General features: G+C 66.0%; 100 protein-coding genes, 2 tRNA genes and 1 pseudogene (1 of these 103 cut by a window edge). 48 read left to right on the top strand and 55 right to left on the bottom strand.

The features are described from left to right. The 3 genes and pseudogenes from VNQ78_RS16140 to VNQ78_RS16130 form a co-directional block, all read left to right on the top strand. Positions 1 to 254, top strand: a pseudogene (locus VNQ78_RS16140) (hypothetical protein); the annotation flags it as partial. A gap of 66 nt (positions 255 to 320) precedes the next feature. Beyond that, entirely contained in the window at positions 321 to 1,469 is a 1,149-nt protein-coding gene (locus VNQ78_RS16135) for an RsmB/NOP family class I SAM-dependent RNA methyltransferase (protein WP_325691620.1), read from the top strand. A 50-nt stretch (positions 1,470 to 1,519) separates the two neighbouring features. Next, on the top strand, positions 1,520 to 3,568 hold the full coding sequence (locus VNQ78_RS16130) for an ATP-binding protein (RefSeq protein ID WP_325691604.1): 2,049 nt from the start codon (positions 1,520 to 1,522) through the stop codon (positions 3,566 to 3,568). Here VNQ78_RS16130 and VNQ78_RS16125 read toward each other — a convergent pair. Further along, positions 3,553 to 4,134 (bottom strand): hypothetical protein, encoded by a 582-nt coding sequence (locus VNQ78_RS16125; protein WP_325691602.1) that lies wholly within the window; start codon positions 4,132 to 4,134, stop codon positions 3,553 to 3,555. The two genes, VNQ78_RS16130 and VNQ78_RS16125, sit on opposite strands and share 16 nt — an antisense overlap. Positions 4,135 to 4,377: 243 nt before the next feature. On the opposite strand from VNQ78_RS16125, the gene recA reads away from it, so the two are divergent. The 4 genes from recA to VNQ78_RS16105 all read left to right on the top strand — a co-directional run bounded on the left by recA (position 4,378) and on the right by VNQ78_RS16105 (position 9,388). After that, the gene (gene recA, locus VNQ78_RS16120) at positions 4,378 to 5,448 is read left to right on the top strand and encodes a recombinase RecA (RefSeq protein WP_325691600.1); all 1,071 of its coding nucleotides are present in this window, start codon (positions 4,378 to 4,380) and stop codon (positions 5,446 to 5,448) included. A 135-nt stretch (positions 5,449 to 5,583) separates the two neighbouring features. After that, positions 5,584 to 8,241 carry an alanine--tRNA ligase gene (alaS, locus tag VNQ78_RS16115; RefSeq protein WP_325691598.1) on the top strand — a complete coding sequence of 886 codons (2,658 nt, stop codon included), beginning with the start codon at positions 5,584 to 5,586 and terminating at the stop codon, positions 8,239 to 8,241. Continuing rightward, positions 8,238 to 8,528 carry a DUF1330 domain-containing protein gene (locus VNQ78_RS16110; protein WP_325691596.1) on the top strand — a complete coding sequence of 97 codons (291 nt, stop codon included), beginning with the start codon at positions 8,238 to 8,240 and terminating at the stop codon, positions 8,526 to 8,528. Before alaS ends, VNQ78_RS16110 begins: the two co-directional genes overlap by 4 nt. 65 nt (positions 8,529 to 8,593) lie before the next feature. Next, positions 8,594 to 9,388, top strand: coding sequence for a class II glutamine amidotransferase (locus VNQ78_RS16105; RefSeq protein ID WP_325691594.1), 795 nt, complete (start codon positions 8,594 to 8,596; stop codon positions 9,386 to 9,388). Positions 9,389 to 9,451: 63 nt separating this feature from the next. Here the strand turns inward: VNQ78_RS16105 and ureG are convergent, their stop codons facing one another. The 11 genes from ureG to VNQ78_RS16050 form a co-directional block, all read right to left on the bottom strand. After that, the gene (gene ureG / locus VNQ78_RS16100; protein WP_325691592.1) at positions 9,452 to 10,078 is read right to left on the bottom strand and encodes an urease accessory protein UreG; all 627 of its coding nucleotides are present in this window, start codon (positions 10,076 to 10,078) and stop codon (positions 9,452 to 9,454) included. Further along, entirely contained in the window at positions 10,075 to 10,707 is a 633-nt protein-coding gene (locus VNQ78_RS16095; protein ID WP_325691590.1) for an urease accessory protein UreF, read from the bottom strand. Before VNQ78_RS16095 ends, ureG begins: the two co-directional genes overlap by 4 nt. A 1-nt stretch (position 10,708) precedes the next feature. After that, positions 10,709 to 11,179, bottom strand: coding sequence for an urease accessory protein UreE (locus VNQ78_RS16090; protein ID WP_325691588.1), 471 nt, complete (start codon positions 11,177 to 11,179; stop codon positions 10,709 to 10,711). 25 nt (positions 11,180 to 11,204) lie between these two features. Continuing rightward, entirely contained in the window at positions 11,205 to 11,423 is a 219-nt protein-coding gene (locus VNQ78_RS16085) for a hypothetical protein (protein WP_325691586.1), read from the bottom strand. Positions 11,424 to 11,532: 109 nt separating this feature from the next. Then, positions 11,533 to 13,233 carry an urease subunit alpha gene (gene ureC / locus VNQ78_RS16080; protein ID WP_325691584.1) on the bottom strand — a complete coding sequence of 567 codons (1,701 nt, stop codon included), beginning with the start codon at positions 13,231 to 13,233 and terminating at the stop codon, positions 11,533 to 11,535. Next, positions 13,234 to 13,632 carry a carboxymuconolactone decarboxylase family protein gene (locus VNQ78_RS16075; protein WP_325691582.1) on the bottom strand — a complete coding sequence of 133 codons (399 nt, stop codon included), beginning with the start codon at positions 13,630 to 13,632 and terminating at the stop codon, positions 13,234 to 13,236. After that, positions 13,632 to 14,447, bottom strand: a complete 816-nt coding sequence (locus VNQ78_RS16070; protein WP_325691580.1) for a cyclase family protein — start codon at positions 14,445 to 14,447, stop codon at positions 13,632 to 13,634. Before VNQ78_RS16070 ends, VNQ78_RS16075 begins: the two co-directional genes overlap by 1 nt. Positions 14,448 to 14,469: 22 nt before the next feature. Further along, a complete protein-coding gene (locus tag VNQ78_RS16065; protein WP_325691578.1) occupies positions 14,470 to 14,778 on the bottom strand; it encodes an urease subunit beta in 309 nt (102 codons plus the stop codon). Continuing rightward, positions 14,775 to 15,323, bottom strand: a complete 549-nt coding sequence (locus VNQ78_RS16060; RefSeq protein WP_325691576.1) for a HupE/UreJ family protein — start codon at positions 15,321 to 15,323, stop codon at positions 14,775 to 14,777. Before VNQ78_RS16060 ends, VNQ78_RS16065 begins: the two co-directional genes overlap by 4 nt. A 9-nt stretch (positions 15,324 to 15,332) precedes the next feature. After that, a complete protein-coding gene (locus tag VNQ78_RS16055) occupies positions 15,333 to 15,635 on the bottom strand; it encodes an urease subunit gamma (protein WP_325691574.1) in 303 nt (100 codons plus the stop codon). Between the two features lie 27 nt (positions 15,636 to 15,662). Continuing rightward, complete coding sequence (locus tag VNQ78_RS16050) at positions 15,663 to 16,472, bottom strand: urease accessory protein UreD (RefSeq protein WP_325691572.1); 810 nt, start codon at positions 16,470 to 16,472, stop codon at positions 15,663 to 15,665. A 199-nt stretch (positions 16,473 to 16,671) separates the two neighbouring features. Between VNQ78_RS16050 and VNQ78_RS16045 the strand changes: the two genes are divergently transcribed. The 3 genes from VNQ78_RS16045 to VNQ78_RS16035 are packed head-to-tail and all read left to right on the top strand — an operon-like array spanning position 16,672 to position 18,822. After that, complete coding sequence (locus tag VNQ78_RS16045) at positions 16,672 to 17,964, top strand: adenylosuccinate synthase (protein WP_325691570.1); 1,293 nt, start codon at positions 16,672 to 16,674, stop codon at positions 17,962 to 17,964. A 1-nt stretch (position 17,965) separates the two neighbouring features. Continuing rightward, positions 17,966 to 18,178 (top strand): DUF2842 domain-containing protein, encoded by a 213-nt coding sequence (locus tag VNQ78_RS16040; protein ID WP_325691568.1) that lies wholly within the window; start codon positions 17,966 to 17,968, stop codon positions 18,176 to 18,178. After that, entirely contained in the window at positions 18,175 to 18,822 is a 648-nt protein-coding gene (locus tag VNQ78_RS16035) for a thiamine diphosphokinase (protein ID WP_325691566.1), read from the top strand. The genes VNQ78_RS16040 and VNQ78_RS16035 overlap by 4 nt, the downstream gene beginning before the upstream one ends. 48 nt (positions 18,823 to 18,870) lie before the next feature. Here VNQ78_RS16035 and VNQ78_RS16030 read toward each other — a convergent pair whose 3' ends face one another. From VNQ78_RS16030 to VNQ78_RS16020, 3 genes are all read right to left on the bottom strand, one after another. Further along, positions 18,871 to 19,815, bottom strand: a complete 945-nt coding sequence (locus tag VNQ78_RS16030; protein WP_325691564.1) for an ABC transporter permease — start codon at positions 19,813 to 19,815, stop codon at positions 18,871 to 18,873. After that, positions 19,808 to 20,815, bottom strand: a complete 1,008-nt coding sequence (locus VNQ78_RS16025) for an ABC transporter permease (protein ID WP_325691562.1) — start codon at positions 20,813 to 20,815, stop codon at positions 19,808 to 19,810. The genes VNQ78_RS16030 and VNQ78_RS16025 overlap by 8 nt, the downstream gene beginning before the upstream one ends. 63 nt (positions 20,816 to 20,878) lie before the next feature. Further along, positions 20,879 to 22,579, bottom strand: coding sequence for a peptide ABC transporter substrate-binding protein (locus VNQ78_RS16020; protein WP_325691560.1), 1,701 nt, complete (start codon positions 22,577 to 22,579; stop codon positions 20,879 to 20,881). Positions 22,580 to 22,814: 235 nt separating this feature from the next. Between VNQ78_RS16020 and VNQ78_RS16015 the strand changes: the two genes are divergently transcribed. The 3 genes from VNQ78_RS16015 to VNQ78_RS16005 all read left to right on the top strand — a co-directional run bounded on the left by VNQ78_RS16015 (position 22,815) and on the right by VNQ78_RS16005 (position 27,239). Next, entirely contained in the window at positions 22,815 to 24,653 is a 1,839-nt protein-coding gene (locus tag VNQ78_RS16015; protein ID WP_325691558.1) for an ABC transporter ATP-binding protein, read from the top strand. Positions 24,654 to 24,662: 9 nt separating this feature from the next. Next, entirely contained in the window at positions 24,663 to 26,006 is a 1,344-nt protein-coding gene (locus tag VNQ78_RS16010; RefSeq protein WP_325691556.1) for an FAD-binding oxidoreductase, read from the top strand. A gap of 63 nt (positions 26,007 to 26,069) precedes the next feature. Then, a complete protein-coding gene (locus tag VNQ78_RS16005; RefSeq protein WP_325691554.1) occupies positions 26,070 to 27,239 on the top strand; it encodes a M20 aminoacylase family protein in 1,170 nt (389 codons plus the stop codon). Between the two features lie 88 nt (positions 27,240 to 27,327). Here VNQ78_RS16005 and lpdA read toward each other — a convergent pair whose 3' ends face one another. The 4 genes from lpdA to queA all read right to left on the bottom strand — a co-directional run bounded on the left by lpdA (position 27,328) and on the right by queA (position 31,724). Beyond that, complete coding sequence (lpdA, locus tag VNQ78_RS16000; RefSeq protein ID WP_325691552.1) at positions 27,328 to 28,719, bottom strand: dihydrolipoyl dehydrogenase; 1,392 nt, start codon at positions 28,717 to 28,719, stop codon at positions 27,328 to 27,330. 41 nt (positions 28,720 to 28,760) lie between these two features. Further along, on the bottom strand, positions 28,761 to 29,348 hold the full coding sequence (locus VNQ78_RS15995; protein ID WP_325691550.1) for a DUF924 family protein: 588 nt from the start codon (positions 29,346 to 29,348) through the stop codon (positions 28,761 to 28,763). Positions 29,349 to 29,414: 66 nt separating this feature from the next. After that, positions 29,415 to 30,662: an MFS transporter gene (locus VNQ78_RS15990; RefSeq protein WP_325691548.1), complete on the bottom strand. Its 1,248-nt coding sequence runs from the start codon at positions 30,660 to 30,662 to the stop codon at positions 29,415 to 29,417. Between the two features lie 12 nt (positions 30,663 to 30,674). Then, positions 30,675 to 31,724, bottom strand: a complete 1,050-nt coding sequence (gene queA / locus VNQ78_RS15985) for a tRNA preQ1(34) S-adenosylmethionine ribosyltransferase-isomerase QueA (RefSeq protein ID WP_325691545.1) — start codon at positions 31,722 to 31,724, stop codon at positions 30,675 to 30,677. Between the two features lie 124 nt (positions 31,725 to 31,848). Between queA and VNQ78_RS15980 the strand changes: the two genes are divergently transcribed. Together VNQ78_RS15980 and bfr are read left to right on the top strand one after the other, a co-directional pair. Next, the gene (locus VNQ78_RS15980) at positions 31,849 to 32,139 is read left to right on the top strand and encodes a (2Fe-2S)-binding protein (protein WP_325691542.1); all 291 of its coding nucleotides are present in this window, start codon (positions 31,849 to 31,851) and stop codon (positions 32,137 to 32,139) included. Continuing rightward, the gene (bfr, locus tag VNQ78_RS15975) at positions 32,087 to 32,572 is read left to right on the top strand and encodes a bacterioferritin (protein WP_325691540.1); all 486 of its coding nucleotides are present in this window, start codon (positions 32,087 to 32,089) and stop codon (positions 32,570 to 32,572) included. The genes VNQ78_RS15980 and bfr overlap by 53 nt, the downstream gene beginning before the upstream one ends. A 39-nt stretch (positions 32,573 to 32,611) precedes the next feature. Here bfr and VNQ78_RS15970 read toward each other — a convergent pair whose 3' ends face one another. Then, positions 32,612 to 33,289, bottom strand: coding sequence for an HAD-IA family hydrolase (locus tag VNQ78_RS15970; RefSeq protein ID WP_325691538.1), 678 nt, complete (start codon positions 33,287 to 33,289; stop codon positions 32,612 to 32,614). A gap of 103 nt (positions 33,290 to 33,392) precedes the next feature. Here VNQ78_RS15970 and glmU point away from each other — a divergent pair, with 103 nt between their 5' ends. Together glmU and glmS are read left to right on the top strand one after the other, a co-directional pair. Continuing rightward, positions 33,393 to 34,733, top strand: a complete 1,341-nt coding sequence (gene glmU, locus VNQ78_RS15965; protein ID WP_325691536.1) for a bifunctional UDP-N-acetylglucosamine diphosphorylase/glucosamine-1-phosphate N-acetyltransferase GlmU — start codon at positions 33,393 to 33,395, stop codon at positions 34,731 to 34,733. A gap of 2 nt (positions 34,734 to 34,735) precedes the next feature. Then, positions 34,736 to 36,553 carry a glutamine--fructose-6-phosphate transaminase (isomerizing) gene (gene glmS / locus VNQ78_RS15960; protein ID WP_325691534.1) on the top strand — a complete coding sequence of 606 codons (1,818 nt, stop codon included), beginning with the start codon at positions 34,736 to 34,738 and terminating at the stop codon, positions 36,551 to 36,553. Between the two features lie 24 nt (positions 36,554 to 36,577). On the opposite strand, the gene aqpZ is transcribed toward glmS, so the two are convergent. The 6 genes from aqpZ to VNQ78_RS15930 all read right to left on the bottom strand — a co-directional run bounded on the left by aqpZ (position 36,578) and on the right by VNQ78_RS15930 (position 42,009). Further along, positions 36,578 to 37,264, bottom strand: a complete 687-nt coding sequence (gene aqpZ, locus VNQ78_RS15955; protein WP_325691531.1) for an aquaporin Z — start codon at positions 37,262 to 37,264, stop codon at positions 36,578 to 36,580. Between the two features lie 240 nt (positions 37,265 to 37,504). After that, the gene (locus tag VNQ78_RS15950; protein ID WP_325691529.1) at positions 37,505 to 37,657 is read right to left on the bottom strand and encodes a hypothetical protein; all 153 of its coding nucleotides are present in this window, start codon (positions 37,655 to 37,657) and stop codon (positions 37,505 to 37,507) included. Positions 37,658 to 37,805: 148 nt separating this feature from the next. Next, on the bottom strand, positions 37,806 to 39,323 hold the full coding sequence (locus tag VNQ78_RS15945) for a tripartite tricarboxylate transporter permease (RefSeq protein WP_325691527.1): 1,518 nt from the start codon (positions 39,321 to 39,323) through the stop codon (positions 37,806 to 37,808). 3 nt (positions 39,324 to 39,326) lie between these two features. Beyond that, a complete protein-coding gene (locus VNQ78_RS15940) occupies positions 39,327 to 39,821 on the bottom strand; it encodes a tripartite tricarboxylate transporter TctB family protein (RefSeq protein ID WP_325691525.1) in 495 nt (164 codons plus the stop codon). After that, a complete protein-coding gene (locus tag VNQ78_RS15935) occupies positions 39,818 to 40,759 on the bottom strand; it encodes a tripartite tricarboxylate transporter substrate binding protein (RefSeq protein ID WP_325691522.1) in 942 nt (313 codons plus the stop codon). The genes VNQ78_RS15940 and VNQ78_RS15935 overlap by 4 nt, the downstream gene beginning before the upstream one ends. Before the next feature lie 188 nt (positions 40,760 to 40,947). Next, the gene (locus VNQ78_RS15930; protein WP_325691520.1) at positions 40,948 to 42,009 is read right to left on the bottom strand and encodes an ABC transporter substrate-binding protein; all 1,062 of its coding nucleotides are present in this window, start codon (positions 42,007 to 42,009) and stop codon (positions 40,948 to 40,950) included. Between VNQ78_RS15930 and VNQ78_RS15925 the strand changes: the two genes are divergently transcribed. The 5 genes from VNQ78_RS15925 to VNQ78_RS15905 all read left to right on the top strand — a co-directional run bounded on the left by VNQ78_RS15925 (position 42,008) and on the right by VNQ78_RS15905 (position 46,870). Continuing rightward, positions 42,008 to 42,832 (top strand): response regulator transcription factor, encoded by an 825-nt coding sequence (locus VNQ78_RS15925; RefSeq protein WP_325691518.1) that lies wholly within the window; start codon positions 42,008 to 42,010, stop codon positions 42,830 to 42,832. The genes VNQ78_RS15930 and VNQ78_RS15925 overlap by 2 nt on opposite strands. After that, positions 42,829 to 44,211, top strand: coding sequence for a sensor histidine kinase (locus tag VNQ78_RS15920; protein WP_325691516.1), 1,383 nt, complete (start codon positions 42,829 to 42,831; stop codon positions 44,209 to 44,211). Before VNQ78_RS15925 ends, VNQ78_RS15920 begins: the two co-directional genes overlap by 4 nt. A gap of 184 nt (positions 44,212 to 44,395) precedes the next feature. After that, the gene (locus VNQ78_RS15915; protein ID WP_325691514.1) at positions 44,396 to 45,484 is read left to right on the top strand and encodes a DUF475 domain-containing protein; all 1,089 of its coding nucleotides are present in this window, start codon (positions 44,396 to 44,398) and stop codon (positions 45,482 to 45,484) included. A gap of 118 nt (positions 45,485 to 45,602) precedes the next feature. Beyond that, on the top strand, positions 45,603 to 46,619 hold the full coding sequence (locus VNQ78_RS15910; protein WP_325691512.1) for a hypothetical protein: 1,017 nt from the start codon (positions 45,603 to 45,605) through the stop codon (positions 46,617 to 46,619). An 83-nt stretch (positions 46,620 to 46,702) separates the two neighbouring features. Further along, positions 46,703 to 46,870, top strand: a complete 168-nt coding sequence (locus VNQ78_RS15905) for a hypothetical protein (RefSeq protein ID WP_325691510.1) — start codon at positions 46,703 to 46,705, stop codon at positions 46,868 to 46,870. Here VNQ78_RS15905 and VNQ78_RS15900 read toward each other — a convergent pair. The 5 genes from VNQ78_RS15900 to VNQ78_RS15880 form a co-directional block, all read right to left on the bottom strand. Continuing rightward, positions 46,867 to 47,694 carry an alpha/beta hydrolase gene (locus VNQ78_RS15900; RefSeq protein ID WP_325691508.1) on the bottom strand — a complete coding sequence of 276 codons (828 nt, stop codon included), beginning with the start codon at positions 47,692 to 47,694 and terminating at the stop codon, positions 46,867 to 46,869. The two genes, VNQ78_RS15905 and VNQ78_RS15900, sit on opposite strands and share 4 nt — an antisense overlap. Continuing rightward, complete coding sequence (locus tag VNQ78_RS15895; RefSeq protein ID WP_325691505.1) at positions 47,694 to 48,482, bottom strand: enoyl-ACP reductase; 789 nt, start codon at positions 48,480 to 48,482, stop codon at positions 47,694 to 47,696. Before VNQ78_RS15895 ends, VNQ78_RS15900 begins: the two co-directional genes overlap by 1 nt. A 6-nt stretch (positions 48,483 to 48,488) precedes the next feature. Continuing rightward, entirely contained in the window at positions 48,489 to 49,718 is a 1,230-nt protein-coding gene (gene fabB, locus VNQ78_RS15890) for a beta-ketoacyl-ACP synthase I (protein WP_325691503.1), read from the bottom strand. Between the two features lie 22 nt (positions 49,719 to 49,740). After that, on the bottom strand, positions 49,741 to 50,250 hold the full coding sequence (gene fabA / locus VNQ78_RS15885; RefSeq protein WP_325691501.1) for a bifunctional 3-hydroxydecanoyl-ACP dehydratase/trans-2-decenoyl-ACP isomerase: 510 nt from the start codon (positions 50,248 to 50,250) through the stop codon (positions 49,741 to 49,743). A gap of 157 nt (positions 50,251 to 50,407) precedes the next feature. Next, on the bottom strand, positions 50,408 to 51,283 hold the full coding sequence (locus tag VNQ78_RS15880) for a glycosyltransferase family 2 protein (protein ID WP_325691499.1): 876 nt from the start codon (positions 51,281 to 51,283) through the stop codon (positions 50,408 to 50,410). 295 nt (positions 51,284 to 51,578) lie between these two features. Between VNQ78_RS15880 and infC the strand changes: the two genes are divergently transcribed. From infC to VNQ78_RS15855, 5 genes are read left to right on the top strand one after another with little or no spacing between them, the layout of a single operon-like run. Continuing rightward, a complete protein-coding gene (infC, locus tag VNQ78_RS15875) occupies positions 51,579 to 52,118 on the top strand; it encodes a translation initiation factor IF-3 (protein ID WP_349255697.1) in 540 nt (179 codons plus the stop codon). A 9-nt stretch (positions 52,119 to 52,127) separates the two neighbouring features. Next, a complete protein-coding gene (gene dut, locus VNQ78_RS15870; protein WP_325691497.1) occupies positions 52,128 to 52,589 on the top strand; it encodes a dUTP diphosphatase in 462 nt (153 codons plus the stop codon). A gap of 3 nt (positions 52,590 to 52,592) precedes the next feature. Next, a complete protein-coding gene (locus VNQ78_RS15865) occupies positions 52,593 to 53,648 on the top strand; it encodes a molybdopterin-synthase adenylyltransferase MoeB (protein WP_325691495.1) in 1,056 nt (351 codons plus the stop codon). A gap of 31 nt (positions 53,649 to 53,679) precedes the next feature. Continuing rightward, the gene (locus VNQ78_RS15860; protein ID WP_325691493.1) at positions 53,680 to 55,716 is read left to right on the top strand and encodes a M3 family metallopeptidase; all 2,037 of its coding nucleotides are present in this window, start codon (positions 53,680 to 53,682) and stop codon (positions 55,714 to 55,716) included. Positions 55,717 to 55,735: 19 nt separating this feature from the next. After that, the gene (locus VNQ78_RS15855) at positions 55,736 to 56,173 is read left to right on the top strand and encodes a hypothetical protein (protein ID WP_325691491.1); all 438 of its coding nucleotides are present in this window, start codon (positions 55,736 to 55,738) and stop codon (positions 56,171 to 56,173) included. Between the two features lie 61 nt (positions 56,174 to 56,234). Here the strand turns inward: VNQ78_RS15855 and VNQ78_RS15850 are convergent, their stop codons facing one another. Next, positions 56,235 to 56,837 carry an SH3 domain-containing protein gene (locus tag VNQ78_RS15850; protein ID WP_325691489.1) on the bottom strand — a complete coding sequence of 201 codons (603 nt, stop codon included), beginning with the start codon at positions 56,835 to 56,837 and terminating at the stop codon, positions 56,235 to 56,237. Positions 56,838 to 56,947: 110 nt separating this feature from the next. Between VNQ78_RS15850 and VNQ78_RS15845 the strand changes: the two genes are divergently transcribed. Further along, positions 56,948 to 57,949 (top strand): D-glycerate dehydrogenase, encoded by a 1,002-nt coding sequence (locus VNQ78_RS15845; RefSeq protein WP_325691487.1) that lies wholly within the window; start codon positions 56,948 to 56,950, stop codon positions 57,947 to 57,949. A 136-nt stretch (positions 57,950 to 58,085) separates the two neighbouring features. Continuing rightward, a complete protein-coding gene (locus VNQ78_RS15840; protein ID WP_325691485.1) occupies positions 58,086 to 60,578 on the top strand; it encodes an FAD-dependent oxidoreductase in 2,493 nt (830 codons plus the stop codon). A 184-nt stretch (positions 60,579 to 60,762) separates the two neighbouring features. On the opposite strand, the gene VNQ78_RS15835 is transcribed toward VNQ78_RS15840, so the two are convergent. The 6 genes from VNQ78_RS15835 to lipB all read right to left on the bottom strand — a co-directional run bounded on the left by VNQ78_RS15835 (position 60,763) and on the right by lipB (position 65,410). Continuing rightward, positions 60,763 to 61,209 carry a GNAT family N-acetyltransferase gene (locus VNQ78_RS15835; RefSeq protein WP_325691483.1) on the bottom strand — a complete coding sequence of 149 codons (447 nt, stop codon included), beginning with the start codon at positions 61,207 to 61,209 and terminating at the stop codon, positions 60,763 to 60,765. Between the two features lie 157 nt (positions 61,210 to 61,366). After that, a complete protein-coding gene (locus VNQ78_RS15830) occupies positions 61,367 to 61,645 on the bottom strand; it encodes an SH3 domain-containing protein (protein ID WP_325691481.1) in 279 nt (92 codons plus the stop codon). A gap of 120 nt (positions 61,646 to 61,765) precedes the next feature. Next, positions 61,766 to 62,266, bottom strand: coding sequence for a DUF2244 domain-containing protein (locus VNQ78_RS15825; protein WP_325691479.1), 501 nt, complete (start codon positions 62,264 to 62,266; stop codon positions 61,766 to 61,768). A 10-nt stretch (positions 62,267 to 62,276) separates the two neighbouring features. After that, complete coding sequence (locus tag VNQ78_RS15820) at positions 62,277 to 63,953, bottom strand: cytochrome c oxidase subunit 1 (RefSeq protein WP_325691477.1); 1,677 nt, start codon at positions 63,951 to 63,953, stop codon at positions 62,277 to 62,279. A gap of 173 nt (positions 63,954 to 64,126) precedes the next feature. Continuing rightward, on the bottom strand, positions 64,127 to 64,600 hold the full coding sequence (locus VNQ78_RS15815; RefSeq protein WP_325691475.1) for a cytochrome C: 474 nt from the start codon (positions 64,598 to 64,600) through the stop codon (positions 64,127 to 64,129). 141 nt (positions 64,601 to 64,741) lie between these two features. Further along, positions 64,742 to 65,410, bottom strand: coding sequence for a lipoyl(octanoyl) transferase LipB (gene lipB, locus VNQ78_RS15810; RefSeq protein ID WP_325691616.1), 669 nt, complete (start codon positions 65,408 to 65,410; stop codon positions 64,742 to 64,744). 185 nt (positions 65,411 to 65,595) lie between these two features. Between lipB and metH the strand changes: the two genes are divergently transcribed. The 7 genes from metH (at position 65,596) to VNQ78_RS15775 (ending at position 75,697) form a co-directional block, all read left to right on the top strand. Then, positions 65,596 to 69,348, top strand: coding sequence for a methionine synthase (metH, locus tag VNQ78_RS15805; RefSeq protein WP_325691473.1), 3,753 nt, complete (start codon positions 65,596 to 65,598; stop codon positions 69,346 to 69,348). 75 nt (positions 69,349 to 69,423) lie between these two features. Further along, a tRNA-Leu gene (locus VNQ78_RS15800) sits at positions 69,424 to 69,510 on the top strand. A 409-nt stretch (positions 69,511 to 69,919) separates the two neighbouring features. Then, complete coding sequence (locus VNQ78_RS15795) at positions 69,920 to 71,065, top strand: ABC transporter ATP-binding protein (protein ID WP_414694093.1); 1,146 nt, start codon at positions 69,920 to 69,922, stop codon at positions 71,063 to 71,065. A 33-nt stretch (positions 71,066 to 71,098) separates the two neighbouring features. Continuing rightward, a complete protein-coding gene (locus tag VNQ78_RS15790; protein WP_325691469.1) occupies positions 71,099 to 72,178 on the top strand; it encodes an ABC transporter substrate-binding protein in 1,080 nt (359 codons plus the stop codon). Between the two features lie 105 nt (positions 72,179 to 72,283). Beyond that, the gene (locus VNQ78_RS15785; RefSeq protein ID WP_325691467.1) at positions 72,284 to 73,360 is read left to right on the top strand and encodes an ABC transporter substrate-binding protein; all 1,077 of its coding nucleotides are present in this window, start codon (positions 72,284 to 72,286) and stop codon (positions 73,358 to 73,360) included. 76 nt (positions 73,361 to 73,436) lie between these two features. Then, positions 73,437 to 74,738: an ABC transporter permease gene (locus tag VNQ78_RS15780; RefSeq protein WP_325691465.1), complete on the top strand. Its 1,302-nt coding sequence runs from the start codon at positions 73,437 to 73,439 to the stop codon at positions 74,736 to 74,738. Between the two features lie 5 nt (positions 74,739 to 74,743). Then, positions 74,744 to 75,697, top strand: a complete 954-nt coding sequence (locus VNQ78_RS15775; protein WP_325691463.1) for an ABC transporter permease — start codon at positions 74,744 to 74,746, stop codon at positions 75,695 to 75,697. A gap of 68 nt (positions 75,698 to 75,765) precedes the next feature. Here VNQ78_RS15775 and VNQ78_RS15770 read toward each other — a convergent pair whose 3' ends face one another. The 13 genes from VNQ78_RS15770 to VNQ78_RS15710 all read right to left on the bottom strand — a co-directional run bounded on the left by VNQ78_RS15770 (position 75,766) and on the right by VNQ78_RS15710 (position 86,824). Further along, positions 75,766 to 76,710 (bottom strand): AEC family transporter, encoded by a 945-nt coding sequence (locus VNQ78_RS15770; RefSeq protein WP_325691462.1) that lies wholly within the window; start codon positions 76,708 to 76,710, stop codon positions 75,766 to 75,768. After that, positions 76,707 to 77,507: an MBL fold metallo-hydrolase gene (locus VNQ78_RS15765; RefSeq protein WP_325691461.1), complete on the bottom strand. Its 801-nt coding sequence runs from the start codon at positions 77,505 to 77,507 to the stop codon at positions 76,707 to 76,709. The genes VNQ78_RS15770 and VNQ78_RS15765 overlap by 4 nt, the downstream gene beginning before the upstream one ends. Further along, positions 77,504 to 78,304: a TatD family hydrolase gene (locus VNQ78_RS15760; protein ID WP_325691459.1), complete on the bottom strand. Its 801-nt coding sequence runs from the start codon at positions 78,302 to 78,304 to the stop codon at positions 77,504 to 77,506. The genes VNQ78_RS15765 and VNQ78_RS15760 overlap by 4 nt, the downstream gene beginning before the upstream one ends. Before the next feature lie 28 nt (positions 78,305 to 78,332). Continuing rightward, positions 78,333 to 79,415 carry a DNA polymerase III subunit delta' gene (locus VNQ78_RS15755; protein WP_325691457.1) on the bottom strand — a complete coding sequence of 361 codons (1,083 nt, stop codon included), beginning with the start codon at positions 79,413 to 79,415 and terminating at the stop codon, positions 78,333 to 78,335. Continuing rightward, complete coding sequence (gene tmk / locus VNQ78_RS15750; protein WP_325691455.1) at positions 79,412 to 80,011, bottom strand: dTMP kinase; 600 nt, start codon at positions 80,009 to 80,011, stop codon at positions 79,412 to 79,414. The genes VNQ78_RS15755 and tmk overlap by 4 nt, the downstream gene beginning before the upstream one ends. An 8-nt stretch (positions 80,012 to 80,019) precedes the next feature. After that, positions 80,020 to 81,177 carry a D-alanyl-D-alanine carboxypeptidase family protein gene (locus VNQ78_RS15745; protein WP_325691453.1) on the bottom strand — a complete coding sequence of 386 codons (1,158 nt, stop codon included), beginning with the start codon at positions 81,175 to 81,177 and terminating at the stop codon, positions 80,020 to 80,022. Positions 81,178 to 81,294: 117 nt separating this feature from the next. Then, on the bottom strand, positions 81,295 to 81,993 hold the full coding sequence (lexA, locus tag VNQ78_RS15740; protein ID WP_325691614.1) for a transcriptional repressor LexA: 699 nt from the start codon (positions 81,991 to 81,993) through the stop codon (positions 81,295 to 81,297). A gap of 111 nt (positions 81,994 to 82,104) precedes the next feature. Beyond that, positions 82,105 to 83,277, bottom strand: a complete 1,173-nt coding sequence (glp, locus tag VNQ78_RS15735; protein ID WP_325691451.1) for a gephyrin-like molybdotransferase Glp — start codon at positions 83,275 to 83,277, stop codon at positions 82,105 to 82,107. An 8-nt stretch (positions 83,278 to 83,285) separates the two neighbouring features. After that, a complete protein-coding gene (gene moaC / locus VNQ78_RS15730) occupies positions 83,286 to 83,759 on the bottom strand; it encodes a cyclic pyranopterin monophosphate synthase MoaC (protein WP_325691449.1) in 474 nt (157 codons plus the stop codon). Beyond that, entirely contained in the window at positions 83,756 to 84,547 is a 792-nt protein-coding gene (gene trpC / locus VNQ78_RS15725; RefSeq protein ID WP_325691447.1) for an indole-3-glycerol phosphate synthase TrpC, read from the bottom strand. The genes moaC and trpC overlap by 4 nt, the downstream gene beginning before the upstream one ends. 8 nt (positions 84,548 to 84,555) lie before the next feature. Further along, complete coding sequence (locus VNQ78_RS15720) at positions 84,556 to 85,212, bottom strand: uracil-DNA glycosylase (RefSeq protein ID WP_325691445.1); 657 nt, start codon at positions 85,210 to 85,212, stop codon at positions 84,556 to 84,558. Beyond that, complete coding sequence (trpD, locus tag VNQ78_RS15715) at positions 85,209 to 86,237, bottom strand: anthranilate phosphoribosyltransferase (RefSeq protein ID WP_325691443.1); 1,029 nt, start codon at positions 86,235 to 86,237, stop codon at positions 85,209 to 85,211. The genes VNQ78_RS15720 and trpD overlap by 4 nt, the downstream gene beginning before the upstream one ends. Further along, on the bottom strand, positions 86,234 to 86,824 hold the full coding sequence (locus tag VNQ78_RS15710) for an aminodeoxychorismate/anthranilate synthase component II (RefSeq protein ID WP_325691441.1): 591 nt from the start codon (positions 86,822 to 86,824) through the stop codon (positions 86,234 to 86,236). The genes trpD and VNQ78_RS15710 overlap by 4 nt, the downstream gene beginning before the upstream one ends. 120 nt (positions 86,825 to 86,944) lie before the next feature. Between VNQ78_RS15710 and VNQ78_RS15705 the strand changes: the two genes are divergently transcribed. The 5 genes from VNQ78_RS15705 (at position 86,945) to VNQ78_RS15685 (ending at position 93,580) form a co-directional block, all read left to right on the top strand. After that, positions 86,945 to 87,697, top strand: a complete 753-nt coding sequence (locus tag VNQ78_RS15705; RefSeq protein WP_325691439.1) for a hypothetical protein — start codon at positions 86,945 to 86,947, stop codon at positions 87,695 to 87,697. 5 nt (positions 87,698 to 87,702) lie between these two features. Continuing rightward, a complete protein-coding gene (locus VNQ78_RS15700; RefSeq protein WP_325691612.1) occupies positions 87,703 to 88,881 on the top strand; it encodes an aminotransferase in 1,179 nt (392 codons plus the stop codon). Positions 88,882 to 88,997: 116 nt separating this feature from the next. Further along, positions 88,998 to 90,932, top strand: a complete 1,935-nt coding sequence (locus VNQ78_RS15695) for a peptidylprolyl isomerase (RefSeq protein ID WP_325691437.1) — start codon at positions 88,998 to 89,000, stop codon at positions 90,930 to 90,932. Then, complete coding sequence (gene trpE / locus VNQ78_RS15690; RefSeq protein WP_325691435.1) at positions 90,932 to 92,434, top strand: anthranilate synthase component I; 1,503 nt, start codon at positions 90,932 to 90,934, stop codon at positions 92,432 to 92,434. The genes VNQ78_RS15695 and trpE overlap by 1 nt, the downstream gene beginning before the upstream one ends. An 84-nt stretch (positions 92,435 to 92,518) precedes the next feature. After that, positions 92,519 to 93,580 (top strand): trifunctional transcriptional activator/DNA repair protein Ada/methylated-DNA--[protein]-cysteine S-methyltransferase, encoded by a 1,062-nt coding sequence (locus VNQ78_RS15685; protein WP_325691433.1) that lies wholly within the window; start codon positions 92,519 to 92,521, stop codon positions 93,578 to 93,580. Positions 93,581 to 93,643: 63 nt separating this feature from the next. On the opposite strand, the gene gpt is transcribed toward VNQ78_RS15685, so the two are convergent. From gpt to fabI, 3 genes are read right to left on the bottom strand one after another with little or no spacing between them, the layout of a single operon-like run. Next, positions 93,644 to 94,144 carry a xanthine phosphoribosyltransferase gene (gpt, locus tag VNQ78_RS15680; RefSeq protein ID WP_325691431.1) on the bottom strand — a complete coding sequence of 167 codons (501 nt, stop codon included), beginning with the start codon at positions 94,142 to 94,144 and terminating at the stop codon, positions 93,644 to 93,646. A gap of 13 nt (positions 94,145 to 94,157) precedes the next feature. Continuing rightward, positions 94,158 to 94,760, bottom strand: coding sequence for a LysE family translocator (locus tag VNQ78_RS15675; protein WP_325691430.1), 603 nt, complete (start codon positions 94,758 to 94,760; stop codon positions 94,158 to 94,160). 9 nt (positions 94,761 to 94,769) lie between these two features. Further along, positions 94,770 to 95,597, bottom strand: a complete 828-nt coding sequence (gene fabI / locus VNQ78_RS15670) for an enoyl-ACP reductase FabI (RefSeq protein ID WP_325691429.1) — start codon at positions 95,595 to 95,597, stop codon at positions 94,770 to 94,772. A gap of 82 nt (positions 95,598 to 95,679) precedes the next feature. Here fabI and pdxH point away from each other — a divergent pair, with 82 nt between their 5' ends. From pdxH to VNQ78_RS15650, 4 genes are all read left to right on the top strand, one after another. Then, positions 95,680 to 96,342, top strand: coding sequence for a pyridoxamine 5'-phosphate oxidase (pdxH, locus tag VNQ78_RS15665; RefSeq protein ID WP_325691428.1), 663 nt, complete (start codon positions 95,680 to 95,682; stop codon positions 96,340 to 96,342). Positions 96,343 to 96,484: 142 nt separating this feature from the next. Further along, entirely contained in the window at positions 96,485 to 97,078 is a 594-nt protein-coding gene (locus VNQ78_RS15660) for a cold shock domain-containing protein (RefSeq protein WP_325691426.1), read from the top strand. Continuing rightward, positions 97,075 to 97,581 (top strand): DUF192 domain-containing protein, encoded by a 507-nt coding sequence (locus VNQ78_RS15655; RefSeq protein WP_325691424.1) that lies wholly within the window; start codon positions 97,075 to 97,077, stop codon positions 97,579 to 97,581. Before VNQ78_RS15660 ends, VNQ78_RS15655 begins: the two co-directional genes overlap by 4 nt. Positions 97,582 to 97,640: 59 nt before the next feature. After that, positions 97,641 to 97,717 (top strand) — tRNA-Pro (locus tag VNQ78_RS15650). A 39-nt stretch (positions 97,718 to 97,756) separates the two neighbouring features. On the opposite strand, the gene VNQ78_RS15645 is transcribed toward VNQ78_RS15650, so the two are convergent. Next, the gene (locus VNQ78_RS15645; RefSeq protein WP_325691422.1) at positions 97,757 to 98,539 is read right to left on the bottom strand and encodes a Stf0 family sulfotransferase; all 783 of its coding nucleotides are present in this window, start codon (positions 98,537 to 98,539) and stop codon (positions 97,757 to 97,759) included. Between the two features lie 267 nt (positions 98,540 to 98,806). Here VNQ78_RS15645 and VNQ78_RS15640 point away from each other — a divergent pair, with 267 nt between their 5' ends. The 3 genes from VNQ78_RS15640 to VNQ78_RS15630 form a co-directional block, all read left to right on the top strand. Next, positions 98,807 to 100,063 (top strand): aspartate kinase, encoded by a 1,257-nt coding sequence (locus VNQ78_RS15640; protein WP_325691420.1) that lies wholly within the window; start codon positions 98,807 to 98,809, stop codon positions 100,061 to 100,063. 30 nt (positions 100,064 to 100,093) lie between these two features. Continuing rightward, positions 100,094 to 102,337 carry a phosphoenolpyruvate--protein phosphotransferase gene (ptsP, locus tag VNQ78_RS15635; RefSeq protein ID WP_325691418.1) on the top strand — a complete coding sequence of 748 codons (2,244 nt, stop codon included), beginning with the start codon at positions 100,094 to 100,096 and terminating at the stop codon, positions 102,335 to 102,337. 229 nt (positions 102,338 to 102,566) lie between these two features. Next, a protein-coding gene (locus tag VNQ78_RS15630; RefSeq protein WP_325691416.1) for an alkaline phosphatase D family protein crosses the window boundary here: on the top strand, positions 102,567 to 102,876 show its 5' end (the start). Its footprint extends 1,109 nt past the window's final position; 310 of the gene's 1,419 nt are visible here — the first part of the coding sequence; it begins with the start codon at positions 102,567 to 102,569; its stop codon lies off the right edge, out of view.

Below are 102,876 nucleotides of genomic sequence, written 5' to 3'. Positions count from 1 at the left end.
ACCGTGGCTTTCAGGGGATGACCGGCTCCCCCGAGAGCTATAACAGCTTCGCCTCGATCGGCGCGGAAAGCCGGGTGCGGGTGCGGCAGCGGCTCATGCTGCTTGGCGCGCCGCCGGGGACCAGGGTGACGGGCACCCCCGGTTCTCTTGCCGCGATCGGCGCGGGGCGGGGCAGCGCGCTTCGGGCGGCGCGGGGGCCGCTGATCGCGCTCAGCGAACCGGGTGCGACCCTGCCCGAGGATGCGGGGCTGTGAGCGCGGCTTGACATCGCGGGTCGCAGCGACTTTCTGGGGCGGACATATCCGAAAGCCGTGACCACCATGACTCCCGCCGCCCGCGCCGAGGCCGCCATCATCGTTCTTGACCAGATCCTTGCCGGCCAGCCGGCCGAGGCGGCACTGATCCGCTGGGCGCGCGGCAGCCGCTTCGCGGGCTCGGGCGACCGTGCCGCGGTGCGTGATCTGGTCTATGACAGCCTGCGCCGCCTGCGCTCGCGCGCGGCGCTTGGCGGGGCGCTCTCCGGTCGCGGGCTTCTCCTCGGCATGTGCCGCGAGGAGGGGACGGATCCCGCGACGATCTTCACCGGCGACCGCCATGCCCCCGCCCCCCTGACCGGGGCCGAGCTTGGCGAGGGTTGCGCGCCCTCCGGCCCGGAGGCGATGGATCTGCCGGACTGGATCCTGCCCTTGTGGTCGGCGGCGCTGGGGGAAGAGGCCGCGCCGGTCGCCGCTGCGATGCGCGACCGCGCGCCCCTCTGGCTCCGTGCCAATACGCTGCGCGCCACGTCGGAAAAGGCGCTGGAGGCCCTGCGCGAGGACGGGATCGAGGCCGAACCGGCCCGCGACCTCGCCAGCGCGCTGCGGGTGACGGAGGGTGGGCGCAAGGTCGCGGGCTCACGCGCCTATCGCGACGGGCTGGTCGAGCTTCAGGATCTTTCGCCGCAACTCGCCTGTGCGGCCCTGCCACGCGCGGCTGCGGTGCTTGACTATTGCGCGGGGGGCGGTGGCAAGGCGCTTGCCCTTGCTGCTGCCGGCGCGCGCCGGGTGGTTGCGCATGATGCCGATGCCGATCGCATGGCCGACCTTCCCGCCCGCGCCAGGCGAGCGGGCGCGCGGATCGAGGTCGCCGCCCCCGGCAAGGTCCGGGGCCAGTTCGATCTGGTCCTGACCGACGTTCCCTGTTCGGGCAGCGGCACCTGGCGGCGCACGCCTGACGCGAAATGGCGGCTGGACCCGGTGGGTCTGGACCGGCTGACCGGGCTTCAGGCCCGTATCCTCGACGAGGCGGCGGGGTTTGTCGCGCCGGGCGGGCATCTGGCCTATATGACCTGCTCGCTTTTCGACGAGGAAAACGCCGCCCAGATCGCCGCCTTCGGCGAGCGGAGCGACTTCGGGGTCGTGGAGGAGCGCCGGTTCACGCCGCTCGACGCCTCGGACGGCTTCTATCTCGCCCTGATGCGCCGCCGTTAACCTCCGGTTAATCCGCAGCGGATAGTCCGACTCTGGAGACAGGGGGATGGATGGCTCGGGCAATGCGGTCGCGTTTCTGGACGGCGGGAATATTGGCGGTTTTCCTTGCCGGCATGGCCCTGCTTGCCGGTTATTACGGCGGGTTCTCCGCGCCTGCGCCAGCGCAGATGGCCGCGATCCTCGGCGGGGGGCTTGCGCTTTGCCTGTGGGGCTGTGCCGTCCCGACGACACGGCTCGGCTCGCTCTGGCACCGCCGCCGCGCCTGGGCGAAGCTGCAGGACGGGCTGCAGCGGCAAGAGGGGGCGGCGCTTGCAATCGGACCGAGCGGGCGGATCGTCGCGCAGACGCCGGGCTCGGTGGCGCGAATGGGCCCGATGGTCGGCCGGCGGGCGACGGACATGCTTGCGCTGCGCCATGCCGACCCGGCCGCCGCCTGGCGCGAGTTGGACCGCCAGCTTGCCCGCAGCCGCGAATACCGCGCCGATCTGGGCCCGCTCGGGGCGTTCCTCATCCGTCGCGAGCTGCCTTCGCCCTGGCAGATCTGGACCGCCGATGAATTGCCGGCCGCCCCGCCCCCCGAAACCCCGCGCGCCGGGGGAGAGGAGTTTGACCGGCTGCCCGTGCCGCTGCTGATCCTCGACCCCTCGGCCCGCATCCTGCGGATCAACGAGGCGGCCCGGCAACTTCTGGGCGATGCCCAGCCCGGCGCGCATCTGTGCAGCTTCCTCGACGGGGCCGGGCGCGAGATCGGGGACTGGGTCTCCGACGTCTGTGTCGGCCGGACCGCAGGCGGCGCCGAGGTGCTGCATGTCAAGGGAGAGGGCAGCGACCGCTTCCTTCAGGTCAGCCTGACGCCGAGCGAGGGGGATTGCGCCACGGTGGTCCTCTCGGATGCGAGCGCCCTGAAGACGCTGGAGGCGCAGTTCGTCCAGAGCCAGAAGATGCAGGCGATCGGTCAGCTTGCCGGTGGAATCGCCCATGATTTCAACAATTTGTTGACCGCGATCACCGGCCATTGCGACCTGCTGATGCTGCGCCATGACAAGGCCGACCCGGATTTTGCCGATCTCGACCAGATCAGCCAGAACGCCAACCGCGCCGCGGCGCTGGTGCGGCAATTGCTGGCATTCTCGCGCAAGCAGGTGCTGAAGCCCCAGATCCTCGACCTGCGCGACGCCCTCTCGGACCTGACCCATCTGCTGAACCGGCTGGTGGGAGAGCGGGTCGTGCTGACATTCGACCATGATCCAGCATTGCAGATGATCCGGGCCGATCGCCGCCAGCTTGAGCAGGTGATCATGAATCTGGTTGTCAATGCTCGCGACGCCATGCCTGACGGTGGCGATATTTCGATCCGAACCGACAATCTGGAGTTGAAGCAACCGATCGAGGTCGGGCGCGCCCGCCTTCCAGCTGGGGATTATGTCCGGGTCGAGGTCTGCGACCAGGGCTGCGGCATGGAGGAGGAGGAGCTGAGCAAGATCTTTGAACCCTTCTACACCACGAAACGGACGGGGGAGGGGACCGGGCTCGGCCTCTCGACCGCCTATGGCATCGTGAAGCAGACGGGCGGCTACATCTTTTGCGACAGCACGCCGGGGGTGGGCAGCGTCTTCTCGTTGTTCTTTCCCGCGCATGATCCTCTTCGCCCCGACCCGGCCGAGGAAGCCGCGCCTGCGCCCGCTCCCATGCCCGCGCGGGCCGAGACGGATGCGACGATCCTTCTGGTCGAGGACGAGGCACCGGTGCGGGCCTTCGCCAGCCGCGCCTTGAAATTGCAGGGTTATTCCGTGCTTGAGGCGGCCAGTGCCGAGGATGCTCTTGCCCTGCTGGCCGATCAGCGTCTGAAGGTCGATGTCTTCGTCACCGATGTGGTGATGCCGGGCATGGACGGCCCAGCCTGGGTCAGGACCGCGCTGCGCGACCGCCCCCGAACCCGCGTGATCTTCATCTCGGGCTATGCTGAGGATGTCTTTGCCGAGGGGCATTCTCCGGTGCCGAACTCGGCCTTCCTCGCCAAGCCTTTCTCGCTCTCGGATCTGACCGCGATGGTGGGGCGCCAGCTTGCGCTGGAGTCCACGGATCAGAGCGTTTCGTAAAGCGCGACGTCGCGCTGCAGAAAGCGGCGCAGTTCGGCCTCCTGCTCGTCGCGCAGCGACACGTCGACGGCCGGCGGCACGTTCACCCGGGGCAGGCTGATCGCGCAATCCAGCCGGTCCTCGAGGAAATGGGTGAAGCCCTCGATCTCCTCATAACGGAAAATCCGGTCGACGCGGTCCTCGCCCTCGGTCAGGAAATCGCATTGCATGCCGATGCCGCGACCCGCCTCGTCCGAGGCGGCATAGGCCCGGGCGAAATCGGCGAAGCTGACGCCGACCATGGCATGATCGGGGTCGTCGATATCGTCCCGCTGCCGGAACCGATACCAGCTGCGCAGCCAGCCGATCGGCTCGCGCATCAGCGCGACCGTGGTGAAGGTGTCTCCGGTCGCGTGATGCAGCCAGGGTTCGATATGGCGCCGATAGCTGCCCAGATCGGTATGCTTCAACTCGGCCGGGCGCTGGACGGCAATATTCGAAAGGGCTTCCAACGCGGATTCCACCGCCGTCGATCCGGCCTTTGGCGTGGCCAGGAAGACAAGGCGTTTTTCCCAGAAAATCAGCATCCTGAACGGTTCCGCGCGGTTGATGGGCGGGTGAGGGAATATCGCCGGACCCCGCGGCTGTAAACGGATTCTTAATCTCCTGTTGCAAGGATCGCACCCAAGGAACCGGAAGGAAGGCGGTGAAACGATGAGAGTTCTTGCTTTCTGCACGAGATTGGATCAAATAAGAACAACCCGTGAACATGTGACGGGCGGGCACTGATTGCCCCGACGGGCGGGGTGTGAAATAAGCATGAGGACCGCATGGCAGGGGCAACACTTTTCGACATGAACGACAAGCGATCGGCAGACAAGCAGAAGGCTCTGGACAGCGCGCTGGCCCAGATCGAACGGCAGTTCGGCAAGGGCTCGATCATGAAGCTGGGCGCCGACAGCCCGGTGGCCGAGATCGAGGCGACCTCGACCGGCTCGCTGGGCCTCGACATCGCGCTGGGCATCGGGGGCCTGCCCAAGGGGCGCATCATCGAGATTTTTGGCCCGGAAAGCTCGGGCAAGACCACGCTGACGCTGCATGTCGTCGCCGAAGAACAGAAAAAGGGCGGTGTCTGCGCCTTTGTCGACGCCGAACATGCCCTTGATCCGCAATATGCCAAGAAGCTTGGCGTCAATCTGGACGAGCTGCTGATCAGCCAGCCCGATACGGGTGAGCAGGCGCTGGAGATCGTCGATACGCTGGTGCGCTCGGGGGCGGTCAACCTGGTCGTGGTCGATTCCGTTGCCGCCCTGACCCCGAAATCCGAGATCGAGGGCGACATGGGCGACATGCAGATGGGCAGCCAGGCCCGTCTGATGAGCCAGGCCATGCGCAAACTGACCGCCAGCATCGGCCGGTCGAACTGCATGGTGATCTTCATCAACCAGATCCGCATGAAGATCGGCGTCATGTTCGGCAATCCCGAGACGACGACCGGCGGCAATGCGCTGAAATTCTATGCCTCGGTGCGCCTCGACATCCGCCGCACCGGCTCGATCAAGGACCGCGACGAGGTCGTGGGCAACTCGACCAAGGTGAAGGTCGTCAAGAACAAGGTCGCGCCGCCCTTCCGCCAGGTTGAGTTCGACATCATGTATGGCGAGGGCATCTCGAAGGTCGGCGAGTTGATCGACCTCGGGATCAAGGCCGGCGTGGTCGAGAAATCCGGCTCGTGGTATTCCTACGGGGATGAGCGCATCGGCCAGGGACGCGAGAATGCCAAGCAGTTCCTGCGCGACAATCCCGAGATCTCCTATGCGATCGAGGACAAGATCCGCGCCAGCCACGGCCTCGACTTCGGTGCCAGCGATGATGGCGACGACGCTTTGACCGAGGACTGATCCCCGCCTCGCTTCGACGCGCCCCTCATCCGGGGCGCGTTTCTGTTTCCAACCCCGGCTGGCCGAGCGATCCGGCTTTACGCCCGCCCGCCCCTCGGTTATTTGCGGGTTCTGCCCATCCGGAAAGATTGTGCCATGCCAAGCCTGAACGACATCCGCTCGACGTTTCTGAACTTCTTCGAACGCAACGGTCACCGCATCGTCGATTCCAGCCCGCTGGTTCCGCGCAACGACCCGACGCTGATGTTCACCAATTCCGGCATGGTCCAGTTCAAGAACCTGTTCACTGGGGTCGAGACGCGGGATTACAAGCGCGCGACCACCGCGCAGAAATGCGTGCGCGCCGGGGGCAAGCACAACGACCTCGACAATGTGGGCTATACCGCGCGCCACCACACGTTTTTCGAGATGCTGGGGAATTTCAGCTTCGGCGACTATTTCAAGACCCAGGCGATCCCCTATGCCTGGGAGTTGCTGACCAAGGATTTCGGCATCCCCAAGGACAAGCTGCTGGTCACGGTCTATCACACCGATGACGAGGCGGCGGAGATCTGGAAGAAGGTCGCGGGCCTGTCCGATGACCGCATCATCCGCATCCCGACCAGCGACAATTTCTGGCAGATGGGTCCGACCGGCCCCTGCGGCCCCTGCACCGAGATCTTCTATGACCACGGCGACAAGATCTGGGGTGGCCCGCCCGGCTCGCCCGAAGAGGATGGCGACCGCTTCATCGAGATCTGGAACCTCGTCTTCATGCAGAACGAGCAGTTCGAGGACGGCTCGATGCGCGCGCTCGACATGCAGTCGATCGACACTGGCATGGGGCTGGAGCGGATCGGCGCGCTCTTGCAAGGCAAGCACGACAATTACGACACCGACCTGATGCGCAGCCTGATCGAGGCTTCGGCGCACGCGACCTCGAACGATCCCGACGGGCCGGGCAAGGTGCATCACCGCGTCATCGCCGACCACCTGCGCTCGACCAGCTTCCTGATCGCGGATGGCGTCATGCCTTCGAACGAGGGGCGCGGCTACGTCCTGCGCAGGATCATGCGCCGCGCCATGCGCCATGCGCATATTTTGGGCGCCAAGGATCCGGTCATGTTCAAGCTGGTGCCGGCGCTGGTGCGCGAGATGGGCGCCGCCTATCCCGAGCTTGGCCGCGCGCAGGCCCTGATCGAGGAGACGCTGAAGCTCGAGGAAACCCGCTTCAAGCAGACGCTCGACCGTGGGTTGCGTCTGCTCGATGACGAGCTTTCGCGCCTGCCCGAAGGGGCGGAACTGCCGGGCGAATCGGCCTTCAAGCTTTACGACACCTACGGCTTCCCGCTCGACCTCACGCAGGACGCCCTGCGCGAAAAGGGCCGCAGCGTCGACACCGCCGGTTTCGACGCCGCCATGGCCGAGCAGAAGGCCAAGGCGCGCGCCGCCTGGGCCGGTTCGGGCGAGACCAAGGATGCCGCGATCTGGTTCGACCTCGCCGAAGAGCATGGCGCGACCGAATTCCTCGGCTATGACACCGAAGAGAGCGAGGGTCAGGTTCTGGCGCTGGTTCAGGACGGTGCGGCGGTCGAGCAGGCGGGTGAGGGCCAGCAGGTCCAGATCGTCGTGAACCAGTCGCCGTTCTACGCCGAATCCGGCGGCCAGGTCGGCGATACCGGCCTGATCAAGACCGAGACCGGCGCGGCGCGCGTCACCGATACCCGCAAGTCCGGCGGCGTCTTCATCCATGTGGCCGAGGTCACGCTGGGCACGATCAGCCGCGGCCAAGGTGCGCAGCTCTCCGTCGACCATGACCGCCGCGGCGCGATCCGCGCCAACCACTCGGCCACCCACCTGCTGCATGAGGCGCTGCGCCGTGCCTTGGGCGAGCATGTCGCGCAGCGCGGCAGCCTCAACGCGCCCGACCGGCTGCGCTTCGATTTCAGCCATACCAAGGCGATGACCCCCGAGGAAATCGCCCAGGTCGAGCGCGAGGTGAACGAGTTCATCCGCCAGAACAGCCCGGTTGAGACGCGCATCATGACCCCCGATGATGCCCGCGGTCTTGGGGCGCAGGCGCTTTTCGGCGAGAAATATGGCGATGAGGTTCGCGTGGTCTCGATGGGCGAGCTGGACGGCTCGGGCAAGGGCACGAACGGCCGAACCTATTCGCTGGAGCTTTGCGGTGGCACCCATGTCGGGCGCACCGGCGATATCGGCATGTTCGCCCTGACCGCGGAGACCGCGTCGGCTGCCGGCATCCGCCGGATCGAGGCGCTGACCGGTCAGGCCGCGATGGACGCGCTGCGCCGCGTCGACGGCGAGCTGTCCGAAATCGCTGGCATCCTCAAGGCGCAGGCTGGCGACGTGGTTGGCAAGGTCCGCGCCATGGCAGATGAGCGCAAGTCGCTCGCGAACGAGGTTGCCCAGCTCAAGCGTCAGCTTGCAATGGGTGGCGGTTCGGAGGAGGCCGCGAAAGAAATCAACGGTATCAAGCTGATCGCCCGCCGTGTAGACGGCGTCAGTGGCAAGGAACTCGGCCCGCTGGTGGACGAGATGAAGGCGCGGCTCGGTTCGGGCGCCGTGGTCGTTCTGGCCGAGGCGGATGGCAAGGCCACCGTCGCCGCGGGCGTGACGCCCGACCTCACCGCCCGGATCAGCGCAGTTGAACTGGTTCAGGCGGCGACGGCAGCGCTTGGCGGCAAGGGCGGCGGTGGCCGTCCCGACCGCGCGCAGGGCGGGGCCCCCAGCCTCGCATCGGCCGACAGCGCCATTGCAGCCGTCGAAGCCCTGATCGGAGAGAAAGCATGACCGCCCTCTGGATTGCCCATGTGAACGTCACCAACCCGGACTCCTACGGCGAATATGCCAGGCTTGCCGGTCCGGCGATCGCGGCGCATGGCGGCGTGTTCCTCGCTCGCGGCACGCGCTACGTCCAGCTTGAGGGGAATGACCGCGCGCGCAATGTCGTCGCGCGCTTCCCCAGCGTCGAGGATGCGGTGAACTGCTACCACTCGGCGGAATATCAGGCGGCGCTGGAACATGCCAAAAATGCCGCAGAGCGCGATCTTGTGATCGTTGAGGAAAACCCGGCCTGAGACTTTCGGATGATTCCCCTTAGCTTTCGTGCAAAGCTCGGGGAAAAGCACGAAGGGGGACAGGCATGTGTCGCTGGGCAGCCTATATCGGCAGTCCGATTTTCCTTGAGGACGTGATCTGCCGGCCCGGTCATTCACTGGTCCGGCAAAGCCATGGCGCGACGCGCTGCCACACGCCGGTCAATGCCGACGGCTTCGGCATGGCCTGGTATGGCGAGCGCGAGGAGCCGGGGCTCTATCGCGACGTCATGCCCGCCTGGTCGGACAGCAACCTGAAAAGCCTGACCGCCACCCTGAAATCGCATCTTTTCCTCGCGCATGTGCGAGCCTCGACCGGCACCGCGACCAGCCGGAACAACTGCCACCCCTTCGTGGTCGGCCGGTGGAGCTTCATGCATAACGGCCAGTTCGGCGGCTATGAAAGCTATCGCCGCCATGCCGAGGTGCTGATCCCCGACGAATACTACCCGCATCGCAAGGGCGCGACCGACAGCGAGGCCCTGTTCCTCACCGCGCTCGGCGAGGGGCTGGAGGCGGACCCCGCAAGCGCCATGGCCCGCGCCACCGCACGTTTCGAGGCGCTGGCGCGACAGCGGGGCGAAGCGCCGCATGTCCGCCTGACAGCGGCTTTCTCGGATGGAAAACGGCTCTACGCGCTGCGCTATGCCAGCGACGAACAAGCCCCCACGCTCTATCATCGCTGGTCCGATAATCGGAGCGGGCGCGCCGTGGTGTCCGAACCTCTGGAAGGCGACGAAGATGACTGGCTCGAAGTCCCGGCTCAAAGCTTCTGCATCTTCGAAGGCGCGGACGTCGTCGTCACGCCCTTCCTGCCGCGCCCGCTGACCGCAGCGGCCTGATCTTTCACCGTTTTCCAAATACCCAAGCCCTGAGACAGGCAAGCCGCGAAAGGCAGGGGCAGGTCACTCCGCCGCCGCCAGCGCCAATCCGCCCTCGCGGACGAGAAATCCGACGATCTCCTCCACGCCCGCGCCATGACGCAGCCGGGCCATGACAAAGGGCCGCCCGTCCCGTGCCGCCCGCGCATCGCGCTCCAGCAGGTCGAGATCGACGCCCACATGTGGGGCAAGATCGGTCTTGTTCACCACCAGCAGATCGGATCGCGCGAGGCCCGGCCCGCGCTTGCGCGGAATGTCCTGCCCGGCGGCGGTGTCGATGACATAGATGGTCAGATCGGCCAGTTCCGGGCTGAAGGTCGCGGCCAGATTGTCGCCTCCCGATTCGATCAGGATCAGCTCCAGATCGGGGAAGGCTGCGCGCAATTCCACCACGGCGGCCAGGTTGATGCTCGCATCCTCGCGGATCGCGGTATGGGGGCAGCCGCCGGTCTCGACGCCGCGGATGCGCTCGGCGGGGAGGACCTGCGCGCGCATCAAGGCCTCGGCATCCTCGCGCGTGTAGATGTCATTGGTGATCACCGCCATGGACAGGCGCGGCGCGAGGGCGCGGGCAAGCTGCTCGGTCAGGGTGGTCTTGCCGGCGCCGACGGGGCCGCCGATGCCGACGCGCAGGGGGCCGTTATGGCTCATGTGCGGAAGATCCTCACGTTCAGGGTTTCATGCCGCATGGCCGCAAGTTCGGCCCCGAAGCAGCAGGTTTCAAGCGCCTCTGGTCCGGCTGAGGCGGCACGCCCGGCGACATCGGCGATGACGGGATGGAGGCCCGCCAGCACCCTTTGCCCTTGCACCTGACCCAGCGGCAGGAACCGCGTCGCGGCCGAGACGAGGTTGCCGGCAAAGGCGTGGAGGTAATGCGCGATCACCTCGGTCGGGGGCAGGCCAAGCCCGCGCGCCGCCATCCCTACGGCCACCGGCAGGGGATGGGGCGGAATCGCCGCGCCGGTCAGCGCCGCGACCGTAGCGGCGAAGGCGCGGCCCTGTTCCATAGTCTCGCGCAGCCGCTCGGCCGATCCGGCCTGCGCTTGGGTAAGGGCGGACAGGTCTTCGGGATCGCTGCCGCGCAGGACCAGCCCCAGCACCACCGCATCGGTCCAGCCCGCACCATGGCGCAGCACATCCGCGACCCAGATTCCGACTCCATCGGCATCGCGCAATCCGTCGGCCATGGCCTGTTCAAGCCCGTGCGAATAGGCAAAACCCCCGGTCGGGAAGGCCGGGGACAGCCATTGGATCAGCGAAAGGCGCGCGAGTGGGGACATTTCAATGCGAATGGAGGCCGGGGCCATGGTCATGGCCCAGCGTGCGGCCATGCCCATAAGCGCCACCCTCGGGGGCAAATGCCGACATGGTGGGGGTCACCGCTGCGCCAAGGCCACGCAGCATGGCGTCGAGCACATGATCGGCGCGGATCAGCAGATGATCGTCAAGGATCTGGCAGGGGGTATGGCGATTGCCGATATGCCAGGCGAGGCGAGGCAGCGGCCCCTCGACCCGCAGGCAGGGCTCCATCGCGGCAATGACGCCGACCAGCGTGCCATCGTCGAGGCAAAAGGCGTCGCCGGGATCGAGGCTGACGGTCTCGGCCAGATCGACAAGGAATGAGGTTCCGGCGCGTGAGATCAGCCGCTTGCGGCGCAAAAAGCGCCCCTCGTAGTCAAGGGTGACGCTGTCTTCGGCAGGTGTCGCGCGCAGGATGCCGGTCGCGCGGAACTGAAGCAGGGGCGCGCTCATCGACGCGCCCCCCGATTGCCCAGGCTCAGATCCAGGTCAGGTCCCGGAACACATGATAGGCGATGCCCTCGCGCTTGATGCCCAGTTTGGCAAGCTCGGCGTCCGACTTGGCCTCGAGGGCCTCGATTTGCGACCGGCGCGAGCGATGCTCGACATAGCTGGTCATGAACCGGCCGATGCGGGCCAGGATTGCATCCACGCGGCCGCGAAGGGTCGGAGCGAATTCGGTCGATTGAATAGCCATTGGAAACCCTTTCGGTATTGGCGAACGGTTTCCTCCCATGCCCTTGAATATAGGTAATCATTCTTGCCTCATCCATGGCGTTTTTTGCAATGCTGCCTTGCGGGGCGCATCAGAACAGGAAGTAACGCTGCGCCAGCGGCAATTCGGTCGCTGGCTGGCAGGTCAGCAGCTCGCCATCGGCGCGAACCTCATAGGTCTCGGGATCGACCTCGATCTGCGGGGTCGCGGCATTGAGCTTCATGTCCGCCTTGCCGATGCCGCGCGTGCCACGGATGGCGATGGCGGATTTCAGCATCTCCGCACCGACCCCGGCATCGAGGCCGGCCTGCGATACGAACGTGACGCTCGACGCCTGCATGGCCCGGCCCATTGCGCCCCACATCGGGCGCATATACATCGGCTGCACCGGGATCGACCCGTTCGGGTCGCCCATCTGCGCCCATGAGATCATGCCGCCGACCAGCACCATCTCGGGCTTTGCGCCGAACATGGCCGGGTCCCAGATCACCAGATCGGCGCGCTTGCCGGGCTCGATCGAGCCGATCTCATGCGCGATGCCATGCGCGATGGCGGGGTTGATCGTGTATTTCGCGACATAGCGGCGGGCGCGGATATTGTCGTTCTGGCCGGTCTCGTCCCCCAGCCGACCGCGCTGGACCTTCATCTTGTGGGCGGTCTGCCATGTCCGAGTGATGACCTCGCCCACGCGGCCCATCGCCTGACTGTCCGACGAGATGACCGAGAACGCGCCCATGTCATGCAGGATGTCCTCGGCCGCGATGGTCTCGCGCCGGATGCGGGATTCGGCGAAGGCCACGTCCTCGGGCACGCGCTTGTCGAGGTGGTGGCAGACCATCAGCATGTCGAGATGCTCTTCCAGCGTGTTCGCGGTGAAGGGCCGGGTCGGGTTGGTGGAACTGGGGATGACGTTCGCCGCGCCGACCAGCCGGATGATGTCCGGGGCATGGCCGCCACCCGCGCCCTCGGTATGGAAGGCGTGGATGGTGCGGCCCTTGATCGCGGCCAAAGTGTTCTCGACAAAGCCCGACTCGTTCAGCGTGTCGGTATGGATCGTGACCTGCACGTCCATCCGATCGGCCACCGTCAGGCAGCAGTCGATCGCGGCGGGGGTGGTGCCCCAGTCCTCGTGCAGCTTCAGGGTCGAGGCCCCGGCGCGCACCATCTCCTCCAGCGCCTCGGGGCGGGAGGCGTTGCCCTTGGCCGAGATCAGCATGTTCACCGGCACCGAATCCATCGCCATCAGCATCCGGCCGATATGCCACGGCCCCGGCGTGCAGGTGGTGGCGAGCGTGCCATGCGCCGGGCCGGTGCCGCCGCCCAGCATCGTGGTGATGCCGGAGGAAATCGCGTCCTCAATCTGCTGGGGGCAGATGAAATGGATATGCGCATCCATGCCGCCTGCGGTGACGATCCGGCCCTCGCCCGCGATGATCTCGGTCCCCGGCCCGATGACCAGCGTGACGCCGGGCTGGGTGTCGGGGTTGCCGGCCTTGCCGATCCCGGCGATGCGGCCATCCCTCAGCCCGATATCGGCCTTGTAGATGCCGGAATGGTCGAGGATCAGGGCATTGGTGATGACCGTGTCCATCGACCCGCCCGCGCGGCTGACCTGTGACTGGCCCATGCCGTCGCGGATGACCTTTCCCCCGCCGAACTTCACCTCCTCGCCATAGGTGGTCAGGTCGCGCTCGACCTCGATGATGATCTCGGTATCGCCCAGACGGATACGGTCTCCGGTGGTCGGGCCATACATCTGGGCATATTCGGCGCGGGAAATGGTCAGGGCCATTCAGTCCTCCTTGAAACGCTCGTCCACCGGCACGGCGAGGGCGGTGGCAAGGGCATTGGTCTGGCTGGCCATGGCGATCACGGCCAGCAATTCGGCATGCTGTTCGGGCGTCATCCCCTTGGCCTTCGCGGCGGCGGTATGGGAATGGACGCAATAGGTGCAGCCATTGGCGGTCGAGACCGCGATATAGATCAGCTCCTTGATCAGCGGATGCAGCGCGCCGGGGGCCATGACATGGGCCGCGCGTTCCCATGTGGCGCGCAAAAGCTCGGGGTCATGGGCCAATGCGCGCCAGAAGTTGTTGACGTAATCGGTGCCGCGCGCCTCGCGGATCTCGTCAAAGACCGCGAGGCTGGCGGCGGGCGCTTCGCCATCGGACAAAAGGGGAAGCGTCGCCATCAGATCATCGCCAGAATGCGGGCCGGACCGCCGGTGCCCCGAGCATGTTTCGGCGCGCCGACAAAGATCGTGGCGCCCGTCGCGGGAAGCTGGTCGACATTGGCGAGGTTCTCGATCCCGTAGCGCCCGCCCGGCAGCCATGAGTTATGGACCGCGAAATCCGCCGAATTACCGGGATCGAGCGAAAGGCTGTCGCTGGCAATCGCCGCCGCCCCCATTTCGGCCAGAAGGTCGGTCGCGGATTTCCCGAAACCGGGGAAGGCGAATTTGCCATCGGGCGTATTGCGAAACTCCGGCGTCGCGACCTTGGCCCCCCAGCCGGAATTCATCGCCACGCAAGCGCCCGCAGGGATCTCGCCATTGGCGGAAACCCATGCTTCGACATCCTCCGCCTCAAGCGCGGCATTCGCGTCGTCACGCGCCTTGGAGGTAATGTCGATGACGCAAAGCGGGCAGATCAGCGATTCAGCCGGAAGCTGGTCGACCGAGGCGCCGTCCTTCGAGAAATGCAGCGGCGCGTCGATATGCGTGCCGGAATGTTCGAAGATGGTCAGCTTCCAGAGCTGGTAGCCCGACTTGTCGAAATTCACCGCCTCCTCATAGGCGATGCCGGGCACGCCGTCGAAGGTCGGGAATTTCTCGTCGAAAACATAGGTCAGATCGACGACCTTGCCGGTCGATTGCGCCAGCGCCGGGCGGGCGCTGATCGCGCTGGCGGCAATGGCGGCCACGCCGCTGGCCGCCGCGCTCATGAACAGGTTGCGGCGGCTCAGCATTGACGCCTTGACGCCTTCGATCACGCAGGCATTGCACATTCCCAGTCCTCCCCAAAAAAGGTCAGTCCAGCGGACCCATGACCTTGCCGTTGAAACCCCAGATTTCGCGTCCCCCAAGATAGGGGATCAGCCGCACCTCGCGCATCTGGCCGGGTTCGAAGCGGACGGCGGTTCCCGCCGCGATGTCGAGCCGCATCCCCCGTGCCGCCGCGCGATCGAAGTCGAGACCGGGATTGGTCTCGGCGAAATGGTAATGGCTTCCGACCTGAACCGGACGGTCGCCGGTATTGGCGACCATCAGGGTGATCGCATCGGACCCGGCATTGAGGGTCAGCTCGCCCTCGGCCGGAAAGATCTGCCCCGGGATCATGGCATCACCGCCAGCGCCAGACCAGCCGCAGCGGTCACGGCACCAAGGATGCGGCTTGCCCCGAGCTTGCCAAGGCCGATGCCTGCAAGATGCAGCGCCGCCGTCGCGAGGACGAAGCCCGCGGCATAGGCGGCAAGACCGGCTGCCGGTCCCTCGGCCCCATGCGCATGGCCGTGGAACAGGCCGAACAGCGCGACGACCGGCAGGGCAAAACCCAGCGAGGGGCGCAGCGCCAGCGCCACCGCCAACCCGAGGATGACCGAGGAGGCGAGGATCATCGGCTCCACCGCCGGCAGATGAACCCCCGCCGCGCCCAGCACACCGCCCAGGATCATCGTCGCCACGAAGCCCAGCGGCAGCGCCCAGAGCCCGCGCCGGTCGGTCGAGGTAGCGGCCCAGAGCCCCACCGCCACCATGGCAAGGATATGATCCACGCCGCCCAGCGGGTGCATCCAGCCTTCGGTGAAGGGGGCCGCGTGGCCCGGATGGCCGGGATGCGCAAAAGCCATTGTCGGCATCAGCAGAAAGGGAAGAAGTTTTTTCATCTCAGCCTCTTACCGGATGGGATCATGGACGGTAACCAGCTTGGTGCCGTCGGGAAAGGTGGCCTCGACCTGGACCGAATGGATCATCTCGGGGATGCCGTCCATGCATTGCCCGCGCGTGATCACATGGGCGCCCGCCTCCATCAGGTCGGCGACGGAGCGCCCGTCGCGCGCGCCCTCGACCACGAAATCGGTGATCAGGGCGATGGATTCGGGATGGTTCAGCTTGACGCCGCGCGCCAGCCGGTTGCGCGCCACCATCGCGGCGACCGAAACCAGCAGCTTTTCCTTTTCGCGGGGAGAGAGGTTCATGGACGGATCGGGCTCCTCAGGTCGAATTCAGATCTGCCAGACGCGGGGCAGGGGGCCGGGGCGGATGGCGTGAAGAAGGCGGATAAGGGTCCGGCGCAGCGGCCAGCCATCCCCGGCCATCAGCCGCGCGATCAGCTTGCCGTCGAAGGCGCTGGCCGCGCCGTCCGGTCCCAGAGCCACGCGCGTGCGCTCCAGCCGATCGGCGGCGTCGGGCGCGACCAGAATTAGCGTCGCAAAGGCGCGGCAGCCCGCCAGCATCGCGGGGCCGGCGCCACCTGCCAGTGCGGCATCGTCCAGCCGCAGGTTCTCGATAAAGACGGGCCTACCCCCGCGCGTGATCCGGCGGCGATCGGTCAGGTCAAGCTGGCGCACCGTCTCGCCCATGGCGGCGCGGCCCAGCACCAGCGTCTCGACCCAGAGGCAGGTCGCGTCGGGGGCCAGCGCGACCTCCTGCTCGCGGTGAAGGGCCGAGCGGTCGAAAAGGATGGTCTCCTGCGGCAGCAGATCCAGATGCGCCCCCGGTCCGACGCCGAACCGCGCCAGGACGCGCGCCCGCCCGGTCGTGCTGCGATAGGCGCGCTCGGCCGTCTGGGTGGTCGCGATCAGGCGCGTGCCCGCCTCCTGCTCGACCGAAATCTCCATCCGGTCGCCTCCGGTCAGCCCGCCCGAGGTGTTCAGCATCACCATTTCGCATCCCGGCGCGGGGGGCAGCATCGCCTTGGCGCTGCCGGCCTGATAAAGCCGGGCAAGCCGCGTGGCGCCCCGCGAAAAGGCGAATCCGGCACGAAGCGTGCCATGCGCGCGGGGCAATTCGGGTGTCAGGTTCTGGTGCAGCATCACGCCCTCTTGCCCAACCCATGCGCAAAATCAGGTCGATTTCGCAATGGCGCGGCGTAGCTGTCCATCGATTCTAAACGCGCAGATCAAATTTTCAGCGGAACGCCCAAAAATTAGCCAATGGGGATTCAGCTTTCACCCTGCGGCCTCAATGATTATACCCGTTCCCGGCATTCATGACCTTCAGAAGGAAACCAACATGGCCAATGTGGTGGTCGTCGGCGCGCAATGGGGCGACGAGGGCAAGGGCAAGATCGTCGACTGGCTCTCCGAACGTGCGGATGTGATCGCGCGGTTTCAGGGCGGCCATAACGCCGGCCACACGCTGGTCATCGGGAACGAGGTGTTCAAGCTGTCGCTGCTGCCCTCGGGCATCGTGCGCAAGGGCAAGATGGCCGTGATCGGCAATGGCGTCGTCCTAGACCCCTGGGCGCTGTTCAGCGAGATCGCCAAGCTCGAGGCGCAGGGGGTCGAGATCAGCCCCGAAAACCTGATGATCGCGGAAAACACGCCGCTGATCCTGCCGCTGCATCAGGATCTCGACAAGCTGCGCGAGGAAGCCGCCGGCGCCTCCAAGATCGGCACCACCGGGCGCGGCATCGGTCCCGCCTATGAGGACAAGGTCGGCCGCCGCACCATCCGCGTCGCCGATCTGGGGGATGAGGAAACGCTGGATTCGCGCCTCGACCGGCTGCTTGCCCATCACGACGCGCTGCGCGAGGGTCTTGGCGCGACGCCGATCGACCGGGCCGAGCTGCGCGCAAAGCTGCTGGAAATCGCGCCGAAGCTGCTGCAATACGCCCAGCCGGTGTGGAAGGTGATGAACGACTACCGCAAGGCGGGCAAGCGCATCCTGTTCGAGGGCGCGCAGGGCTCGCTTCTCGACATCGACTTCGGCACCTATCCCTATGTCACCTCCTCGACCACCATGTCGGGCATGGCGGCCAGCGGCACCGGCATGGGCCCCAGCGCCATCGGCTTCGTCCTGGGCATCGTCAAGGCCTATACCACCCGCGTCGGGTCCGGTCCCTTCCCGACCGAGCTTGACGATGCAGACGGCCAGCGCCTGGGCGAGCGTGGCCATGAATTCGGCACCGTCACCGGCCGCAAGCGCCGCTGCGGCTGGTTCGATGCGGTGCTGGTGCGCCAGACCTGCGCGATCTCGGGCGTGAACGGCATCGCGCTGACCAAGCTCGACGTGATGGACGGGTTCGAGACCATCAAGATCTGCACCGGATACGAGATCGACGGCACCCATTACGACCACCTGCCGACCGCTGCGGCGCTGCAGGCGAAGGTCACCCCGGTCTATGAGGAAATGGAAGGTTGGACGGAATCGACGCAAGGCGCGCGGAGCTGGGCCGACCTGCCGGCGAATGCGATCAAATATGTCCGCCGGATCGAGGAGCTGATCCAATGCCCGGTGGCGCTGCTCTCGACCTCGCCCGAGCGTGACGACACGATCCTCGTCACCGATCCCTTCGCGGACTGAGATGGACCTCAAGGCGCGCAAACGCTGGTCGCTGGTCATCCTGCTGGTCGGGCTGCCGGTCTATATCGTGGTGGCGGTCACGCTGGTCAACCTGATGGACAGCCTGCTGGGCCGCCAGCCGATCCTGCTTGAGCTTGCCGTCTATGTCGCGCTCGGGATCCTCTGGATCCTGCCCTTCCGCCGGGTCTTCTCCGGCATTGGCAAGGGCGAATGAGCGTCCTTGCCAGCCTCCGGCCGGTCACGCTGGTCGGGGGCGCGCCCTTTCCCCGCGCGGATCTGGATGCGGCGCTGGCCCTGGCGCCGGTGGTCGCGGCGGCGGATGGCGGGGCCGATGCGGCGCTGGCCCATGGCCTGATGCCCGAGGCGGTCTTCGGCGATCTGGATTCCCTCTCGGATGCCGGCCGCGCTGCAATCCCGGCGGATCGCCTGCACCGGATCACCGAACAGGAACATACCGATTTCGAAAAATGCCTGTCGCGGATCGACGCGCCGCTGGTCCTTGCCGTCGGTTTCGCGGGCGCCCGGCAGGACCACTTCCTCGCCGCTCTGAACACGCTGGCCCGGCGCGTCGGGCCGCCCTGCATCCTGATCGCAGGCGATGACGTCATCGCCCTCGCCCCCCGGCGGATCACCCTCGATCTCGCGGCAGGGACGCGGGTTTCGCTTGTGCCGATGGGCCGCGCCTCGGGCCGCTCCACCGGCCTCAAATGGCCGATCGACGGCCTCGACTTCGCGCCCGATGGCCGCGTCGGCACCTCGAACGAGGCGAGGGGGCCAGTCATGCTCAGCGACATCCACGGCCCCATGCTCCTGATCCTGCCGCGCGCCACCCTCTCGACGCTCGCCGCCGCCCTCTGAGGCAGTCGTTTCACCGTTTCTTAAATACCCGACCGCGACCCTGCCGCTCTAGCGGCGCCGGGTGCGGGGATCCATCGCGTCCCTTAGCCCGTCGCCGATATAATTGACCGACAGCACCGTCAGCGAGATGAACAGCCCCGGCAGGATCACCCGCCACGGATATTGCTGCATCTGATCCACCGCGTCGTAAAGCAGCCGCCCCCAGGTCGGGAAATCCGGCGGAAAGCCGAGCCCGAGGAAGGAAAGCGCGCTTTCCGTGATGATCGCGGTCGCGATCCCCAGCGTTGCCGCGACCATGATCGGCGACAGCACATTCGGCAGCACATGGCGCAGGATCATCCGCAAGGGCGGCGTCCCGATCGACCGCGCGGCAAGGATGAACTCGCGCTCCTTCAGGCCCAGCACTTCGCCTCGGACGATGCGGGCGGTCTGCATCCATGAGGTGACGCCGATGGCCGAGACGATCAGCAGGAAAGTTCCGCCCGCCGGTCCCATCGCCTTTCCCAGCGGCTCGCGGAACAGCGTCACCATCAGCAAAAGCAGCGGCAGCAGCGGCAGGGCCAGAAACAGCTCGGTCACGCGCATCAGGGGCGCATCCAGCGCCCGGAAAAAGCCCGAGAGGATGCCGATCAGGCTGCCCAACGTCAGTGCGATCGACATTGCGGTCAGCCCGACGGCGAGCGAGATCCGCCCGCCCGCCATCAGCCGCGCCAGCATGTCGCGGCCAAGCTGGTCGGTGCCCAGAGGGTGCAGCCACGAAAACCCCTGATTGCGGGCGCGGATGTCGACGAATGTCGGCTCGACCCGCCAGACCAGCGGTCCCAGCAGCGCAAAGATCAGGATCGCCGCGAAAAGCGCCAGCGCGACCATCGCGCCGCGATGGCGGCGGAACTGCCGCCAGACATCCTGCCACTGGCTACGGGCGGGGCTTGCGGGGGCGGCGGCATTGGCCGCGCCTTCCTCGACCAGCAGGGGCAGTTGCGGGTCACTCATAGCGGATCCTCGGGTCGAGGACGCCATAGAGTAGATCGGCGACCAGCGTGAAGGCGACGATCAGGATCGCAAAGATGAAGGTCAGGGTCATCACCATGGGTATGTCATTGGAGTTGATCGCGAGGATCAGCAATTGCCCCAGCCCGTTCACCTTGAAGACCTGCTCGGTGATGATCGCGCCGCCGAAGACCGCGGGCAGACCCAGCGCGATGACGGTGACGACCGGGATCAGCGAATTGCGCAGGACATGCTTCAGCACCACGACGCGCTCGCCCAACCCCTTGGCGCGGGCGGTGCGGACATAGTCCTGACGCAGGTTGTCCAGCATCGAGGCGCGCATGAACCGGCTGATCTGGGCAGCGTTGAAGAGCGACAGCACCGTGACCGGCATCGCCATCTGCCGGACCTGCACGACGAAGCTGCCCCAGTCGGTGACGCGATGCGTGGTGTCATAGATCGACGGGAACCATTGCAGCTTGATCCCGAAGACGATGATCAGCACGACCCCGGTGAAGAAGGTCGGCAGCGAGAACCCCACCATCGAGACGAAGGTGCCGATCTGGTCGAACCAGCTATATTGCCGATAGGCCGAGATGATCCCGATCGGCAAGGCGATCAGCAGGCCGATCAGATAGGACAGCCCCACCACCGTCAGGGTTTGCGGCAGGCGCTGGGCGATCACGTCAAAGGCCGGGCTGCGGGTCTGGAAGCTGATGATGCGCTGCATCCCCTCGCTGAAGCCGGTGCCGAAGACATGGTCGACCCAATGCAGCGGCTCGACCCAGAAGAACTGCTTCAGCCATAGCAGATAGCGGATATACCAAGCCTGCCCGAGGCCAAGCGCCTCGCGCATCTTCTCCTTGACCTCGGCCGGGATGGTCAGGGGAATGTCGCCCAAGGGATCGCCGGGCGATGCCTCGAGCAGCAGGAAGATCACCAGCGAGATGAACAGCAATGTCGGGACTGCCAGCAGCAGTCGACGCAAGGCATAGACCAGCATGACACCCTCTCATGCGCAGGAATGCGGATGGATGCGCCCCGGATTGCCGGGGCGCGTCGGGCGTCACTTCACGCGGTACCAGTCCGCGACGTTCCAAAGCTCGCTGTCCCAGGTGTTCAGCACCACCCCGCCCAGACTGTTCGCATGGGCCGAGACACGGCCGCGATCGACCAGCGGAACGATGGTCATGCTGTCCTTGGTGATCATGTCGTTGAGCTTCCTTGCAATTGTCGCGCGCTCCTCGATCTTCGCGGTCTTGCCAAGCTCGACGATCAGCTTGTCATATTCCGGGTCGCAATAGCGGTTCACGTTCTCGCCCTGCCATTGCGATTCGGGGCTGGGCACCTTCTCGCAGGTGTAATGGGCAAGATAGGGCTCAGGATCGGTGCCGTCGAAGTTGTTGGCATACATCTCGACATCGGCATAGAAGCGCTGGAACGTGTCGGGCGAGCCCGCGTCGCCGCCGAAGAAGACCGAGGCATCGACGGTCTTCAACTCGGTCGAGACGCCGATATCCTGCCACCATTGCTTGATCAGGGCCTGGAAATCCTGCCGGATCGGGTTCACCGAGGTCTGGTAGAGCAGGTGCAGCTTCTTGCCGTCCTTCTCGCGGATGCCGTCGCCGCCGACCGTCCATCCCGCCTCGTCCAGCAGCGCCTTGGCGCCGTCCACGTCCTGCGTCAGGCAGCCGGTATTGTCCGAGGCGAAGATCTCGGGCGCGGGGACGAGGTTGCAGGTCGGCCGCCCCGCCTCGCCGAACCCGATCTCGGTCAGCAGGGTGCGGTCGATCGCCATGCTGAGCGCGCGCCGCACGCGCTCGTCCGACAGGATGGGGTGGGGGTGCTTGGTGGTCGCGCGCTCGCCCTCGGGCAGGTCGGGCGAGGGGTCGGTCATGTTCATCTCCATCCGCTCGACCAGCGTGCCGAAGCCGGTGACGATCTTGCCCTTGCCGGCGGCCGCCATGCCCTTCAGCGTGTCCGGCGGAACCAGCGTGTTCCAGGCATAGTCGAACTCTCCGGTCTCGAGGACCGAGCGCGCCGCCGCCGCCGCATCGCCCCCGCCCTTGATCACCGCCTTGGCAAAGGCGGGTTTCGCAGGGTCGCGATAGTTCGGATTGGCCTCGAGCGTCACGGCGTCGTTCGTGCGGAATTCGACCACGCGGAACGGGCCGGTGCCGATCGGGCCGAAATTCTCGGCCGTGCAGGCCGAGGCGCCGGTGCCCGCGCATTTCTCGAACTGCGCCTTTTGCAGGATCGGCGATTGCGAGCCGGAGAAGGCGGTGAAGGGGTTCGGGCGCGGCTCATCGAAATGGATAACGACGGTCAGGTCGTCCGGCGTTTCGATGCTTTCGATGCCCTCGTAACGGGCAAGCTGCGCGCAGCCGCCTTCGGGATGCATGCAGTAATCGGCGGTGAACTTCACGTCCGCCGAGGTGACGGGCGAGCCGTCCGACCATTTCAGGTCCGGCTTCAGCTTCCAGGTGACGGTCTTCAGATCCTCCGAGATGCCGCCATTCGCGGTGCTGGGGATTTCGGCGGCGAGTCTGGGGTAGACCACGCCCTTTTCGTCGAACCCGGCCAGCGGTTCGATCACCAGTGACGAAGCCTCGAGATCCTTGGTGCCCGAGGAGAGGTAGGGGTTCAGGGTCGAGGGCGCCTGCCAGTAGATGATATTGACTTGTCCGTCCGTGCCACGCTCTGCGAAGGCAGCGGGGGCCATGGCGGCGGTCGCCACTGCGCCCAGCATCAGGGTCTTCAATCTCATTGCTAACTCCTGTTGGACTGTTGGTTGTCCGCCGGGCTTCCGGGCTGTCTTTTCTTGTTCTTTCCGTGCCTTCCCATGCCTGCCGTGCTGAAGGCATCATTGCCTGCGGAACAGGGCCCGAGTTTCGGACAGGTGCCGCGAAAAAAGCAAGAATCAAGTTCGCTCCCGAAAGATGTTGCAATATGGCCGTCCGGTTTTAGCCTTCGGATTGATCAACAGGCATAAGGGCCGCCCGATGCTTGACGCCGATGAGAGCCTGCCGCTCGTCTCGATCCGCGGGCTGCGCGTGACGTTCCAGACCAATGACGGCCCCGTCACCGGCGTCGAGGAGCTGAGCTTCGACATCGCCGCCGGGGAATGCGTCTGCGTGGTCGGCGAGTCGGGTTCGGGCAAGTCGGTCAGCTCGCTCTCGCTGATGCGGCTGGTCGAGTTCGGCGGAGGAGAGATCGCGCAGGGTCGACTGCTCTTCCAGCGGGACACCGGCGTCGTCGATCTGGCCAAGGCCCGGCAAGGGATCATGCGCGACATTCGCGGCAACGAGATCGCGATGATCTTTCAGGAGCCGATGACGGCGTTGAACCCGGTCTTTACCGTGGGCAACCAGCTTTCAGAGGGGCTGATCACCCATCGCGGCCTGACCCGCAAGCAGGCGCGGGTGCGGGCGCTGGAGCTTTTGCGCGAGGTCCGCATCCCTGAACCCGAGCGGCGGCTGGGGCAATATCCGCATGAGCTTTCGGGCGGGATGCGCCAGCGCGTCGTCATCGCCATGGCCATGGCCTGCCGCCCGCGGCTGCTGATCTGCGACGAGCCGACGACCGCGCTCGACGTCACCATTCAGGCCGAGATCCTTGCCCTGATCGACCGGCTGAAGCGCGAAACCGGGATGGCGGTCCTCTTCATCACCCATGACATGGCCGTGGTGGCGCAGATGGCCGACCGCGTCGTGGTGATGCTGCGCGGCAGGAAGGTTGAGGAGGGGTCGGTCGCCGAGATCTTCGATGCCCCGCGCGAGGCCTATACCCGCGCGCTTCTGGCCGCGGTGCCGCGTCTGGGCGAGATGACCGGCCGCGACGCGCCCGAGCCGATGCGCCTGATGCACAGCAAAGGGGCAGGCGAGGCTGCGCCGGTCCGTCCGCGCGATCCCGAGCCTTTGCTGGTGGTCCAGAACCTCTGCACCCGTTTCGCGGTCCGGGGCGGGCTGCTGCGCCGCACCGTGGCCGAGGTTCATGCGGTCGAGGACGTCTCCTTCACCCTCAACCGGGGCGAGACGCTGTCGCTGGTCGGCGAATCGGGCTGCGGCAAGTCGACCACTGGTCGCTCGATCCTGCGACTGGTCCAACCGCATTCCGGCTCGGTCCATCTGGACGGGCGCGACGTTTTGGGCATGACCGCCTCCGGCTTGCGGCGCGCGCGGCGGGACATGCAGATGATCTTTCAGGATCCCTTCGCCAGCCTCGACCCGCAGATGAAGCTGCTGGATCAGGTCGAGGAGCCGATGCTGAACTATGGCATCGGCAACCGGGGCGAGCGACGCGACCGGATCGCGCAATTGTTTGACCGGGTCGAACTGCCGCGCAGTTTCATGAACCGCTATCCGCACGAGATGTCGGGCGGGCAGCGCCAGCGCATCGCCATCGCCCGCGCGCTTGCGCTGAACCCGCGACTGCTGGTCGCAGACGAGGCGGTCTCGGCCCTCGATGTGTCGGTGCAGGCGCAGGTGCTGAACCTGCTGATGGAGTTGCAGCGCGATCTGGATATCTCGATGGTGTTCATCAGCCATGACATGGCCGTGGTCGAGCGCGTCAGCCACCATGTCGCCGTCATGTATCTGGGCCGGATCGTCGAGATGGGCAGCCGCAGGCAGGTCTTTGAAGATCCCCGGCACAGCTATACCCGCCAGTTGATGTCCGCCGTTCCGGTCGCCGATCCCCGCCAGCGGAGGATGAGCGAGGAGCTGCGCTTTCGCCCCATCGCCTCGCCGATCCATCCCGTCAGGCATGTGCCACCCCCCTCCACCTATCGCGAGGTCGCGCCGGGCCATCTGGTCCTTGTCGACCCGTCGACGCATCAGTAAGCGGGCATCATGCAGACTGGTGGCCCGATCTCGATCTCCGATCCCGCGCGTTTCCCCTCGACCCCGCCGGCTCAGGCGGATGTGGTCGTCATTGGTGGGGGCATCGCCGGGGTGATGACGGCGCTTTACCTCGCCGAAGCTGGCCAGCGCGTTACCCTGTGCGAAAAGGGGCGGATCGCGGGCGAGCAAAGCTCGCGCAACTGGGGTTGGGTGCGCCAGCAGGGCCGCGACCCCGACGAATTGCCGATCATGGTCGAGGCGCTGCGGCTTTGGCAGGGGTTGCATCAACGGCTGGGCGATCGGGTGGGCCTGCGCCAGACCGGCACGACCTACCTTGCCCGGACCGAGGCGGATCTGCGGAATTTCACCTCATGGCAGCCGCATGGGGCGGCGCATGGGCTCGACACGCATCTGATGAGCCGGGCCGAGCTGGATGCGATGCTGCCCAGTTCGGCGGGCTGGATCGGGGCGCTGCGGACCTCGAACGACGCGCGGGCCGAGCCGTGGACGGCCGTTCCCGCCATCGCCGAACTCGCGGTCGAGGCGGGCGTTACCATCTGCGAGGATTGCGCCGTGCGCGGGGTCGAGGTGACGGGCGGGCGTGTTTCGGGCGTGGTCACCGAGAAGGGCAGGGTTTCGGCGCCGCTGGTCCTGCTGGCGGGCGGGGCATGGTCCACGCTTTTCGCCGGGAATGCCGGGATCGGTTTCCCGCAGCTTTCGGTTCGCGCGACGGTGGTGGCGACCGAGGCGATGCCCAATTTCCACGCAGGCAACGCGGCGGATTCCGGTTTTGCGCTGCGCCGCCGTCTGGACGGCGGCTATACGTTGGCGCCGGGGATCGGGCATGATTTCTGGATCGGGCAGGCCGCGTTTCGATATCTGAAGGATTTCCTGCCGCAGGTCCGGCGCGACCTGCGCCATACCCGGCTGAGCCCGGCCGCGCCGCGCGGCTATCCCGATGGCTGGGGCACGCAGCGCCGCTGGAGCCTTGATGCCCAATCGCCCTTCGAGCGGCTGCGCGTTCTGGATCCGCCACCGAATCTGGCCCGTATCGAAAGGCTGCGCGGGGATTTTGCCAAGGCCTTCCCCCAGCTTGGCCGCCCCGCGATCCGGCGCGCCTGGGCCGGCATGATCGACGTGACGCCCGATCAGGTGCCGATTCTAGACGAAAGCCCGGTGCCGGGGCTTTTCGTCGCCACGGGTCTTTCGGGACATGGCTTCGGGATCGGGCCGGGGATCGGAAGGGTCATGGCCGATCTGATGCTTGGCCGCGCGCCCGGACATGACCTTTCCCGATTCCGGTTTGCCCGTTTTTCGGACGGATCGAGGATCGAACTCGGCCCGTCGATCTGAACGGGGGCCAAGGCTTGCGGCGGCATCCCAAAACCGCCAATCTTCGGGCGAAGGAGATGTCACATGCCCGTCAAGAACCGCTTCGCCGAACTTCTGCCCGAAATCACCGCCTGGCGGCGGGATTTCCACCAGCACCCGGAACTGCTCTACGAGGTGCATCGCACCGCGGGCAAGGTCGCCGAATTGCTGCGCGGCTTCGGCGTCGATGAAGTCGTCGAGGGGATCGGCCGGACCGGGGTTGTCGGCGTGATCCGCGGGAAAAGCGACAGCCGGGGCCGGGTGATTGGCCTGCGCGCCGATATGGACGCCCTGCCGATCCGCGAGATCACCGGGGCGGAATATGCCTCGGCGACGCCGGGGATCATGCATGCCTGCGGCCATGACGGACATACCGCAATGTTGCTTGGCGCGGCCAAATACCTGGCCGAGACGCGGAATTTCGACGGCACCGCCGTGGTGATTTTCCAGCCCGCCGAGGAGGGTGGCGGTGGCGGTCTCGCCATGGTCGAGGACGGGCTGGTCGACCGCTGGGGCATTCAGGAATTCTTCGGGATGCACAATATGCCCGGCCTGCCCACCGGCAGCTTCGCCATCCGCGAGGGCGCGATGATGGCGGCGGCGGACCAGTTCGACATCGTCGTGACCGGCAAGGGCGGCCATGCCGCGAAGCCGCATGAGACGATCGATACGACGCTGGTTTCGGCCCAGATCATCGTCGCGCTGCAATCCATCGTCTCGCGCAATGTCGATCCCCTGAAGAACGGGGTGGTCTCGGTCTGCGTGGTCGAGACGGATTCGACCGCGCATAACGTGATCCCCCAGGTCGTGGTGCTGAAGGGCACGGCGCGCAGCCTCGACGCCGGGGTGCGGGATCAGCTGGAAGAGGGGATCACCCGCGTCGCCACCAATATCGCCGCCGCCTTCGGCGCGAAGGCGGAGGTCGACTACCAGCGGGGCTATCCGGTCACGATGAACCATCCCGAGGCAACCGGCCATGCCGCCGAGGTGGCGCGGCAGGTCGCGGGCGAGGTCGACATGGACATGGTGCCGCTGATGGCGGGAGAGGATTTCAGCTATATGCTGAACGAGCGTCCCGGTGCCTATATCTTCCTTGGCAATGGCGATACCGCGATGCTGCATCACGGGGCCTATGATTTCGACGATGACGCGATCCCGGCCGGGGCGAGCTGGTATGCCGGCATGATCGAGGCGCGGATGCCGGTTCCGGCCTGAGCGCGCTGCCGGGGGTTTCACACCCCCGGACCCCCGTGGGGTATTTCGGAAACGATGAAAAAGGGGGCCGATGCGGCCCCCTTTCGCGTCAGAAATGGATGGTGCGTCCGTAGGCGGAAAGGACGGATTCGTGCATCATTTCGCTGAGCGTCGGGTGCGGGAAGACGGTCTCGATCAGTTCCACCTCGGTCGTTTCGAGCGTGCGGCCAATGACATAGCCCTGGATCAGTTCGGTCACTTCCGCGCCGACCATATGGGCACCGAGGAGTTCGCCCGTCTTGGCGTCGAAGATGGTTTTCACCAGCCCCTCGGGTTCGCCGAGCGCGATGGCCTTGCCATTGCCGACGAAGGGGAAGCGGCCGACCCTGATATCATAACCCTCGGCCTTGGCCTTTTCCTCGGTCAGGCCGACGGAGGCGACCTGCGGGTTGCAATAGGTGCAGCCGGGGATCGAGTTCGGCTTGATCGGGTGGGGGTGCTGGCCCGCGATCAGCTCGGCGACCATGACGCCTTCATGGCTGGCCTTGTGGGCGAGCCAGGGGGCGCCCGCGACATCGCCGATGGCGTAGAGGCCATCGACGCCGGTGCGGCAATACTCGTCGGTCACGACATGGGTGCGGTCGATCTTGACGCCCAGCTTCTCGAGCCCGAGGTTTTCCACGTTCCCGACGATGCCGACGGCCGAGATGACGGTGTCGAACTCATGCGTCTCGGTCTTGCCGCCGGCCTCGATATGGGCGGTGACCTTACCCTTGGCGCGGTCGAGCTTCTTGACCGTCGCCTTTTCCATGATCTTCATGCCCTGTTTGACGAATTGCTTCTTTGCCAGCGCGGAGATCTCGGCATCCTCGACCGGGAGGACGCGGTCCATCACCTCAACGACCGTGGTATCGGCGCCGAGCGTGTTGAAGAAGCTGGCAAATTCGATGCCGATGGCGCCCGATCCGATGACGAGGAGCTTGCCCGGCATCCGCGGCGGGTTCAGCGCGTGCTTGTAGTTCCAGACCAGATCGCCATCGGGTTCCAGCCCCGGAAGCTCGCGCGCGCGGGCGCCGGTGGCGAGGACGATGGCCTTGCCGGTGACTTCCTCGGTCCCCTTGTCGGTCTTGACGCTGATCTTGCCGGGGGCGGTCAGCGTCGCCTCGCCCATGATCACCGTGACCTTGTTCTTTTTCAGCAGATGGCCGACGCCGCTCGCGAGCTGCTTGGCCACCCCGCGCGAGCGCTGGACCACGGCCGGAAGGTCATAGCCGATCTTGTCGGCGGAGAGGCCGAATTCCTTGGCGCGGTGCATCAGGTGGAAGACCTCGGCCGAGCGCAGCAGCGCCTTGGTCGGGATGCAGCCCCAGTTGAGGCAGATGCCGCCCAGATGCTCACGCTCGATGCAGGCGACCTTGAGGCCGAGCTGGGCGCCGCGAATCGCGCTGACATAGCCGCCGGGACCAGAGCCGATCACCACCATATCGAAGGATTGCGCCATGAAGTCCCCCACTGGAAAAATATAGTTGAGCGTTAAACCAATTATTCGAGGTCATCAAGGAGCAGCTTGCCGGAGACCAGCGCGCCATATCCGCCCGCCTCCATCACACGCCTTTCAGCCTCGGTCGGTGTGCGTCCCAGGGCGGCGTTTCGCCAGGGAAAGCGGCCGAAACGGGCGATGGTGTCGCGGTGAAGCTCGGCATGGCGCAGGTTTTCGCCGGGCATGAATTCGGCGAAAAGCTCGACCGCGCGCTCCTGGTCGGCGAGGTCCTCGCTATGCTCGAAGGGAAGGTAGAAGAACTGCCGGCCGGGCGCCGGGGTCTTGAGGTCATGGCCCGCCCCGATCGCCTGATCGGCGATGCTGCGCGCCAGGTCGTCCGTGGCGAAGGCGCGGGGATCCTCGCGGAACATGTTGCGCGGGAACTGATCGGTCAGGATCAGCGCGGCAAGCGCGCCGGCTGGCGTGCGCGCCCAGTCGCGCGCGATGCTGTCCGCCTCGGTCCAGCTTGCCATGTAGCGGTCGCGGATCTGCTGGTCGAGCGCATCCGAGCGCGTATACCAGCCCTTCTCGCCGACCTCGTCGAGCCAGAAGCGGTTGATCTCCTCGGGGGTGGCAATGCCTGACGTCATGGTGGCCCTCCGTTCCCTGACCGGGCGATGGTCGCAGAGCGCGGGCGGGGCTGCAAGCCCGCGGCTTCAGCCGGCGGGTTTCGGCGTGTCGTCGGACCCGGCATTCTCCAGCGCCGCCTCGACCGCGAGGGGGGTGGCGGAGGGGGCGATGACCGCGAAATTCTGGTCCTGCGCGGGGGTCGGGCGGCGGGTGCGGCGCCAGCCGGCATAGATCGTCAGTGCCGCGAAAAGGACGCCGATATAGACCCAGAACCCCTCGGGGCCCAGGGTGGACATCAGCCAGCCGGTGATCAGGGGGCCGGTCATTGCGCCAATGCCGTTGATGAACAAAAGCCCGGCCGAGGCGGCGGCCATGTCGCTCGCATCAAGGAAGTCGTTGGTATAGGCGAGGAGCAGCGAATAGACCGGGTTCGCGACCCCGCCGATCAGCGCGGCGGTCAGCAAGAGGCCCCAGATCCCCGGTTGCAGGTAGAGCGTCACGAAGCTGACCAGCAGCCCGATCAGCGACAGGCCCATCACGATCATCCGCCGGTCGCTGTGGTCCGAGAACCAGCCGACCGGATATTGCAGGACCAGCCCGCCGACATAGATTGCCGCGACGAAGGCCGAGATTTCGGTCACGTTGAGGCCCTTGAGCGAGCCCCAGACCGAGGCCATGCCGAAGATCGCGGAAAAGACGCCTCCCATCAGGAAGATGCCGATGCAGCCCAGCGGCGAGACCTGGAAGAGGCGGGCGAAGGACATCCGCTGGATCGTCGAGAATTGCGGCGCGGGCTGGCGCGACAGCAGGATCGGCAGGAAGGACAGGCTGACCAGCACCGAGGGGATCACGAACAGCATGTAGCCGCCCGGATCGCTGGTGTTCATCAGCAGTTGCGCCGTGATGATCCCCAGCATCTGCACGATCATATAGGCCGACAGCGCCTGACCCCGCGTCTCGTTCCGGGCGCTGGCGTTCAGCCAGCTTTCCGCGGTGATATAGACGCCCGAGAAGCAGAAGCCGACGCCAAGCCTGAGCAGCGACCAGAAGATCCAGTGCGGATAGACCGCATAGAGGATCAGCACCGAGGAGATCATCGAGGCCAGCGCCGCGAAGACGCGGACATGCCCGACCTTCTGGATCATGTCGGGCACCATGCGCGACCCGATCAGGAAACCGCCGAAATAGCAGGCCATGACCACCGACATCTGGGTGGTCGATATGCCCTCGATCGCGCCGCGAATGCCCAGCAGGGTGCCCTGCATGCCGTTGCCGACCATCAAAAGCAGGATGCCCAGAAGCAGGGGCCAAGTCGTGCGCAGGACCGTCAGCATCTTCGCAAGCCTCTACGGAATCAGAAGGGAAGCGTCACCGTAACTGAAGAAGCGATAGCCTGAATCAACCGCGTGGCGATAGACGTCGCGGATGCGGTCCTGTCCCATCAGCGCGCTGACCAGCATCAGCAGCGTCGACTTCGGCAGGTGGAAGTTCGTCATCAGCGCATCCGTGGCGCGGAAGCGATAGCCCGGATAGATGAAGATCTCGGTCACGCCGGTGAAGGGATGGACGAGGCCATCCTCGGTCGCGGCTGATTCGATCAGGCGAAGCGCGGTGGTGCCGACCGGGATGATCCGGCCTCCGGCGGCGCGGGTGGCGTTGATCGCCTCGGCGGCCTCGGCCGTGACCTCGCCCCATTCGCCATGCATCCTGTGGGTCGTGACGTCATCGACCTTGACCGGCAGGAAGGTGCCCGCGCCGACATGCAGGGTCACATGGACGAAGCGCACGCCCTTGGCCTTCAGCGCGGCGAGGAGCGGCGGATCGAAATGCAGGCTGGCGGTCGGCGCGGCGACGGCGCCGCTGCGGTTGGCCCAGACGGTCTGGTAATCCTCGCGGTCGGCCGCGTCGGGGGCGCGAAGCGCGGCGATATAGGGCGGCAGCGGCATGGCCCCCACCTTGTCCAGCGCCGCGTCGAACGCCTCGCCCGTCGCGTCGAAGCGCAGGACCAGTTCCGCCTCGGCGATCTCGGCGACCTCGGCCGAGAGCGTCTCGCCAAAGCGGATCGTCTCGCCCTGCTTCAGCTTGCGCAGGGGTTTCGCCAGTGCCTTCCAGCCGCCATCGGCGGTCGGCTCCAGCAGCGTGACCTCGATCCGCGCCGTCGCCTCGCCCTGCGGGGTCTGCCGCGTCCGGGTGCCGGAGAGGCGCGCGGGAATGACCTTGGTGTCGTTCAGCACCAGCAGGTCGCCCGGCCCCAGCAGGTCCGTCAGGTCGCGGACATGCAGGTCGCGCATGGCATCGCCCTCGGCCACCAGCAGGCGGGCCGAACTGCGCGGCCGCGCCGGGCGGGTCGCGATCAGCCCTTCGGGCAGGTGAAAGTCGAAATCGTCAAGTTTCATGCGCTGGGCTTGTCGCGCTGCGGCGGGTAGGCGTCAAGCGGCGGATAATCACAAAGTGAAAAACTCGGGCTTTACTTTCGCGAGTGAATCAGTCAGGTTTGGCAGCGTTCGAGAGTGAGTTCCGATGATCATTTGCCACTGCACCCAGATCTCTGATCACGACATCCGCGCCGCCGTCGACTGGATGCGGGCATCAGACCCCGAGACGATCATCACCCCCGGCAAGATTTACCACGCGCTCGGCAAGCGTGCCGATTGCGGCGGTTGCATGCCCTTGTTTCTAGACACGATGCGCCATTGCGATAATCTGGCTGTGCCCCCGATCCTGCGGGGGCTACGAGCCACGCGCAAAGGAGCCAGCCATGAAGGGCGACGCCAAGGTCATCGAGTTTCTCAACGCGGCGCTTCGGTCTGAACTGACCGCCGTCAGCCAGTATTGGCTGCATTACCGCCTGCAAGAGGATTGGGGCTACGGCAAGATCGCCGACAAGTCCCGCGCCGAATCAATCGAAGAAATGCATCACGCGGATCGCCTGATTCAGCGCATCATCTTCCTCGAAGGCCACCCCAATCTGCAAAAGCTCGATTCCCTGCGTATCGGACAGAACCTCAAGGAGACGCTGGAGGCCGACCTCGCGGCGGAATATGACGCCCGCACCCTCTATGTCGAGGCGCGGGACCACTGCGAATCCGTCAAGGACTATGTCAGCAAGGATTTGTTCGAGGATCTGATCGCGGACGAGGAAGGGCATATCGATTTCCTCGAAACCCAGCTCGACCTCTACGAATCGATCGGCGCGCAGAATTACGGCCATCTCAACGCCAAACCGGCGAGCGAGGCCGAGTAGGTCGCGACCTTCAGGGGAAGGGGCCTTGGGCGCCCTTCCTCACGCGCCGAGCCAGTCCTTTGCCAAAGCGGGCAGGTCGTCGAAATGCGCGAGCATCGCCTCGGGGGCAAGGCGGGACAGCGCCTCTCCCTCGGGGCCGAAGGCGACCAGCGCCACCCGGACCCCGGCGGCCGCGGCGGTCTTGCGGTCGGTTTCGGTGTCACCGACCAGGAAGGACCGCGCAACCTCGCCCCCCGCGCCCTCGACCGCCGCCGCGTAGGGGCGGGGATCGGGTTTGCGGACGGGCAGGGTGTCGGCCCCGATCATCGCGGCGAAGCGGTCGCGGATCCCAAGCTCTCTCAGCAAGATCTCGGCCAATCCCTCGGGCTTGTTGGTGCAGACCGCCAGCCGGTGGCCAGCCTCGGCCAGCCGATCAAGTGCAGCCTCTGCGCCGGGATAAAGGCGTGTGTGATGCGCGATGCCATCGGCATAGTGGTCGAGGAGGCGGGGGTAGTCCTCGTCCTCGGCGCCCGGCGGCAACAGGATGTCGCTGCCCATACGGGCATATCCGGCGCGCAGCATCGCCCGCCCGCCATGGAAGGCAATCAGCGCATCGGCCACCGGATCCAGCAGGGATCCCAGCCCGCGACCCTCAAAACAGGCATTGGCGGCGGCGATCAGGTCGCCCGAGGTATCGGCCAATGTGCCGTCCAGATCGAAGACCACCGTTCCTGCCATGCTGTAACCTTCCGTCAAGATGTTTGATCTGCCGGGGCCTTTCCCCCATGCCGCCCCCTAGGTAGAACGCCAGCATCAGATAAGAAACAGGCAAGAGGCCGTCATGTCAGACAAACCCGTCGCGCTTATCGTTCTGGCGGCCGGCCAGGGCAGCCGCATGCAGTCGGACCTGCCGAAAGTCCTGCACCGTCTGGGCGGTGTGCCGCTGGTGGCACATGCGCTGGCGGCGGGTCGTGCGCTTGATCCGCAGCATGTCGTGGTCGTCGCCGGACATGGCGCGGCTGCTGTCGAAAAGGCGGTGGCGAAGCTTGACCCCGAGGCGCGCATCGCCCTGCAGGAGGAACAGCTTGGCACCGGCCATGCCGTCCAGCAGGCGATGCCGCTGCTGGAGGGCTTCGAGGGACGGGTGATCGTGCTTTACGGCGACACGCCATTTCTGGGCGAGGACACGCTGCTTGCCCTGTCGAGCCATCCCTCGGACGTGGTGGTTCTTGGTTTCGAGGCCGCCGATCCGGGCCGCTACGGGCGGCTTGTGACCGGCCCGGAGGGGCTGGAGAAGATCGTCGAATACAAGGATGCCGATGAGGCGATCCGCGCGATCCGTCTGGCCAATTCCGGGGTGCTGGCCGCCGATGCCGCGCTGCTGCGCAGCCTGCTGCCGCAACTCGGCAACCAGAACGCGGCGGGTGAATACTATCTGACCGACATTCCCGCCCTTGCCCGCGCCGAAGGCCGCCGCGTCGACGTCGTGACCTGCGACGAGGCCGAGACGCTGGGCATCAACACGCGCGAGGAGCTTGCCGCCGCCGAGACCGCCTTCCAGTCCCGCGCCCGCGCCCGCGCGCTGGAGGATGGCGTGACGCTGTCCGATCCCGCGACCGTCTGGTTCGCGCTGGATACCGTCATCGGCCGCGACGCGATCATCGGGCAGAACGTGGTCTTCGGTCCCGGCGTCACCATCGAGAGCGGGGCCGAGATCCTGCCCTTCTGCCATCTCGAAGGTTGCCATGTCAGCTCCGGCGCCACGGTCGGTCCCTTCGCCCGCCTGCGCCCCGGCTCGGAACTGGGGGGCGACGTCCATGTCGGGAACTTCGTCGAGATCAAGAACGCCGTCCTCGACGAGGGGGTGAAGGTCGGGCACCTGACCTATCTGGGCGACGCCCATATCGGCGAGGCCACGAATATCGGCGCGGGCACCATCACCTGCAATTATGACGGCGTCGGCAAGCACCGGACCGAGATCGGGGCGCATGCCTTCATCGGTTCCGACACGATGCTGGTCGCGCCGGTCCGGGTGGGGGCGCGGGCCATGACCGGCTCGGGCTCGGTCATCACCGAGGATGTGCCAGATGACGCATTGGCCATCGGACGGTCGCGGCAGGTGACGAAGGCGGGCCTTGCCACAAGGCTGATGCAGGCGCTGCGGCAGAAGAAGGGGCAATAATCATGTGCGGCATCATCGGGATTCTGGGCAGCCACGAGGTCTCGCCCCAACTGGTCGAGGCGCTGAAGCGTCTGGAATATCGCGGTTATGACAGCGCGGGCGTCGCGACCGTCGATGCCGAGGGCAGGCTGGACCGCCGCCGCGCAGTCGGCAAGCTCGTCAACCTCTCCGACCGTCTGGTGCATGATCCGCTGCCGGGCCATGCCGGGATCGGCCATACCCGCTGGGCGACCCACGGTGCCGCGACCGAGGCCAATGCCCATCCGCATCGGCGCGGGCCGGTGGCCGTGGTCCATAACGGCATCATCGAGAATTTTCGCGAATTGCGGGACGAGGTCGTCGCGCTGGGGATGCAGCCCGAGTCGGATACCGACACCGAAACCGTGGCGCTGCTGACCGCATGGCACATGTCGCAGGGCAAGGGCCCGGTCGAGGCGGCGCGGGCGACGCTGGCGCGGCTGCATGGCGCCTTCGCGCTGGCCTTCCTGTTCGAGGGCGAGGGCGATCTGATGATCGCCGCCCGCAAGGGCAGCCCGCTTGCCATCGGGCATGGCAAGGGCGAGATGTTCATCGGCTCGGATGCGGTCGCGCTTGCGCCCTTTACCGACCGGATCACCTATCTCGAGGATGGCGACCATGCGATCGTGACCCGCAGGGGCGCCGAGATCTTCAATGCGGAGGGCCAGCCCGCCCATCGCGATATCCAGCAGATCGACGTGGGCGCGACCCAGATCGACAAGGGCGGCTATCGCCACTTCATGGCCAAGGAGATCGCGGAACAACCGGTTGTTTTGGGCGATGCTCTGAACCACTACATCAAGGGTGATCGTATCGTCATGCCGGATGCGATCGACTTCTCGAATGTGGACCGGCTGACGCTTGTGGGCTGCGGCACCGCCTATTACGCGGGCTGCGTCGCGCGCTATTGGTTCGAAAGCATCGCAGGCCTGCCCTGCGATATCGACGTCGCGTCCGAGTTCCGCTATCGCGAGCCGCCGCTGTCGCCGGATAGCTGGGCGATGTTCATCAGCCAGTCGGGCGAAACCGCGGACACGCTTGCGGCGCTGCATTACGCGCGCGGCAAGGTCGCCAAGACCGTGGGGCTGGTGAATGTCGGCACCTCGGCCATCGCCCGGGATGCCGATATCGCGCTGCCGACGCTTGCGGGGATCGAGGTGGGCGTGGCTTCCTCCAAGGCGTTTACCTGCCAGCTTGCGGTGCTGGCGGTGCTGGCCCTGAAGGCGGCGCAGGATCGCGGGCGGCTGACCGAGGCCCAGCTTGCCCAGCGTCTGGCGGAGCTGCGGGCGCTGCCGGGCCTCCTCAATCAGGCGCTGGCGGTCAGCGACGAATGCCGGCGGCTGGCAAGTTGGCTCTCCGAGGCGCAGGACGTGTTGTATCTGGGACGTGGGGCGCTGTTCCCCGTCGCGCTGGAAGGGGCGCTGAAGCTGAAGGAGCTGAGCTATATCCATGCCGAAGGCTATGCCTCGGGCGAGCTGAAGCACGGGCCGATCGCGCTGATCGACCACAATGTTCCGGTGGTCGTGGTCGCGCCGCGCGATGCGCTGTTCGAAAAGACCGTCTCGAACATGCAGGAGGTCATGGCGCGCCATGGTCAGGTGCTGCTGATCTCGGATGCCGAGGGGGTCGAGAAGGGTGGCGAGGGCGTGCGCGCCAGCCTGACCATGCCCTCGGGCGGGGGGCTTTTCGAGGCGATCCTTTATGCCGTGCCGATGCAATATCTGGCCTATCACACGGCGGTCGCCAAGGGGACCGATGTGGACCAGCCGCGCAACCTTGCGAAATCCGTCACGGTCGAGTGACGCGGCTGGTCGGGTCGGGCGGGGTCAGTCGGTCTCGCCCACGGTCTTCCAGATGATCGCGCCAATGGCCGCGCCGATCAGCGGGGCGACCCAGAACAGCCAGAGTTGCGAAAGCGCGGTGCCGCCCGCAAACAACGCCTGACTGGTCGAGCGCGCCGGGTTGACCGAGGTATTTGTCACCGGGATTGAAATCAGGTGGATCAGCGTCAGCGTCAGGCCGATCGCCAGCGGCGCGAAGCCCACGGGCGCGCGGCCATGCGTGGCGCCGAGGATCACGATCAGGAAGAACGCGGTTAGCACGATCTCGATGACCAGAGCCGAGAGCATCGAATATCCCTGCGGCGAGGCCGTGCCATAGCCGTTCGAGGCGAAGCTGCCGATCTCGGCCCCCGGTTTGCCGGTCGCGATCACATAGAGGACGGCGGCGGCAAGGATCGCGCCGGTCAGCTGCGCGACGATATAGGGCAGCACGCGGCCCGAGGGAAAGCGGCCGGCGACGGCAAGCCCGACCGTGACCGCCGGATTGAAGTGAGCGCCCGAGATCCCGCCCACGGCATAGGCCATGGTCACGACCGTCAGACCGAAGGCGAGCGCGACGCCCAGGAAGCCGATGCCCAAATCGGGGACGCCCGCCGCGAGGATGGCGCTGCCGCAGCCCCCGAAAACCAGCCAGAACGTGCCGAGAGCTTCCGCACCCAATTGCTTCTGCATTTATGCGACTCCACGAATGATGATCCGCGCGGCACCTGAAAAGCGGTGCAATGCGTCGAAATGCTCTCATCAAGTCGGGATCGCGTGAAACGAATCTGCTTTGAGGATCGATACTTGGCCCCAGACTGTTGCAGCGCCGTCTCAGTCGTGCCGGGGCATGAAAAAGCCGCCCGGTTCGATCTGAACGGGCGGCGCGTCTTGCGGCTGGTCGGGCAGTGGGGCGCGGCTGCGCCCTGCCGATCAGAGGTTGATGGTCCGAAAGGCCGAACGGCTGATGCCCAGCGTCTCAAGGTCGCGGGTCGCGGGCAGGCGGCGCATCTCCACCGCCGAAGCGACGCGAACCGCCGCTTGAAGCGTGCTGAAGGCCGAACGGATGGAGTGGAGGACGGTCATTTGCTTTCCTGTCTGATCTCGTTGTTTCGATACCAGACAGATGGGCGTTGGGGGCAGTTTCTGCAACGCAGCATAAGGTCAATGCCGCCATGACGCAGGAGCATGGCAAGCCCCGGCCCGCCGTGGCGGACCGGGGTATTGCAGGGGTTCAGTCCTCGTCGGCGCCCAGCTGGGCCAGAACCTGGCCCTTGCCGCGGGCGCGCAGGATCAGCGGCACGACCAGCGCCAGCAGGGCAAGGCCCAGCAGGGTTGCGGCGATCGGTGACTGCACCAGCGTGGTCCAGTCGCCCTGGCTGATCGAGAGGGCGCGGCGCAGCTGTTGCTCGGCCATCGGGCCGAGGATCAGGCCCACGACGATCGGCGCGATCGGATAGCCGAAAAGCCGCATCACATAGCCAAGCACGCCGAAGGCCAGCAGCATCCCCAGCTCGAAGCTGGAGGGGTTGGCGCCGATGGTGCCGAGCGTCGCGAAAAGCAGGATGCCGGCGTAAAGCCACGGCTTCGGCACCGTCAGCAGCTTTACCCACAAGCCGATCAGGGGCAGGTTCAGCACCAGAAGCATCGCGTTCGCGATCAGGAGCGAGGCGATCAGCCCCCAGACCAGCGTGGGGTTGGTGGCGAACAGCAGCGGACCCGGTTGCAGGCCGAATTGCTGGAAGCCCGCCAGCATGATCGCCGCCGTGGCCGAGGTCGGCAGGCCCAGTGTCAGCAGTGGCACCAGCGTGCCGGCGGCGGAGGCGTTGTTCGCGGCCTCGGGCCCCGCGACGCCCTCGATGGCGCCATTGCCGAATTCCTCGGGATGTTTGGTCAGCTTCTTCTCGGCCGCGTAGCTGAGGAACGTGCCGATCTCGGCCCCGCCTGCGGGCATGGCGCCGATGGGAAAGCCAACGAGCGTCCCGCGCAGCCACGGCTTCCACGACCGCGCCCAGTCACTCCGGCTCATCCAGACCGAGCCCTTGACGGCTGTGACCTCGTCATCCTGCTGGTTCAGCTGACCGGCGATGAACAGCGCCTCGCCAATGGCGAACATGGCGACGGCCATGGTCGTGACCTCGATCCCGTCGAGGAGTTCCGGCACGCCGAAGGACAGACGCGTCTGGCCGGACAGCTGGTCGATGCCGACGCAGGCCAGCGCAAGACCCAGAAACAGCGAGGTCAGCCCGCGCAGCGCCGAATCCCCGAAGGCCGCCGAGACGGTGACGAAGGCCAGCACCATCAGCGCGAAATACTCGCGCGGGCCAAAGACCAGCGCCACCTTGACGATCGAGGGGGCAAGGAAAGCCAGCAGCAAGGTCGCGATCAGCCCCGCGACGAAGGAACCGATGGCGGCAGTGGCCAGTGCCGGGCCGCCGCGACCCTTGCGGGCCATCTTGTTCCCCTCGAGCGCGGTGATGATCGAGGCGCTTTCGCCGGGCGTGTTCAGCAGGATCGAGGTGGTCGAACCGCCATACATGCCGCCGTAATAAATGCCCGCGAACATGATCAGCGACCCCGCCGGGTCGAGGCGGTAGGTCACGGGCAGCAGCAGGGCCACGGTCAGCGCCGGGCCGATGCCGGGCAGGACGCCGACGGCCGTGCCCAGCGTCACCCCGATCAGCGCATAAAGCAGCATCATCGGCTCGGCCGCGGTGGCAAGGCCCTGCATCAGGAAATCGAATGCACCCATGGCTCAGCCCCTCGGAAAGAACAGATGCTCAAGCGGGCCCGCAGGCAGGTGCAGCATCAGCAATTGGGCAAAAACCACCCAGACGACAAAGGCGGTGACGATGCCCAGCGGAATCGTCATCGCAAGGTTGCGCTTGCCAAAGGCCCGCGCGGTGAAGGCAAAGAGAACCCCGGTCGCGATCGAGAACCCGGCCGGATGCAGCAACAGAAGTTGCGCCGCAAGGCCGGCCACGATCCACAGGATCGGCGGCACGTTCTGCGCCGGACGCTCGGGGAAATCGCCCTTGAGCGCGGCAAAGACCGTCCAGACCGACAGGCCCAGCAGGCAGACGGCGACGACGCGGGGAACGCTGGCGGGACCGACCCCGGAATACCCGCCCAGATCGGCGAGGCGGGCGCTGTCCCACAGCATCACCCCGGCGATGACGGCAAGGCCGAGGGCGATGACAAGCGCCGCCGTATCACGGCGGCGCTGTCCTTGCGGTTGGCTGGTGCTCATTTCACCAAACCGATATCCTTGAGGATCGCCTCGGTCGAGGTCACGTCCTTGTCAAGCTGGGCGTCGAATTCGGGGCCCGCCAGATAGGTGTCGATCCAGCCCTTGTCGGAAAGCTGCTTCTGCCAGCTCTCGGATTTCGCCATCTTCTCGATATCCGCCGTGACCTTGGCCTTCTGCTCTTCCGAGAGGCCCGGCCCCGCGGCGACCATGCGCCAGTTCTGCAGCTCGACGTCGAGGCCGGCTTCCTTCAGCGTCGGCGCATCGGCGCCCTCGATCCGCTCGGGCGAGGAGACGGCCAGCAGGCGAAGGGTGCCCGCCTTGATCTGGGCGTCGAACTCGCCCAGCGAGGAGATGCCCGCCGTGACCTGATTGCCGAGGATCGCGGCCAGCGCCTCGCCACCGCCGGAATAGGCGATGTAGTTGATCTTGGTCGGGTCGACGCCCGCCGCCTTGGCGATCAGGCCGACCGCGATATGGTCGGTGCCGCCTGCCGAGCCGCCGGCCCAGCTGACGGCGCCCGGATCCTTCTTCAGCGCTTCGATCAGCCCGGCGATGTCGGTGATGGGCGAGGCCGCGGGAACCACGATCGCCTCATATTCGCCGGTCAGGCGCGCGATCGGGGTCACGTCCTTCAGCGACACGGGCGAGTTGTTGGTCAGGATCGCGCCGACCATGACATAGCCGCCGACGATCAGCGCGTCGGGGTTGCCCTTGTTCTGGCTGGCGAATTGCGCAAGCCCGATGGTGCCGCCGGCGCCGGGGACGTTCTGGACCTGCACCGATTTCGAGATGCCTTCCTCTTGCAGCACCGTCTGCATGGTGCGCGCGGTCTGGTCCCAGCCGCCGCCGGGGTTCGCGGGCGCGATGATGGTGTAATCGGCCATGGCCGGCATGGCGATGCAGCCGGCGAACAGGCTGGCGAGAACGAAGTGCTTCATGACTTTCCTCCGCAGGGCGCCGCAGCGGTCAGGGCCGCGCGGTCGCAAGGTCTTTTCTTGAACCGAATCCCCGCGTCTCTCCCAAGGCGCCGGGCATCCTCCTCGGTCCCGGCACAGGGGCCGGTCCGCCCACCTTTCGACCACAGTAACCTGTCATCAACCTGACATCACCGGAAAAATTTCGCGGCTCAGCGTCCGGCAATCGCCTCGTTCCAGCGCGCGATCAGCCGCGCCCGCGTCGCCCGGTCCAGATAGGCGAGGAGGCCGGGGCTGACCGGAACCGGCTTCAGCCTGAGGCCGGTCAGATCCTGCATCCCGCCCGCCGGGCTTTGCTGCCCCGCAACCTCGAGGCTGACGGCAGAGAGCCTGAGCGTGCGGGACAGCAGCATCTGCCCCTCGGAGGACATCAGGAACGCCAGCATCCGCCCGCCAAGCTCGGGCTGCCGCGCGGCCGTGGGCACCAGCGCCACGCGCGAGACGACGACGGTGAAGTCGCGGGGCAGGATCAGCCCGACATCGGGATGGCGCCGCGCCCAATCCGCAGCATAGGAGCCGAGGATGTTATAGCCGATCGCCAGCCGCCCGTCCGCGATCCGCTCGAGGAGCGCGCCCGAGGTCGGGAATTGCTGGACCCCCGCGCGTCCCATCGCCGCGACCACGGACCAGATGCGGGGATAAAGCTCCTGATCCCGGGCCATGAAAAGGTAGCCCACGCCCGAGCGTGTGATGTCATAGGTGCCGATGCGGCCCTGCGCCTGATCGGGATGCTCGGCGATCCAGCGCATCAGGTCGGCCCGTGTCGAGGGCGGTTCCTCTCCGGCGAAGCTGGGCTTGTGATAGGCAAAGACCGCGGGCTCGAAGGTCAGGGCATAGGCGGTGTCGCGCCAGTTCGCCCAGTCGGGCCAATGCGCGGTATCGGGCGTCACCACGGCGCGGGCAAAGCCGTCATTGGCCAGCTTGATCTGCAGGTCCATGGCCGAGGAGAACGCGAAATCCGCCGTGCCGGTCCCGGCCAGCGTCTCGGCCACGATGCGGTCATGCAGCTCTCCGGTCAGCAGGTTCTCGTAGCGGACCGCGACGTCGGGGTTCCGGTCCTGAAACGCTGCGATCAGCGGCGCGGCAAGGTCGTTGTCGAGCGAGGAATAGACCGAGACCTCAGCATTTCCCGCGCCCGAGGGTGCCGGAAACAGCGTCATCTGCGCCCTGACCGGACCAGAGATCAGGACAAGCGCAAGAAGGAATGCTGGCATGAGGGCGGGCAGGCGCATGGTCGGGACAGATTGCCCGAAGCCGATGCCCCTGCACAAGCGGCGCGAGGAATTGTCGGCAATCCCGTCGCGGCGGTTTCAAAGTTTACCCGCGCCCGCTAGTCTGCGCCCGCTGACGGCGCGGGAGGATCGGTTGCGCATTTTGCTGGTCGAGGACAACCTGTCGCTGGCCGAGGGGCTTTCGGTGCTGCTGCGCCAGTCCGGCTATGCGGTCGACATGGTCCATGACGGCGCCTCGGCCGAGGCCTTGGCGGCGGCCGAAAGCTTCGATCTGGTGATCCTCGACCTGAACCTGCCGCAGATGGACGGGCTCGAGGTGCTGCGCGCGATGCGCGCCCGGCGCAATCCGGCGGCGGTGATGATCCTGACCGCGCGCGGCGCGCCCGAGGAACGGGTGCGCGGCCTCGACCTTGGGGCGGACGATTATCTGATCAAGCCCTTCGACATCGGCGAGTTCGAGGCGCGGATCCGCTCGCTCCTGCGGCGTCAGGCCGGGCTACGGACCGCGACGGTCAGCTTCGGCGGGCTGACCTTCGACCAGAGCAGCCGCAGCTTTTCGGTGGAGGGCCAGCTCCTCGACCTCCCCGCGCGTGAGCGGGGGCTGCTGGAGCTGCTGATCACCCGCGCCGGCAAGGTCGTCCCGCGCGAGGCGATCGTGCAATCGCTGACCTCGCTGGAGGACGATCTTTCCGCCAATGCGATCGAGCAATATGTCAGCCGGCTGCGCAAACGGCTGGGACCGGCGGGGCTGACGGTTCGCACCGCGCGCGGCATCGGTTATTTTCTGGACCGGGCCACGCCGTGAGGCTGCGCCGGCCCTCCTCGATCCGGCGGCGGCTGCTGGTCTGGCTGCTGGTCGCGACGGCCGCCTTCGGGATGCTCGCGCTGATCGACACATGGCGCGAGGCGCATCGCATGGCGAATGCGCTGGCCGACCGGGTGCTGGCCGGCTCGGCGCTGGTCATCGCCGAGCGCGCCTCGCTGGGCGAGGACGGCCAGATCGCCATCGAGATCCCCTATGGCGCGCTCGAAATGCTGAGTTCCGCCGCCGAGGATCGGGTGTTCTACCGTGTCGACGGACCGCCGGGCCATGTCGTCACGGGATATGAGGACTTGCCGGTCTCCCGCGCGGTTCAGGGCGGCGAGCCTGCCTTTTCCGACGGCATCTTCCGGGGCGAGCCGGTGCGCGTCGCCAGCCTTGCGCGCGGCGCCTCGACCGGGATCGACGAGGTTCCCTTCGTCGTCACCGTGGCCGAGACGACCAAGGCGCGGGTGGAACTGACCCAGGCCATCCTGATGCGGTCGGCGGTGCGGCTGGCGCTGATGATCCTTGGCGCGGCCCTGATTGTCGGGATCGCCGTCACCGTCTCGCTGCGGCCCCTGCACCGGCTGGGAGAGGCGATTGCCGAGCGCAGCCCCGACGACCTCGGCCCGGTCGAGACGCCGGTGCCCTCCGAGGTGCGCGATCTGGTCGGCGCCATCAACCTGTTCATGCTGCGGCTGAAATCGGCGCTGGACGGCCTGCGCAACTTCACCGGCAATGCCGCGCATCAGCTCCGCACCCCTCTGGCAGTGGTCCGCACCCAGCTTGCGCTGGCCGCCCGCGCCTCGAGCCTTGCCGAGGCGCAGGCGGCTGCCGCCAAGGGCGATGCCGCCGTCGCCCATGCCGAGCGTATCCTGGCCCAGCTTCTGCTGCTCGCACGGGTGGACGCAGCCTCGGGGCAGGCGCATGAGACGCTGGACCTTGCCGCCTTCGCCCGCGCGCAGACCGCCGAACAGGTGCCGCGCGCCGCCGAGGCCGGGATCGACCTTGGCTATGAGGGCGAGGACGGTCCGCTGATCATCCGGGCCGAGCCGCTGCTGCTGGGCGAGGCCCTGCAGAACCTGATCTCGAACGCGCTGCTCCATACCGGGTGGGGCACGGTCGTCACCGTCCGCGCCCGGCGCGAGGCGGGCGGCGCGATTCTCGAGGTCGAGGATGACGGCCCCGGCGTCCCGGCAGAGGCGCGGGGTGCCGCGATCAGCCGCTTCGCGCGCGGCAGGACGCAGGGGCCGGGCACAGGCCTCGGCCTGCCGGTGGTCGAGGAAATCGCCCGCCTTTTCGGCGCGACACTCAGCCTCGGCCACGGTCAGAACGGGCGCGGATTTTGCGCGAGATTGCGCTTTTCCGTGCCCGCGGCGTGACATCCTCGCGCCTGTTTGCGCAAGAATCTCAGAACAGGCTTGCGTTTTGGTCATGGATTATCCATTTTCCGGTCATTCGCGAAACCGTGAATACAGTTTGGTGTCCGGGCCCCTCTGGCGAACGTGGCGGCACGTTCGTGATGTCGGCATCGATCTCTTACCAGCCGCCTGGACCTTTTTTCACATGCAGCACGAAAGCAACCCTCACGCGGGGGGAACCGCGAATGGAGCCCAAGTATCAACCCTCAGCTATTTCCGCTGGTCATTCATCGTCACGGCCATCGGCCTGGCTCTGGGTGCGGCGCTGGGATGGCAGACGACCGGAACCATAGGGGGCACCCTCTCGGTCTTCTTCATCTGTGCCGTCCTCGCGGTGCTGGAAATCTCGCTCAGCTTTGACAACGCCATCGTCAACGCCAACAAACTCAAGGACATGACCCCGGTTTGGCAGCGCCGCTTCCTGACCTGGGGCATCATCATCGCCGTCTTCGGCATGCGGATCGTCTTCCCGCTGCTGATCGTCGTCGTTGCTGCCAATATCGGCCCCTGGCAGGCGATGGTGCTGGCCGCGACCCAGCCCGACCAGTATTCGGCGATCATGCATGACGCCCACCTGCCGATCGCAGCATTCGGCGGCACCTTCCTGATGATGGTCGGCCTGTCGTTCTTCTTCGATCACGAGAAGGACGTGCATTGGGTCCGCTGGCTGGAATCCAAGATGACGCGCTATGCCACCATCCGTGGCATCGAGGTCGCGATCGTGCTCGTGACCGTGCTGATCTTCTCGCGCTTCCTCGGCGAGGCCGAATCGGAGGTCTTCTTCCGCTCGGCGATCTGGGGCCTTCTGACCTTCCTGCTGGTCGAGGTTCTCGGCGGCCTTCTGGACAGCACGCAGGAGGCGCTGAAGGCGGGCGCGAAGGGCGGCCTTGGCGCGTTCCTCTATCTCGAGGTTCTGGACGCCTCGTTCAGCTTCGACGGCGTGATCGGGGCCTTTGCCCTTACCCACAACCTGTTCGTCATCGCGATCGGCCTTGGCATCGGCGCGATGTATGTCCGCTCGATGACCATCATGCTGGTCGAGCGCGGCACGCTGGCCGAATACCGCTTCCTCGAGCATGGCGCCTTCTATGCGATCATCGCGCTTTCGGTGATCATGTTCGTGCAGCCGCTGGTCCATATCCCCGAGGTCATCACCGGCCTTGGCGGTGCGACGCTGATCGGGATCTCGCTCTGGTCCTCGATCCGCTGGAACCGCAAGCGCCGCGCCGCCTGACGGCGCGATCAGCCGAAATCCGGGCCGTCCCCTTGCGGGGGCGGCCTTTTTTGATGCCGGGGCGTCGCATGATCAGTGTAGCATCGCGCCCGACGGTCATTTTGAGCGAGTATTCCCGGTGCGTTACCTGCTTTTCATCTGCGTCCTTCTGGCGGCGCTTCTGTCCTTTTACCTCGCCTTCCGCTGGCGGGGCGCGGGGTGGATACCGCGGGTCGCGCTGGTTGCGGCGGGGCTTGCCGTTCTTACCTATGGTTCGTGGCGGATGATGCCGCAGGCCGCACCGGCCTTTGATACGGGCGAGGATGTGCGCCCGCTTTACGCGCAAAAGCGTGTCCTGCCCAAGGGGCCGATCCCGGTCTATCACCTTGGCCACAGCCTTGTCGGGTGCGACATGCCGGCGATGTTGGCCCAGCTTGCCGGCCATGACTATGCCCTCCAGCTTGGCTGGGGCACGGCCCTGCGCGAGCATTTCGAGGGCAGGCAGGCTATCAACGGCTTCGACAAGGAAAACGCGACGCCGAAATACCGCGATGCGCATGAGGCGTTGAAAAGCGGCGAGTACGCCGCCTTCGTGATGACCGAAATGGTCAATCTTCGCGATGCGATCCTCTACAAGGACAGCGCCACATTCGCCCGGAAATGGGCCGAGGAGGCGGTGGCCGGACGGCCGGATATCGAGATCTTCCTTTACGAGACATGGCACAGCCTCGATGGCGAGGAGGATTGGCTGAAGCGCCTGCCGGGCGATCTGGACGGGTTGTGGAGCCAGGTTCTGTGGCCCGCCGCGCGCGGGGCGGGGCGTCCGGTCTGGGTGATCCCGGCGGGGCAGGTGATGGCGCGTCTGGTAACGGAGGCCGAGGCGAACGGTGGTATCGCCGAACTCAAGTCACGCGAGGATCTGTTCGCGATGACCGAGGACGGCAAGCGGGACCAGATCCACCCGAACGATCTCGGGATCTATCTGGTCGCCCTGACGCATTACGCGGTGATCTATGGCAAGTCTCCGGTCGGGCTACCGCATGAATTGCTGAAGGCAGACGGCTCCCCTGCCGTCGCGCCATCCGCCGAACTGGCGCGGCGGATGCAGGAAATCGTGTGGGAGGTCGTGACCTCGCAACCATTGACAGGGCTGTGAGAAAAGGAACCGCGCGCCGGGTTTTCGCGTCTGCTTCCTGAAGGCGGCCTTGGGTCGCCACAAGACAGGAAAAGGAGAAGGCGATGAAACTTCTGTCGGCAGCCCTGCTTGGAGGCATGTTTCTGGCGCTAGCCGGATGCGGCGACAACCCGACCGAACGCGCGGCGACGGGCGGCATCGGCGGCGCGGTGGTCGGCGGGCCGGTAGGGGCGGTTGCAGGCGCGACCGTCGGCGCCGCGACCGCGAATTAGCGCATCAGGGCGAGCCAGTCGCGGATGGCGCGAAGCGCCTCCGGCTCGTCAAGAAAGGGGATGTGCCCACGGTCCGGCACTTCGGCAAAGATCATGTCGGGGCGGCGGCGGCGCATCTCCTCGGCCACTTCGGGGGCGAGGAGGTCCGAATTCGCGCCGCGGATCAGCGCCAGCGGCAGATCCCGCGCCGCATCGAAAAGCGGCCACAGGTCCACCCCCGGCCCCTCGAATGCCGCGAGGAACGAGTCGCGCAGTGCCGGGTCATAGGTGATCCTGAGCCCTTCGGGCGTTGCGTCGTAATGGCGGCGGCTTTCCTCGAGCCAGCGGCTCTCCGGCACATTCGCGAATTCGGGCATCAGCTTCGGGAATTTTTCGGCCAGCTCCTCATGGCTCCGGGCGGCGGGGTTGCGGCCGACGTAATCCTTGATCCGCTCCAACCCCGGTCGGTGCAGGACCGGGCCGATATCGTTGAGGCAAAGGCCGTGCAGGCGGTTCGCCGAAGTCGCGGCCAGCAGGAGGCCGATCAGCCCCCCTCGCGAGGTGCCGATGATCGCCGCCTGCTCCAGTTCCAGATGGTCGAGCAGGTCCAGCACGTCCCGCGCCTCCTGCTGGACGGTATAGCTGGGGCCGCCGGTCCATTCAGACGCGCCGCGCCCGCGATAGTCGGGACGGATCAGCCGCACATCGCCAAGATGCGGGGCCAGATAGTCGAAATCCCCGCCGGTCCGCGTCAGTCCCGCCAGCGCAAGGACGGGCATCCCCTCGCCCTCGTCGCGATAGGCGAGCTTCGCGCCGTCGCTCGCCCGGAAATGACGTGAGGCCATCAGAGGTTTTCCGACTGTGGCATCCCCAGGACGTGATAGCCGCCATCGACCAGGATGACCTCGCCCGTGGTGCATGCGCCCCAGTCCGAGCAGAGCCAGACCGCCGTGCCGCCGATCGCCTCGAGCGTCGCATTGGCGCGCAGCGGCGCGTTCGCCTCGGTATGGCGGAAGGTCTTGCGGGCGCCGCCGATGGCTGCGCCGGCCAGCGTCTTCATCGGGCCGGGGCTGATCGCGTTGACGCGGATCCCCTCGGGGCCGAGGTCATTGGCCAGATACTTGACCGCCGATTCCAGCGCCGCCTTGGCCACGCCCATGACGTTGTAGAAAGGCGTCACCCGGTTCGAGCCGCCATAGGTCAGCGTGATGATCGTGCCGCCCTCGTTCATCAACGGGCGGGCGCGGCGGGCCACGTCGACCAGCGAATAGCACGAGATGGTCAGCGAGTTCTTGAAGTTCTCGCGCGTGGTGTCAACAAAGCGCCCGGTCAGTTCGTTCTTGTCCGAGAAGGCGATGGCATGGACGAGGAAGTCGAGCTTGCCCCAGCGCTCGGCGATGCGGCCGAAACCCGCGTCGAGCGATGCGTCATCCGTGACATCCATATCGACAAGGAAATCCGAGCCGACGGATTGCGCCAGCGGCTCCACCCGCTTGCCGAAAGCCTCGCCCTGATAGGAAAAAGCCAGCTCTGCCCCCTGAGCGGCCAGCGCCTTGGCGATGCCCCAGGCAATCGAGCGGTCATTCGCGACACCCATCACAAGGCCGCGTTTCCCCTTCATCAAATCTGTCATGGTCGGTTATCCGATATACTTGGACAGCAGCATCGAACCGTTCGTGCCACCGAAGCCGAAGGAATTGGTCATCACCGTATCAAGTCCCGCGTTTTCGACAAGACGCGTGGCAATTTCGCCCTCATGGATCGCATCATCGAGGTTCTCGACATTGATCGAGGGCGCGATGAAGTCATTCTCCAGCATCAGCAGGCAATAGATCGCCTCCTGCGCGCCGGTGGCGCCCTGGCTGTGGCCGGTCATCGACTTGGTCGAGGAGATCAGCGGCGTCGAACCCGTGCCAAAGACGCGGCGCACCGCCTCGACCTCGCCCACGTCGCCAACCGGGGTCGAGGTGCCATGCGCGTTGATATAGCCGACCTTGCGGCCTTCCTGCAGGGTTTCCAGCGCGAGGCGCATGGCGCGTTCGCCGCCCTCGCCCGAGGGAGCGACCATGTCATGCCCGTCCGAGGTCGCTGCATAACCCGTCACCTCGGCATAGATCTTCGCGCCGCGTGCCTTGGCGTGCTCCAGCTCCTCAAGCACGATGATGCCGCCGCCGCCCGAGATCACGAAGCCGTCGCGGTTCGCGTCGAAGGCGCGCGAGGCCTTTTCCGGCGTGTCGTTGAACTTCGAGGACATCGCGCCCATCGCGTCGAAAAGGCAGGAAAGCGTCCAGTCCAGTTCCTCGGCGCCGCCGGCGAACATCACGTCCTGCCGGCCCATCGCGATCTGCTCGGCGGCATTGCCGATGCAATGCAGCGAGGTCGAGCAGGCCGAGGTGATCGAATAGTTCACGCCCTTGATGCGGTAAGCGGTCGAAAGATTCGCCGAGATCGTCGAGCTCATGCATTTCGGGACCGCGAAGGGGCCGATCCGCTTCGGCGAGCCCGAGGACAGCACCGTCTGATGCGCCGCGAACATGGATGAGGTCGAAGGCCCGCCCGAACCGGCGATCAGCCCGGTGCGCGGGTTGACGATATCGGTTTCCTCAAGCCCTGCATCGGCGATCGCCTGTTGCATGGCGATATAGGCATAGGCCGCACCCGGCCCCATGAACCGCAAGAGGCGCTTGTCGACATGCTCCTTGATGTCGAGCTTGACCGCGCCCGCAACCTGGCTGCGAAAGCCGTATTCCTTCATGTCCTCGTTCGCGGTGATGCCGGATTTTCCGGCCCTCAACGCGGCGAGAACTTCATTCCTGTCGTTTCCGATGCTGGAAACGATGCCTAGACCAGTGACGACGACGCGGCGCATGGGCGTTCTCCTGAATTCGAAGTCAGCTTTCCGATAGCGCGACTTTCATGTCCTTGACCTGGTAGATGACCTCGCCATCCGCTTCGACGCGACCATCCGCCACACCCATCGTCAGCCGGCGGGTCTGCACGGCCTTGGTGAAGTCGACATGATAGCGCAAGAGCTTGCGGTCGGGCCGGACCATGCCGGTCAGTTTTACCTCGCCGACGCCAAGCGCATATCCACGCCCCTGCCAGCCGCGCCAGCCGAGGTTGAAGCCGGTCAGCTGCCACAGCCCGTCAAGGCCAAGGCAGCCGGGCATGATCGGATTGCCGGGGAAATGGCAGGCGAAAAACCACAGGTCGGGGGTGATGTCGAACTCGGCCACGACATGACCCTTGCCATGCGCGCCAGCGTCGGCCGAGATGTCGGTGATGCGATCCATCATCAGCATCGGCGGCTCGGGCAATTGCGCATTGCCGGGGCCGAACAGCTCTCCGCGGGCGCAGGCCAGCAGATCTTCCTTGTCAAAGCTTGTCCGGGTCATCGTCATGCGCGTTCTGTCTCCCTCGATCCGACGTGGCGTAAACTTGGCAGCCGCATCGGGGAACCCGGCGCGAAACCTTTGGCAGGGTCTATCATTCACGCCGACAAAGGCGCAAGGGCCGGAGCTTTCGGCGCGGGGCCGTCCATCCTTTCGGCGGATTGGCCTAGAACCACTGTCCCGGTTCCATCAGCCCGAAATCCATGAGCTGCTGCGACTGCCAGCGGAAAGGCTGCGAGTTGCGCCAGGCGAAGGTTTCGATCCTGCTGCGCGAACCGGGATTGCGCGCCAGGGCCTTCGCCACCCGGAACGAGGCGACGGCGGCAGTCAGGTTGTGATGCCAGGGGCAGGAATAGGTGTTGTATTCGGCGATGTTGAAGCGGTGATCGGCCAGAAGGCGCAGTCCGGGCTGGCTGCAAAACAGCGAGATCCGGTCGATCCGGCGCTTGTCGGCGGGCACATGTTCCTCGAACCGCCAGCGCAGCCCGCCGTGGAAATCCAGTTGCCGTTCCAGATGCTTGCCGTCGCGGTCACGGCGACCCAGCGCGAAATATCCGGTGCGGTCGAACATCGCCTCGTTGATGCTGACCGCGTCGGGAAAGCGGTTCAGGTCGGGCGCATAGAGGTCGATCACATAGCTCAGCATCGCGCGCCGCCGTTCCTCGGTATGGAAGGCCAGCATCTCGCCCACGGTGCGGGTTTCCGAGAAGGGATAGAACAGGAACTCGGCGTTGAAGCCGTAATACATCCAGACATCGGGCGGCGCGGCATCGAGAACCGCATTGACCGCGGTTGCATGGGCCTCGGGGCAGCGCACGTCGAAGCGCAGGTTGACGATCCGGCCCTCGGGATCCTCGGGGATGACATGGGCCGGCAGCGGATCCGGCGACAGCGCGAGGATCAGCCGGAAGCCGCATTTCAGGTGATGCGAGAGGCTTTGCCCGACGGCGATCGCATCCTCGATCAGCAGAATGGCGATCGGGCCTTTCTGCAGGCGATCAGGCGAATTTCTCAGGAAATCGGCAAGCGGCATATGCGTCATGGGATCAAGCCCGGACCATGTCGAATGCCGCGCCCGCGGCCGAAGCGCGGCCCGCCCCGCCTCTTGTCGTCTCTGCCGGTCCGGTAAGGAACCGCATGGCGCACTCCGTCAGGATGATCCCTTTCCCCTCTATGGCATGGAGCCGCGACTATGGTAAAGTCGTCTTCAACCCGGCGGCGAATGACCCGCCAGGGACCAGCGAAACACCCGGTTTCAACGCGCGAATCCGGTTGAAATGGGCGTTTTGCAGGACTATCTAACCGCGCAAACACCTGGCGATATAAGGAAGACAGCCATAGCCCGCAGACCGCATAACGCTCCGCCCACCCGTGACACCGGCCCCCGCGTCAACGAACGCATCCGAGTCGCCGAGATCCGCCTGATCGGCGCAGAAGGCGAAAACATCGGTGTCGTGACCCCCGCACGGGGTCTGGAGCTTGCTCAGGAAGCCGGGTTGGATCTTGTCGAGATTTCGCCCAATGCCGTGCCGCCGGTCTGCAAGATCATGGACCTCGGCAAGTTCAAGTATGAACAGCAGAAGCGCGAAGCCGAGGCTCGGAAAAAGCAGAAGATCATCGAGATCAAGGAGATCAAGTTCCGTCCCGGGACCGATACCCATGATTACGACGTCAAGATGCGCTCGGTGATGAAATTCCTGGGCGAGGGCGACAAGGTCAAGGTGACGCTGCGCTTCCGCGGCCGCGAGATGGCGCACCAGCAGCTTGGGCTTGAACTTCTGAACCGCGTCGCAGGCGACGTGGGCGAAGCCGGCAAGATCGAATCGATGCCCAAGCTTGAAGGGCGTCAGATGGTCATGATGATCGCCCCGAGATAAGGCAGGGACATGGCAGCCGAAGTGACGATACTGGTTCTGCGCGAACCGGGCGCCGATCCGGCGCTGCCCTTGCCGGAATACCAGACCGCAGGCTCGGCCGGTGCCGACCTGCGCGCCGATCTGGGCGGCGAGGCGATTGAGCTTCAGCCGGGCCAGATCCGGCTGGTGCCCACGGGCCTGCGCGTGCAGATCCCCGAGGGTTATGAAATGCAGATCCGCCCGCGCTCCAGCCTGGCACTGAAGCATGGCGTGACGCTGCCGAACACGCCGGGCACGATCGACAGCGACTATCGTGGTCCGCTGGGCGTGATCATGGTCAACCTTGGCCAGCAGCCCTACACCGTCCAGCATGGCGAGCGGATCGCCCAGGCGATCGTCGCGCCGGTGACGCGCGCGCGCTATGTCATGGCCGAGGCGCTGGAGGATACCGCGCGCGGCGCGGGTGGCTTCGGCTCGACCGGCCGGGCCTGATTCATGCTTCTTCTGCTGACGATGGCTGCCGTGCTTGTCGCGGGGGCCATCCTTGGCTGGCCGCCCCTGCGCGGCTGGATCATCGTCGCGCTGCTCTGGCTGCTGGCGCTTGCCGCGCTGACCCTCGCACCCGGATCGGCGGCGGCGCGCGTCGTGGGCGGTGATCCGCGCCTCTGGCTTATCGGCGGAGGTGTCGCGGCGCTGATCCTCGGCTATCGTGCGATGCTGCGACAGTTGCACCGGAGGGCGAATCCCTTGCCAGAACCCCAATCCCCACCCGCGCCACCGACCGGCCCGCTCGCCGATGCCGAGCTGGACCGCTATGCCCGCCATATCGTTCTGCGCGAGCTGGGCGGTCCGGGTCAGTCAGCGTTGCGGCGGGCACGGGTGCTGGTCGTGGGCGCGGGCGGGCTGGGCGCGCCGGTCTGCCTTTACCTTGCGGCGGCGGGTGTCGGGCGGATCACGGTTGCGGATGACGACCGGGTCAGCCTCTCGAACCTGCAACGGCAGGTGATTTTCCGCAGCGGTGACGATGGCCGCCCCAAGGCCGAGGCCGCGCGGGGCGCGATGCTGGCGCTGAACCCGCATGTCGAGGTCGTGGCGCTGGACCGGCGGATCACGACCGGGGATGCCGAACTGATCGGCGGACAGGATCTGGTGATCGACGGCACCGACAGCTTCGCCGCGCGGCAGGAGGTGAACGCAGCCTGCGCCGCCGCCGGCGTGCCGCTGATCGCGGGCGCCATCGCGCAATGGGAGGGGCAGGTGACCGTCTGGGATCCGCGCCGCGACGCGCCCTGCATGGCCTGCATCTTTCCCGAAGCGCCCGCCGCCGGCCTTGCCCCCGCCTGTGCCGAGGCCGGGGTGGTCGGCCCGTTGCCGGGGGTCATCGGCTCGGTCATGGCGCTGGAGGCGATCAAGCTGATCGCGGGCGCGGGCGAGCCTTTGCGCGGGCGAATGATGATCTTTGACGGTCTCTGGGGCGAGCACAGGATGGTCAGGATCGCGCGCCGGGCCGATTGCCCGGTCTGCGGCTCTGGACATTTCCCGCTGGGGTGAAAGACTCGCGCCAACCGCAATGGAGGCGCGCATGAACCCCGAACTCACCCATTGGACCGGCCCGCTGGGTCTGCCCCGCTTCGACCTCATCCGTGACGAGGACTTTGCCCCCGCCTTCGACGAATGCCTGAAGCTGGCGGCCGACGCGGTCGAGGCGATTGCTGCCAATCCCGCGCCCCCGAGCTTCGAGAACACGGTCGCCGCGCTCGAGACGGCCGAGGATCCGCTGAACCGGCTCTGCGCGATCTTCTTCACGCTGACCGGGGTGGATTCCAACCCGGCGCGCGAGGATTTGCAGCGACAGATCGCCCCCCGCCTTGCGGCGCATGGCAGCAAGGTCAGCATGGATCCGCGGCTTTTCGACCGGGTCGAGGCGATCATGCAGGACCGCGACCAGCTCTCGCCCGAAGACCGGCGGCTGGTCGAGCTGACCCTGCGCGGCTTGCGTCGCGCGGGCGCCGGCCTGACCGGAGAGGCGCGCGACCGCATGGCCGCGATCCGCGAGCGGCTGGCGGTGCTTTCGACCGATTTTTCCCAGAATGTGCTGGCGGATGAGCGCGACTTCACCATGCCGATCCCTGATGCGGGGCTGGCGGGGCTGCCCGACTGGCTGGTTCGGGCGATGAAGGCCGCCGCGCGCGAACGCGGGATGCCGGGCCAGATCGTGACGCTCAACCGCTCGCTGATCGTGCCCTTCCTTGAATATGCCGAGGATCGCGCCCTGCGCGAGACCGCGTGGCGCGCCTGGACCGCGCGCGGCGACGGCACCGGGGCAGGGGGCGAAAAGACCGACAATCGCGGCATCGCGGCCGAGATCCTGAAGCTGCGCCATGAACGCGCCACGCTTCTGGGCTATGCCGATTTCGCCAGCTACAAGCTTGAGCCCGAGATGGCTGGGACCGCCGAGAACGTCGAGGCGCTGCTTTCCGAGGTGTGGACCGCCGCGAAACGCCGGGCCGAGGCGGATGCCGCGAAACTGGGCCAGATGCTCAATCAGGACGGGATCAACGGCGCGCTGGAGCCTTGGGACTGGCGCTATTACGCCGAGCGCCGCCGTCAGGCCGAGCATGAGTTGGACGAGGCCGAGATCAAGCCCTACCTGACGCTCGACGCGATGATCGGGGCGGTTTTCGACACTGCGCATCGCCTCTTCGGGCTGGAGGTGCGCGAGTTCGAGGCCCCGCTCTGGTCGCCCGATGTCCGCGCGTGGGAGATCACGCGCGACGGCAAGCAGATGGCGGTGTTTCTGGGCGATTATTTCGCCCGGCCCAGCAAGCGTTCGGGGGCGTGGTGTTCGTCGCTTTGCCAGCAGCACGGAATCGGCGCAGGCCAGCGCCCGATCGTCGTCAATGTCTGCAACTTCACCCCGCCCGAGGAGGCGGGCGCGCCGGCCTATCTGAGCTGGGATGACGCCCATACGCTGTTCCACGAATTTGGCCATGCGCTGCACCATATCCTGTCCGACGTGACCTGGCCCTCGATCTCGGGCACCTCGGTCGCGCGGGATTTCGTCGAACTGCCCAGCCAGCTTTTCGAGCATTGGCTGGAACAGCCCGAGGTGCTGGACCGCCACGCCCGCCATGCCGAGACCGGAGAGCCGCTGCCCGCCGCCCTGCGCGAGCGCATCCTTGCGGCGAAGAACGCCGGTCAGGGCTTTGCCACCGTCGAATATCTGGAAAGCGCGCTGGTCGATCTGGCCTTCCACCGGGGCGAGCCGCCCGCCGATCCGATGGCGCGTCAGGCCGAGGTTCTGGCCGAACTGGGCGCGCCATCAGCCATTCCGATGCGCCACGCGACACCACATTTCGCGCATGTCTTTTCCGGGGATGGCTACTCCTCGGGCTATTACAGCTATATGTGGTCCGAGGTCATGGATGCCGACGCCTTCGAGGCCTTCATGGAAAAGGGCGATGCCTTCGACCGCGAAACTGCCGAAAAGCTGGAACGCTGGATCCTGTCGCGGGGTGATTCTGCCCCTGCGGACGAACTTTGGTTGAAATTCAGGGAACGAAAACCGGGGGTTCACGCTTTGTTGAAAGGACGCGACCTTATGGAAGTTGCTTCCTGAAACAACGGGAGAACTCGACATGACCAAGACGAAGACCCTTTACGCCCTCGCCGCTGCCGTTGTGCTGGGCGGGCTTGCCGCTTGTGACCAGGCCGGGCCCGTGACGCCCGAGGATACCCCGGGTCCGGTGGCGCAGTCGAGCGCATTGAACGGCACCTATAATCTGCTGCGCTCGGGATGTGGCGATCCGAACAGCGACAAGAGCCTCGTCATCGACGGCAACAGGTTCATCTTCCCCGCCGCGACCTGCACCGTCGTAAGCTCGGAACAGCAGGTCAACCAGACCCGCGTGACCCTGGCCTGCGAAGGCTCGCCCGCCGCCGGAAACCGGGTGGTGGACCTGCAGATCCGCAATGACGGGACGCTGCGGATCTCGGAGAACTCGATCACGCTGACCTACTTCCAGTGCATGAAGGCTGCGGCCAGCAGCAGTTCACTGGCCGGTCAGGCCATGTGACGGGCGCGACGAACGCCAGACGAACGGGTCGCCCCGCGGGCGGCCCGCTACGGCCCCCTGGTCACTCGCGGGTTTCGTCCGCGTCGACACCCCAGATCGCGGATTTGGGCACCCAGCCCTTTTCCCCGCCGCCCGAGACGCGGCACCATGTCGGATTGCATTCATGCAGGCGGACGATCGCCCCGGCCTCGGCCCGCGCGACGACATTGCTGTGTTCGTCGGGTTTGGCCAGCAGTTCCAACATGTCCTTGCGCACGATGGCGGTGCGCACGCCCGACAGCAGCGAGTAATGGACCCAGCCACCCGCGCCGTCCTGATCCTCGACCCGGCGCCAATGCCCGAATTCGGCGACGACGCGCAGCGGCATCCCGGCATGGCGAAACACCCAGTCGATCCGGTGCGAGAGGCTCGGGCCGCGGCGGGCATTGCCCTCGCCCCCCTTGAGGCTGACATAGCGCGGAAGCGGCAGGTTGGTGACGGAGCCGCGCCCCGGCTCGGGTCCGCCATCGGGGTGGCGGCTGATCTCGGCATCGGCCGAGACGGCCGGAATCTCCTTGGCGTCCAGCGTTTCGCCCGGATCGGTTGCCTGGGCCACGGCCGAACCCGCCAGCCACGTCGCTGCGGCAAGTGCCGCCGCACTCTGCCAGAGCACTCTGTCAATCATCTGCCCGTCCTGCTTTTCCGGGACCTTGTGCCTGCCCCGCATCGCATGCACTTTGCCAAAGGCCGTCCGGTTTTGGAAGAGAGGTCGGCCCCAAGGGGAGGACAAGCGCGATGTCAGCGGCGGAAAAGCGACGCACCCGGCTGAGGGTCACGGTGACGCGGCGGTTGCCCGAGGTGGTCGAGGCCCGCATGGCCGAGCTCTTCGAGGTCGTGCTGCGGGACGAGGACACCAAGCTCTCACGCGAGGAACTGGTGGCCGCGATGCAGTCGAGCGACGTCCTTGTCCCGACCGTGACCGACCGGATCGACACCGGGATGCTGTCTGAGGCCGGTGACAGGCTGAAGCTGATCGCGAATTACGGCGCGGGCGTCGATCATATCGACGTGCAGGGCGCGCGGCAGCGCGGCATCCTCGTCTCGAACACGCCGGGCGTCGTGACCGAGGACACGGCCGACATGACCCTTGCCCTGATCCTCGCCGTGACCCGCCGCCTGCCCGAGGGCATGGCCGAGATGCAGGCCGGGCGTTGGGAGGGCTGGGCGCCCACATTGCATCTGGGCGGGCGGCTTGGCGGGCGCAGGCTTGGCATCCTCGGCATGGGCCGGATCGGGCAGGCGGTCGCGCGGCGCGCCCGCGCCTTCGGCTTGCAGATCAACTACCACAACCGCCACCGCCTGCGCAGCGAGGTCGAGGAGGAGCTTGGCGCGACCTATTGGGAAAGCCTCGACCAGATGCTCGCGCGGGTCGACATCATCAGCGTCAACGCACCGCACACCCCCTCGACCTTCCACCTGCTGAACGCGCGGCGGTTGAAGCTGCTCAAGCCGACGGCGGTGGTCGTCAACACCTCGCGCGGAGAGGTGATCGACGAGAACGCCCTGACCCGGATGTTGCGCGCCGGGGAAATCGCGGGCGCCGGCCTCGACGTGTTCGAGCGCGGGCATGAGATCAACCCCCGGCTGCGGCAACTCCCGAACGTGGTGCTGCTGCCGCATATGGGCTCGGCCACGGTCGAGGGCCGGGCCGAGATGGGTGCGAAGGTCATCTTCAACATCCAGACCTTCGCCGATGGCCACAAGCCGCCGGACCTTGTGCTGCCCTCGATGCTGTGACGGTCGCGACTGTTTCATGGGCGAATTGCGACATGTCGCTTTTCGGCCGGGAAATGTCGCGGACAGCCTCTCGGCCGGGCACGGCTCTGCCACAAATCGCCCCTAGGACCAGCCCGCGCAAAAGGAGTCGCTTGCCATGAAAACCCATGTGAAGGCCCTGGTGGTCGGAGGCGGGGCCGTCGGTTGCGGCATCGCGCTGCACCTCGCACGGGCGGGCTGGGATACGCTGCTGGTCGAGCGGGACGAGCTGACCGCAGGCTCGACCTGGCATGCGGCGGGCCTGCTGCCGCTTTTCAACATGGGCTATGCGACGACCCATATCCACGACTATTCGGTCAAGCTCTATGCCGAGCTTGAGGCGCAGACCGGCCTGAACGCCGGCTTCACCCGCTGCGGCAACCTGCGCATGGCCCAGACCGACGCGCGGATGGATGAATACATGCTGTATTCCGCCACCGCTGAGACGGTCGGGATCGAGCATGAGTTCCTGACCCCCGCGCAGATCAAGGAGCGTTGGCCGCTGGTCCGCACCGAGGATCTGAAGGGCGCGCTGTTCCACCCGACCGACGGCTATATCAACCCGGCAGACGTGACGCAGGCCATGGCCAAGGGCGCGCGCATGGCGGGTTGCACGATCGAGCGCAGAATCCAGGTGAACGGCTATTTCTGGACCGGCGACGAATGGATCGTCACCTGCGAGCGGATGGTCGAGAAGGGCGGCAACCTCGTCCCATCGGGCGAGGTGTTCGAAATCCATGCCGAGCATGTGGTGACCGCGACCGGCAACCACGCGCAGCGGACCGCGCGGCTTCTGGGCATCAAGATCCCGGCGATCCCGGTCGAGCACCAGTATATCGTGACCGAGCCCGACCCGGCGCTGGTCCAGTGGCGCGCCGCGGGCAACCCGGAGCATCCCGTGCTGCGCGACGCGGACGCCAAGTGGTATGTGCGCGAGGAACGCGGCGGCTGGATCCTCGGCCCCTATGAGCGCAATGCCCCGGCGCGTTTCCTCTATGACGTGCCCGAGAGTTTCCGCGCCGACCTCTTCCCCCTCGATCTGGAGCGGATCGAGGAGGAATACATGTCGATGATCCACCGGCTTCCCTCTTCGGAAACCGTGGGCCTCAAGGACGATTTCAACGGCCCGATCTGCTATACGCCCGACGGCAATCCGCTGGTCGGCCCGGCGCCTGGCCTACGCAACATGTGGCTGGCCGAGGGCTTCAGCTTCGGCATCACGGCGGCGGGTGGCACGGGCCACTACCTCGCGCAGATGATGACGCAGGGCGAGGCCGAGATCGACATGGCCGCGCTGGACCCCCGCCGTTTTGGCGGCTGGATGACCACCGAATATGCCGCGAAGAAGAACGAGGAAGCCTATGAGCATGTCTTCGTCCTGCACCACCCGGATGAAGAGCGCGAGGCATGCCGCCCGCTGCGCACCGCCCCCGCCTATGACCGCCAGATCGCGGCAGGCGCCCAGATGGGGCAGGTGAACGGCTGGGAGCGTCCGAACTATTACGCGCCCGCCGGCTTCGACGATCACGCGAGCCGCAGCTTCCGGCGCGGCGGCTGGTGGGAATACGCGGCGAGCGAGGCGAAGGCGATCCGCGAGAGCGCGGGGCTGATCGACGCCTCGGCCTTCGCCAAGCATCGTGTCTGCGGCGCGGGGGCGACCGCCTTCCTCGACTGGCTGACGACGAACAAGCTGCCCAAGGTGGGCCGGATCAACCTGACCTACGCGCTGACCGAGGCCGGGACCACGCGCACCGAATACACCATCGTCCGACTGGCCGAGGATGACTATTACCTGATCTCGGCCGGGGCATGGGCGGATTACGACGGCGACAACCTGAGGAAACTGGCCGAGGACAAGGCGGCCAAGTTCGGCGCGATCACCGTGCAGGACATCACCACGCAATGGGGCGTCTTTGCCCTTGCCGGGCCTGAAAGCCGCGCGATCCTGAACGAGATCGTGCGCGATGCCGACCCGACCACGGTGCTGGGCAACAAGCGTTTCCCCTGGCTGACGATGCGGAATATCGAACTGGGTATGTGCCCGGTCCGCGCCATCCGCGTCGCCTATACCGGCGAACTCGGCTGGGAATTGCATCATCCGATCGAATTTGGCCGCTATCTGTGGGATCTGCTGCTCAAGGCGGGCGAAAAGCATGGGCTGAAGCTGGTGGGCGCGCGGGCGCAGAACTGGCTCCGGCAGGAGAAATCCTATCGCGCCTTCGGCACCGAACTGGGCCGCGACGCGACACCGCTGGAGGCGGGCCTCGACCGCTTCGTCGATCTGGAGAAGGACTTCCGCGGCAAGCAGGCGATGCTCGACAAGGGCATCCGCTCAAAATGCGTGACCCTGCTGATCGACGGCCCCGCCGATGCCGATCCCTGGGGCCGCGAGGGGCTGTTCCTGCCCGATGGCACCCGGGTCGGGCGCCTGACCTCGGGCGGCTGGTCGGCGGCTTTCGGCAAGTCGATCGGCATGGGCTATGTCCGCCCGGATCTGGTCGAGCCGGGAACGAAGCTGAAAGTGCGGATGCAGCGCGAGTTCTGGGATGCGGTCGTGACCGAGGACAGCCCCTACGACCCCCAGAACCTGAAGATCCGCGTCGACGGCTGAACCCCTCCCCCTGCCGTCGCGCAAACCGGCCCGGTCGCTGACCGGGCCTTTTTCCTGTATGCATGGTTTGCGCGTGTCGCTTTGTGGTTTCAGGCTGAGCCGCGAGGCCGAAGGCTAAGACTAGAACAGGGGATCCGTTTAGCCGGTAAGTGCAAGACACGGGGGGAGGCGAAGATTTGAGCCCTTAGCTACCGTTCCAGCGATAATATGTGATTGGATGGCCTGTGCGCGGATGCAGGCTCTCGCGCTCTGGAATAAGCCCCTCGCGTTCGTAGAAATGCCGCGCCCGCGCGTTCTTGGTGGTGGTGAACAATGTGAATCCGTCCTGCATGACGGTCTTGGCATGGTCCAGCAACCGCTTCCCCAATCCGCAACCCAAATATGACGGGCTGACGAATAGCTCAGCGAGATAACTTTCCTCGGGCCTCAGGGCAACGAAACCGGCTATTTCTCCGCCGTCAACAGCGACCGTCACCACCCAGCCCGAAGCCAGTTCTTCGTCTACACGCGCTCGGAGGACTTCATAGGATGGCATCTGGGGCGGCCCGACATCGGGCAAGCTTGCGCTTGAATGCCAGACCTTCGCGATCTGGTCGCGTTCATTCTCTCTGGTCCCGCGCAGTTCAAACAATGGTCGTCATCCTTGGATGGTTAGCTTCATGCAGAATCAACTCCGCGATCAAGCGACGGCAGGGATGTCCTGAAGCAAGTCATGCACTGATGGCAGCAATGTTCCGCATGTCTGCCGACCGAAACTCAGGACAGTGCCAGCGGGCCGAAACTGGAAATCAGCGATCCGACAGGTAATCCGCTGAAACGTAGCCCGACACACCGGGCTTGTCGGTGAGCGAGACCAAGCACCAGGGTTTGCCGGCTGTCGTCACGCAGCTATGGCGCGTGAGGCGTGTTCCGTCGGGAAGGCCGAGGATGATCTTGTAGTTGAGACCCGGACCCTCGCGGAGCTTCAGAAGGTCGTTCGGTCCGGCACCCTTGACCACCGTGCCGCCACTGACTGCGCAGCCGGCGACGATCATGAGGGCGAGAAGTGCAGCAAAATTTGTTCGCATTGTCTGACCTGACCTGAATCGCTTTCGGTATCACTACGTCACCGCCGCTGCAAAAGACAGCAGGCAGGAACCCGATGCGCGGATACACGGAACAAGGCGCCGAGAGTCGGCTGCGTTCCCTCACCGCCGCAGCGTCGCCAGCCGTTCGTCCAGCTCGTCATGCAGGCTGCGCCGCTCCTCGGGCGAGAGGAAGGCGCCCAGCTCGACCTCGCGCCGGCCGTCGGTCAGGACCAGATAATCCTCGATTGGGCCGCCGTCGCGCAGGGCCGCCCGCACCCAATAGGGGTTGGTCCGCCAGATCCGGTCGGGACGGCCGTGATCGGAACGGGTCAGCGTAAGGTCGGCGCGCGTCATCACCAGCACCTCGCCCAAGGGACCGCTGCGATAGCTGCGCTGGATCGCCTGCCACAGCCCCCAGATGGCCAGCAGCGCAAAAGGCAGCATCACCCAGAGCGCAAGCGAGCCGAGCACCGCCAGCAGGGGCAGGGCGAGCCCGCCGGCGGTCAGCGCGATCACCCAGACGAAACCCTTTGGCGGCAGCGAGTGATGGGGCCACACCTCCAGCCGAAAAGAAACGGCCCCGGAATGCTCCGGGGCCGTGTCGTGCCATTGATAGGGCATCGCGCTGCGGTCAATGCGCGTGGCTGCGGTCCCAGTCCTCGGGCCGGGGCAGCGTCTCGAACGTGTGTTCGGGCGGCGGCGAGGGCAGGGTCCATTCCAGCGTATCGGCGTGCTCGTTCCAGTAGTTCGGGACATTCACCCGCTCACCCCGGAACAGGGTGTAGAAGACGACGCCGATGAAGAACAGGAAGGACGCGAAGGAGATATAGGCCCCGATCGACGAGATGTTGTTCCAGAACGCGAACTCGACCGGATAGTCGATATAGCGGCGCGGCATCCCCTGACGGCCCAGGAAGTGCTGCGGGAAGAAGATCATGTTCGAGCCGATGAACATGGCGAAGAAATGCACCTTACCCGCCCATTCCGGGTATTGCCGGCCCGACATCTTGCCGATCCAGAAATAGACGCCGGCGAAGATCGCGAAGACCGCGCCGAGCGACATGACATAGTGGAAATGCGCCACGACATAATAGGTGTCGTGATAGACGCGGTCGAGCGGGGCTTGCGACAGCACGACGCCGGTGACGCCGCCGACGGTGAACAGGAACAGGAAGCCGAAGGCCCAGAGCATCGGCGTCTTGAACTCGATCGAGCCGCCCCACATCGTCGCGATCCACGAGAAGACCTTGATGCCCGTGGGCACGGCGATCGTCATGGTGGCCAGCATGAAATAGCTCTGCTGGGTCAGCGACATGCCGACGGTATACATGTGGTGCGCCCAGACGACGAAGCCGAGGATGCCGATCGCGGCCATGGCCAGAACCATCGGCAGATAGCCGAAGATCGGCTTCTTGGCGAAGGTGGCGATGACGTGGCTGATGATGCCGAAGCCGGGCAGGATGATGATATAGACCTCGGGATGGCCGAAGAACCACAGGATGTGCTGGTAGAGAATCGGATCCCCGCCGCCTGCCGGGTCAAAGAAATGCGTGCCGAAGTTGCGGTCCATCAGCAGCATGGTGATGGCCCCGGCCAGCACCGGCAGCGCCAGCAGGATCAGCCAAGCGGTGATGAAGACCGACCATGCGAAAAGCGGCACCTTGAACAGCGTCATGCCCGGCGCGCGCATGTTCAGGAAGGTGGTGATGATGTTGATCGCGCCGAGGATCGAGGACGCACCCGAGACGTGGACGGCGAAGATCGCGAGGTCCATCGAATAGCCCGACTCGGTGGTCGAGAGCGGCGGATAGAGCACCCAGCCCACGCCCGAACCGGGCTGGTCGCTGCCCCCCGGCGCGAGAAGCGAGGCGATGCCGAGGCAGACGCCGCAGACATACATCCAGTAGCTGAGGTTGTTCAGGCGCGGGAAGGCCATGTCCGGCGCGCCGAGATGCAGCGGCATGAAATAGTTGCCGAAACCGCCGAAAAGGGCCGGGATCACCACGAAGAACATCATCAGGACGCCGTGATAGGTGATCATCACGTTCCACAGATGGCCGTTCGGCGTGCATTCCGCCGAGGCATCGGAAATGAATCGCATCCCTTCGAGGCACATGAACTGTACGCCCGGATGCTGCAGCTCCATCCGCATGTAGACGGTGAAGGCGACCGAGATCAGGCCGACGACGCCGGCCGTGAACAGGTACAGGATGCCGATATCCTTGTGGTTAGTCGACATGAACCAGCGGGTGAAGAAGCCGCGGGTGTCATGCTGGTCTCCGTGGCCGTGAACGGCTGCGTCTGCCATGCTGAACTCCCTAAACATGCGCGAGGCCGACCGTTCAGGCCGACGGACTCGGCTCAACTTCTAGAACACAATCTTGCGACCGGCAACGCGCAGCTTGCGCATCAGGGCACTGGAAGTGCAGCCGAAAGGCAGTCCCCCCGGGCCCTGTTGCAGCTTCGCGACAGGTCGCCCGATCAGTTCGTGGCGGGGGCCGCAGCCGGGGCAGCGGCGGCGTCAGTGGCCGGCGCGCCTCCCGCATCGGGAGAGTGCTGGGCAAGGAATGCCACCACATCCGCCTGGTTCTTGGCCATCTTGAAGGTCATCTTCGTCTTGAGCGACGCGTCGCCGACCTTCTCCTCGACATATTTGTTCGGGTCCGTGATATAGGCGGCCAGATCATCGGTGGTCCACACCTCTCCGGCTTCGCCCAGCTTCACCAGCGCATCGGAATATTTGAACCCTTCCTGCGTGCCCGCCTTGCGGCCGACGACGTTGAAGAGATTCGGGCCGGTCTTGCCGCCCTTGACCACATCAGAGCCGTCGGGCGACTGGATCATGTGGCAGGCCTTGCATTTACGGAACTCCTTCTCGCCGTTGGCTGCGTCCTGTGCCATGGCCGGCAGCGCAAGCGAGACTGCGGCAAGAGTGGCGTAGATGCTGATCTTCATAGCATTCCTCTAAGCGTCAGATTCCTCAAGACGGACAGGAATCCGCCTCCCTGAGGCCGAGGGCTACCATGCCGGCGGGGCGGCTGGATACCGTCAAAAGGTCGCACCTCTCGCAAGGGTGATTTCGGTGCGCGTGGAAAATCAGCCTTCGAGCGGCGGGAAGATCGGCGTGAAGCAGCGCTTCAGCGCGACGTCGAGATCGTCGAGCCCGGCTGGGTGGCCGAGGTCGACAATGCTGGTAACGCCATGACCGGCGATCCCGCAGGGCACGATCCCGGTATAATGGCCGAGATCGGGTTCGACATTGATCGAGATGCCGTGGAAGCTGACCCATTTGCGCAGCTTGACCCCGATCGCCGCGATCTTGTCTTCGCGCATCGAGCCATCGGGCAGGGCGGCCTTGTCTGGGCGCTGGATCCAGACGCCGACGCGGCCGTCGCGGATCTCGCCCTTCAGGTTGAATTCGGCCAGGGCGTCGATGACCCAGCGCTCGAGCGCCGCCACGAAGGCGCGGATGTCGCGGCCGCGACGGTTGAGGTCGAGCATGACATAGACGACGCGCTGCCCCGGACCGTGATAGGTATATTGCCCGCCGCGCCCCGCCGCGAAGACGGGAAAGCGCGCGTCGAGGAGATCCTCGGCCCTGGCGCTGGTGCCGGCGGTATAGAGCGGGGGATGCTCGACCAGCCAGATCAGTTCATCCGCCTCGCCTGCGTGGATCGCGGCGGCCCGCGCCTCCATGAAGGCGACGGCATCCTCGTAAGGGGTGAGTCCGGGGGCGGTGATCCATTCGGTCATGTGGCGGCAGATATTCCTGCGCGCGGCCTGCCGCAAGGGGGAGCCGCGCCCAAGGTGGGGGCGCTGCCCCCACACCCCCGGGGTATTTGGGAAACGATGAAAGATGAATCTGATGCATGATCATTGTGCGGATGTTGAATTTCACTAAATGACGGCTTGCGTCTATACAGACGACTTCACAAAGCCCGGACCGCGCCATGACCCTGCCCAAATCGCCCGTCTTCGAAGCCATCCGCGCCGCCGCGCGTGAGCGCATCCTGATCCTCGACGGGGCGATGGGCACGCAGATCCAGCAGCTTGGCTTTGGCGAGGGCGATTTCCTTGGCCATGGCGGGGCCTGCGCTTGCGGCTGCCATCCGCCGGCATTCGGCGAGCATCCCCAGCAGGGCAACAACGACCTGCTGATCCTGACCCAGCCCGAGGCGATCGAGGCGATCCATTACCGCTATGCCAAGGCGGGGGCCGATATCGTCGAGACGAACACGTTTTCCTCGACCACCATCGCGCAGGCCGATTACGGCATGGAACACGCGGTCCATGACCTGAACTTTCACGGCGCGCGCCTTGTGCGGCAGGCGCTGGACCGCGCCACGGCCGAGGATGGCCGCCCGCGCTGGGTCGCGGGGGCGCTGGGGCCGACCAACCGCACGGCCTCGATCAGCCCGGACGTGAACAATCCGGGCTATCGCGCTGTCACTTTCGACCAGTTGCGCGTGGCCTATGCCGAACAGATCCGCGGGCTGATTGAGGGCGGCGCGGATATCATCCTGATCGAGACGATCTTCGACACACTGAACGCCAAGGCCGCGATCTTTGCCGCCGAGGAGGTGTTCGAGGAGAACGGGTTGCGCCTGCCGGTGATGATCTCGGGGACGATCACCGATCTTTCCGGGCGGACGCTTTCGGGCCAGACGCCGACCGCCTTCTGGCATTCGGTGTCCCATTCGCAGCCGCTGACCGTCGGCCTCAACTGCGCGCTGGGGGCCGAGGCGATGCGGCCTCACCTGTCCGAGCTTTCGGGCGTCGCGGACACGTTGATCTGCGCCTATCCCAATGCCGGCTTGCCCAATGAGATGGGCCAGTATGACGAGACACCCGAGGACATGGCCCGTCAGGTCGGGGATTTCGCGCGCGAAGGTCTGGTCAACATCGTCGGCGGTTGCTGCGGCTCGACCCCCGAGCATATCGCGGCGATCGCCCGTGCGGTTGCCGATATTCCGCCGCGTGTCCTGCCCGAGATCGAGCCGCGCCTGCGCCTGTCGGGGCTGGAGCCTTTCGTGAAGACCGACGATATTCCCTTCATCAACGTGGGTGAGCGCACGAACGTCACCGGCTCGGCCCGGTTCCGCAAGCTGATCACCAATGGCGATTATGCCGCCGCGCTGGACGTGGCCCGCGATCAGGTCGAGAACGGCGCTCAGATCATCGACGTGAACATGGACGAGGGCCTGATCGATTCGAAGCAGGCGATGATCGACTATCTGAACCTGATCGCGGCCGAGCCTGACATAGCCCGCGTGCCGGTGATGATCGACAGCTCGAAATGGGAGGTGATCGAGGCCGGGCTGAAATGCGTTCAGGGCAAGGCGGTGGTGAACTCGATCAGCCTGAAGGAGGGCGAGGAGCAGTTCCTGCATCACGCCCGGCTGTGCCGCCGCTATGGCGCCGCCGTCGTGGTCATGGCCTTTGACGAGACCGGGCAGGCCGATACCGAGAACCGCAAGGTCGAGATCTGCGCCCGCGCCTATGACCTGCTGGTCAACACGGTCGGCTTCCCGGCCGAGGACATCATCTTCGACCCGAACATCTTTGCCGTCGCCACCGGGATCGAGGAACACGACAATTACGGCGTCGATTTCATCAATGCCACGCGGCGTATCATGCAGTCGCTGCCGCATGTCCATATCTCGGGCGGGGTGTCGAACCTGTCCTTCAGCTTCCGCGGCAACGAGCCGGTGCGCGAGGCGATGCATGCCGTGTTCCTCTATCACGCCATTCAGGCGGGCATGGATATGGGCATCGTCAATGCGGGCCAGCTTGCGGTCTATGACCAGATCGACGCGGGCCTGCGCGAGGCCTGCGAGGACGTGGTCCTGAACCGCAAGCCCGCGAATGGCCGGACCGCGACCGAGAACCTGCTGGATATCGCCGAACGCTTCCGTGGCGAAGGCGGCGCGAAGGGTCGCGAAAAGGATCTGACATGGCGTGAATGGCCGGTGAACAAGCGCCTCGAACATGCGCTGGTGAACGGCATCACGGAATATATCGACGAGGATACCGAGGAGGCGCGTCTGGCGGCCGAGCGCCCGCTGCATGTCATCGAAGGCCCGTTGATGGACGGGATGAACGTCGTCGGCGACCTCTTCGGCTCGGGCAAGATGTTCCTGCCGCAGGTGGTGAAATCCGCCCGCGTGATGAAACAGGCCGTGGCGCATCTTCTGCCCTATATGGAGGAGGAGAAGGCCGGCAGCGGTGCCTCCTCCAGCGCGGGCAAGGTGCTGATGGCGACGGTCAAGGGCGACGTCCATGACATCGGCAAGAACATCGTCGGCGTCGTCCTGGCCTGCAACAATTACGAGATCATCGACCTTGGCGTCATGGTCCCGGCGACCAAGATCCTTGAGGTCGCGAAGGCCGAGAAGGTCGATATCATCGGGCTTTCCGGCCTCATCACCCCCTCGCTGGACGAGATGGTCCATGTCGCATCCGAGATGGAGCGCGAGGGTTTCGACATCCCGCTGCTGATCGGCGGCGCGACGACCAGCCGCGTGCATACGGCGGTCAAGATCAACCCGCGCTATGCCAAGGGTCAGACGGTCTATGTCACCGATGCAAGCCGCGCGGTCGGCGTCGTGGGCAACCTGCTCTCGGGGCAGAAGACGGCCTATGTCGAGAATATCCGCAGCGAATATGCCGATGTCGCGAACAAGCACGCCCGGGCCGAGGCCGAGAAGAAGCGCCTGCCGCTGGCTTCGGCGCGGGAGAACGCGGTCAGGATCGACTGGACTGGGTTCGAGGCGAAGGCGCCGGAGTTCCTTGGCGCGAAGGTGATCGACGATTTCGATCTGGCCGAGATTGCGCGCTATATCGACTGGACCCCCTTCTTCCAGACATGGGAGCTGAAGGGCGTCTATCCCCGCATTCTCGACGATGAGAAGCAGGGCGAGGTCGCGCGTCAGTTGTTTGCCGATGCGCAGGCCATGCTGGCGCGGATCATCGACGAGAAATGGTTCCAGCCCCGCGCGGTCATCGGCTTCTGGCCGGCGAACCGGGTTGGCGACGACATTCGCCTGTTCACCGGCGAGGATCGCGGGCAGGAATTGGCGACGCTGCACACGCTGCGCCAGCAAGTCTCGAAGCGCGACGGCCGCCCGAATGTCGCGATGGCGGATTTCGTCGCACCCGAGGGGCAGCGCGATTATGTCGGCGGCTTCGTCGTGACAGCGGGGGGCGAGGAGCAGGCGATTGCCGACCGCTTCAAGGCGGCGCATGACGATTTCTCGGCCATTCTGGTGCAGGCCCTTGCCGACCGCTTCGCCGAGGCGCTGGCCGAGATGATGCATGAACGCGTGCGCAAGGACTACTGGGGCTATTCGGACGAAAGCTTCAGCCCCGAGGAACTGATCGGCGAACCCTATCCCGGCATCCGGCCCGCGCCGGGCTATCCGGCCCAGCCCGACCATACCGAAAAGACGACGCTGTTCCGCCTTCTGGACGCGACGGCGGCCACCGGGGTTGAGTTGACCGAATCGATGGCGATGTGGCCGGGGGCATCGGTTTCGGGCCTCTATATCGGCCATCCCGAGGCCTATTATTTCGGCGTCGCCAAGGTCGAACACGATCAGGTTCTGGACTATGCGGCGCGCAAGGGAATGTCCGTCGCCGAGGCCGAACGCTGGCTTGCGCCGATCCTCAACTACATCCCGCAAAGCGCCGTCGCGGCGGAATGAAAAAGACTGCGCGGGGGGTGAAAATTGCCCTTTTCATCCGCCGCGCAACCGTCTAAGAGGCGCTAGCTACGAAATGCGGTCGTGGCGGAATTGGTAGACGCGCAGCGTTGAGGTCGCTGTTCCCTAACCGGAGTGGAAGTTCGAGTCTTCTCGACCGCACCAAGTAGCAGATGGCGAAAGTGGCCGGCGAAAGCCGGCCTTTCGTTTTTTCTCCGCTCGAGATTTTCAGCTCTGAACAGCCTTTCGCGATCTGCGCGGCGGGCTTGGCTATAGGCGTTTTGCGTCATCCATATGGTATGATTGCGCGGCGCCGGGGATCCGGCGGGACGCGCTCGGCGCCATTGCCCAAAGCCTGTGCGCAAATCCGGCCCCGACACGCTTTGGCGGGCCGCGCGCCGATTTCGCCAATCTTCCAACCGGCTTTGTCCTTTGGCCTTTCGGCTTCGGGCCGGTCGTCATTGCCCGGCGGCACCGGCCCTGCCGTCATGCACGGTTTTGCGGCAGCGGGAGGGTGCTGCCTGTAGCTTGCACATGTCAGTTGCAATCCTGCGCGAGCGGCGCATAGGCTTGGATGGCGGAAAACAAGAACTATGAGAAACAGGGAGACCCGCATTTGGCAGTCGCAGCCGCGAACGACGCATTTGTCGTCTTTGATCATGTGCAGAAAAGCTATGACGGTCAGACTCTGGTCGTGAAAGACCTCAACCTCAGCATCGGCAAGGGCGAGTTTCTGACGATGCTCGGTCCGTCGGGTTCGGGAAAGACCACCTGCCTGATGATGCTGGCCGGATTCGAGACGGCGACCCATGGCGAAATTCGCCTGAACGGGCGCAATATCAATGACGTGCCGCCGCATAAGCGCGGCATCGGCATGGTGTTCCAGAGCTATGCGCTGTTCCCGCACATGACCGTGGGCGAGAACCTGTCCTTCCCGCTGGAAGTGCGGGGCATGACCTCGGCCGAACGCAGCAGCCGCGTGGCGCGCGCGCTCGACATGGTGCAGATGTCGACATTCGCGAACCGGCGGCCCGCGCAACTTTCGGGTGGACAGCAGCAGCGGATCGCGCTGGCCCGCGCGCTGGTCTTCGACCCTGAGCTGGTGCTGATGGACGAGCCGCTTGGCGCGCTCGACAAGCAGTTGCGCGAGCATATGCAGTTCGAGATCAAGGCGCTGCACGACCGGCTGGGGATCACCGTGGTCTATGTCACCCATGATCAGGGCGAGGCGCTGACCATGTCGGACCGAATCGCGGTTTTCAACGACGGGCGCATCCAGCAGCTTGCCTCGCCGCCGGTGCTTTACGAGCAGCCGGGAAACAGCTTCGTCGCCGGCTTCATCGGCGAGAACAACGCGCTGCAAGGCCAGATCGAGCAGTTGCAGGGCGAGAAGGCGCTGGTCCGGCTGGGCAATGGCGACCTGATCGACGCCACCGCCGTCAATATCCGCGAATCCGGTTGCGCCACCACCGTCTCGATCCGCCCCGAGCGGGTGGAGTTCAAGCCCGACCTGATGCCGCCCGGCGCCCATACGCTGGAGGCCGAGGTGCGCGACGTCGTCTATATGGGCGACATCCTGCGCGCCCGCCTGAAGGTCGCCGGGCAGGACAATTTCGTGATGAAATACCGCAACACGCTGGGCCAGGTGAAGCTCTCTCCCGGCGAGACGATCCGCATCGGCTGGCATCCCGAGGATGCGCGGGCGCTGGATCCGGTATGAGCCGAAACCGATACAACAAGCGAGGGAACTGACATGAAACGAACCCTGATCCTCACCTCTGCGCTGGTGGCGATTGCCGCCAGCGCCCAGGCGCAGGACAAACAGGTGAACCTGCTGAGCTGGGGCGGCGCCTATGGCAACAGCCACGTGCAGGCCTATGCCAAGCCGTTCGAGGAAAAGACCGGGATCAAGGTCTCGATCGCCGATGCCGACAACCCGGCGACGCCCCTGAAGGCGCAGGTCGAGGCGGGCAACGTCTCGACCGATGTGGCCTCGGTCGAATATGCCGATGCCGTGCGGCTCTGCGACGAGGGCCTGCTGGAGGAGATCGACGCATCGATCCTCGTCCCCGCGGCCGATGGCACCCCTGCCGCCGATGACTTCATCGACGGGGCGGTGACGGATTGTTTCATCGGCACGGACGTCTATTCGATGATCTTGGCCTATGACGACACCAAATTCGCCGATGCCAAGCCCGCGAGCCCCGGTGATTTCTTCGACACGGCGAAGTTCCCCGGCAAGCGCACCATGCGCAAGGGCGCCAAGTTCAACCTGGAATTCGCGCTGATGGCCGATGGTGTCCCCGCCGATCAGGTCTATGAGGTTCTGGGCACGCCCGAGGGCGTCGAGCGCGCCTTCAAGAAGCTCGGTACGATCAAGAATGACGTGATCTGGTGGGAAGCCGGCGCGCAGCCGCCGCAGCTTCTGGCCGATGGCGAGGTCAGCATGGCCTATGCCTTCAACGGCCGGATCTTCGACGCAGGGCAGAAAGAGGGCAAGCCCTTCAAGATCGTCTGGGACGGCCAGATCTACGAGATGGAGGGCTGGGTCGTGCCGAAAGGCGCCCCGAACCTCGAGGCCGCGAAGGAGTTCATCGCCTTCTCGACCTCGCCCGAGCCGCAGGCCCGCGCCGCCGAGTTCATCAGCTATGGTCCGCCGCGCAAATCGGCCGCCGCGCTGGTCGGCAATATCGAGGGCACCGATGTTCCGATGGGTCCGAACCTGCCGACCTATGCCGAGAACATGAAGCAGGCGCTGGCCTCGAACCTCGACTTCTGGGTCGATCACGACGCCGAGCTGAACGAGCGTTTCAACGCCTGGCTTGCCAACTGAGTTTTTGGTCGCGGCGGCATGTTCGCCGCGACCCCATTCGCGCCGATGGCGCCAAGAACCACGGCCAAAGCAGCCGGAACAACCAACAGGGAGAAAGAGAAAATCATGAAGAGAATGCTCATTCTGTCCTCTGCCCTCGGCACCTTCGCCCTTGCGGCGCAGGCGCAGGAGGTCAATGTCGTCTCCTGGGGCGGCGCATACGAGAAGTCGCAGGTCGAGGCCTATAACAAGCCCTTTACCGAAAAGACCGGCATCAAGGTCAACATGATCGCCGCCGACAACCCGGCGACGCCCCTGAAGGCGCAGGTCGAGGCGAAGAACATCACCGGCGACGTCTTCGACATCGAGACCTCGGACGCGATCCGGCTTTGCGACGAGGGCGCGCTGCTTGAGATCGACCCGGCAAGCCTGCCCGCCGCGCCTGACGGGACGCCCGCGGTGGAGGACTTCATCCCCGGCGCCCTTCAGGATTGCGCGGTGGCGAATATCTTCTGGGGCACGGTCATCGCCTTCGATACCACCAAGTTCGCGGGCGAAAAGCCCAAGACCGCGGCGGATTTCTTCGACACGACAAAATTCCCCGGCAAGCGCGGGCTGCCGAAGAACCCCAAGCGCACGCTTTATCTGGCGCTGATCGCCGATGGCGTTCCCGCCGATCAGGTCTATGAAACGCTAGGCACCCCCGAGGGCGTCGACCGGGCCTTCAAGAAGCTCGATACCATCAAGAAGGACGTGGTCTGGTGGGAGGCCGGCGCCCAGCCGGTGCAATTGCTGGCCGATGGCGAGGTGGTGATGGCCACCGGCTATAACGGCCGCTTCTTCGACGCCATGGTGGCCGAGGGCAAGCCGTTCGAGATCATCTGGGACGGGCAATACATGGACATGGACATGTTCGCGATTGCCAAGGATTCGCCCAATCCCGAGGCCGCGATGGAATATCTGAAATTCGCGACCGACACCCAGCGCCTTGCCGATCAGGCGAAATGGATCGCCTATGGTCCGTCCCGCAAAAGCTCGGCCGCGCTGGTCGGCAAGTATCAGGACGGCAAGACCGACATGGGCCCGCATATGCCGACCAACCCAGAGTATATGACGACTGCGGTGATGGACGACCCGGAATTCTGGGCCGATCATCAGGCCGAGATGTCCGAGCGCTTCAACTCCTGGCTGGCTGCGGGCTGAATAGTCGCGCCGCCGCCCGCGACCTCGCAGGGCGGCGGCTTTTTCAACTTTCGAATATCGCTGCTGAAGGATCCTGATGGCAAACGCTCTCGACCCTCACGCCGCCATCGTGACCGAGGCCACCGGCCTTCTGTCCGATGGCACGCTGAAAACGGCGGACGGGCAACCGCTGGCCCGCGCGCTGGCGCGAAGCTCGCGCCGCGCCCGTCGCCGGGCGTTCCTTCTGGTCCTGCCTCTCTTGCTGTTCATCCTGCTCACCTTTGTCGTGCCGATCGGGCAGATGCTGCAGCGTTCGGTCAAGAATGACGGCTTTTCGGCCAATATGCCGCAGATGTCGGCGTGGTTTCACGAGAACCCGCGCGGAGCCGAGCCGGACGAGGCGGCCTGGGCGGCGCTCGCGGGCGATCTTCAGGCGGCGGCCAAGGCGCGCACCATCGGTGTGGTCGGCACGCGGATCAACTATGACCTGCCGGGGACGCGCTCGCTTTTCACCTCGGCCGGGCGCAAGGTGCGGGACGGGCTGGAGCCGCCCTATCGCGAGGCGATGCTCGAGATCGACAAGGACTGGGGCAATCCGCGCCTCTGGTCCGTGATGCGCGAGGCATCCTCGGCCTATACCGCCAACTTCTACCTCGCCGCGATGGACCGGACCCGGGACGACAATGGCAATATCGTGCAGGTGGCCGAGGAGCAGCGCATCTATCTCAAGCTGTTCATGCGGACCTTCTGGCTTTCGCTGGTGATCACCGGCACGACCTTCCTGCTCGGCTTCCCGATCGCGCATCTTTTGGCCACGCTGCCGATGCGCAAGTCGAACCTGCTGATGATCCTCGTCCTGCTGCCGTTCTGGACCTCGCTTCTGGTCAGGACGACGGCCTGGATGGTGCTGCTGCAACAACAGGGGGTGGTAAATGACATCCTCGTCTGGCTCGGCATCATCAAAGACAATCAACGGTTGCAGATGATCTTCAACCAGACCGGCACGATCATCGCGATGACGCATATCCTGCTGCCGTTCATGATCCTGCCGCTCTATTCGGTGATGCGGACGATCAACCCGTCCTATGTCCGCGCGGCGCGCAGCCTCGGCGCGACAAGCTGGACGGCCTTCCGCCGCATCTATTTCCCGCAAACCTTGCCGGGGCTCGGGGCAGGGGCGCTTCTCGTCTTCATCCTCGCGGTCGGCTATTATATCACGCCCGCGCTGGTCGGCGGCTCTTCGGGGCAGCTCATCTCGAACCTGATCGCGATGCACATGACGCAGACGCTGAACTGGTCCATGGCCGCCGCGCTGGCCTCCCTGCTGCTGGCCGGGGTTTTGATCCTCTACTGGGTCTATGACCGCCTCGTCGGCATCGACAACCTGAAGCTGGGGTAACCGCCATGGCACTTCCGACCTATGCCACGCCGCTCGAGAAAGCCTGGCACTACGCCTATATCGCGATCTGCGCGGCGATCTTCTTCTTCCTGATCGCGCCGATCGTGGTGGTGATCCCGCTCTCCTTCAATGCCGAGCCCTATTTCACCTTCACCGACAAGATGCTGTCCTTCGACCCCGAGGGATATTCGATGCGCTGGTATGACAGCCTGCTGACCTTCGGCATGGTCCGGCCCGAGGCGCCCCGCGACCTCAGCTGGTGGGCGGATGCCTGGCAGAACGCGAAATGGGTGCAGGCGGCGAAAAGCTCGATGATCATCGGCTTCTTCTCGACCATCGTGGCGACCGTCCTCGGCACGCTGGCGGCCCTCGGCCTCTCGCGCCCCGAGATGCCGTTCCGCCGCGCGATCATGGCGATCCTGATCTCGCCCATGATCGTGCCGATCATCATCACCGCGACGGGGATGTTCTTCTTCTACTCGAACCCCTGCGCGCCGCTAAGCTGGATCGGCCTGAACCCGCAATGCGGCAGGCTCGCCGGCACCTATCTGGGTGTCATCCTGGCCCATGCGACGCTGGGCATCCCCTTCGTCATCATCACCGTGACCGCAACGCTGATCGGTTTCGACCAGTCGCTGTCGCGGGCCGCGGCCAGCCTCGGGGCCAATCCACGCACAACCTTCTTCCGCGTCATCATGCCGCTGATCCTGCCGGGCGTGATCTCGGGCGCGCTCTTCGCCTTCGTGACCTCCTTCGACGAGGTGGTCGCGGTCCTCTTCATCGCCGGTCCCGACCAGCAGACCATTCCCCGCCAGATGTGGAACGGCATCCGCGAGCAGATCTCACCTGCGATCCTCGCCGTGGCCACGCTCCTGGTGATCTTCTCCGTCGCGCTTCTTACGGTGGTCGAGATGCTGCGCCGCCGGTCCGAACGGCTAAGGGGCGTGACCCCAAGCTAGGCACAGGCTCGCATTCACCGTTTCCCAAATACCCCCGCCGGAGGCGGAACCTGCCCCGCCAGACCGCCTCACGGCAGGACCGAGATCCAGAACCAGATCGTCAGCATGGAAAGCGCAGTCGAGACCAGAACGGTCGAGGCCGCGACCCGCTTTGCGGAATTGTAGATCGCCGCGAACAGATAGGCGTTCACCCCCGGCGCCATGCTGGCCGTGATCACGGCCGAGCGCATGGCCTCCGTCGGCAGCTTGAAGACGAGGCCGAGGCCATAGGTCGTGACCGGATGGACCACCAGCGAGCAGATGCAGCAAAGCGCGATGGCGATGCTGTCTCCCTCGGGCCGATAGCGGTGAAGGACGCCGCCAAGTCCGAACAGCGCGGCGGGCAGCGCCGCCCGCGCCATCATGTCCGAGGCCGCCCAGAAGCCCTGCGGCAGGACCAGCCCCGCGCTCAGCAGCAAGTTCATGACCGCGCCGCACAGGATGCCGATGATCAGCGGCGTATGCAGCACGCCCGACAGCGCCCGCATCGCGATCTGCCCGACGCGCAAGCTCTGCCCGCGTGCCCGCGTCACCTCCATCATCGTGATGCCGAAAGTATAAAGCAGGGGCGAGTGGATCGCGATGATCGCGACGTTCCCTGCCACCGCCTCGGCGCCATAGGCGCGCTCCATGATCGGGATCCCGAGCAGCAGCGAGTTCGAGAAGAGGCAGCAGAAACCGATCGCGACCGCATCCTCGGGGCTGCGCTTCAGCCAGACCCGCGCCAGCCCCCAGCCGAGGAAATAGGACAGGAACGCCCCGGCATAGAAGGCGATCCACATGCCGATATTCACGTCCTTCGACAGATCCAGTCGCGCGACATTGGTAAACAGCAGCACCGGCACCGCGAAGTTCTGGGCAAAGCGCATCAGCCCGTCGACCGCCACCTCGGTGAACATCTTCCGCCAGGCGACCAGATAGCCGAAACCGATGATGATGAAGACCGGAAGGATGACGTCGAAAAGAACGGTCATTTCAGATGCAGAACCAGTCCGTCATGGGCGGGAATGACGTTCTCGGGCGTTTCCGCCATGACATCGTTGTAATCGAGGTCGATATGCATGTTGGTGAGAACGCCCTGCGCACAGCCCGACCGCGCGATCCATGCGAGCGTCAGCGCCAGATGGGCATGGCTCGGATGCGGCTTCCGGCGCAAGGCGTCGCAGATGAAGATCTCGGTGCCAAGGATGGTGGGCCACGCCGCCTCGGGGATGTCGAGGACATCGGGCAGGTAGACCAGCCCGCCGCCTTCCGCGGCGATGCGGAACCCCAGCGCGGTGGTGTCGCCGTGTTCCACCTCGAAAGGCAGCAGCGTGACCGGACCTCCGGCGCCCGCGATCTCCACCGGGCCGGTAATCAGGTTCATCCGGCAGATCGGAGGATAGGACGAGCCGGGCGGCGTCTCGAAAATATAGCCAAAGCGGCTCATCAGCGCCTCGGCAGTCTCTGCGTCGGCATGGACCGGCATCCGGTTGCCGGTGTTGAACACGATCTGGCGCAGATCGTCGATGCCGTGAATATGGTCGGCATGGGCATGGGTATAGACCACCGCGTCGATCTCGCCGATCCCCGCATCGAGAAGCTGCGGAACGAGGTCGGGACCGGTATCGATCAGGACGCGGGTAATCCCCTCCAGCCCCTCGCGCTCGACCAGAAGCGAGCAGCGCCGCCGCCGGTTCCGGGGATTCCCGGGGTCGCATTCACCCCAACGGCCGCCCAGTCGCGGCACCCCGCCGGACGAACCGCAGCCGAGAATCGTGGCTCGGATCATCGAGCGGCCTTGGAGAAGAGCCGGTCGAAATTCGCGGTGGTCAGGGCGGCGAATTCCGCCTCGGTCATGTCGAGCGCCTTGGCGCCCACGCGGGCGGTGTGGACGACATAGGCGGGTTCGTTGCGCTTGCCGCGATAGGGCGGGGGCGCCAGATAGGGCGAGTCGGTCTCGACAAGGATGCGGTCGCGCGGGGCCGCGGCAAAGATGTCGCGGATTTCGGTCGAACGCGGGAAGGCCGCGATCCCCGACATCGACAGGTAGAAGCCGAGGTCGATGGCGATGCGCGCGAGTTCGGGGCCGCTGGTATAGCAATGCATGACGCAATCGAAGGCGCCGACGCGGTGCTCCTCGGTCAGGATGCGGGCCATGTCCTCGTCCGCGTCACGCGAATGGATGATCAGCGGCAGGCCGGTGCGGCGCGCCGCCTCGATATGGATGCGCAGGCTCTCGGCCTGGATGATCGCGCTGTCCCGGCTGTAGTGATAGTCGAGCCCCGTTTCGCCATAGCCCAGGAATTTCGGATGCCGCGCCAGCAGGACCAGTTCCTCGACCGCGACCAGCGGCTCCTCGGCGGCATGCATGGGATGGGTGCCGGCGGTGTAGAACAGGCCCTCATGCGCCTCGGCGAGCGCGCGCACCTCGGGTTCCTTGCGCATGCGGGTGCAGATCGTGACCATGCGGCGCACGCCCGCGGCCTTGGCGCGTGCGATGATCTCGGCCTCCTCACCGGCGAAGTCCGGGAAGTCGAGGTGAAAGTGGCTGTCGACGAGTTCGGGGAGGGCGGAGCTATCGGACATCTGGCTTTTTCCCGGCAAGGCGGGCCTTTTATGCGGCAGGCTGATTTGCAAGCCCGATCAGCATATCCATGACCAGAGCGGAAGGGTCAAGGTTCACGGCCCGCCCGGCCCGCGCGCGGGCTGAAAGCTCGGCCTGCGCGCCGGCCCAGAGTTGCGCTGCCCGCTGATCGGGCGAAATCCTGCTCAGCACCTCGGCCTCGCCCGGCGCCGCCTCGGGCAGGGGGGCGCCAAGCAGGCCGGTTCGCGCGGCGCGGGTCAGGAAACGGTCGAGAAGCGTCACGACCAGATCGAAGGGATCGCCCTCGGCCCCGGCGCGGGCAGCCGCGATCTCGGCAAGGCTCGCGGCGGCGCGGCGATCCATGCGGGGGAAATCGGCGAAAAGCCTGACGATCGAGGCATAGACCGAGAGCCCGTCCTGCGCGGCCAGCCGGACCGCCTCGCCCGCCGATCCGCCAGCCAGCGCGCCGAGCCGTCCGGCATCGCCTTCTATCCCCAGATCGCCGAGGATCCGGCCCATCTCTGCGGCTCCCAGCGGATGCAGGCGAAGCTCGCGGCAGCGCGAGCGGATGGTCGGTAGCAGGCGGCCGGGTTGATGCGCGACAAGGATCAGCGTCGCGTCGCGCGGCGGCTCCTCAAGCTGCTTCAGCAGCGCATTCGCGGCAGCAAGGTTCATCTCGTCCGCGGCGTCGATGATGGCGACGCGGTGCCCGCCCTCGGCTGCGGACATGTGGAAGAAGGATTGCAGCCGGCGCACCTCGTCCACCGTGATCTCGGCCCGCAGGCGACCGGATTTCTCGTCCACGGGACGACGGACAAGCAGCAACCGCGGCTCGGAGAGCGCGCGGATGCGGCGGACGACCGGGGCTTCGGGATCGACCCCGAGCCGGTCGGGCGTGCCCCCCGCCAGCAACCATTTCGCCATGGCCCAGGCCAGCGTCGCCTTGCCCGTCCCACGCGGACCCGTCAGAAGCCAGCCGTGATGCATCCGGCCAGCCGCGGCCGCGGCGAGGAAATCGGCAACGGCGGCATCCTGACCCAGCACCTGCCGGCTGTCGCGCGGATGCGGCGCACCCGCGACGCGGTCGGCTTCGGGCAGATCCTCGGCCGTCACGGCAGGGCAGCAAGGACGCGCGCGGCGACCTCGTCCTCGGACCCGTTGCCGTCGATGACGCGGAAACGCCCGGCGCTTTCCGACGCGAGGTCGAGGAAACCCTGCCGCAGGCGTTGCTGGAAGCCCAGCCCGATGCTTTCGAACCGGTCCTCGGCCCCGCCGCGCAGGGCGCCGCGCGCCAGTGAAACTTCGGCCGCGATGTCGATGATGAAGGTCAGGTCGGGTTCGATCCCGATCACCAGACGGTGCAATTCCTCGACCAGCCGGCGATTCTCGGCCCGCGCGAGGCCCTGATAGACCCGCGAGGAATCCGCGAAGCGGTCGCTGATGACAATGGCCCCCCGCGCGAGGGCGGGGTTGATCAGCCGCTCGACATGGTCGCGCCGCGCCGCGGTGAAGAGCAGAAGCTCGGTCTCGGGCGACCAGCGATCCTCGCCCCCTTCGACCAGCAATCGCCGGATTTCCTCGGCGCCGGGGCTGCCGCCGGGTTCGCGGGTCAGGACGACCTCGCGCCCGCGCGCGCGCAGGCTTTCGGCCAGCCGGCGGGCCTGGGTCGACTTGCCGGAGCCGTCTATCCCTTCGAAGCTGATGAACATCGGCCCGGTCAGTTGGTTGCGGCTTTCATCGCGCGCTCGCCCAGCCGCTCGGCCGCGTTCTGCAGCCGTCCGAACACGCCCGCGCGGCCGACATCGCTGGCCGCGATCAGCGGCAGGCGCGATTGACCGGCGCCGGGGATATTGACCAGAAGCTCGCCCAGCTTGTCGCCCTTGGTGATCGGCGCCTCGATCGGGCCGTTGAACACCGCCTCGGCGGTCACGCCCGATTGCGAGCCGGCGGGCAGCAGCACCTTGACCCCGTCCTCGGTCGTGAGGCCAACCCGGCCGACATCGCCCAGCCAGACCGGGGCTTGCGCCACGATCTCGCCCTTGGGGACGATGGTGCGCATGGTGAACTGGCGATAGCCCCAGTTGACGATCCGCTCGGCTTCCTCGGAACGGGCGCGCTCGCTCGGCAGGCCGGTGACGACGAAGATGATCCGGCGGTCGCCCTGCACGGCCGAGCCGACGAGGCCATAACCCGCCTCCTGCGTGTGCCCGGTTTTCAGCCCGTCGGCCTTCCAGTCGGCGGAACCGAGGCGCAGCAAGGGGTTACGGTTGTTGGCATTCGAGGGCACCCGACCCTTGTAGTTGTATTCGGTCAGCGCGAAATTCTTGTAGAGTTCGGGAAACTGGGTGATCAGCCGCGCAGCGAGGATGCCGAGGTCATGCATCGACATCCGGTGCTGCGGATCCGGCCAGCCCGACGAATTTGCGAAATGCGAATTCGTCATGCCAAGCTGCTTGGCGCGTTCGTTCATCAGGCGGGCAAAGGCTTCCTCGGTACCCGCCAGCCCTTCGGCGACGACGACGCAGGCGTCATTGCCGGAATTGATGATGATGCCGTGGATCAATTCCTCGACCGTGGGCCGGTCCGCAGGCTCGACGAACATCTTCGAGCCGCCCATGTGCCAGGCCTTGGTCGAGACGGGAAAGGTCGTGTCCATGGCGACGCGCCCGTCATGCAATGCCTCGAACAGCATGTTGAGCGTCATCAGCTTGGACATGGAGGCGGGCGGCAGCGGCTCGTCCGCGTTCTTCTCCATCAGCACGGTGCCGGTTGCGACGTCATAGACCCATGCCGCACGGGCGTTGGTGTCAAATGCATGCGCGGGCAGCGCGAATGCCATGACGAGAGCGATGATGCGGAGCGTCAGAACGCGCATAGGTAATCCTTGGTGCCGGTTTTCGCGCATATGGTTATCGCAGCAACCGCCTCGCCGCAACGCCGGTCGGGCCGGCCTGCCCGCAAAGTGAAGGCCGGCCCGAAAGCCGGCGCCGGATCAGTAGCTGCGGATCAATCCGACAAGGCGCCCTTGCACCAGCACCTTCTCCTCGGGCAGGACGCGGGTTTCATAGGCGGAGTTGGCGGCTTCCAGCGCGATCATGCCTCCCTTGCGGCGGTAGCGCTTCAAGGTCGCCTCGAACCCCTCGACAAGCGCGACCACGATGTCACCGTTATCCGCGGTATCCTGCTCCCGGATGACAACGACATCGCCGTCATTGATCCCGGCATCGATCATCGAGTCGCCCCTGACCTCCAGCGCATAGTGGTGGTCCTGCGTCGTCAGCATCGAGCTGGGCACCGCGATATGGTGCGAAACCTCCGATATCGCCTCGATCGGGACGCCGGCGGCGATGCGGCCCATGACCGGCAGGTCGATCGCGGAAACCGAGACCTCCATCGCGCCGCGGGGTTGCGGCGTCGCGCGTTCGGCCGCGTCGCCCGAAATGACGCGGGGGCGGAATCCCGATCCCTTGCTGAGCGTGTCGGGCAGGCGGACGATCTCAAGCGCGCGGGCGCGGTGGGGCAGGCGGCGGATGAAGCCCCGCTCCTCCAGCGCCGTCACCAGCCGGTGGATGCCGGATTTCGAACGCAGGTCCAGCGCGATCTTCATCTCGTCGAAAGAGGGCGGCACGCCATCGCGGGCCATGCGCGCCTGAATGAATTCAAGCAGCTGGATTTGCTTCTTGGTCAGCATCGTCTTTTCCTGCTCTGCCGCGACTGCCATGATGTTCCTTGAATGTTCTAGAACGATCAACATCTTGCGTCAATGACTAAGCCGATTCGCGTAAAGAATCGCTTAACCCTGTCAGAGCCGGATGAATGTCACCGGGTCGCCCGCCTTCCGCGCCGGGTCATGGGCGGGGCGGACCAGAAGCGCATCGGCCTCGGCCAGAATCCAGAGGCGGGCGCTGTCCTGATCGGTGAAGGGGTCGATCACCGGCCGGCCGTCCTCGATCCGCAGGCGGGCGCGCTGGTAATGCTGGCGGTCGCCCTCGGGCGGCAGGTCGCGCGCGAGGGTGGCGCGCTCGGTCGCGCCTTCCGCGGGCAGGCCCTGCATGGCGCGGATCAGGGGTTGCATGAAAAGCTTGGCGCAGACGATGGCCGAGACGGGGTTGCCCGGCAGGCCGAGCATCGCGGCGCCGTCGATCTGCCCGGCCATCAGCGGCTTTCCGGGGCGCATGGCGAGCTTGTAGAAGGACTGCTTCATCCCAAGTCCGGTCGCGACCTTGCCGATCAGGTCGTGGTCCCCGACCGAGGCGCCGCCGATCGTCACGATCAGGTCCGATCCCTCGGCCTCGATGAAGCGGGCGCGCAGGCTTTCCTCGGTGTCGCGGGCGAGGGGGAGAATCACCGCATCCGCCCCGGCCTCGCGCGCCATCGCGGCAATGGCGATGTCGTTCGAGCTGATGATCTGGCCGGCGGCGGGGCTGTCTCCGGGCCGGACCAGCTCGTCTCCGCCCGCCAGAACCGCGACGCGGGGACGGCGTGCGACGCTGATCCGCGCCACATTCATCGCCGCGATCAGCCCGAGGTCGGAGGCGCGCAGCGGGCGGCGCGGCATGAACTCGCGTCCCTCGGCGAAGTCGTTGCCCTTGCTGCGGATGTTCAGGTTCGCTCCCGCATCCGGCACCGTGACAAGGTCGTCCCGGCGTTCGGCATGTTCCTGCATCACCACCCGGTCATAGCCCGCAGGAACCGGCGCGCCGGTAAAGATGCGGATGCTGGTGCCGGGCGGCGTCTCTCCGGCAAAGGGCTGGCCCGCCGCCGCCGTGCCGATCACCCGCAGCGGTCCCGGCAGATCGGCCGAGCGCAGCGCATAGCCGTCCATGGCCGAGGCATCGAAGGGTGGCTGCGTCAGGCGCGCGATGACGGGCGCGGCCAGCACCCGGCCAAGCCCCTCGCCGACCGGGATCTCCTCGACCCCGGGCGCAGGGGCGAGAGCAAGGACGAGGGCATGGGCTTCTTCGACGCTGATCATGGTGGTCCTCAGGGTGCGGCGCGGAACTCGCCCGATTTGCCGCCGGTCTTGGAGAGCAGGCGGATGCCTTCGATGCGCATGTCCTTTTGCGCGGCCTTCAGCATGTCATAGACGGTGAGGCAGGCGGTCGACACGGCGGTCAGCGCCTCCATCTCGACCCCGGTTTTCCCGGCGGTGCGGACGGTCGCGGTGACGCGGATGCCGGGCAAAGACGGGTCGGGGACGAGGTCGACGGCGACCTTGGTGATCGGCAGCGGATGGCAAAGCGGGATCAGGTCCGAGGTGCGCTTGGCCCCCATGATCCCCGCCAGCCGCGCCACGCCCATCACATCGCCCTTGGCCGCGCCGCCCTGGGCCAAAGCCAGCGTCTCGGGCGACATGATCACGACGCCCTCGGCCATGGCCTCGCGCGCGGTCTCGGGCTTGTCCGAGACATCGACCATATGGGCCTGACCTTGGGCGTCGAAATGCGTCAGGCTCATCCCGCAAGGCCCAGGATGTCGCGCGTCGCGCCGGTCACGTCCTCGTGCCGCATCAGGCTTTCGCCGATCAGGAAGCGGTTCACCCCGGCATCGGCCATGCGGTTCAGGTCGGCGGCGGTGAACAGCCCGCTTTCGCAGACGACATCACGCCCCTCCGGCACCAGCGGCGCGAGGTCGAGGGTGGTCTGCAGGCTCAACTCGAAGGTTTTGAGGTTGCGGTTGTTGATCCCGACCAGCGGCGATTTCAGCCGCAGGGCGCGCTCAAGCTCCTCCCGGTTGTGGACCTCGATCAGGGCGTCCATGCCCCAGTGGAAGGCTGCATCCTCAAGCTCGGCGGCCAGCGTATCGTCGACCGAAGCCATGATGATCAGGATGCAATCGGCGCCCCATGCCCGCGCCTCGGCCACCTGATAGGTGTCATAGAGGAAATCCTTGCGCAGCGCCGGCAGGTTGCAGGCGGCACGCGCGGCGGTCAGGAACTCCGGTGCGCCCTGAAAGCTCGGGCCATCGGTCAGCACCGAAAGGCAGGCGGCGCCCCCGGCCTCATAGGCCCGCGCCAGCGCCGGCGGGTCGAAATCCGGGCGGATCAGACCCTTCGAGGGGCTGGCCTTCTTGATCTCGGCGATGAGCGCATGGCCGGTCGCGGCATGGCGGGTCAGGGCATCGGCAAAGCCGCGCGGCGTGTCGGCGGCGCGGGCCTCTGCCTCGACCCCGGAAAGCGGGCGGGCGGCCTTGGCGGCGGCGATTTCCTCGATCTTGTAGGCTTTGATGCGGTCAAGAATGTCCATGCGCGTTTCTACTCCGCAGCGGTTGTTTCGGAAAGGGCCCAGTCGATCGGGGCCTCGCCCCGCGCTGCGAGCCAGTCATTGACGCGGGAGAAGGGGCGCGAGCCGAAAAAGCCGCGCCGGGCCGAAAGGGGCGAGGGATGCGCGCTCTCGATCACCAGATCCTCGGCGCGGGGCAATCCGGCCAGCGCCTTCTGCCCATGCGCGCCCCAAAGGACGAAGGCCAGCGGACGCTCGGCCTGCGCGCGCCGGACGGCCTGTCGCGCCAGCCTGTCCCAGCCCCATTTCGCATGCACCCCGGCCTGTCCCGGCAGCACCGACAGCGAGGTGTTGAGCAGCAGTACACCCTGCCGCGCCCAATGGCTCAGGTCGCCATTCGGGGGCGACGCGCCGATATCATCCCGCATCTCGGCATAGATGTTCTTCAGCGAGCGCGGCAGCGCGGTTTCCGGCGTCACCGAAAAGGCGAGGCCGTTCGCATGTCCGGGCGTCGGGTAGGGATCCTGACCAAGGATTACCACCCGCGCCGCTTCGGGCGGCGTCAGCTCCAGCGCGGCAAAGACGCGCGCGGGACCGGGCAGCCAGTCCTGACCGTCAAGCCGGGCGGCGAGGGTGGGCCAGTCCTCGCTGAAAAAGGGCAGGTCGGCCCAGGAAGCGGGCAGGCTCATGCCTCGGGCGCGCCGACCCGTGCGGCAAGCTGGGCGAGCTTTTCGGCGGCCTTGCCGCTGTCGATCGACTCGCGCGCCATTTCGGCCCCCTCGCGCAGGTCAGCGGCCTTGCCCGCGATCACCAGCGCGGCCGCGGCATTCAGCAGCACCGCATCGCGATAGGCGCCCTTTTCGCCGCCCAGAAGCGCGCGCAGCGCGGCGGCGTTCTGCGCCGGCTCGCCCCCCAGCACGGATTCGAAGGGATGGACCGACAGCCCGGCATCCTCGGGCGAGATCTCGAACTCGGTCACGTCGCCGTCCTTCAGTTCCGCAACCCAGGTCGGACCCGCGATCGAGATCTCATCCGTTCCGTCCGAGCCGTGGACCAGCCATGCCCGGTCCGAGCCAAGCTCGCGCAGCGTCTCGGCCATGGGGCGGTTCCAGATCCGGTCGAAGGTGCCGGTCAGTTGCCGGCGAACCGCGCCGGGATTGGTCATCGGGCCGAGCAGGTTGAAGATGGTCCGCGTGCCAAGCTCGGTCCGGGCCGGGCCGACATGGCGCATCGCAGGATGGTGCATCGGCGCCATCATGAAGCAGATCCCGGTTTCGGCCAGCGCGGATTCGGCCATTTCCGGCGTGACCATGACGTTCAGGCCCAGATGGGTCATCGCATCGGCCGAGCCGGATTTCGAGGAAAGGTTGCGGTTGCCATGCTTGGCGACCGGCACGCCTGCGCCTGCGACGACAAAGGCCGTCGCGGTCGAGATGTTCAGCGTCCCCTTGCCGTCGCCGCCGGTGCCGACGATGTCGATTGCATCGTCGGGCGCCTTGATGCGGTTCATGCGGGCGCGCATGGCGCGGGTGGCGGCGGCCATCTCCTCGACCGTTTCGCCGCGCACGCGCATCGCCATCAGGAGGCCGCCGATCTGGGCGGGCGTTGCCGCGCCCTCGAACAGCGCGCCGAAGGCTGCCTCGGCCTCGGTTCCGGTCAGCGGGCGGGTTGCCGCGATTCCGATCAGCGGGCGGATATCCGACGGCGCGATCATGCCGCCGACTCCAGGTTCGAGCAGCGGCGCAGGAAGTTGCGGATCATCTCATGCCCGTATTCCGAGGCGATGCTTTCGGGATGGAACTGCACCCCTTCGACCGGCAGGGTCTTGTGTGCCAGCCCCATGATGGTGCCGTCCGGGGCGGTCGCGGTCACGCGCAGGCAGTCGGGCAGGCTCTCGGGCTCGACTGTCAGCGAGTGATAGCGCGTCGCCGTCAGAGGCGAGGGCAGGCCGGTAAAGACCCCGGTGCCGTCATGGCTGATCGCGTCGGTCTTGCCGTGAACGATCCGGTCCGCGCGCACCACCTTGCCGCCGAAGGCCTCGCCGATGGCCTGATGGCCAAGGCAGACCCCGAACAACGGCAAGTCGCGTTCCGCCGCCGCCTTGATCAGCGGGACGATGATCCCGGCCTGTGCCGGATCGCAGGGACCGGGAGAGATCAGGATCCCCTGCGCACCCATGCCAAGGGCTTCCTCGACCGTCAGCGCATCGTTGCGCCAGACCCGGACATCCGCACCGGCTTCGCCCATGTAATGGACGAGGTTCCAAGTGAAGCTGTCGTAATTGTCGATGAGCAGGATCATGGCTTGGGCCTTGCATTGGGGGGTGAACCCCGGAAAATCTGCGGCTATAGATGGTGCAAAGCCGGCGGCAGGGTCAACCCCGCGGGCAATAAAAACAGGGGCGGACGGGGCGGATCGCGTATGGCGAGAGGATTTGCGACGGGGCTGTTTCAGGGGGCGCTTCTCTCGGGCGCCGGGCTGGTCGTCCTGTCGCTGGCCCTGCCGCAGCCGCCCGGACCCGCGCCGGAGGCACTGGTCGAGGCCCCCGCCATTGCCGGTGGCCCCACTCCCCGACCCGCACAGCCCGAGATGCCCGCGTCTTTGCCCGCGTCCTCCGCCGACATTGCCCCGGCCAGTTCCGAACCGCCCCGATCCTCGTCCGATCCCGCTCCGCCCCCGGTCAGCCAGCCTGCCGCGGAGGCGCGGGCACCCGGTTTGCCCGAAACACCGCCTCTGGCCGAGGAGCCGGTCATTCCTGCAGGATCCGAGTTCGCGCGCGGTTCCGATACCGCGCCGCCCAGACCCGAACCGATGGCAGCGGTTGCCCCGCGTGAGGCCGAAGCCCCTGCGGTTTCGTCGCCCGCGGGTGAAATCTCACCGATTTCGGCAGGCCCGATCCCGATGCCCGAGGCGGGCGGTGCGGCGCCTGCCGCGCCTCTGATGCCCGCGCCCGCGCCCGATGCGGTGGACCTGCCGACGCCGGCCGGGAACGCGCCCAGCCCGACAGCCCCAGCGGCCTTTGCCTTGCCCGGTCCCGACCCGCTGCCGGCGCAGCCGGCGGCCGCCATCGACGAAGCGCCAGCCCCGGCCGAGGCGCCCCTGCCGTCGACTTCCGGTTTCGACCTTTCCACCCCGCCCGATTTCGGCGCGCTGCGCCTGACCGAGCCGAACTGAGTGAAATCATGCTGCCGTTGAACCCCGCCCTTGCCGCCACCTTTCGCCCGCCCGTCATGGAGGCGCGGCGCTGGCTTGATGGCGTGACCTTCGCGCCCGACCGCCCGCTGATCAACGTGAGCCAGGCCGCGCCCGTCGATCCGCCGCCCGAACCGCTGCGCCGCGCGATGGCGGATGCGGCGCTGAACCAGCCGGACGCGCATTTCTATGGCCCCGTCCTTGGCCGGGGCGAGTTGCGCGAGGCGGTGGCGCGGGACTGGAGCCGCGCCTATGGCGGCAGCATCCGCGCGGGTCAGGTCGCGATTACCCAAGGCTGCAATCAGGCCTTTTGCGCCGCCATCCAGACGCTGGCCGGCGCGGGGGATGAGATCATCCTGCCGCTGCCGTGGTATTTCAACCACAAGATGTGGCTCGACATGCAGGGCATCCGCACGGCCGGGCTGCATTGCGGGCAGGGCATGATCCCCGACGTGGCCGAGGCGGCGCGGCTCATCTCCGACCGCACCCGCGCCATCGTACTGGTCAGCCCGAACAACCCCTCGGGCGCGGAATACCCGGCCGAGACGCTGCGGGCGTTCTTCGAGCTTGCACGGTCGCGTGGCCTCGCGCTGATCGTGGACGAGACCTATCGCGATTTCGACTCGCGCTCGGGCGCGCCGCATGGGCTTTTTGCCGATCCCGACTGGGGCGATACGCTGATCCACCTCTACAGCTTCTCGAAGGCCTACCGCCTGACCGGCCACCGCATCGGTGCCTTGATCGCGAGCGAGGCGCGCATGGTCGAGGTCGAGAAATTCCTCGACACCGTCGCCATCTGCGCCAGCCAGATCGGCCAGATCGGCGCGGCCTGGGGGATGGAGAACCTCGGCGACTGGCTGGCCGGCGAAAGGGCCGAGATCCTGAACCGCCGCCGCGCCATGGCCGAGGGCATGGCCGCGCTTGAGGGCTGGAAGGTCAAGGGCTGCGGCGCCTATTTCGCCTGGGTCGAGCATCCGTTCGACCTGCCCTCGCCCGAGCTTGCCAAGCGGCTGGTGCGCGAGGCGGGGGTCTTGCTGCTGCCCGGCACCATGTTCATGCCCGAGGGCGATGCCGAGGGCGCGCGCCATGTCCGCATCGCCTTCGCCAATGCCGACGCGGCGGGGATCGGCACGCTGATGCAGCGTCTGGCCGGGTTCCGCGCCTAGCACCGCCCGCGCGTTTGTGAGGAAGGGTCGCGGCCCCCCGGAGGGTTGCGGCACTTGCCGACGGGGTTTTCGCACCCTAAAGACTGCAGGGACGAAAAAAGGGGCAGGACAGGCTAATGCGCGGCAAGGGCAAATCGACCATCGTCTGGTTGCTGATGGGGATGCTGGTCCTGGGACTTGGCGGCTTCGGCGTCACCAATTTCTCTGGCGGCACGGCGGATATCGGATCGGTCGGGAATGTCGAGGTTTCCTCGCAGGATTATGCGCGCAGCCTCAAGGCCGAGATGCAGGATTTCGCGGCCCGGACCGGTCGCCAGCTGACCCCGGCCGAGGCCCGTGCGATCGGTCTCGATCAGGCGGCGCTGTCGCGGCTGATGGTTTCGGCCGCGCTTGAGGACGAATCCAACCGCCTCGGCATCTCGGTCGGCGACAAGGCCGTGGCCGAGCAGATCACCAATGCCGCCGCCTTCAAGGGGCTGGATGGCAGGTTCGACCGCGCGCGCTATGCCGACACGCTGAACCGCGAGGGCATCCGCGAGGCCGATTTCGAACATGACCTGCGCATGGACGAGGCGCGGCTGATCCTGCAGCGCGCCACCCTTGCGGGCGTGACCGCCCCGGCTGCGGTGTCGGACCGGACATTGGGCTGGCTGCTCGAGACGCGGGACATCCATTGGCAGGAACTGACCGCCGCCGATCTGCCCGCACCGATCGCGGCCCCCGATGACGCCACACTGGAAGCCTGGCACAAGGCGAACGAGGCGCGCTTCACCTCGCCCGAGACCCGCAAGATCACCTATGTCTGGCTGACCCCCGAGATGCTGGAGAAGGATGTCGAGGTCGATGAGCAAGCCCTGCGCGACCTCTACCAGAGCCGCATCGACGAATATCAGCAGCCCGAGCGCCGCATGGTCGAGCGTCTGGTCTTCCCGACCGTCGCCGCCGCCGAGGCCGCAAAGGCCCGCATCGAAAAAGGCGAGGTGAACTTTGAACAACTCGCCGCCGAGCGCGGGCTGACGCTCTCCGACGTGGATCTTGGCGAAGTGACGAAGGCCCAGCTTGGCGCGGCCGGCGATGCGGTCTTTGCGCTTGAGCAGCCCGGCGTCGCGGGACCGGCCAGCAGCGATCTGGGGCCTGCGCTTTTCGCCATGAACGCGATCCTCGAGCCGGTCAATGTCCCCTTCGAGGCCGCGCGCGACGACCTGCGGGTCGAGGCGGCGATCGACCGCGCGCGCCGCCAGATCGACGAGCAGACCGGCAGCATCTCGGACCTGATCGCGGGCGGCTCCACGCTGGAGGAACTGGCCAAGGAGGCCGGGATGCGGCTTGGCCAGATCGACTGGACCGGGGCCGAGGAAGCCTCGCCGAACAGCATTACCGCCTATCCCGAATTCCGCCAGAAGGCCGCCGAGATCGCCCAGTCCGATTTCCCCGAGGTCATGACCTTCGAGGATGGCGGCATCTTCGCGATGCGCCTTGACGAGATCCGGCCGCCGGCGCTGATCCCCTTCGCCGAGGTGCGCGAGCGCGTGCTGGAGGACTGGACCCAGAACGAGACGATGCGCCAGCTGATCGCGCTGGCCGAGGAGCGCAAGATGGCGACCGAGGCCGCGGCAGAGCCGGTGCCCGCCGCCCCCGCGGCAACCGCGCCCGTCGCACAGGCCGTCGGCGCCGTTCCCGCGGCCACCGCGCCGGCGGTTTCGCCGGTCGATGCCCCCGACAAGGGCCAGCCCGTGACCGCGCTGAGCCGTGGCGGCTTCATCAACGGCGTCCCGCAGGATGTCGTGAGCCGCGCCTTTGAAATCCGCGATCCGGGCATGACCGAGGTTGTCGATGCCGAGGGCCGGGTGTTCCTCGTCACGCTGGATCAGGTCCATACCGCCGAAACGGACGGACCCGATGCCGCCCAGATGCGCGACGGTATCCAGAACCGGCTGGGCGATTCCCTGCGCCAGGACGTGTTCGAATATTTCACCCGCGCGATCCAGACCCGCAGCGGCGTGACCGTGAACCAGACCGCCGTTGATGCGGTCAATGCACAGATGCAATGATGGACATCTCTCCCGATTTTCCCGAATTCGAACGCGGCTGGGCCAAGGGGCGCAACCAGCTTCTGACCATCCGCCTTGCCGCCGATCTCGACACGCCGGTCAGCCTGATGCTGAAGCTGGCCGAGGCCGCGCCGAACAGCTTCATGCTGGAAAGCGTGACCGGGGGCGAGGTGCGTGGCCGCTTCTCCTTCGTCGGGATGAAGCCGGACCTGATCTGGGATTGCCGCGAGGGCAAGGCGCGGATCAACCGGAACGCCCGCTATTCGGAGGAGTTCGAGGCTGATGGGCGTCCCGCCCTCGAAAGCCTGCGCGCGCTGATCGCGGAAAGCCGCATCGACATGCCAGACGGCGTGCCTGCGGGCGCGGCGGGGCTGTTCGGCTATCTCGGCTATGACATGATCCGGCTGGTCGAGCGCCTGCCGAACGTCAATCCCGACACGCTGGATCTGCCCGACGCGGTGATGATGCGTCCCTCGGTCGTGGCCGTGCTGGACGGGGTCAAGGGCGAGGTGCTGCTTTGCGCGCCCGCCTGGCATCAGGAGGGGCTGCCCGCCCGCGCAGCCTATGCCCAGACCGCCGAGCGCCTGATGGAGGCGCTGCGCTCGCTCGACCGGCAGCCTTCCGAACCGCGCGCGCTTGGACATGACCTGAAAGTCGGCGAGTTGCGCTCGAACTTCTCGAAGGAGGCTTATCTCGCCGCCGTCGAGAAGGCGAAGGATTATATCCGCGCGGGCGACATCTTCCAGGTCGTGCCCTCGCAACGCTGGGCGATGGATTTCCCGCTGCCGCCCTTCTCGCTCTATCGCAGTTTGCGCCGCACCAACCCGTCGCCCTTCATGTTCTATCTGAACTTCGGCGGCTTCCAGATCGTCGGCGCCAGTCCCGAGATCCTCGTTCGTCTGCGCGGCGGCGAGGTGACGGTGCGCCCGATCGCCGGCACCCGCCCGCGTGGTGCCACGCCCGAGGAGGACAATGCGCTTGAGGCCGACCTCCTCGGCGACGAGAAGGAGCGGGCCGAGCATCTGATGCTCCTCGACCTCGGCCGCAACGATGTCGGTCGCGTCGCCCGCATGGGCACGGTGAAGCCGACCGAGCAGTTCATCGTCGAACGCTACAGCCACGTCATGCACATCGTCTCGAACGTGGTGGGCGAGTTGCGCGAGGGCGAGGATGCGCTTTCCGCCCTGCTGGCCGGGATGCCCGCAGGCACCGTTTCGGGCGCGCCCAAGGTCCGCGCGATGGAGATCATCGACGAACTGGAGCCGGAGAAGCGCGGCGTCTATGCCGGCGGCGTCGGCTATTTCGCCGCCAATGGCGAGATGGACATGTGCATCGCCTTGCGCACGGGGGTCATCAAGGACCAGACCCTCTATATCCAGGCGGGCGGCGGCGTCGTCTATGACAGCGACCCCGAGGCTGAGTTCGTCGAGACCGAGAACAAGAGCCGGGCGCTGAAACGGGCGGCGGAGGAAGCGGCACGGTTCGTCAGGGGGAACGGGTAGGGTCTTGGTGCCTGTCGTGGAAAAAACGAAATAGGCGCCCGAAAACCGGCGTCATCGGGTCTCGAGCCGGAGTAGAGATCCTCCATGCTGTTTGATCTTCCCGACTTCCATACCCTCTATTCCGCCCTGCTTGCCCGCGACGGGCGCTATGACGGGCAGGCCTATGTCTGTGTTGCTTCGACCGGGGTGTTCTGCCGCCTGACCTGTCCGGCCAGAAAACCCAGGGCCGAGAACTGCACCTTCTTCGCCACAATCGGCGAATGTATCGAGGTGGGCTATCGCCCCTGCCTGCGCTGCCATCCGCTCCGGGCAGCGGCAACCGCCGATCCGGTGATCGCGGCGCTTCTGGCCGCGCTGGACGAGAGGCCCGGCCTGCGCTGGTCCGAGGGGCATGTCGAGCAGTTGGGCTTCGATCCCTCGACCGTCCGCCGCAGTTTCAAGCGGCATTTCGGCATGACCTTTCTGGAAATGGCCCGGCAGCGCCGCCTGCGCGAGGGGTTCGAGTCGCTGGCGATGGGCGAAAAGGTGATCACCGCCCAGCACGAGGCGGGCTTCGATTCCCCCAGCGCCTTTCGGGCCGCCTTCGCCAGACTTTTGGGTTGCGCGCCATCGGACCTGCGCGCGGACCGCCTCTTGCGGGCGACATGGATTCCGTCACCCTTGGGCGACATGATCGCGGTCAGCAGCCGCAGCCATCTGCATCTGCTGGAGTTTCTTGACCGCAAGGCCCTGCCGGCTGAATTGAAACGCCTGCAGGCTGCCTCGCGCGAGGCGATCGGGATCGGCTCCTTCGCCCCTTCGGATCAGGCGGCGGCCGAGCTTTCCGATTATTTCGCGGCGCGGTCGGGCAGGTTCCAGACTCCGCTGGCCCTCGCCGGAAGCCCGTTCACATGCGAGGTCTGGGAGGCGCTGCGCGAAATCCCGGCGGGAGAGACGCGCAGCTATTCCGATATTGCGCGGCGCATCGGCAGGCCGACGGCCGCGCGCGCCGTGGCGCGGGCCAATGGCGCGAACCAGATCGCGCTGATGGTCCCCTGCCACCGCGTCCTTGGCGCCGACGGGTCGCTGACCGGCTATGGCGGCGGTCTGTGGCGGAAACAGCGGTTGATCGAAATCGAGCGCCAGCTCAGGGATGGAACGCCGTAGGCGGCGCTTCCCTCGGCGTGAAGCCGGCGCGGGATGCCTGAGGGCAACCGCGCCGCGTATCCCTCAATCCTCGCCGCGATAGGGCTGGACGTATTGCAGCGCCATGTCCCAGGGGAAGAAGATCCAGGTATCCTGGCTCACCTCGGTCACATAGGTCTGGACCATCGGGCGGCCCTTGGGCTTGGCATAGACGGTGGCGAAATGCGCCTTGGGGTAAAGCTTGCGCACATGCTCCAGCGTGCGGCCGGAATCGACCAGATCGTCGATGACAAGGATACCGTCGCCGTCGCCCATCAGGTCATGGTCCGGCGCCTTCAGGACCTGGATTTCGCCCTGTCCGGCCTCGGCGCCCACGCCCTTGTAGGATTTGACCGAGATCGTGTCGATCGTGCGCACGTCAAGCTCACGCGCGACGATCATCGCGGGGACCAGCCCGCCACGGGTGATCGCAAGGATCGCGCGCCATTCCCGGCCATCCAGACGCCATGCCAGCGCGCGCGCGTCGCGATGCATCTGGTCCCAACTGATGTGGAAGCCGCGTTCATGCGGTAGCCGGTCGTTCATTCCTTCGATCCTTTCAGTGCTTGACGATCAACATGAGGCCCAGCAGCGCCATGGCAGTGGCTGCGGTCCGGTCGATCCAGAATTTCGCGCCAAAATAGCGCCTGCGCATGGCCCCTGTCGACATCAGAACGGCGATCAGCGCATACCAGAAAAGCTCGGTCGCAAGACAGATCGCATAGATCAAGGCCTGACGCTGCGGCGCCATCGGCGCGGGAAAGACCGAGAGGATCAGCGCGGCGTAGAAAAGCGCGGGCTTGGGGTTCGAGAGGTTCAGCGCGATGCCGCCGAAGAACCCCTTGGAGGAACCCTTGGCCGCATCGGGCAGAGGGTCGGTCGATGCCCGCCACAAACCCCATGCGAACCACCACAGATAGAGGCCGCCGAAGATCTTCATCGCCGCGAAAAGCTGGGGATGCAGCCTGAAGACGACCGCCAGTCCCAGCAGCGCGAAGATGCACCAGAGCGACGCCCCGGTCGCCAGCCCCAGCGCATAGGGCAGGGCGCGCTGTCGGCCATGGGCGAAGGCTGTCTGCACCGTCGCGATCATGGCCGGGCCGGGCGCCAGGATCGCCAGCGTAAGCGCCGAGACAAGCGCGATGACCTGTTCGGCGCTCATGGCCGGGGATCAGTCCTTCTTGACCGTCGAGATGTCGGGCGCGTCCACCGCCTTCATGCCGACGACATGATAGCCGGCATCGACGTGATGCGTCTCTCCGGTCACGCCCGAGCCGAGGTCCGACAGCAGATACAACGCCGACTTGCCGACCTCGTCCTGCGTCACGTTGCGGCGCAGGGGCGAGTTCAACTCGTTCCATTTCAGGATATAGCGGAAATCGCCGATGCCGGATGCAGCCAGCGTCTTGATCGGACCGGCCGAGATGGCGTTCACGCGGATGCCGTCCTTGCCCAGATCCTCGGCCAGATAGCGCACCGATGCCTCCAGCGCGGCCTTGGCGACGCCCATCACGTTGTAATGCGGCATGACGCGCTCGGCGCCGTAATAGGTCAGCGTGACGATCGAGCCGCCATTCGGCATCATCGCGGCGGCCCGGCGGGCGACGGCGGTGAAGGAATAGACCGAGATGTCCATCGTCATCAGGAAGTTGTCGCGCGTCGTATCGGCATAGCGCCCGCGCAGCTGGTCCTTGTCCGAGAAGCCGATCGCATGGACGATGAAGTCGATGCTGTCCCAGCGCTCGGCCACGGTGGCGAAGAGGCCGTCGATGGAAGCCTCGTCCGAAACGTCGCATTCGGCCAGCAGGTCCGAGCCCAGTTGCGCGGCCAGCGGCTCGACCCGCTTCTTCAGGGCATCGCCCTGATAGGAGAAGGCCAGCTCGGCCCCCTGATCGGCGAGCGCCTTGGCGATGCCCCATGCAATCGACTTGTCGTTCGCGAGACCCATGATGAGGCCGCGACGCCCCTTCATCAGCCCCATACCGGCTTGACTTGACATGATGCTGCCCCTCGCGCTTCTTCGGTTCCGGCAGGATTAAGACAACTGCAAAGAGGCATCAAGTGTCAGCGAGGACCAGCGCATGACGGACCGCACAGGAATATTCGCGGGAGATGATCCCTTCGACATCGCGCGGGCCTGGCTGGCCGAGGCGGCGAAGACCGAGCCGAACGATGCCAATGCCATCGCGCTGGCCACCGTCGATCCGGCCGGACTGCCCGATGTCCGCATGGTGCTGCTGAAGGATATCGAGGGGCAGGGCGACGACGGCTCCTTTGTCTTCTACACCAATTTCGAGAGCGCCAAGGGGCAGCAGATCGAGGCCACGGGCGTCGCTTCCTTCGTGATGCACTGGAAATCGCTGCGCCGGCAGATCCGGGTCCGCGGCCATGTTTCGCATGTCGAGGCGGAGGTGGCGGATGATTATTATGCCTCGCGCGCGCTGCAGTCGCGCATCGGCGCATGGGCCTCGCGGCAGAGCCGGCCGCTGGAAAGCCGGGCCGCGCTGATGGCCGAGGTGGCGCGGCAGGGAATCAATCTTGGGTTGCGACCTGCCCGGCCCCCCCATTGGGGAGGTTACAGGATTCGGCCGGTCCAGATCGAGTTCTGGGCGGATGGAGCCTTTCGCCTGCATGACCGCTTCCAGTGGTTGAAACGGGATTATGCCAACGAAAGCGGCAACATAATCGGCGGATCTCCGTCGGTCGGGGAAACTTTATGGACCGTCCGGCGTCTTAGCCCTTGATGCGGAAGATGCTTTTATTCATGGTATGGAAAGCCTGACCTAATTTCCGTCGGTCCGTTCAGTTCATCCCTGCGTTGTCAAGGACGGGACCAAGCGGCCGGGGCTGGAGGTCGGGGTTTCGTCTATTGGGTATGTGAGCGAAATGACTGATAACGACGATCAGCTGCGTGAAGTCGCCGGGATCGTGAAATGGTTTGACGGCAGCAAGGGGTTCGGTTTTCTGACTGATCCCGATGGTGGCTCCGACATCCTGCTCCATGCCAATGTGCTGCGCAATTTCGGTCAAAGCTCGGTCGCCGAGGGCGCGCGCGTGCGCGCCATGGTGCAGCGGACCCCGCGCGGCATCCAGGCGGTCGAGATTCTGGAGATCGATGCTCCCGCGAGCGAGCCGATGCCGGCCATTGCCGATCTCTGCTCTGCCACGCCGGAGGAGGTTGCGAAGCTTCCCCTGCTTCCCGCCCGGGTCAAATGGTTCGACAAGGCCAAGGGCTTCGGCTTTGCAAATATCTTCGAACAGAAGGCGGATGTCTTCCTGCATGTCGAGGTATTGCGCCATTCGGGGTTCTCGGACCTCGCCGTGGGCGAGGCGATCGCCCTCCGGGTGGTCGATGGCCGCAGGGGGCTGATGGCCGCACAGGTTCTCTCATGGGAAAAAGCAGCGTCAGAGGCGCGTGGGCTACAACCGGGGGGAGCGGCCGCGCTCGCTAAACTGCGGCTGGTTGCGGGCGCGGTATGAAATGGCAGGCCGCAGCTGTTGTTCTGATCTTCACGACCACTAATTCCCTATTCGCCGCCACCCCCGCTGCGGATGTGACCTGCTCGGAGGGGAGCGCATTGTTCCTTGACGGCGAGAAGACCGTTCAGGTGACGGTCGAAATTGCCGATGACGCCGAGGAGCGCGCGCGCGGCCTGATGTTCCGAAAGAATCTGCCCGAGGGCCATGGGATGCTGTTCATCTATGAGCAGCCCCAGCCCGTCGGTTTCTGGATGCGCAATACGCTGATCCCCCTCGATATGGTTTTCATCGACCAGCGGGGCGAGGTCCGGCACATCCATCCGATGGCGCGCCCGCTGGACGAGACGCCGATTCCCGGCGCGGCCGTGGGCGACCCCTCACCGGACCGCCTCATGGTGCTGGAGGTCGCGGGGGGCGAGGCTCAGCGGTTGGGTCTGCACCCCGGCATGGTGCTGGCCCATCCCCGCCTGCCGCAAGAGGACGCGGCGGTGCGCTGCAACTAGCGCGGATGTCGGATTTCCCCTTTCCCCGGCGCGATCAAGCGGCTAGATAGCCCGAGGTTCGGGGCGTAGCGCAGCCTGGTAGCGCGACGGTTTTGGGTACCGTAGGCCGGAGGTTCGAATCCTCTCGCCCCGACCAGCACTCCCATCGGTTGACGGATCCCGGGGCGCGCCCGCGCTAGGCAAGCGTTGTCATTGGCAACCGCTCCTCCGGCACCTCCGACAGCCAGGCTTCGCGCCATTCTTCATTGATGCTGGCCGACTGCTTCTGGGTTCGGGCCGGCTCGAAAGCCTGCTGGGGTTCCTGCGGTCTTGCGTCCAGACGTGCGAGGATTCGGGTCATCAGGCCGGGGCGGATGATCGGATCGACCAGATCCTCGAAGGCGATGCGCAGGACCGGCAAATTCTGTTTCGACAGAAAGATGCTCCAGTAATTGTTTTCGGCGCGCAGATTGTTCAGGCATCGCGCGATGGCGTCATAATCATATCTCGGTTCCGCCTTTCGGGGCGCGCCGGAAATCCATTGGCCGGTCTGGGCCGCGATCGTATATGAAATCGCCTGACCGAGTATGTCGCGGCGATAGATCCAGAGCACCGTGCGAAGATCCCCGAGAACCTCGATTCCATGGTTCTTGCGGAACGGGAAGAACTGGTGCCAATGGGCCTTGAGCCCGAACCACCCCGTCGCTCCGGTCCGGTGCCGGATCACCTCGCGCAGCGCAGCCTGCGGGTCGTCGGTCCCGAAGCGGTGCATCCACAGCTTGAGGTTTCCGTGATGGAGGTATTCCAGCGGCACCCCGAAGGGCCCCGCATCCTTCAGCAGGTGCCCCAGCATGTGGCTGCCGGACCGGGCCGTCGAGGCGATGAGATAGGTGCGCGTCGGACCATCATGGGCGGGCAGATCCATCTCGGGGGAGAACTGCTGAGGATAGGGGCTGTTTTTTTCGTAAATCGTCTGCATCGTCCGGCCGGAATCTGGGAGAATGTGGTTCAGCTTAGAGGGCATGCGCGAGGTCGCAAGGATTCATCCGCCTTCCCCGGCAGCCAATCGCCGGCAGAACATTCCGACGGCGGCGCGCTCTTGTCAGGATATGTGGTCTTAGCTGTCCAAACCCGGCGCGGATCCGTCTCCTCTGCAATCTCGGGACAATTCCTTTCGGCCCTTGCCCTTTCCCGGCGCGCCCCATAGAAGCGCCCCCTGAAATCCTGTGGCTGCTGGGGGCAATATATGCCGCTTCTGGTAATGAAATTCGGCGGCACCTCGGTGGCCGACCTGACCCGCATCAAGAACGCTGCGACGAAGGTCAAGCGCGAGGTCGAGCGCGGCTATGACGTCATCGTCATCGTCAGCGCCATGTCCGGCAAGACCAACGAGCTGGTGGGCTGGGTCGAGGCGACCTCGCCCCTGTTCGATGCGCGCGAATATGATGCTGTCGTCGCCTCGGGCGAGAATGTGACGGCCGGCCTGATGGCCCTGACCCTGCAGGAGATGGATGTCCCCGCACGCAGCTGGCAGGGCTGGCAGGTGCCGATCAACACCACCTCGCAGCATTCCTCGGCGCGCTTCGTCGATATTCCGCGCCAGAATATCGACCAGAAATTTGCCGAGGGCATGAAGGTCGCCGTGGTTGCGGGCTTCCAGGGCATCTCGCCCGAGGGGCGCATCACCACGCTGGGCCGGGGCGGTTCGGACACCACCGCCGTCGCCTTCGCCGCCGCCTTCGGGGCCGAGCGCTGCGACATCTATACCGATGTGGACGGGGTCTATACCACCGATCCGCGCATCACCTCGAAAGCGCGCAAGCTTGACAAGATCGCCTTCGAGGAAATGCTGGAACTGGCCAGCCTGGGCGCCAAGGTTCTCCAGACCCGCTCGGTCGAGCTGGCCATGCGCTACAAGGTCCGCCTGCGGGTGCTGTCGTCCTTTGAGGATACGGACGAAACCAGCGGCACTCTGATCTGCGATGAGGATGAAATCATGGAATCGAAAGTCGTCAGCGGCATCGCCTCTTCCCGCGAAGAAGCCAAGATCACCCTGGTCACGGTCGAGGACAAGCCCGGGATTTCCGCTGCGATCTTCGCGCCTCTGGCCGATGCCGGCGTGAACGTGGACATGATCGTCCAGAACATCTCGGAAAAAGACTATGACGATCACCCCGGCAACGTGACGGACATGACCTTCTCGTGCCCGGTCAATCAGGTCGCCCGCGCCAAGAAGGCGATGGAGGAGGCCAAGGCCGCCGGTCAGATCGCCTATGACGACCTGGTCGTCGATACCGAGGTCGCCAAGGTTTCGGTCGTGGGCATCGGTATGCGCAGCCATGCCGGCGTCGCCGCGCATATGTTCAAGGCGCTCGCTGATGAGAACATCAACATCAAGGTGATCTCCACCAGCGAGATCAAGATTTCGGTGCTGATCGACCGCAAGTATATGGAACTCGCGGTTCAGGCACTGCATGATGCCTTCGAACTGGAACAGGCCTGAGCCGGCGCTCGGGCCGTGATCGGAGGATCCGTGCCCGAACGCAAGGACAGCGACTCGCGCAAGCTTCTGCTGAGGCTGCGCGAGATATTGGCGGCACCGGGGGGCGGGCAGGACCGTCTGGACCGGATCACTCATCACATCGCGGATTCGATGCGGACGCAGGTTTGCTCGATCTATCTGTTTCGCGATTCAGAGACGCTTGAACTCTGCTCGACCGAGGGGCTGAAGCCCGAATCCGTCCACCGCACCCGCCTTCGCCTTGGCGAAGGGCTGGTCGGGCGGGTGGCGCGCTATGGCCGGCCGATCAACACCGCCGACGCGCCGTCCGAACCGGGTTTCCGCTATATGCCCGAAACGGGCGAGGAGGTCTTTTCCAGCTTCCTCGGCGTGCCGATCCAGCGCGTCGGCGAAAAGGTCGGCGTCCTTGTCGTCCAGTCCCGCGATGCCCGGCTTTTTTCCGAAGATGAGGTCTATGGCCTCGAGGTCGTGGCCATGGTGCTGGCCGAGATGGCCGAGCTGGGCGCCTTCGTCGGCACGCAATCGGACAGCATGCCGCTGCGCCACCGCTTTCCGGTGCTGTTCCGTGGCGGCACCGGGCAGGAGGGCGCGGCCGAGGGGCGGGTCTGGCTGCACGAGCCGCGCGTCGTGGTGACGAACCCGGTCGCCGAGGATCCGCAGAAGGAAAAGGCCCGGCTGGGCGAGGCCGTGGCGATGCTGCGCGTCACCGTCGACTCGCTGCTGGCCGGAAATCAGATGGGGCCGGGCGAAAGCACCGAGGTGCTGGAAACCTATCGCATGTTCGCCCATTCCCGAAGCTGGCTGCGCCGGATGGAGGAGGCCATCGATCTTGGCCTGTCGGCCGAAGCGGCGGTCGAGAAAGAGCAGAGCCAGGCCCGGGCGCGGCTGGAAAGCGCCGCCGACCCCTATCTGCGCGACCGCCTGCATGATCTCGATGACCTGTCGAACCGGTTGCTGCGCATCCTGACCGGGCAGGGCAGGGATACCGGGGCAGAGATGCCCGAGAACCCGATTCTCGTCGCCCGCAATATCGGCCCGGCCGAATTGCTGGATTATGGCCGCAAGCTGCGGGGCGTCGTGCTGGAGGAAGGGTCGGTCGGCAGCCATGCCGCGATCGTGGCCCGCGCCCTGTCGATCCCGCTGGTCATCCATGCCGACCGCATCACATCAGAGGCGCTGAACGGCGATCAGATCCTTGTCGACGGGGACATGGGCGTTGTGCATCTGCGCCCCGAGGAGAGCATCGTCGGCGCCTTCCGGGACAAGGTGGCGATGCAGGCCGAGGCGCAGCAGCGCTATGCGGGCCTGCGCGACCTGCCGGCGACGGCAGGCTGCGGGACGACGATCCAGCTTTACATGAATGCCGGGCTGATGGCCGATCTGCCCAGCCTCGAAAGCTCGGGTGCCGAAGGGGTCGGGCTGTTTCGGACCGAGCTTCAGTTCCTCGCCCGCACCAGGGTGCCAAGGCGGGGCGAGCTTGCGGCGCTTTATACCCGCGTCCTTGACAGCGCGCAGGGCAAGCCGGTGATGTTCCGCACGCTGGATATCGGCTCGGACAAGGTGCTGCCCTATATGAAGCCGCAGGACGAGCCGAATCCGGCCATGGGCTGGCGCGCGATCCGCGTCGGCCTCGACAAGCGGGGCGTGCTCAGGATGCAGCTTCAGGCGCTGATCCGCGCCTCGGCGGGGCGTCCGCTGCATGTGATGTTTCCCTTCATCACCGAGATGGGCGAGTTCGAGGAAGCCCATCGCCTGCTGATGGAGCAGGTCGCGCGCGAACAGCGCCTTGGTCACCCCATGCCGACCGATGTGCGGGTGGGGGCGATGCTCGAGACACCTTCGCTGGCCTTCGCGCCGAAGAAATTCTTCGAGATGTGCGATTTCATCTCGGTCGGCGGGAATGACCTGAAGCAATTCTTCTTCGCCGCCGACCGCGAGAACGAGCGCGTGCGCCGCCGCTACGATTCGCTCAACACCACCTTCATCAGCCTGCTCGAACAGATCCTGCTGCGCTGCAACGAGGCGCGCGTCCCGGTCTCGTTCTGCGGCGAGGATGCCGGGCGACCGATAGAGGCGGTGACCTTCGCCGCCCTCGGCTTCCGGCGGCTCTCGATGCGTCCGGCCTCGATCGGACCGGTCAAGCACCTGATCCGGCGCGTCGACCTGAACGAGTTGAAGGGCGTCATCGACGAGGCGCGCGAGCAGGGGGAAACGAACCTGCGCCACCGCATCACCGATTGGCTCGCCCGTCAGTGAGGCGGCGCAAAGGGGCGTCCGGCGGCGGGCGTGCCCTTGACCCCGCCGCCATTCGATAGGCCGGCAGGGCGGAAAACCGCAGGTTTGCGGCTGGCCCCGAACGGATGAGCCTGCTTTGCGGGCAATGGCCCCACTCGTATTCACTAGGCCGTGTGTCCGCCCCCAAGGCCGGTTGCGCGGGTCGCTGCCGGATGAGATGCAGGCGGGATTCGCAACGGACAAGGATGACATGACCGCCCCAGCAAGGCCGATCGGGCCGATCCTGTTTCTGGACCAGCTCGACGATGCCGCGGTCCATCTGGCTGCCCTGTTCATTGCACCCGTCGATGCGCAATTGCCTCCGATCCTGACCGACGGGGGCGAGGTGCCGGTGCAGCCGCTGGCCGAATATCGCGCGGCGACGGTGTTCCGCGCGCGGTTCACCCTGCCGCATGATGCCAAGGCCTATCGCTGGAACGGCGAGACCTATCCGGTCTCGGTCAACCTCACCGGCGATGCGCGACTGGCCTATGTCTCCTGCAATGGCGAGGAGGTCGGCG

The sequence above is a fragment of the Paracoccus sp. (in: a-proteobacteria) genome, from assembly GCF_035556475.1.
Taxonomy (GTDB): Bacteria; Pseudomonadota; Alphaproteobacteria; order Rhodobacterales; family Rhodobacteraceae; genus Paracoccus.
This window is presented reverse-complemented; position numbering and strand designations above follow the sequence as displayed.

What these genes read in the sequence shown, in the direction of transcription:
- VNQ78_RS16135 (WP_325691620.1), top strand. Translation starts at nt 321, where the DNA reads ATGACTCCCGCCGCCCGCGCCGAGGCCGCCATCATCGTTCTTGACCAG.
- VNQ78_RS16130 (WP_325691604.1), top strand. Translation starts at nt 1,520, where the DNA reads ATGGCTCGGGCAATGCGGTCGCGTTTCTGGACGGCGGGAATATTGGCG.
- VNQ78_RS16125 (WP_325691602.1), bottom strand. Translation starts at nt 4,134, where the DNA reads ATGCTGATTTTCTGGGAAAAACGCCTTGTCTTCCTGGCCACGCCAAAG.
- recA (WP_325691600.1), top strand. Translation starts at nt 4,378, where the DNA reads ATGGCAGGGGCAACACTTTTCGACATGAACGACAAGCGATCGGCAGAC.
- alaS (WP_325691598.1), top strand. Translation starts at nt 5,584, where the DNA reads ATGCCAAGCCTGAACGACATCCGCTCGACGTTTCTGAACTTCTTCGAA.
- VNQ78_RS16110 (WP_325691596.1), top strand. Translation starts at nt 8,238, where the DNA reads ATGACCGCCCTCTGGATTGCCCATGTGAACGTCACCAACCCGGACTCC.
- VNQ78_RS16105 (WP_325691594.1), top strand. Translation starts at nt 8,594, where the DNA reads ATGTGTCGCTGGGCAGCCTATATCGGCAGTCCGATTTTCCTTGAGGAC.
- ureG (WP_325691592.1), bottom strand. Translation starts at nt 10,078, where the DNA reads ATGAGCCATAACGGCCCCCTGCGCGTCGGCATCGGCGGCCCCGTCGGC.
- VNQ78_RS16095 (WP_325691590.1), bottom strand. Translation starts at nt 10,707, where the DNA reads ATGTCCCCACTCGCGCGCCTTTCGCTGATCCAATGGCTGTCCCCGGCC.
- VNQ78_RS16090 (WP_325691588.1), bottom strand. Translation starts at nt 11,179, where the DNA reads ATGAGCGCGCCCCTGCTTCAGTTCCGCGCGACCGGCATCCTGCGCGCG.
- VNQ78_RS16085 (WP_325691586.1), bottom strand. Translation starts at nt 11,423, where the DNA reads ATGGCTATTCAATCGACCGAATTCGCTCCGACCCTTCGCGGCCGCGTG.
- ureC (WP_325691584.1), bottom strand. Translation starts at nt 13,233, where the DNA reads ATGGCCCTGACCATTTCCCGCGCCGAATATGCCCAGATGTATGGCCCG.
- VNQ78_RS16075 (WP_325691582.1), bottom strand. Translation starts at nt 13,632, where the DNA reads ATGGCGACGCTTCCCCTTTTGTCCGATGGCGAAGCGCCCGCCGCCAGC.
- VNQ78_RS16070 (WP_325691580.1), bottom strand. Translation starts at nt 14,447, where the DNA reads ATGTGCAATGCCTGCGTGATCGAAGGCGTCAAGGCGTCAATGCTGAGC.
- VNQ78_RS16065 (WP_325691578.1), bottom strand. Translation starts at nt 14,778, where the DNA reads ATGATCCCGGGGCAGATCTTTCCGGCCGAGGGCGAGCTGACCCTCAAT.
- VNQ78_RS16060 (WP_325691576.1), bottom strand. Translation starts at nt 15,323, where the DNA reads ATGAAAAAACTTCTTCCCTTTCTGCTGATGCCGACAATGGCTTTTGCG.
- VNQ78_RS16055 (WP_325691574.1), bottom strand. Translation starts at nt 15,635, where the DNA reads ATGAACCTCTCTCCCCGCGAAAAGGAAAAGCTGCTGGTTTCGGTCGCC.
- VNQ78_RS16050 (WP_325691572.1), bottom strand. Translation starts at nt 16,472, where the DNA reads ATGCTGCACCAGAACCTGACACCCGAATTGCCCCGCGCGCATGGCACG.
- VNQ78_RS16045 (WP_325691570.1), top strand. Translation starts at nt 16,672, where the DNA reads ATGGCCAATGTGGTGGTCGTCGGCGCGCAATGGGGCGACGAGGGCAAG.
- VNQ78_RS16040 (WP_325691568.1), top strand. Translation starts at nt 17,966, where the DNA reads ATGGACCTCAAGGCGCGCAAACGCTGGTCGCTGGTCATCCTGCTGGTC.
- VNQ78_RS16035 (WP_325691566.1), top strand. Translation starts at nt 18,175, where the DNA reads ATGAGCGTCCTTGCCAGCCTCCGGCCGGTCACGCTGGTCGGGGGCGCG.
- VNQ78_RS16030 (WP_325691564.1), bottom strand. Translation starts at nt 19,815, where the DNA reads ATGAGTGACCCGCAACTGCCCCTGCTGGTCGAGGAAGGCGCGGCCAAT.
- VNQ78_RS16025 (WP_325691562.1), bottom strand. Translation starts at nt 20,815, where the DNA reads ATGCTGGTCTATGCCTTGCGTCGACTGCTGCTGGCAGTCCCGACATTG.
- VNQ78_RS16020 (WP_325691560.1), bottom strand. Translation starts at nt 22,579, where the DNA reads ATGAGATTGAAGACCCTGATGCTGGGCGCAGTGGCGACCGCCGCCATG.
- VNQ78_RS16015 (WP_325691558.1), top strand. Translation starts at nt 22,815, where the DNA reads ATGCTTGACGCCGATGAGAGCCTGCCGCTCGTCTCGATCCGCGGGCTG.
- VNQ78_RS16010 (WP_325691556.1), top strand. Translation starts at nt 24,663, where the DNA reads ATGCAGACTGGTGGCCCGATCTCGATCTCCGATCCCGCGCGTTTCCCC.
- VNQ78_RS16005 (WP_325691554.1), top strand. Translation starts at nt 26,070, where the DNA reads ATGCCCGTCAAGAACCGCTTCGCCGAACTTCTGCCCGAAATCACCGCC.
- lpdA (WP_325691552.1), bottom strand. Translation starts at nt 28,719, where the DNA reads ATGGCGCAATCCTTCGATATGGTGGTGATCGGCTCTGGTCCCGGCGGC.
- VNQ78_RS15995 (WP_325691550.1), bottom strand. Translation starts at nt 29,348, where the DNA reads ATGACGTCAGGCATTGCCACCCCCGAGGAGATCAACCGCTTCTGGCTC.
- VNQ78_RS15990 (WP_325691548.1), bottom strand. Translation starts at nt 30,662, where the DNA reads ATGCTGACGGTCCTGCGCACGACTTGGCCCCTGCTTCTGGGCATCCTG.
- queA (WP_325691545.1), bottom strand. Translation starts at nt 31,724, where the DNA reads ATGAAACTTGACGATTTCGACTTTCACCTGCCCGAAGGGCTGATCGCG.
- VNQ78_RS15980 (WP_325691542.1), top strand. Translation starts at nt 31,849, where the DNA reads ATGATCATTTGCCACTGCACCCAGATCTCTGATCACGACATCCGCGCC.
- bfr (WP_325691540.1), top strand. Translation starts at nt 32,087, where the DNA reads ATGAAGGGCGACGCCAAGGTCATCGAGTTTCTCAACGCGGCGCTTCGG.
- VNQ78_RS15970 (WP_325691538.1), bottom strand. Translation starts at nt 33,289, where the DNA reads ATGGCAGGAACGGTGGTCTTCGATCTGGACGGCACATTGGCCGATACC.
- glmU (WP_325691536.1), top strand. Translation starts at nt 33,393, where the DNA reads ATGTCAGACAAACCCGTCGCGCTTATCGTTCTGGCGGCCGGCCAGGGC.
- glmS (WP_325691534.1), top strand. Translation starts at nt 34,736, where the DNA reads ATGTGCGGCATCATCGGGATTCTGGGCAGCCACGAGGTCTCGCCCCAA.
- aqpZ (WP_325691531.1), bottom strand. Translation starts at nt 37,264, where the DNA reads ATGCAGAAGCAATTGGGTGCGGAAGCTCTCGGCACGTTCTGGCTGGTT.
- VNQ78_RS15950 (WP_325691529.1), bottom strand. Translation starts at nt 37,657, where the DNA reads ATGACCGTCCTCCACTCCATCCGTTCGGCCTTCAGCACGCTTCAAGCG.
- VNQ78_RS15945 (WP_325691527.1), bottom strand. Translation starts at nt 39,323, where the DNA reads ATGGGTGCATTCGATTTCCTGATGCAGGGCCTTGCCACCGCGGCCGAG.
- VNQ78_RS15940 (WP_325691525.1), bottom strand. Translation starts at nt 39,821, where the DNA reads ATGAGCACCAGCCAACCGCAAGGACAGCGCCGCCGTGATACGGCGGCG.
- VNQ78_RS15935 (WP_325691522.1), bottom strand. Translation starts at nt 40,759, where the DNA reads ATGAAGCACTTCGTTCTCGCCAGCCTGTTCGCCGGCTGCATCGCCATG.
- VNQ78_RS15925 (WP_325691518.1), top strand. Translation starts at nt 42,008, where the DNA reads ATGAGGGCGGGCAGGCGCATGGTCGGGACAGATTGCCCGAAGCCGATG.
- VNQ78_RS15930 (WP_325691520.1), bottom strand. Translation starts at nt 42,009, where the DNA reads ATGCCAGCATTCCTTCTTGCGCTTGTCCTGATCTCTGGTCCGGTCAGG.
- VNQ78_RS15915 (WP_325691514.1), top strand. Translation starts at nt 44,396, where the DNA reads ATGCAGCACGAAAGCAACCCTCACGCGGGGGGAACCGCGAATGGAGCC.
- VNQ78_RS15905 (WP_325691510.1), top strand. Translation starts at nt 46,703, where the DNA reads ATGAAACTTCTGTCGGCAGCCCTGCTTGGAGGCATGTTTCTGGCGCTA.
- VNQ78_RS15900 (WP_325691508.1), bottom strand. Translation starts at nt 47,694, where the DNA reads ATGGCCTCACGTCATTTCCGGGCGAGCGACGGCGCGAAGCTCGCCTAT.
- VNQ78_RS15895 (WP_325691505.1), bottom strand. Translation starts at nt 48,482, where the DNA reads ATGACAGATTTGATGAAGGGGAAACGCGGCCTTGTGATGGGTGTCGCG.
- fabB (WP_325691503.1), bottom strand. Translation starts at nt 49,718, where the DNA reads ATGCGCCGCGTCGTCGTCACTGGTCTAGGCATCGTTTCCAGCATCGGA.
- fabA (WP_325691501.1), bottom strand. Translation starts at nt 50,250, where the DNA reads ATGACGATGACCCGGACAAGCTTTGACAAGGAAGATCTGCTGGCCTGC.
- VNQ78_RS15880 (WP_325691499.1), bottom strand. Translation starts at nt 51,283, where the DNA reads ATGACGCATATGCCGCTTGCCGATTTCCTGAGAAATTCGCCTGATCGC.
- dut (WP_325691497.1), top strand. Translation starts at nt 52,128, where the DNA reads ATGGCAGCCGAAGTGACGATACTGGTTCTGCGCGAACCGGGCGCCGAT.
- VNQ78_RS15865 (WP_325691495.1), top strand. Translation starts at nt 52,593, where the DNA reads ATGCTTCTTCTGCTGACGATGGCTGCCGTGCTTGTCGCGGGGGCCATC.
- VNQ78_RS15860 (WP_325691493.1), top strand. Translation starts at nt 53,680, where the DNA reads ATGAACCCCGAACTCACCCATTGGACCGGCCCGCTGGGTCTGCCCCGC.
- VNQ78_RS15855 (WP_325691491.1), top strand. Translation starts at nt 55,736, where the DNA reads ATGACCAAGACGAAGACCCTTTACGCCCTCGCCGCTGCCGTTGTGCTG.
- VNQ78_RS15850 (WP_325691489.1), bottom strand. Translation starts at nt 56,837, where the DNA reads ATGATTGACAGAGTGCTCTGGCAGAGTGCGGCGGCACTTGCCGCAGCG.
- VNQ78_RS15845 (WP_325691487.1), top strand. Translation starts at nt 56,948, where the DNA reads ATGTCAGCGGCGGAAAAGCGACGCACCCGGCTGAGGGTCACGGTGACG.
- VNQ78_RS15840 (WP_325691485.1), top strand. Translation starts at nt 58,086, where the DNA reads ATGAAAACCCATGTGAAGGCCCTGGTGGTCGGAGGCGGGGCCGTCGGT.
- VNQ78_RS15830 (WP_325691481.1), bottom strand. Translation starts at nt 61,645, where the DNA reads ATGCGAACAAATTTTGCTGCACTTCTCGCCCTCATGATCGTCGCCGGC.
- VNQ78_RS15825 (WP_325691479.1), bottom strand. Translation starts at nt 62,266, where the DNA reads ATGCCCTATCAATGGCACGACACGGCCCCGGAGCATTCCGGGGCCGTT.
- VNQ78_RS15820 (WP_325691477.1), bottom strand. Translation starts at nt 63,953, where the DNA reads ATGGCAGACGCAGCCGTTCACGGCCACGGAGACCAGCATGACACCCGC.
- VNQ78_RS15815 (WP_325691475.1), bottom strand. Translation starts at nt 64,600, where the DNA reads ATGAAGATCAGCATCTACGCCACTCTTGCCGCAGTCTCGCTTGCGCTG.
- metH (WP_325691473.1), top strand. Translation starts at nt 65,596, where the DNA reads ATGACCCTGCCCAAATCGCCCGTCTTCGAAGCCATCCGCGCCGCCGCG.
- VNQ78_RS15795 (WP_414694093.1), top strand. Translation starts at nt 69,920, where the DNA reads ATGGCGGAAAACAAGAACTATGAGAAACAGGGAGACCCGCATTTGGCA.
- VNQ78_RS15790 (WP_325691469.1), top strand. Translation starts at nt 71,099, where the DNA reads ATGAAACGAACCCTGATCCTCACCTCTGCGCTGGTGGCGATTGCCGCC.
- VNQ78_RS15785 (WP_325691467.1), top strand. Translation starts at nt 72,284, where the DNA reads ATGAAGAGAATGCTCATTCTGTCCTCTGCCCTCGGCACCTTCGCCCTT.
- VNQ78_RS15780 (WP_325691465.1), top strand. Translation starts at nt 73,437, where the DNA reads ATGGCAAACGCTCTCGACCCTCACGCCGCCATCGTGACCGAGGCCACC.
- VNQ78_RS15775 (WP_325691463.1), top strand. Translation starts at nt 74,744, where the DNA reads ATGGCACTTCCGACCTATGCCACGCCGCTCGAGAAAGCCTGGCACTAC.
- VNQ78_RS15770 (WP_325691462.1), bottom strand. Translation starts at nt 76,710, where the DNA reads ATGACCGTTCTTTTCGACGTCATCCTTCCGGTCTTCATCATCATCGGT.
- VNQ78_RS15765 (WP_325691461.1), bottom strand. Translation starts at nt 77,507, where the DNA reads ATGATCCGAGCCACGATTCTCGGCTGCGGTTCGTCCGGCGGGGTGCCG.
- VNQ78_RS15760 (WP_325691459.1), bottom strand. Translation starts at nt 78,304, where the DNA reads ATGTCCGATAGCTCCGCCCTCCCCGAACTCGTCGACAGCCACTTTCAC.
- tmk (WP_325691455.1), bottom strand. Translation starts at nt 80,011, where the DNA reads ATGTTCATCAGCTTCGAAGGGATAGACGGCTCCGGCAAGTCGACCCAG.
- VNQ78_RS15745 (WP_325691453.1), bottom strand. Translation starts at nt 81,177, where the DNA reads ATGCGCGTTCTGACGCTCCGCATCATCGCTCTCGTCATGGCATTCGCG.
- lexA (WP_325691614.1), bottom strand. Translation starts at nt 81,993, where the DNA reads ATGCTGACCAAGAAGCAAATCCAGCTGCTTGAATTCATTCAGGCGCGC.
- glp (WP_325691451.1), bottom strand. Translation starts at nt 83,277, where the DNA reads ATGATCAGCGTCGAAGAAGCCCATGCCCTCGTCCTTGCTCTCGCCCCT.
- moaC (WP_325691449.1), bottom strand. Translation starts at nt 83,759, where the DNA reads ATGAGCCTGACGCATTTCGACGCCCAAGGTCAGGCCCATATGGTCGAT.
- trpC (WP_325691447.1), bottom strand. Translation starts at nt 84,547, where the DNA reads ATGGACATTCTTGACCGCATCAAAGCCTACAAGATCGAGGAAATCGCC.
- VNQ78_RS15720 (WP_325691445.1), bottom strand. Translation starts at nt 85,212, where the DNA reads ATGAGCCTGCCCGCTTCCTGGGCCGACCTGCCCTTTTTCAGCGAGGAC.
- trpD (WP_325691443.1), bottom strand. Translation starts at nt 86,237, where the DNA reads ATGATCGCGCCGTCGGATATCCGCCCGCTGATCGGAATCGCGGCAACC.
- VNQ78_RS15710 (WP_325691441.1), bottom strand. Translation starts at nt 86,824, where the DNA reads ATGATCCTGCTCATCGACAATTACGACAGCTTCACTTGGAACCTCGTC.
- VNQ78_RS15705 (WP_325691439.1), top strand. Translation starts at nt 86,945, where the DNA reads ATGGCGAGAGGATTTGCGACGGGGCTGTTTCAGGGGGCGCTTCTCTCG.
- VNQ78_RS15695 (WP_325691437.1), top strand. Translation starts at nt 88,998, where the DNA reads ATGCGCGGCAAGGGCAAATCGACCATCGTCTGGTTGCTGATGGGGATG.
- trpE (WP_325691435.1), top strand. Translation starts at nt 90,932, where the DNA reads ATGGACATCTCTCCCGATTTTCCCGAATTCGAACGCGGCTGGGCCAAG.
- VNQ78_RS15685 (WP_325691433.1), top strand. Translation starts at nt 92,519, where the DNA reads ATGCTGTTTGATCTTCCCGACTTCCATACCCTCTATTCCGCCCTGCTT.
- gpt (WP_325691431.1), bottom strand. Translation starts at nt 94,144, where the DNA reads ATGAACGACCGGCTACCGCATGAACGCGGCTTCCACATCAGTTGGGAC.
- VNQ78_RS15675 (WP_325691430.1), bottom strand. Translation starts at nt 94,760, where the DNA reads ATGAGCGCCGAACAGGTCATCGCGCTTGTCTCGGCGCTTACGCTGGCG.
- fabI (WP_325691429.1), bottom strand. Translation starts at nt 95,597, where the DNA reads ATGTCAAGTCAAGCCGGTATGGGGCTGATGAAGGGGCGTCGCGGCCTC.
- pdxH (WP_325691428.1), top strand. Translation starts at nt 95,680, where the DNA reads ATGACGGACCGCACAGGAATATTCGCGGGAGATGATCCCTTCGACATC.
- VNQ78_RS15660 (WP_325691426.1), top strand. Translation starts at nt 96,485, where the DNA reads ATGACTGATAACGACGATCAGCTGCGTGAAGTCGCCGGGATCGTGAAA.
- VNQ78_RS15655 (WP_325691424.1), top strand. Translation starts at nt 97,075, where the DNA reads ATGAAATGGCAGGCCGCAGCTGTTGTTCTGATCTTCACGACCACTAAT.
- VNQ78_RS15645 (WP_325691422.1), bottom strand. Translation starts at nt 98,539, where the DNA reads ATGCAGACGATTTACGAAAAAAACAGCCCCTATCCTCAGCAGTTCTCC.
- VNQ78_RS15640 (WP_325691420.1), top strand. Translation starts at nt 98,807, where the DNA reads ATGCCGCTTCTGGTAATGAAATTCGGCGGCACCTCGGTGGCCGACCTG.